Source organism: Microbacterium sp. DWRC1-3 (assembly GCF_049896645.1).
GTDB lineage: Bacteria > Actinomycetota > Actinomycetes > Actinomycetales > Microbacteriaceae > Microbacterium > Microbacterium maritypicum.
Map to the genome: position 1 here is coordinate 2,200,684 of NZ_JAFCUS010000001.1, position 112,900 is coordinate 2,313,583.

At 69.3% G+C, this 112,900-nt stretch carries 110 protein-coding genes (2 of these 110 running past the window's edge); 46 read left to right on the forward strand and 64 right to left on the reverse strand.

The window, feature by feature from the left end:
* Positions 1-96, forward strand: partial view of a D-serine/D-alanine/glycine transporter gene (gene cycA / locus ACP699_RS10695; RefSeq protein ID WP_426171031.1) — the 3' end only. It extends 1,374 nt beyond the left edge of the window; the window shows 96 of its 1,470 coding nt (coding positions 1,375-1,470); the start codon falls outside the window, past its left edge; the stop codon is at positions 94-96.
* Here cycA and ACP699_RS10700 read toward each other — a convergent pair.
* The 4 genes from ACP699_RS10700 to ACP699_RS10715 all read right to left on the reverse strand — a co-directional run bounded on the left by ACP699_RS10700 (position 93) and on the right by ACP699_RS10715 (position 4,684).
* Positions 93-545 (reverse strand): DUF2871 domain-containing protein, encoded by a 453-nt coding sequence (locus tag ACP699_RS10700; protein WP_055875126.1) that lies wholly within the window; start codon positions 543-545, stop codon positions 93-95. The two genes, cycA and ACP699_RS10700, sit on opposite strands and share 4 nt — an antisense overlap.
* A 104-nt stretch (positions 546-649) precedes the next feature.
* Complete coding sequence (locus tag ACP699_RS10705) at positions 650-1,273, reverse strand: response regulator (protein ID WP_055866687.1); 624 nt, start codon at positions 1,271-1,273, stop codon at positions 650-652.
* The gene (locus ACP699_RS10710; RefSeq protein WP_127483244.1) at positions 1,270-2,592 is read right to left on the reverse strand and encodes a sensor histidine kinase; all 1,323 of its coding nucleotides are present in this window, start codon (positions 2,590-2,592) and stop codon (positions 1,270-1,272) included. Before ACP699_RS10710 ends, ACP699_RS10705 begins: the two co-directional genes overlap by 4 nt.
* Positions 2,558-4,684 carry an MMPL family transporter gene (locus ACP699_RS10715; RefSeq protein ID WP_426171035.1) on the reverse strand — a complete coding sequence of 709 codons (2,127 nt, stop codon included), beginning with the start codon at positions 4,682-4,684 and terminating at the stop codon, positions 2,558-2,560. Before ACP699_RS10715 ends, ACP699_RS10710 begins: the two co-directional genes overlap by 35 nt.
* 216 nt (positions 4,685-4,900) lie before the next feature.
* Here ACP699_RS10715 and ACP699_RS10720 point away from each other — a divergent pair, with 216 nt between their 5' ends.
* The 3 genes from ACP699_RS10720 (at position 4,901) to ACP699_RS10730 (ending at position 7,575) form a co-directional block, all read left to right on the forward strand.
* Positions 4,901-5,887, forward strand: a complete 987-nt coding sequence (locus ACP699_RS10720; protein WP_426171037.1) for an aldo/keto reductase — start codon at positions 4,901-4,903, stop codon at positions 5,885-5,887.
* 30 nt (positions 5,888-5,917) lie between these two features.
* Entirely contained in the window at positions 5,918-6,571 is a 654-nt protein-coding gene (locus ACP699_RS10725) for an IMPACT family protein (protein ID WP_426171039.1), read from the forward strand.
* A 71-nt stretch (positions 6,572-6,642) separates the two neighbouring features.
* Complete coding sequence (locus ACP699_RS10730) at positions 6,643-7,575, forward strand: J domain-containing protein (RefSeq protein WP_127483246.1); 933 nt, start codon at positions 6,643-6,645, stop codon at positions 7,573-7,575.
* Positions 7,576-7,659: 84 nt separating this feature from the next.
* Here the strand turns inward: ACP699_RS10730 and ACP699_RS10735 are convergent, their stop codons facing one another.
* Complete coding sequence (locus ACP699_RS10735; RefSeq protein WP_426171041.1) at positions 7,660-13,668, reverse strand: DUF7507 domain-containing protein; 6,009 nt, start codon at positions 13,666-13,668, stop codon at positions 7,660-7,662.
* Between the two features lie 196 nt (positions 13,669-13,864).
* Here ACP699_RS10735 and ACP699_RS10740 point away from each other — a divergent pair, with 196 nt between their 5' ends.
* The 3 genes from ACP699_RS10740 to ACP699_RS10750 all read left to right on the forward strand — a co-directional run bounded on the left by ACP699_RS10740 (position 13,865) and on the right by ACP699_RS10750 (position 16,780).
* Positions 13,865-14,287, forward strand: a complete 423-nt coding sequence (locus tag ACP699_RS10740; protein ID WP_017829797.1) for a Fur family transcriptional regulator — start codon at positions 13,865-13,867, stop codon at positions 14,285-14,287.
* Positions 14,288-14,364: 77 nt separating this feature from the next.
* Positions 14,365-15,816, forward strand: coding sequence for a catalase (locus tag ACP699_RS10745; protein WP_017829798.1), 1,452 nt, complete (start codon positions 14,365-14,367; stop codon positions 15,814-15,816).
* Positions 15,817-15,979: 163 nt separating this feature from the next.
* Positions 15,980-16,780: an alpha/beta fold hydrolase gene (locus tag ACP699_RS10750; RefSeq protein WP_151485590.1), complete on the forward strand. Its 801-nt coding sequence runs from the start codon at positions 15,980-15,982 to the stop codon at positions 16,778-16,780.
* A 45-nt stretch (positions 16,781-16,825) separates the two neighbouring features.
* Here the strand turns inward: ACP699_RS10750 and msrA are convergent, their stop codons facing one another.
* The 11 genes from msrA to ACP699_RS10805 form a co-directional block, all read right to left on the reverse strand.
* On the reverse strand, positions 16,826-17,371 hold the full coding sequence (msrA, locus tag ACP699_RS10755) for a peptide-methionine (S)-S-oxide reductase MsrA (RefSeq protein ID WP_055871264.1): 546 nt from the start codon (positions 17,369-17,371) through the stop codon (positions 16,826-16,828).
* Positions 17,368-17,868 carry a peptide-methionine (R)-S-oxide reductase MsrB gene (gene msrB / locus ACP699_RS10760; RefSeq protein ID WP_426171046.1) on the reverse strand — a complete coding sequence of 167 codons (501 nt, stop codon included), beginning with the start codon at positions 17,866-17,868 and terminating at the stop codon, positions 17,368-17,370. The genes msrA and msrB overlap by 4 nt, the downstream gene beginning before the upstream one ends.
* A 139-nt stretch (positions 17,869-18,007) precedes the next feature.
* Complete coding sequence (locus ACP699_RS10765; protein ID WP_426171048.1) at positions 18,008-20,953, reverse strand: exo-alpha-sialidase; 2,946 nt, start codon at positions 20,951-20,953, stop codon at positions 18,008-18,010.
* Between the two features lie 189 nt (positions 20,954-21,142).
* Entirely contained in the window at positions 21,143-22,063 is a 921-nt protein-coding gene (locus ACP699_RS10770) for a DUF4862 family protein (RefSeq protein ID WP_426171050.1), read from the reverse strand.
* Positions 22,060-22,746, reverse strand: coding sequence for an N-acetylmannosamine-6-phosphate 2-epimerase (locus ACP699_RS10775; RefSeq protein ID WP_426171052.1), 687 nt, complete (start codon positions 22,744-22,746; stop codon positions 22,060-22,062). Before ACP699_RS10775 ends, ACP699_RS10770 begins: the two co-directional genes overlap by 4 nt.
* Positions 22,743-23,675: an ROK family protein gene (locus ACP699_RS10780; RefSeq protein ID WP_426171055.1), complete on the reverse strand. Its 933-nt coding sequence runs from the start codon at positions 23,673-23,675 to the stop codon at positions 22,743-22,745. Before ACP699_RS10780 ends, ACP699_RS10775 begins: the two co-directional genes overlap by 4 nt.
* On the reverse strand, positions 23,675-24,622 hold the full coding sequence (locus ACP699_RS10785; protein WP_426171057.1) for a dihydrodipicolinate synthase family protein: 948 nt from the start codon (positions 24,620-24,622) through the stop codon (positions 23,675-23,677). Before ACP699_RS10785 ends, ACP699_RS10780 begins: the two co-directional genes overlap by 1 nt.
* A 16-nt stretch (positions 24,623-24,638) precedes the next feature.
* Positions 24,639-25,439 carry an ABC transporter ATP-binding protein gene (locus ACP699_RS10790; protein WP_210699290.1) on the reverse strand — a complete coding sequence of 267 codons (801 nt, stop codon included), beginning with the start codon at positions 25,437-25,439 and terminating at the stop codon, positions 24,639-24,641.
* Positions 25,436-27,487 carry a dipeptide/oligopeptide/nickel ABC transporter permease/ATP-binding protein gene (locus ACP699_RS10795; protein ID WP_426171060.1) on the reverse strand — a complete coding sequence of 684 codons (2,052 nt, stop codon included), beginning with the start codon at positions 27,485-27,487 and terminating at the stop codon, positions 25,436-25,438. The genes ACP699_RS10790 and ACP699_RS10795 overlap by 4 nt, the downstream gene beginning before the upstream one ends.
* Before the next feature lies 1 nt (position 27,488).
* Entirely contained in the window at positions 27,489-28,445 is a 957-nt protein-coding gene (locus ACP699_RS10800; protein WP_426171062.1) for an ABC transporter permease, read from the reverse strand.
* Between the two features lie 72 nt (positions 28,446-28,517).
* On the reverse strand, positions 28,518-30,116 hold the full coding sequence (locus ACP699_RS10805) for an ABC transporter substrate-binding protein (protein WP_426171064.1): 1,599 nt from the start codon (positions 30,114-30,116) through the stop codon (positions 28,518-28,520).
* Between the two features lie 129 nt (positions 30,117-30,245).
* Between ACP699_RS10805 and ACP699_RS10810 the strand changes: the two genes are divergently transcribed.
* From ACP699_RS10810 to ACP699_RS10820, 3 genes are all read left to right on the forward strand, one after another.
* Positions 30,246-30,971 carry a FadR/GntR family transcriptional regulator gene (locus tag ACP699_RS10810; protein WP_246877832.1) on the forward strand — a complete coding sequence of 242 codons (726 nt, stop codon included), beginning with the start codon at positions 30,246-30,248 and terminating at the stop codon, positions 30,969-30,971.
* Between the two features lie 72 nt (positions 30,972-31,043).
* On the forward strand, positions 31,044-31,961 hold the full coding sequence (locus tag ACP699_RS10815) for a DUF808 domain-containing protein (protein ID WP_426171066.1): 918 nt from the start codon (positions 31,044-31,046) through the stop codon (positions 31,959-31,961).
* Positions 31,962-32,049: 88 nt separating this feature from the next.
* Complete coding sequence (locus tag ACP699_RS10820) at positions 32,050-32,289, forward strand: hypothetical protein (protein WP_055871270.1); 240 nt, start codon at positions 32,050-32,052, stop codon at positions 32,287-32,289.
* 48 nt (positions 32,290-32,337) lie between these two features.
* Here the strand turns inward: ACP699_RS10820 and ACP699_RS10825 are convergent, their stop codons facing one another.
* Complete coding sequence (locus ACP699_RS10825) at positions 32,338-33,687, reverse strand: DUF222 domain-containing protein (protein ID WP_426171069.1); 1,350 nt, start codon at positions 33,685-33,687, stop codon at positions 32,338-32,340.
* An 82-nt stretch (positions 33,688-33,769) separates the two neighbouring features.
* Between ACP699_RS10825 and ACP699_RS10830 the strand changes: the two genes are divergently transcribed.
* The 3 genes from ACP699_RS10830 (at position 33,770) to pnuC (ending at position 36,340) form a co-directional block, all read left to right on the forward strand.
* On the forward strand, positions 33,770-34,975 hold the full coding sequence (locus ACP699_RS10830) for a hypothetical protein (RefSeq protein ID WP_055871275.1): 1,206 nt from the start codon (positions 33,770-33,772) through the stop codon (positions 34,973-34,975).
* Positions 34,976-35,099: 124 nt separating this feature from the next.
* Positions 35,100-35,627: a GNAT family N-acetyltransferase gene (locus ACP699_RS10835; protein ID WP_055871278.1), complete on the forward strand. Its 528-nt coding sequence runs from the start codon at positions 35,100-35,102 to the stop codon at positions 35,625-35,627.
* A 2-nt stretch (positions 35,628-35,629) separates the two neighbouring features.
* A complete protein-coding gene (gene pnuC, locus ACP699_RS10840) occupies positions 35,630-36,340 on the forward strand; it encodes a nicotinamide riboside transporter PnuC (protein WP_055871280.1) in 711 nt (236 codons plus the stop codon).
* A 22-nt stretch (positions 36,341-36,362) separates the two neighbouring features.
* On the opposite strand, the gene ACP699_RS10845 is transcribed toward pnuC, so the two are convergent.
* From ACP699_RS10845 to ACP699_RS10870, 6 genes are all read right to left on the reverse strand, one after another.
* Entirely contained in the window at positions 36,363-37,100 is a 738-nt protein-coding gene (locus tag ACP699_RS10845; RefSeq protein WP_055871285.1) for an amino acid ABC transporter ATP-binding protein, read from the reverse strand.
* Positions 37,097-37,963, reverse strand: coding sequence for an amino acid ABC transporter permease (locus tag ACP699_RS10850; protein WP_426171073.1), 867 nt, complete (start codon positions 37,961-37,963; stop codon positions 37,097-37,099). Before ACP699_RS10850 ends, ACP699_RS10845 begins: the two co-directional genes overlap by 4 nt.
* Positions 37,960-38,811, reverse strand: a complete 852-nt coding sequence (locus ACP699_RS10855; RefSeq protein WP_055871287.1) for an ABC transporter substrate-binding protein — start codon at positions 38,809-38,811, stop codon at positions 37,960-37,962. Before ACP699_RS10855 ends, ACP699_RS10850 begins: the two co-directional genes overlap by 4 nt.
* Before the next feature lie 78 nt (positions 38,812-38,889).
* The gene (locus ACP699_RS10860) at positions 38,890-39,318 is read right to left on the reverse strand and encodes a cupin domain-containing protein (protein ID WP_055871295.1); all 429 of its coding nucleotides are present in this window, start codon (positions 39,316-39,318) and stop codon (positions 38,890-38,892) included.
* Positions 39,315-40,628, reverse strand: a complete 1,314-nt coding sequence (locus tag ACP699_RS10865) for an amidohydrolase family protein (RefSeq protein WP_288969046.1) — start codon at positions 40,626-40,628, stop codon at positions 39,315-39,317. The genes ACP699_RS10860 and ACP699_RS10865 overlap by 4 nt, the downstream gene beginning before the upstream one ends.
* A complete protein-coding gene (locus ACP699_RS10870; protein ID WP_426171076.1) occupies positions 40,625-42,067 on the reverse strand; it encodes an adenosylhomocysteinase in 1,443 nt (480 codons plus the stop codon). The genes ACP699_RS10865 and ACP699_RS10870 overlap by 4 nt, the downstream gene beginning before the upstream one ends.
* A gap of 122 nt (positions 42,068-42,189) precedes the next feature.
* Here ACP699_RS10870 and ACP699_RS10875 point away from each other — a divergent pair, with 122 nt between their 5' ends.
* The gene (locus ACP699_RS10875; protein ID WP_426171078.1) at positions 42,190-43,572 is read left to right on the forward strand and encodes an LLM class flavin-dependent oxidoreductase; all 1,383 of its coding nucleotides are present in this window, start codon (positions 42,190-42,192) and stop codon (positions 43,570-43,572) included.
* A 4-nt stretch (positions 43,573-43,576) separates the two neighbouring features.
* On the opposite strand, the gene ACP699_RS10880 is transcribed toward ACP699_RS10875, so the two are convergent.
* The gene (locus tag ACP699_RS10880) at positions 43,577-44,419 is read right to left on the reverse strand and encodes a helix-turn-helix transcriptional regulator (RefSeq protein WP_426171080.1); all 843 of its coding nucleotides are present in this window, start codon (positions 44,417-44,419) and stop codon (positions 43,577-43,579) included.
* A 123-nt stretch (positions 44,420-44,542) separates the two neighbouring features.
* On the opposite strand from ACP699_RS10880, the gene ACP699_RS10885 reads away from it, so the two are divergent.
* Complete coding sequence (locus ACP699_RS10885; protein ID WP_055871310.1) at positions 44,543-45,484, forward strand: SDR family oxidoreductase; 942 nt, start codon at positions 44,543-44,545, stop codon at positions 45,482-45,484.
* A 7-nt stretch (positions 45,485-45,491) separates the two neighbouring features.
* On the opposite strand, the gene ACP699_RS10890 is transcribed toward ACP699_RS10885, so the two are convergent.
* The gene (locus ACP699_RS10890; RefSeq protein ID WP_055871313.1) at positions 45,492-45,668 is read right to left on the reverse strand and encodes a hypothetical protein; all 177 of its coding nucleotides are present in this window, start codon (positions 45,666-45,668) and stop codon (positions 45,492-45,494) included.
* A 9-nt stretch (positions 45,669-45,677) separates the two neighbouring features.
* Positions 45,678-46,043, reverse strand: a complete 366-nt coding sequence (locus ACP699_RS10895; RefSeq protein ID WP_200942494.1) for a DUF4406 domain-containing protein — start codon at positions 46,041-46,043, stop codon at positions 45,678-45,680.
* 54 nt (positions 46,044-46,097) lie between these two features.
* Between ACP699_RS10895 and ACP699_RS10900 the strand changes: the two genes are divergently transcribed.
* Entirely contained in the window at positions 46,098-46,847 is a 750-nt protein-coding gene (locus ACP699_RS10900) for a DeoR/GlpR family DNA-binding transcription regulator (RefSeq protein ID WP_055871317.1), read from the forward strand.
* 71 nt (positions 46,848-46,918) lie between these two features.
* Here the strand turns inward: ACP699_RS10900 and ACP699_RS10905 are convergent, their stop codons facing one another.
* On the reverse strand, positions 46,919-47,863 hold the full coding sequence (locus ACP699_RS10905) for a TY-Chap domain-containing protein (protein WP_426171085.1): 945 nt from the start codon (positions 47,861-47,863) through the stop codon (positions 46,919-46,921).
* Positions 47,864-48,137: 274 nt separating this feature from the next.
* Here ACP699_RS10905 and ACP699_RS10910 point away from each other — a divergent pair, with 274 nt between their 5' ends.
* The 5 genes from ACP699_RS10910 to ACP699_RS10930 all read left to right on the forward strand — a co-directional run bounded on the left by ACP699_RS10910 (position 48,138) and on the right by ACP699_RS10930 (position 51,988).
* Entirely contained in the window at positions 48,138-48,671 is a 534-nt protein-coding gene (locus ACP699_RS10910) for a putative immunity protein (RefSeq protein WP_426171087.1), read from the forward strand.
* 53 nt (positions 48,672-48,724) lie between these two features.
* A complete protein-coding gene (locus tag ACP699_RS10915; protein WP_017829831.1) occupies positions 48,725-49,402 on the forward strand; it encodes a response regulator transcription factor in 678 nt (225 codons plus the stop codon).
* Between the two features lie 16 nt (positions 49,403-49,418).
* On the forward strand, positions 49,419-50,711 hold the full coding sequence (locus tag ACP699_RS10920; RefSeq protein ID WP_426171090.1) for a sensor histidine kinase: 1,293 nt from the start codon (positions 49,419-49,421) through the stop codon (positions 50,709-50,711).
* Positions 50,712-50,790: 79 nt separating this feature from the next.
* Positions 50,791-51,636: a hypothetical protein gene (locus tag ACP699_RS10925; protein ID WP_426171092.1), complete on the forward strand. Its 846-nt coding sequence runs from the start codon at positions 50,791-50,793 to the stop codon at positions 51,634-51,636.
* A gap of 124 nt (positions 51,637-51,760) precedes the next feature.
* On the forward strand, positions 51,761-51,988 hold the full coding sequence (locus ACP699_RS10930; protein ID WP_017829834.1) for an RNA-binding S4 domain-containing protein: 228 nt from the start codon (positions 51,761-51,763) through the stop codon (positions 51,986-51,988).
* Positions 51,989-52,025: 37 nt separating this feature from the next.
* Here the strand turns inward: ACP699_RS10930 and ACP699_RS10935 are convergent, their stop codons facing one another.
* Positions 52,026-52,649, reverse strand: a complete 624-nt coding sequence (locus ACP699_RS10935; RefSeq protein WP_426171095.1) for a LysE family translocator — start codon at positions 52,647-52,649, stop codon at positions 52,026-52,028.
* A gap of 98 nt (positions 52,650-52,747) precedes the next feature.
* Here ACP699_RS10935 and ACP699_RS10940 point away from each other — a divergent pair, with 98 nt between their 5' ends.
* A complete protein-coding gene (locus ACP699_RS10940; protein ID WP_017829836.1) occupies positions 52,748-53,203 on the forward strand; it encodes an Lrp/AsnC family transcriptional regulator in 456 nt (151 codons plus the stop codon).
* 28 nt (positions 53,204-53,231) lie between these two features.
* On the opposite strand, the gene ACP699_RS10945 is transcribed toward ACP699_RS10940, so the two are convergent.
* Complete coding sequence (locus ACP699_RS10945) at positions 53,232-53,846, reverse strand: class I SAM-dependent methyltransferase (RefSeq protein WP_426171098.1); 615 nt, start codon at positions 53,844-53,846, stop codon at positions 53,232-53,234.
* Positions 53,847-53,951: 105 nt separating this feature from the next.
* On the opposite strand from ACP699_RS10945, the gene ACP699_RS10950 reads away from it, so the two are divergent.
* Positions 53,952-54,542, forward strand: a complete 591-nt coding sequence (locus ACP699_RS10950; RefSeq protein WP_055875194.1) for a DUF2165 domain-containing protein — start codon at positions 53,952-53,954, stop codon at positions 54,540-54,542.
* Positions 54,543-54,567: 25 nt separating this feature from the next.
* Here ACP699_RS10950 and ACP699_RS10955 read toward each other — a convergent pair whose 3' ends face one another.
* Positions 54,568-55,260: a DUF4395 domain-containing protein gene (locus ACP699_RS10955; protein WP_206516649.1), complete on the reverse strand. Its 693-nt coding sequence runs from the start codon at positions 55,258-55,260 to the stop codon at positions 54,568-54,570.
* A gap of 55 nt (positions 55,261-55,315) precedes the next feature.
* Between ACP699_RS10955 and ACP699_RS10960 the strand changes: the two genes are divergently transcribed.
* On the forward strand, positions 55,316-55,687 hold the full coding sequence (locus tag ACP699_RS10960) for a rhodanese-like domain-containing protein (RefSeq protein ID WP_426171101.1): 372 nt from the start codon (positions 55,316-55,318) through the stop codon (positions 55,685-55,687).
* Between the two features lie 42 nt (positions 55,688-55,729).
* The gene (trxA, locus tag ACP699_RS10965; RefSeq protein WP_219869859.1) at positions 55,730-56,110 is read left to right on the forward strand and encodes a thioredoxin; all 381 of its coding nucleotides are present in this window, start codon (positions 55,730-55,732) and stop codon (positions 56,108-56,110) included.
* A gap of 308 nt (positions 56,111-56,418) precedes the next feature.
* Here trxA and ACP699_RS10970 read toward each other — a convergent pair whose 3' ends face one another.
* Both ACP699_RS10970 and dnaB read right to left on the reverse strand, forming a co-directional pair.
* Positions 56,419-57,468, reverse strand: coding sequence for a S66 family peptidase (locus tag ACP699_RS10970; protein ID WP_302793866.1), 1,050 nt, complete (start codon positions 57,466-57,468; stop codon positions 56,419-56,421).
* 145 nt (positions 57,469-57,613) lie between these two features.
* Positions 57,614-58,987, reverse strand: coding sequence for a replicative DNA helicase (gene dnaB / locus ACP699_RS10975; RefSeq protein ID WP_082524306.1), 1,374 nt, complete (start codon positions 58,985-58,987; stop codon positions 57,614-57,616).
* Positions 58,988-59,546: 559 nt separating this feature from the next.
* On the opposite strand from dnaB, the gene ACP699_RS10980 reads away from it, so the two are divergent.
* Together ACP699_RS10980 and ACP699_RS10985 are read left to right on the forward strand one after the other, a co-directional pair.
* A complete protein-coding gene (locus tag ACP699_RS10980) occupies positions 59,547-60,542 on the forward strand; it encodes a hypothetical protein (protein ID WP_426171106.1) in 996 nt (331 codons plus the stop codon).
* Between the two features lie 102 nt (positions 60,543-60,644).
* The gene (locus tag ACP699_RS10985) at positions 60,645-62,171 is read left to right on the forward strand and encodes a hypothetical protein (RefSeq protein ID WP_426171108.1); all 1,527 of its coding nucleotides are present in this window, start codon (positions 60,645-60,647) and stop codon (positions 62,169-62,171) included.
* A 357-nt stretch (positions 62,172-62,528) separates the two neighbouring features.
* Here the strand turns inward: ACP699_RS10985 and ACP699_RS10990 are convergent, their stop codons facing one another.
* From ACP699_RS10990 to ACP699_RS11010, 5 genes are read right to left on the reverse strand one after another with little or no spacing between them, the layout of a single operon-like run.
* On the reverse strand, positions 62,529-62,876 hold the full coding sequence (locus tag ACP699_RS10990) for a hypothetical protein (protein ID WP_157535661.1): 348 nt from the start codon (positions 62,874-62,876) through the stop codon (positions 62,529-62,531).
* A complete protein-coding gene (locus tag ACP699_RS10995) occupies positions 62,873-63,715 on the reverse strand; it encodes an extradiol ring-cleavage dioxygenase (RefSeq protein ID WP_151487459.1) in 843 nt (280 codons plus the stop codon). The genes ACP699_RS10990 and ACP699_RS10995 overlap by 4 nt, the downstream gene beginning before the upstream one ends.
* A gap of 21 nt (positions 63,716-63,736) precedes the next feature.
* Positions 63,737-64,600 (reverse strand): amidohydrolase family protein, encoded by an 864-nt coding sequence (locus ACP699_RS11000; protein ID WP_055875211.1) that lies wholly within the window; start codon positions 64,598-64,600, stop codon positions 63,737-63,739.
* Entirely contained in the window at positions 64,600-65,778 is a 1,179-nt protein-coding gene (locus ACP699_RS11005) for a CaiB/BaiF CoA transferase family protein (RefSeq protein WP_426171112.1), read from the reverse strand. The genes ACP699_RS11000 and ACP699_RS11005 overlap by 1 nt, the downstream gene beginning before the upstream one ends.
* A 30-nt stretch (positions 65,779-65,808) precedes the next feature.
* Positions 65,809-66,813 (reverse strand): alcohol dehydrogenase catalytic domain-containing protein, encoded by a 1,005-nt coding sequence (locus ACP699_RS11010; RefSeq protein WP_426171571.1) that lies wholly within the window; start codon positions 66,811-66,813, stop codon positions 65,809-65,811.
* Positions 66,814-67,006: 193 nt separating this feature from the next.
* Here ACP699_RS11010 and ACP699_RS11015 point away from each other — a divergent pair, with 193 nt between their 5' ends.
* The 3 genes from ACP699_RS11015 to ACP699_RS11025 all read left to right on the forward strand — a co-directional run bounded on the left by ACP699_RS11015 (position 67,007) and on the right by ACP699_RS11025 (position 68,712).
* On the forward strand, positions 67,007-68,083 hold the full coding sequence (locus ACP699_RS11015; protein WP_426171115.1) for an ABC transporter substrate-binding protein: 1,077 nt from the start codon (positions 67,007-67,009) through the stop codon (positions 68,081-68,083).
* A gap of 105 nt (positions 68,084-68,188) precedes the next feature.
* Positions 68,189-68,458 (forward strand): type II toxin-antitoxin system Phd/YefM family antitoxin, encoded by a 270-nt coding sequence (locus tag ACP699_RS11020; protein WP_055871358.1) that lies wholly within the window; start codon positions 68,189-68,191, stop codon positions 68,456-68,458.
* On the forward strand, positions 68,455-68,712 hold the full coding sequence (locus ACP699_RS11025; protein ID WP_028501117.1) for a type II toxin-antitoxin system RelE family toxin: 258 nt from the start codon (positions 68,455-68,457) through the stop codon (positions 68,710-68,712). The genes ACP699_RS11020 and ACP699_RS11025 overlap by 4 nt, the downstream gene beginning before the upstream one ends.
* Here the strand turns inward: ACP699_RS11025 and ACP699_RS11030 are convergent.
* From ACP699_RS11030 to ACP699_RS11060, 7 genes are all read right to left on the reverse strand, one after another.
* Positions 68,703-69,146: an NUDIX hydrolase gene (locus tag ACP699_RS11030; protein ID WP_426171118.1), complete on the reverse strand. Its 444-nt coding sequence runs from the start codon at positions 69,144-69,146 to the stop codon at positions 68,703-68,705. The two genes, ACP699_RS11025 and ACP699_RS11030, sit on opposite strands and share 10 nt — an antisense overlap.
* A 79-nt stretch (positions 69,147-69,225) precedes the next feature.
* Positions 69,226-70,059 (reverse strand): ABC transporter permease, encoded by an 834-nt coding sequence (locus ACP699_RS11035; protein WP_055875229.1) that lies wholly within the window; start codon positions 70,057-70,059, stop codon positions 69,226-69,228.
* Positions 70,056-70,889, reverse strand: a complete 834-nt coding sequence (locus ACP699_RS11040) for an ABC transporter permease (RefSeq protein WP_055875232.1) — start codon at positions 70,887-70,889, stop codon at positions 70,056-70,058. The genes ACP699_RS11035 and ACP699_RS11040 overlap by 4 nt, the downstream gene beginning before the upstream one ends.
* On the reverse strand, positions 70,886-71,713 hold the full coding sequence (locus ACP699_RS11045) for an ABC transporter ATP-binding protein (protein ID WP_055875236.1): 828 nt from the start codon (positions 71,711-71,713) through the stop codon (positions 70,886-70,888). The genes ACP699_RS11040 and ACP699_RS11045 overlap by 4 nt, the downstream gene beginning before the upstream one ends.
* Before the next feature lie 40 nt (positions 71,714-71,753).
* Positions 71,754-72,728, reverse strand: coding sequence for an LLM class flavin-dependent oxidoreductase (locus ACP699_RS11050; RefSeq protein ID WP_055875239.1), 975 nt, complete (start codon positions 72,726-72,728; stop codon positions 71,754-71,756).
* 1 nt (position 72,729) lies between these two features.
* Positions 72,730-74,136 (reverse strand): dihydroorotase, encoded by a 1,407-nt coding sequence (locus ACP699_RS11055; RefSeq protein WP_426171123.1) that lies wholly within the window; start codon positions 74,134-74,136, stop codon positions 72,730-72,732.
* Positions 74,133-75,098: an alpha/beta hydrolase gene (locus ACP699_RS11060; RefSeq protein ID WP_082524346.1), complete on the reverse strand. Its 966-nt coding sequence runs from the start codon at positions 75,096-75,098 to the stop codon at positions 74,133-74,135. The genes ACP699_RS11055 and ACP699_RS11060 overlap by 4 nt, the downstream gene beginning before the upstream one ends.
* Positions 75,099-75,330: 232 nt before the next feature.
* On the opposite strand from ACP699_RS11060, the gene ACP699_RS11065 reads away from it, so the two are divergent.
* From ACP699_RS11065 to ACP699_RS11075, 3 genes are read left to right on the forward strand one after another with little or no spacing between them, the layout of a single operon-like run.
* Positions 75,331-76,311 (forward strand): putative F420-0 ABC transporter substrate-binding protein, encoded by a 981-nt coding sequence (locus ACP699_RS11065; protein WP_055875246.1) that lies wholly within the window; start codon positions 75,331-75,333, stop codon positions 76,309-76,311.
* Positions 76,308-77,378 (forward strand): putative F420-0 ABC transporter permease subunit, encoded by a 1,071-nt coding sequence (locus ACP699_RS11070; RefSeq protein ID WP_200935165.1) that lies wholly within the window; start codon positions 76,308-76,310, stop codon positions 77,376-77,378. Before ACP699_RS11065 ends, ACP699_RS11070 begins: the two co-directional genes overlap by 4 nt.
* Positions 77,375-78,184 (forward strand): ABC transporter ATP-binding protein, encoded by an 810-nt coding sequence (locus tag ACP699_RS11075; protein WP_055875248.1) that lies wholly within the window; start codon positions 77,375-77,377, stop codon positions 78,182-78,184. Before ACP699_RS11070 ends, ACP699_RS11075 begins: the two co-directional genes overlap by 4 nt.
* A gap of 22 nt (positions 78,185-78,206) precedes the next feature.
* Here the strand turns inward: ACP699_RS11075 and ACP699_RS11080 are convergent, their stop codons facing one another.
* From ACP699_RS11080 to ACP699_RS11135, 12 genes are all read right to left on the reverse strand, one after another.
* The gene (locus ACP699_RS11080; protein ID WP_055875251.1) at positions 78,207-78,677 is read right to left on the reverse strand and encodes a hypothetical protein; all 471 of its coding nucleotides are present in this window, start codon (positions 78,675-78,677) and stop codon (positions 78,207-78,209) included.
* A gap of 149 nt (positions 78,678-78,826) precedes the next feature.
* Entirely contained in the window at positions 78,827-79,930 is a 1,104-nt protein-coding gene (cofD, locus tag ACP699_RS11085) for a 2-phospho-L-lactate transferase (RefSeq protein ID WP_426171127.1), read from the reverse strand.
* Complete coding sequence (cofC, locus tag ACP699_RS11090; RefSeq protein WP_151487447.1) at positions 79,927-80,598, reverse strand: 2-phospho-L-lactate guanylyltransferase; 672 nt, start codon at positions 80,596-80,598, stop codon at positions 79,927-79,929. The genes cofD and cofC overlap by 4 nt, the downstream gene beginning before the upstream one ends.
* Before the next feature lie 10 nt (positions 80,599-80,608).
* Positions 80,609-81,643, reverse strand: coding sequence for a glucose-6-phosphate dehydrogenase (coenzyme-F420) (fgd, locus tag ACP699_RS11095; protein ID WP_151487446.1), 1,035 nt, complete (start codon positions 81,641-81,643; stop codon positions 80,609-80,611).
* A complete protein-coding gene (gene cofE / locus ACP699_RS11100; RefSeq protein WP_426171130.1) occupies positions 81,640-82,455 on the reverse strand; it encodes a coenzyme F420-0:L-glutamate ligase in 816 nt (271 codons plus the stop codon). Before cofE ends, fgd begins: the two co-directional genes overlap by 4 nt.
* Positions 82,452-83,444: a TIGR03557 family F420-dependent LLM class oxidoreductase gene (locus tag ACP699_RS11105; RefSeq protein ID WP_426171132.1), complete on the reverse strand. Its 993-nt coding sequence runs from the start codon at positions 83,442-83,444 to the stop codon at positions 82,452-82,454. Before ACP699_RS11105 ends, cofE begins: the two co-directional genes overlap by 4 nt.
* A gap of 113 nt (positions 83,445-83,557) precedes the next feature.
* Entirely contained in the window at positions 83,558-85,420 is a 1,863-nt protein-coding gene (locus ACP699_RS11110) for an ABC transporter permease (RefSeq protein WP_288968666.1), read from the reverse strand.
* A 2-nt stretch (positions 85,421-85,422) separates the two neighbouring features.
* Positions 85,423-86,583, reverse strand: a complete 1,161-nt coding sequence (locus ACP699_RS11115) for an ABC transporter substrate-binding protein (RefSeq protein ID WP_055875277.1) — start codon at positions 86,581-86,583, stop codon at positions 85,423-85,425.
* 75 nt (positions 86,584-86,658) lie between these two features.
* Positions 86,659-87,783: an ABC transporter ATP-binding protein gene (locus ACP699_RS11120; protein WP_055875280.1), complete on the reverse strand. Its 1,125-nt coding sequence runs from the start codon at positions 87,781-87,783 to the stop codon at positions 86,659-86,661.
* A gap of 56 nt (positions 87,784-87,839) precedes the next feature.
* Positions 87,840-89,330 (reverse strand): DHA2 family efflux MFS transporter permease subunit, encoded by a 1,491-nt coding sequence (locus ACP699_RS11125; RefSeq protein ID WP_055875284.1) that lies wholly within the window; start codon positions 89,328-89,330, stop codon positions 87,840-87,842.
* A gap of 97 nt (positions 89,331-89,427) precedes the next feature.
* Positions 89,428-91,041: an LVIVD repeat-containing protein gene (locus ACP699_RS11130; protein ID WP_055875287.1), complete on the reverse strand. Its 1,614-nt coding sequence runs from the start codon at positions 91,039-91,041 to the stop codon at positions 89,428-89,430.
* Positions 91,042-91,165: 124 nt separating this feature from the next.
* Positions 91,166-92,134 (reverse strand): LysR substrate-binding domain-containing protein, encoded by a 969-nt coding sequence (locus ACP699_RS11135; RefSeq protein ID WP_055875290.1) that lies wholly within the window; start codon positions 92,132-92,134, stop codon positions 91,166-91,168.
* Positions 92,135-92,217: 83 nt separating this feature from the next.
* Here ACP699_RS11135 and ACP699_RS11140 point away from each other — a divergent pair, with 83 nt between their 5' ends.
* The 9 genes from ACP699_RS11140 to kynU are packed head-to-tail and all read left to right on the forward strand — an operon-like array spanning position 92,218 to position 100,613.
* Positions 92,218-93,726 carry a 2-hydroxymuconic semialdehyde dehydrogenase gene (locus tag ACP699_RS11140; protein WP_235563220.1) on the forward strand — a complete coding sequence of 503 codons (1,509 nt, stop codon included), beginning with the start codon at positions 92,218-92,220 and terminating at the stop codon, positions 93,724-93,726.
* On the forward strand, positions 93,723-94,547 hold the full coding sequence (locus tag ACP699_RS11145; RefSeq protein ID WP_055875292.1) for a 2-keto-4-pentenoate hydratase: 825 nt from the start codon (positions 93,723-93,725) through the stop codon (positions 94,545-94,547). The genes ACP699_RS11140 and ACP699_RS11145 overlap by 4 nt, the downstream gene beginning before the upstream one ends.
* Positions 94,544-95,482, forward strand: coding sequence for an acetaldehyde dehydrogenase (acetylating) (locus ACP699_RS11150; RefSeq protein ID WP_055875295.1), 939 nt, complete (start codon positions 94,544-94,546; stop codon positions 95,480-95,482). Before ACP699_RS11145 ends, ACP699_RS11150 begins: the two co-directional genes overlap by 4 nt.
* Positions 95,479-96,513, forward strand: coding sequence for a 4-hydroxy-2-oxovalerate aldolase (gene dmpG / locus ACP699_RS11155; RefSeq protein WP_426171138.1), 1,035 nt, complete (start codon positions 95,479-95,481; stop codon positions 96,511-96,513). Before ACP699_RS11150 ends, dmpG begins: the two co-directional genes overlap by 4 nt.
* Positions 96,510-97,313 (forward strand): 2-keto-4-pentenoate hydratase, encoded by an 804-nt coding sequence (locus ACP699_RS11160; RefSeq protein ID WP_426171140.1) that lies wholly within the window; start codon positions 96,510-96,512, stop codon positions 97,311-97,313. The genes dmpG and ACP699_RS11160 overlap by 4 nt, the downstream gene beginning before the upstream one ends.
* Positions 97,310-97,789: a RidA family protein gene (locus tag ACP699_RS11165; protein WP_426171142.1), complete on the forward strand. Its 480-nt coding sequence runs from the start codon at positions 97,310-97,312 to the stop codon at positions 97,787-97,789. The genes ACP699_RS11160 and ACP699_RS11165 overlap by 4 nt, the downstream gene beginning before the upstream one ends.
* Positions 97,786-98,310: a 3-hydroxyanthranilate 3,4-dioxygenase gene (locus ACP699_RS11170; protein WP_055875308.1), complete on the forward strand. Its 525-nt coding sequence runs from the start codon at positions 97,786-97,788 to the stop codon at positions 98,308-98,310. Before ACP699_RS11165 ends, ACP699_RS11170 begins: the two co-directional genes overlap by 4 nt.
* A 6-nt stretch (positions 98,311-98,316) precedes the next feature.
* Positions 98,317-99,309, forward strand: a complete 993-nt coding sequence (locus ACP699_RS11175) for an amidohydrolase family protein (RefSeq protein WP_426171145.1) — start codon at positions 98,317-98,319, stop codon at positions 99,307-99,309.
* A gap of 29 nt (positions 99,310-99,338) precedes the next feature.
* Positions 99,339-100,613 (forward strand): kynureninase, encoded by a 1,275-nt coding sequence (gene kynU / locus ACP699_RS11180; RefSeq protein ID WP_426171147.1) that lies wholly within the window; start codon positions 99,339-99,341, stop codon positions 100,611-100,613.
* Between the two features lie 122 nt (positions 100,614-100,735).
* Here the strand turns inward: kynU and ACP699_RS11185 are convergent, their stop codons facing one another.
* Positions 100,736-101,467, reverse strand: a complete 732-nt coding sequence (locus ACP699_RS11185; protein ID WP_426171149.1) for a GntR family transcriptional regulator — start codon at positions 101,465-101,467, stop codon at positions 100,736-100,738.
* A gap of 337 nt (positions 101,468-101,804) precedes the next feature.
* Here ACP699_RS11185 and ACP699_RS11190 point away from each other — a divergent pair, with 337 nt between their 5' ends.
* Positions 101,805-105,422, forward strand: coding sequence for an efflux RND transporter permease subunit (locus tag ACP699_RS11190; protein WP_426171151.1), 3,618 nt, complete (start codon positions 101,805-101,807; stop codon positions 105,420-105,422).
* A gap of 147 nt (positions 105,423-105,569) precedes the next feature.
* Here the strand turns inward: ACP699_RS11190 and ACP699_RS11195 are convergent, their stop codons facing one another.
* Positions 105,570-106,310, reverse strand: a complete 741-nt coding sequence (locus tag ACP699_RS11195; protein WP_426171153.1) for an alpha/beta fold hydrolase — start codon at positions 106,308-106,310, stop codon at positions 105,570-105,572.
* Between the two features lie 70 nt (positions 106,311-106,380).
* Between ACP699_RS11195 and ACP699_RS11200 the strand changes: the two genes are divergently transcribed.
* Positions 106,381-107,079 carry a helix-turn-helix transcriptional regulator gene (locus ACP699_RS11200; protein ID WP_426171155.1) on the forward strand — a complete coding sequence of 233 codons (699 nt, stop codon included), beginning with the start codon at positions 106,381-106,383 and terminating at the stop codon, positions 107,077-107,079.
* Positions 107,080-107,151: 72 nt separating this feature from the next.
* Here the strand turns inward: ACP699_RS11200 and rplI are convergent, their stop codons facing one another.
* From rplI to rpsF, 4 genes are read right to left on the reverse strand one after another with little or no spacing between them, the layout of a single operon-like run.
* Entirely contained in the window at positions 107,152-107,604 is a 453-nt protein-coding gene (gene rplI, locus ACP699_RS11205; RefSeq protein WP_426171157.1) for a 50S ribosomal protein L9, read from the reverse strand.
* Positions 107,605-107,615: 11 nt separating this feature from the next.
* Positions 107,616-107,870, reverse strand: coding sequence for a 30S ribosomal protein S18 (gene rpsR, locus ACP699_RS11210; protein ID WP_017829850.1), 255 nt, complete (start codon positions 107,868-107,870; stop codon positions 107,616-107,618).
* 56 nt (positions 107,871-107,926) lie between these two features.
* Positions 107,927-108,442, reverse strand: a complete 516-nt coding sequence (locus ACP699_RS11215; RefSeq protein WP_021201451.1) for a single-stranded DNA-binding protein — start codon at positions 108,440-108,442, stop codon at positions 107,927-107,929.
* A 5-nt stretch (positions 108,443-108,447) separates the two neighbouring features.
* Positions 108,448-108,816 (reverse strand): 30S ribosomal protein S6, encoded by a 369-nt coding sequence (rpsF, locus tag ACP699_RS11220; RefSeq protein ID WP_017829852.1) that lies wholly within the window; start codon positions 108,814-108,816, stop codon positions 108,448-108,450.
* A gap of 238 nt (positions 108,817-109,054) precedes the next feature.
* On the opposite strand from rpsF, the gene ACP699_RS11225 reads away from it, so the two are divergent.
* Complete coding sequence (locus ACP699_RS11225) at positions 109,055-110,608, forward strand: cryptochrome/photolyase family protein (RefSeq protein ID WP_426171160.1); 1,554 nt, start codon at positions 109,055-109,057, stop codon at positions 110,606-110,608.
* Positions 110,601-111,854: an NAD(P)/FAD-dependent oxidoreductase gene (locus tag ACP699_RS11230; protein ID WP_426171162.1), complete on the forward strand. Its 1,254-nt coding sequence runs from the start codon at positions 110,601-110,603 to the stop codon at positions 111,852-111,854. The genes ACP699_RS11225 and ACP699_RS11230 overlap by 8 nt, the downstream gene beginning before the upstream one ends.
* 106 nt (positions 111,855-111,960) lie before the next feature.
* Here ACP699_RS11230 and ACP699_RS11235 read toward each other — a convergent pair whose 3' ends face one another.
* Positions 111,961-112,800, reverse strand: a complete 840-nt coding sequence (locus ACP699_RS11235; RefSeq protein WP_055871395.1) for an ABC transporter ATP-binding protein — start codon at positions 112,798-112,800, stop codon at positions 111,961-111,963.
* A protein-coding gene (locus ACP699_RS11240; RefSeq protein WP_127483276.1) for an ABC transporter ATP-binding protein crosses the window boundary here: on the reverse strand, positions 112,793-112,900 show its 3' portion. The gene runs 726 nt beyond the window's last position; only the last 108 of its 834 coding nucleotides appear in the window; the start codon falls outside the window, past its right edge — the gene reads right to left on this strand; its stop codon occupies positions 112,793-112,795. The genes ACP699_RS11235 and ACP699_RS11240 overlap by 8 nt, the downstream gene beginning before the upstream one ends.

Consider the following 112,900-nt stretch of genomic DNA (forward strand, 5'->3'; position numbering starts at 1 on the left):
GTGGCGTGGATCTTCGTGCGCCGCTCACCGAACCACCTGGCCCGGCATGCGGCGCACATCGCCCACCTGCGCGACGACTCGGTCGAGGCGGACTAGCCGGCAGAGGCGGCAGCGGGGATGGCCGGCGTCGCGGGTGCCGCGGCGAACAGGCGCTTGCGCAGTGCCAGGAACAGCAGGACCATCCCGGCGCTGAGCAGGATGTGCCCCATGCCGGCGATGCCCGCGATCATGCTCGACGACTCCTGGCCGAGCACCGTCAGGCAGCCGTGCCACACCATCATCGCCGACGTCAGCACGAGGCCGGCGTTGTACAGCCAGAAGAACCAGCTGAAGAGGCGGCTCTCGGAGAGCGCGAACGCCTTCTCCAGGAGCAGGACGATCAGCAGCACGACGAAGCCCAGCGTGAGCAGGTGCGTGTGCACGAGGCCGAGCTGCGTCGCCTCCCCCTCGGGGAAATCGTTCATCTTGGTGAACTCTCGGTAGAAGAGTCCGGAGGCGACGCCCACGAGCATGTAGGCGAACGCGGCGGAGAAGAGCCTGCGCATCGGGAATCCTTTCGGTCTGATTCCAGCCTCGTCGCCGCGCGGATTCCCGGGATCCATCGAACGGTTGAGATGCCGGAAGCGGGCCCGACGCGCAAGCGGAGGGCTCAGAGCAGGCCGCTGTCGCGCGCGATGGCGATGGCGCGCGCACGACTGTCGGCGCCGAGCTTCTCGAACACGTGCACGAGGTGGGTCTTCACGGTGGCCTCGGTCACGAACAGGGTCTTCGCGATCTCGCGGTTGGATGCCCCCGTGTCGAGCAGTCGGAGCACCTCCAGCTCGCGGTCGGTCAGGCGCACCCGCGGTGCGCGCATGACCTGCACGACGCGTGCGCTCAGCTCGGGAGTGAGCACGAGTCCGCCCGAAGCCGCCTGCCGGATCGCGCGCACGATGTCGTCGGGGGCGACGTCTTTGAGCAGGTAGCCGGCCGCTCCCGCCTCGATAGCGCCCAGGATCTCGGCGTCGCGGTCGAACGTCGTCAGGATCAGCACGGCGGGGGCCGGCTGCTGCGCACGCAGCGCGGCGGTCGTCTCCACCCCGTCCATACCGTCACCCAGCCGCAGGTCGCACAGCACGACGTCGGGACGCAGATGCCGCGCGAGGGTCACGGCCTCCTCGCCGGACGCCGCCTCACCGACCACCTCGACGTCGTCGCGATGGTCGAACAGCGAGCGCACCCCGGCCCGGACGATGGGGTGGTCGTCCACGAGCAGCACGCGCACCGCGGTCATGCCTCACCCCCAGGTCGCCGTGCCTGAGCAGTGCCGCCCAGGGGGATGTGCGCCGAGAGCGCGGTGCCGTCACCCGGGGCGCTCTCCACGTCGAGCCCACCGCCGAGCTCCCGCAGGCGCGCACGCATCGAGCGCAGCCCGTAGCCGCCGCCCCGACTGCCCACCCCGCCCTGCGCATCCCAGTGCCGGGCGTCGAATCCGCGCCCGTCATCGACGATGTCGAGCCGCACGGTGTCGCCGGCATCGGCGAGGGTGACCACGACCCGGGTGGCCGACGCGTGGGAGCGGACGTTCGCGAGGGCCGACTGCGCCGTCCGCAGCAGGGCGACCTCGGCGTCGATGCCGAGCGAGGGCAGGTCGTCGTCGGCGTGCAGCGTCACCTCGATACCGGTCTCGTCGGCCAGGCGTTCGAGCATCCGGGCCAGGGCGTCGCCGAGCGCGGTGGATTCCAGCTCGGCCGGCATCAGCGCGTTCACGATGCGCCGCGCATCCGCCATCCCCTCCGTGGCGAGGGCACCGATCTGCTCGAGGGCTCGCGTGCGCTGGGCCGGATCGTCCGCCTCCAGGGCCGAACGCGCCAGCATCCCGATTGACGACACGCTCTGGGCGACCGTGTCGTGGATGTCGCGCGACACCCTGGTGCGCTCGGCGCTCGCCCCGGACTCGCGCTGAGTGCGGGCGAGCTCGTCCTGCAGCGCGGCCATCTCCTCCTGGGTCGCGACGAGCGAGGCGATCAGCCGACGCCGCTCCCGCCCGTCACGGACGAGCTCGAGGTATCCGCGGGATATCCCCAGCGCGAAGATGCCGCCGACGAGGGGACCGATCACGTTCGCATAGGTCGTGGCACCGGTGTGCAGCAGCGGGGCGCTCACCACGACCGCGAGGATCGCCACGCTGAGCAGCAACGCCCACCGCAGGCGCATCACGAACCCGGCGAGCAGCCACAGCGGGAAGGCGAGCCACACGAACTCGGGCGAGACCACGACCGCGCCGAGCCAGATGAGTGTCAGCCCGAGCAGCCACCACGTCGCCAACCGACGGTCGGAGATGCGCTCGCTGAGCAGCAGCCCGCCGCCGTACCAGCCGAGGAACACCAGCGAGAGGGCCAGCACCCACGGAAGCGGCACTCCGTCGGCTGCGGCGCGCCCGGCGCCGACCACGAGCAGCACGACCGTGATGACGGCCTGGCCTATCCGGATCGACCCGACCAGGCTCGCCCAGGTGCGCGGGGTGCCCGAGCCGGCCGCGCGCTCGTCGCGGCCGGCTCGCTGAGCCCGCGTGGGGTCAGCTCGTGGCGGGAGAGGTGTCGACTGCGGCATCCTCGTATTCTCCCCCGTGCGGTCGCTGCGCACCTCGATCGGTGGCGGATTCGTCCGCCCCGCTCTTTCCCGGCCACCACATCCGATCCCCGACGATCGCGAAGATCGCAGGGACCACGAGGGTGCGCACGACGAAGGTGTCGACGAGCACGCCGATGCCGACGATGAGCCCGATCTGTCCGAGAGTGACCAGCGGCAGCAGCCCGAGGGCGGCGAACACCGCTGCGAGCACGACACCGGCGCTGGTGATCACGCCGCCCGTCGCCGTGAGCGCTCGGACCATCCCCTGGCGTGTGCCGACCGTCCGCGCCTCCACGCGCGCCCGGTGCACCAGGAAGATCGTGTAGTCGATTCCGAGCGCCACCAGGAACAGGAACGACAGCAGCGGCACCTGCAGGTCGAGGGCATCCCATCCGAACAGCACCCGGCTCAGCCAGGTGCCCGCGCCGATCGCGGCGACGGCGCTGAGGATGTTCACCAGGAGCAGCAGCACGGGTGCCACCAGGGAGCGCAGCAGCACGATCAGGACGAGCAGACTCACCGCGAGCACGAGCGGGACCAGCAGCTGCAGGTCGCGCTGATTGCCCTCGCGCGCGTCGAGATCCGCCGCCACCGGACCACCGACCACGGCATCGGCCTCCGGCACCGAGGCCGCGGCCTCTCGCACGGCACTCACGAGATCGAGGCTCTCCGGGGTGCCCGGCGCCGGTTCCCCGACGACCATCAGTCGCGTGAGTGCGCCATCGGTGCTCTCACCGGTCGTCGACACCCGGAGCACGCCCGGCACGTCTTCGACCGCGCCGGCCAGCGCATCGGCTGCCGCCGTGTCACCGATCACGATCATCGGCTGAGCCTCACCGGCGGGGAAGTGCTCGCCCAGCACCGTGAGCCCCGCTGCCGATTCCGACGCGACACGGAACTTCTCCACCTGGGTGAGCCCGACGGATGCTCCGGCGAGACCACCCGCGAAGACACCGAGCAGCGCGAGCCCGCCGACCAGCGGCACCCACGGACGCCGGGAGACGCGCTGCGCGACAGCACCCCACACGCGACCGGTCTTCGCGTCATCGCCGACCCGCGGCGCGAACGGCCAGAAGATGCGGCGGCCGCACACCGCGAGAGCGGGCGGCAGCACCAGCAGCACGGCGGCGAGGGCGATCAGAAGGCCGATGGCCGAGGCGATGCCGAGTCCACGCGTGCCGGGGATCACCGCGAGGGCGAGAGTCGACAGGGCGAGCACCACGGTGAGGTTCGAGGCGACGATCGCGGGTGCGGTGGCGCGCCACGCGCCGACGAGCGCACGACGGTGATCGGACTCATGCGCGAGTTCCTCGCGATAACGCGAGATCAGCAGGAGCGCATAGTTCGTCCCGGCGCCGAACACGAGCACGCTCACGATGCCGGAATCGAACTGCAGCCCGAGTCCGGCACCGATCGCCGCGGTCGCCTTGTTCGCCAGCTGGTCAGCGAGAGCGACGACGACGAGGGGGATCATCCACAGCACGGGCGAGCGGTAGGTGACGATGAGCAGCAGCGCGACGATCCCGAGTGTCACCATCAGCAGCGTGAAGTCGGCGCCGTCGAACGCGGAAGCGACGTCGACACCGAACGCGGGTCCACCCGTGACATGCACGCTCACCCCCTCGATCGGATGCTCCGTCACGGTGTCGCGCAGACCGTGCACGGCCTCTGCGGCGGCATCGTCGTCGGCGAGCGTGAGCGTCGCCTGCAGCACCGCGGCCTTCTCGTCTTCGCTGACGATCGGCCCGTGCGGCTCGTGCCCGGTCTCCGCTTCGACCTCTGCCGAGAGGGAACGCAGGGCGGCGATGTCGTCGGCGGCGAGTCGCTCACCGTCGTCCCGCGACGCGACCAGCAGCACCGTGGACTCATCCGCGTCGGGGAACTGCTCGGCGAGGGCGGCCGTCCGGGCCGACTCGGAATCCGGCGGAGCCACATCGGTGCCCGAGGGGAGCGACGCCCGGCCGAGGGCGCCGAGGAGCGCGGTGAACGCCACGACGGCGACCAGCAGGGAGATCCACCCGCCGCGTCGCGAGGTGAGCCACAGGGGAAGAGAGCGGAGGGTGCGGAGCATGGATCCAGTCCAGCCGTCGCCGCCCTTCCGAGGATCGGGCGGGGGGCTGAGACTCGTCTCCACCGTTCGATGGATGCGGCCCTGCCGCCCGCGACCTTCCCGCCAGCGGGGTCCCGGCCAGCGGGGTCCCGACAGGACCTCCCTCGGCACCGTGCGCGCGCGTAGCGTCGGGGGCAGGCCGTCGATCCGTCTGCGGCCACGACGAAAGGACATCCCATGCACACGCGCACTCTCGGACAGGGCCTCCAGGTCTCTGCGGTCGGACTCGGCTGCATGGGCATGTCGCAGAGCTACGGGCCCAACCCCGGAAGCCGCGATGACATGATCGGGGTGCTGCGGTCGGCGATCGAGCACGGCGTCGACTTCTTCGACACGGCCGAGGTGTACGGCCCGTATGTGAACGAGGAGCTCGTCGGCGAGGCGCTCGAGCCGATCCGCGATCGTGTCGTGCTCGCGACGAAGTTCGGCTGGGACATCCAGAACGGCAGGAGCGTGGGACTCGACAGTCGGCCCGAGCAGATCCGCCGAGTGGCCGAGGCGTCGCTGCGGAGTCTGCGCACCGATGTGATCGACCTCTTCTACCAGCACCGCGTCGACCCCGACGTGCCGATCGAAGACGTCGCCGGGACCGTCGGCGAGCTCATCGCCGAAGGGAAGGTGCGCCACTTCGGGCTCTCCGAGGCCTCGGCGGACACGATCCGCCGCGCACATGCCGTGCACCCGGTCACCGCGCTGCAGAGCGAGTACTCGCTGTGGACCCGCGATCCCGAAGCCGAGATCCTGCCGGTGCTCGCGGAGCTGGGCATCGGATTCGTGCCCTTCAGTCCGCTCGGCAAGGGGTTCCTGACCGGGACGGTCGACACGGCAGCCGACTTCGCAGCCGGCGACATCCGCGCCACGATCCCGCGGTTCACGGCCGAGAACCGGGCGGCGAACCATGCGCTCGTGGCGCACGTGACCGAGCTGGCCACGGCGAAGGAGGCCACCCCCGGTCAGATCGCTCTGGCATGGCTGCTCGCACAGCAGCCGTGGATCGTGCCGATCCCCGGCACCCGACGCACCGTGCGCATCGCCGAGAACGCCGGAAGCACGGCGGTCGCCCTGTCGGCCGACGAGGTCGCCGACCTCTCGACCCTCGCCACGCGCGTCGGGGTGAGCGGCGACCGCTACAACCCGCAGCAGATGGCGTTCGTCGACCGTTGAGTCCTCAGCGGCCTCGGTATCGTGAGGCGGGTGACCTCCGCCCGCAGCTATCCCGCGACCATCGCGTCCGCTGTCGAGCACGAGACCGTCATCCGCAAGTCGCGCTTCCTCACCCGCATCGAGCCCGTCTCCTCGGTCGAGCAGGCCGACGCCGTGATCGCCGCCATCCGGAAGAGGGCCTGGGACGCCAACCATAACTGCACCGCGATGGTGACGGGTCTGCTCGGCGATCAGGCGCGGTCCTCGGATGACGGCGAGCCCTCCGGCACCGCGGGGATCCCGATGCTCGAGGTGCTGCGCCGGCGCGAGCTGACCGATGTGGTCGCGGTGGTGACCCGCTACTTCGGCGGTGTGAAGCTCGGGGCGGGAGGCCTCGTGCGCGCCTACTCCTCCGCCGTGTCCGAGGCACTCGATCTGGCGTCCCTCGTGCGGCGGGCAGCCCTCCGGCAGGTGACGCTCGAGGTGCCGCACGCAGACGCCGGCCGCTACGACAATCTGCTGCGCGACTGGGCGGTCCATCATGGTGCGACGCTGGGCGCGCCGAGCTATGCCGCGATGGCCACGCTCGAGCTGTGGGTCCCCGAGGCCGAAGTCCCCCGGCTCGTCGACGATCTGGCCGCGGCATCCGCGGGTGCGATCGCGCCTGTCCTCGGTGTCGAGCGCATCGTCGACGTGCCCGCCTGACACCGACGGGCATCGGCGAAACCACAACGAACGACGGATATCCTGGATGCCGCGGTCGCGGAGGGAGAGCGATGTTCGACAGTCCGCTCTCGGCCTCGGCCTACGAGATCCTCGGGGTCGACCCCTCCGTCGACGACGCCGAGCTGCGCCGCGCCTACCGTCTGCGGCTGCGCCAGACGCACCCGGACACTGGTGGCGACGCCGCGATCTTCATCCAGGTGCAGCGCGCGTGGGAGCTGGTCGGCACCGTCGAGAGCCGTGCCGCCTACGACCGCCGCTCCGGTGTGGCGTCAGCGGCGACACCCGACGCCGACACCGGGTGGAGCGGATGGCGGCCTCAGGCAGCGCGTACCGACACCCGTCCGCGCGCCCGCTCCTACGGCCACCCCGGCGGATGGCGTCGCGAGCGCTACCTCGTCCTCATCCGCGAATGGGCGGGCCGTGGCGTCGAGGTCCCCGACCCCTACGACCCCGCCCTGGTGCGCTCGGCTCCCCGCGATCTGCGCCGACTGCTCGCCGATGCCCTGGCGGAAGAGGCCACGGCGCGCACGGTCTCCGACCTCGGCATGGGCTTCACGGTGTGGCACGACGTGGCCGTGGGGGCGGATGCCGACGACAAGCTCGACCATGTGGTGCTGGGCCCGTCCGGCCTGTACGGGGTGATGTCGGAGGACTTCGGAGGGGTGGTCGGCTTCCGGCGCGGCGAGATCACCGGGCCGAGCCTGGGAACCCGCGCGCCGGTGACGGCTGCCCTCGGTCGGATGCGCACGATCGCCAAGACCGCCCGCGTGCGCTTCAGCGGTGCGATCATCGTGCTGCCCGACGACGACCTCGCGCAGGCCGTCACACCGCTCGGCACGAGCCGCGGCGTTCCGGTCGTCGTCGTGCGCCGCAGCGCGCTGGCGATGGTGTTGCGTCAGGGCGTTCCGCAGGCGCGGGCGATCGGCGGGAACGAACTGTTCGACGTGCGCACCCGACTGCAGCAGACCGTCCGCTTCGTCTGACGCCGGTCGGCCGTGCGGTCCCACGAGCTGGTCGTGGGACCAGCTCATGGGACCGCACTGCGCCTCACGATCAGGCGCTCAGGGTCAGGTCAGTCGACGACGCCGGATGAGCGCCGATCCGACGACCAGCATCAACCCTCCGAGGAGCAGACCGGCCGAGAGCGTTCCGCCGGTCACCGCGAGGGTGGGCGGCGGCGACGGGAAGACCCGTGTGGTCGTCTCCGAGGTCGGCGGATCGATCGAGTCCCCACCGGGCGGGGTTCCCGTTGCCGTGGCCACATTGCGCACCTGTCCGTTTCGCACGTCGGCAGCGGTGACGGTGTGCGCGGGCACGGTGCAGGTCATCTGCGCTCCGGAGGCGAGGCTGGTCTGCGGACACGTGACCGCACCCGCGGTAGGGTCGGACACCACGATGTCGGCGACCGTCTGAGCGCCGGTGTTCGTCACGATGATCGTCCACTCGATGCGATCACCCGGATCGATCACGCCGTTCCCGTTGACGTCGACCGGATTCGCGCGCTTCTCGAGTCCGAGCGAGTTGGTGCCGTCGAAGGGCACCTCGACCGTCGACGGCGGCGACACCGGCGGCTCGCCGGAAGGCGGCGTACCCGTCGCGGTGGCGGTGTTCGTCAGCAGCCCGGAATCGACGTCGGCCTGCGTCGTCTGATACTCCGCCGTGCAGGTGACGAACTGGCCGGGCAGGATGCTCGCGGCTCCCGCCGGGCATGTGACCACCGGAGCGGTCCCCGTCCCCGTGAACGCCGTCTCATCCACGCTCACGTCGGTGAGGGTGACGTTGCCCGTGTTGGTGACCACGAACGAGTACGTGAGCGTCTGCCCCACGGTCGTCATCGTCTCCGGCGTCGCGGACTTCACGATGCTCACGCCGGGAGCAGGGACCACCGGGATCTCGGTCGTCGACGGGGGTGAGACGGGGGGCTCGCCCGTCGGCGGAGTGCCGGTCGCGGTGGCCGTGTTCGACACGCTCCCGGAATCGACATCCGCCTGCGTCAGCACATACGACGCCGTGCACACCACCTGAAGACCCGGCGCGAGCGAGGCCGCACCCGCCGGACACGTGATCGCCGACAACGACCCCGAACCGGTGAACACACCCTCATCCACCGTCACATCCGTGAGAGTGACATTGCCGGTGTTGGTCACCACGAACGAATACGTGATCTCCTGACCCACCACATACGCATCAGCCGTATTCGGGCTCGCCGACTTCACCATCGTGATCCCCGGAGCCGGCACCACCGGGACCTCGATCGTCGATGGGGGTGAGACGGGGGGCTCGCCCGACGGCGGAGTACCCGTCGCCGTCGCTGTGTTCGACACGCCTCCGGAGTCCAGGTCGGCCTGCGTGACGTCGTACGACGCCGTGCACGTGACATCAGCTCCCGGCGCGAGCGAGGCCGCTCCCGCCGGGCAGGTGACCACCGGAGCGGTCCCGGTCCCGGTGAAGGCCGTCTCATCCACACTCACGTCGGTGAGGGTGACATTGCCCGTGTTCGTCACCAGGAACGAATACCCGATCGTCTGACCCGCCGAGCTGATCTCCGTCGTGTCCGCCGACTTCACCACCGTGATCCCCGGAGCCGGTACCACCGGGACCTCGATCGTCGATGGGGGTGAGACGGGGGGCTCGCCCGACGGCGGGGTACCCGTCGCCGTCGCTGTGTTCGACACGCCTCCGGAATCGAGATCCGCCTGCGTCACCACATACGACGCCGTGCACGTGACGTCGGCCCCCGGCGCGAGCGAGGCCGCTCCCGCCGGGCAGGTGACCACCGGAGCGGTCCCGGTCCCGGTGAAGGCCGTCTCCTCGACGCTCACGTCCGTGAGGGTGACGTTGCCGGTGTTCGTCACGAGGAAGGAATACTCGATCGTCTGACCCGCCGAGCTGATCTCCGTCGTGTCCGCCGACTTGACCACTGTCAACGCCGGAGCCGGCTCCGCCGGGACTTCGATCGTCGATGGGGGTGAGACGGGGGGCTCGCCCGACGGCGGAGTACCCGTCGCCGTCGCCGTGTTCGACACGCCTCCGGAATCCACGTCCGCCTGCGTCACCACATACGACGCCGTGCACGTCACATCGGCTCCCGGCGCGAGCGACGCCGCACCCGCCGGGCAGGTGACCACCGGAGCGGTCCCCGTCCCGGTGAAGGCCGTCTCCGCCACCGACACATCCGTCAGCGTCACATTGCCGGTGTTCGACACCAGGAACGAATACGCAATCGTCTGACCCGCCGAAGTGATCTCCGTCGTGTCAGCACTCTTGACCACCGTCAACGCCGGGGCCCGCTCCGCCGGGACTTCGGTGGTGGATGGGGGTGAGACGGGGGGCTCGCCCGACGGCGGGGTACCCGTCGCGGTGGCCGTGTTCGACACGCCTCCGGAATCGACATCCGCCTGCGTCACCACATACGACGCCGTGCACGTCACGTCGGCTCCCGGAGCCAGCGACGCCGCACCCGCCGGGCACGTCACCACCGGAGCGGTCCCCGTCCCCGTGAAGGCCGTCTCATCCACACTCACGTCGGTGAGGGTGACATTGCCGGTGTTCGTGACCAGGAAGGAATACTCGATCGTCTGACCCGCCGCCGACAACTCGTCCAGATCAGCAGACTTCACCACCGTCAATCCCGGAGCCGGGTCCGCCGGGATCTCCAGGGTGGACGGGGGCGACACCGGCGGTTCGCCGGAAGGCGGAGTGCCCGTCGCCGTGGCCGTGTTCGACACGCCTCCGGAGTCCAGGTCGGCCTGCGTGACGACGTACGACGCCGTGCAGGTGACCGCAGCCCCCGGCAACATAGTCGCGGCTCCCGCCGGACACGTGACCACGGGAGCGGTGCCCGTCCCCGTGAACGCCGTCTCATCGACGCTCACGTCGGTGAGGGTGACGTTGCCCGTGTTGGTGACCAGGAAGGAATACTCGACCGTCTGACCCGCCGACGTGAGCTCGTCCACATCCGCCGACTTCACAACGGTCAACGCCGGGGCCGGGTCCACCGGGATCTCGGTCGTCGATGGGGGTGAGACGGGGGGCTCGCCCGTCGGCGGAGTGCCGGTCGCGGTGGCCGTGTTCGACACGCTCCCGGAATCGACATCCGCCTGCGTCAGCACATACGACGCCGTGCACACCACCTGAAGACCCGGCGCGAGCGAGGCCGCACCCGCCGGACACGTGATCGCCGACAACGACCCCGAACCGGTGAACACACCCTCATCCACCGTCACATCCGTGAGAGTGACATTGCCGGTGTTGGTCACCACGAACGAATACGTGATCTCCTGACCCACCACATACGCATCAGCCGTATTCGGGCTCGCCGACTTCACCATCGTGATCCCCGGAGCCGGCACCACCGGGACCTCGATCGTCGACGGCGGAGACACCGGAGGCTCACCCGAAGGCGGAGTACCCGTCGCCGTCGCCGTGTTCGACACCCCACCCGCATCCACATCCGCCTGCGTCACCACATACGACGCCGTACACGTCACCGCTGCCTCAGGAGCCAGCGACGCCGCACCCGCCGGGCACGTCACCACCGGAGCGGTCCCCGTCCCCGTGAAGGTCGCCTCATCCACACTGACGTCCGTCAGCGTCACATTGCCGGTGTTCGTGACCAGGAACGAATACCCGATCGTCTGACCCGCCGAGCTGATCTCCGTCGCATCCGCCGACTTCACCACCGTGATCCCCGGAGCCGGCACCACCGGAATCTCCAGAGTCGACGGCGGAGACACCGGCGGCTCACCCGACGGCGGAGTACCCGTCGCCGTCGCCGTGTTGTCGAGCGAGTCGGTGCGGTAGTCGTCTGCCGTCGTCGTATACGTCGCCGTGCACGTCACGCTGGCCCCCGGCGCGAGCGACGCCGCACCCGCCGGACACGTCACCACCGGAGCGGTGCCCGTCCCCGTGAACGCCGTCTCATCCACACTCACATCGGTGAGAGTGACATTGCCGGTGTTCGTCACCAGGAACGAGTACGCGATCGTCTGACCCGCCGAACTGATCTCCGTCGCATCCGCCGACTTCACCACCGTGATCCCCGGAGCCGGCACCACCGGAATCTCCAGAGTCGACGGCGGAGACACCGGCGGCTCACCCGACGGCGGAGTACCCGTCGCCGTCGCCGTGTTGTCGAGCGAATCGGTGCGGTAATCGGCTGCCGTCGTCGTATACGTCGCCGTGCACGTGACCGCCGCCTCGGGAGCCAATGATGCCGCACCCGCCGGACACGTGACCACCGGAGCAGTCCCCGTCCCGGTGAACGCCGTTTCATCCACACTCACGTCCGTCAACGTCACATTGCCGGTGTTCGTCACCAGGAACGAATACGCAATCGTCTGACCCGCCGAAGTGATCTCCGTCGTGTCAGCGCTCTTGACCACCGTCAACGCCGGGGCCGCCGCGGCGGGCACCGTCACAGTGGAGGGGGGAGACACCGGAGGAACGAGGATGCCCGGAGGTGTTCCCGTCGCCGTCGCCGTGTTGGAGAGGGAGCCTCTGTCGATGTCGGCCTGTGTGAGCGTATAGCTCGCCGTGCAGGTCGTCGAGGCGCCGGCGGCGAGGGTCGTCGTCGGACACACTGCCGGCGAGATCGTCCCCGAGCCGTCGAACGCGGTCTCGGTGACCGCGACGCCGGTGAGAGTCACGTCGCCCGTGTTGGTCACCAAGAACGAGTAGTCGATGACCTGCCCGACGGTGAAGGCCTCCGGGCCGGAGGGTGTCGCGGACTTGACCAGCGAGATCCCCGGGTTCACGGCGGCGATGGTGAGGGCGTAGTCCTCCACCTCGCCGGTGATGGCGGCACCCGTCGGAGTCGCCGTCGTCAGATCCGTGCCGTTCGCGATCCGGAATCGCGCGAACGTCGGGCCGGCGACCGTCTGGGAGATGATCCCCGGCCACGTGAGCGTGACGGACGAACCGTCCGCAGTTCCTGCAGGCACGGGCGCGGAGACGCCCTCGTTGGCGTCGAAGACACCGTTTCGGTTGAAGTCGACCCAGCCGACGAGGGTCGCGTTCGTTCCCGGCGCCTTGTTCGCCACCAGCACCGATACGGAGTAGCTGCTCGTGATGCCGGCCGTGATGGGCCCGAATGTCGAGACGCCGTTCTCGTCGTTGATGAACTGGTTCGGGGCCGCGCCGCCCACCTGGTTGTCACCGGTCGCGTTCGCGCTGTACTGCATCGCCGCCTCGGTGTCGGCGGACCATCCGAGATACGTCGCGGCGTTCAGCTCGTGGGAGGCGGAGCCGTAGCTGGCGGGAGCATCGCCGAAGTCGTCCGGGATGGTGGCGCACGAGGGGTTGAATCCGTCGATGCCCTCGCCGCCGCTCTGCGCGCGGTAGCCGCGCACCACGATGTCGCTCGTGCCGGTCGTGGTCCCGGGACCGCAGCGAGGGGTCGGGGTCTGGAGCCCTCCGGTGGTGTTGAAGTTCTCGCCGATGGTCAGCACCGTCGGGGTGGCCGCCAGGTTGACACGGAGCTGCCCGGCTGCGGTGAGGATCATCGGTCGGCAGGTGATCTGGACGGATGACGGCCAGCGTGCCACCCCGTCGCCGACGAAGGTCGTGCCGGTGATGCGATGCACGAACGTGTTGGCGGGACACGTGCCGGTCCGCAGGTTGCCCCGGCTCTGGTCGTAGACCGGGCCGTTGATCCACGTCGGGTTCACGGTGCCGGTGACGACGCCGGCGTTGCTCACCGTGATCGTCGAGCACTGCACGGCGAAGCGCGTCAGGATGGCATTCGCGCTGGTCGGGTTGATGTTCTGGCGGTTCTCGGTCTGCACTCCCGTGAGCACGGAGTTCGATGGGCACTCGGTCGGCGCGGTCAGATCCTTGTCGGATCCCACCACCGCGGCCTCGAAAGACGGGCCGAGGTAGAGCTGGGCGGCGTCACCGGGGGCGGCCGCCGCCGTCGTCGCAGGAACGACGAGACCCGCCAGCACGAGCGTCAGCAGTGCGACGACGGCGGCGGGCTTGCGACGCGCCCGGGAGAGCCGAAGACGAGCGAGGAACGATTCGCGTCGCCGCTCGCGCACTCGCTGGATGGCACCGGACGTGCTGGTCTGAGAATGCATCGAGGCCCCCTCGCGTCGCAGAAGCGACGTCCTCGTCGCTCAAGCTGAGATTTTGCCCAGAGTACAGGAGGCGTCACCGGAGCCGACAGGTTTTTTCCACTTCACCTGGGTGAGGTCCGAACGGCCTGAAGGACCCGAGGCAGCATCCCGGCATTCGTTCTTTTGAGTTATTCAAATCACGGGGTACACTCAAGGCATGGAGACGGAACTCGACTCAGCGCTTCGCGGTGCCGGGCTTCGTGCGACCGCGGGCCGCGTCGCCGTTCTCGAGGCTCTCGACTCCATGGCCCATTCAGACGCGGAACGGCTCTACCGCGCTGTGTCCGAAGTGCTGCCGACCACGTCGATCCAGTCGGTGCACAACATCCTCGCGGACCTGACGACGGCGGGCCTCATCCGCCGGATCGAACCGGCAGGCTCCGCGGCGCTCTACGAGCGGCGCATCGACGACAACCACCATCACGTCGTCTGCACCTCCTGCGGTGCCATCGGCGACGTGGACTGCGTCGTCGGTGAAGCGCCGTGTCTCACCCCGTCCTCGACGGGGGGATTCACCGTCCAGACAGCCGAAGTCACCTTCTGGGGCCTCTGTCCCAGTTGCCAGAACGCCGCACAGTAGCAGTCCGCCGATCGCCCATCCTCGGATGGGGTGTTCGTCGCGCCTGCACGGATGCGGATAAGGAGAAGGAGAACACCATGACGAAACCTGCCACCACGACCCAGACCGGGACCCCCGTCGCGAGCGACGCGCACTCCCTCACGGTCGGCGCCGACGGCCCCACCGTCCTGCACGATCGCTACCTGGTCGAGAAGCTCGCCTCCTTCAACAGGGAGCGTGTGCCGGAGCGCAACCCGCACGCGAAGGGCGGCGGCGCGTTCGGCGAGTTCGTCGTCACGGAAGACGTGTCGGCGTACACCAGGGCCGCGGTGTTCCAGCCCGGCGCCGTGAGCGAGACACTCATCCGCTTCTCGTCGGTCGCCGGAGAGCAGGGGTCGCCCGACACCTGGCGCGACGTGCGCGGATTCTCGCTGCGTTTCTACTCGACCGAGGGCAACCTCGACATCGTCGGCAACAACACCCCCACGTTCTTCCTGCGCGACGCCATGAAGTTCCCCGACTTCATCCACTCGCAGAAGCGCCTCGGCGACTCGGGTCTGCGCGATGCCGACATGCAGTGGGACTTCTGGACGCTCTCGCCCGAGACCGCCCACCAGGTCACGTACCTCATGGGCGACCGCGGCCTTCCCCGCAGCTGGCGCCACATGAACGGCTACGGCTCGCACACCTACCAGTGGGTGAACGCGGCCGGCGAGCGGTTCTGGGTGCAGTACCACTTCCTCTCCACCCTGGGCTTCGAGACCATGGAGGCCGACGAGGCAGAGAAGCTCGCCGGCTCGGACGCCGACTACTACCGTCGCGACCTGTTCGACGCGATCGCGCGCGGCGAGAACCCCTCGTGGGATGTGTTCGTGCAGATCATGCCGTACGACGAGGCCAAGGACTACCGCTTCAACCCCTTCGACCTCACGAAGACCTGGTCGAAGAAGGACTACCCGCGCATCAAGGTCGGCACGTTCACGCTGAACCGCAATCCGCAGAACTTCTTCGCCGAGATCGAGCAGGCCGCGTTCTCGCCGGGGAACCAGGTGCCCGGCACCGGGATCTCGCCCGACAAGATGCTCATGGCTCGCGTGTTCTCCTACTCCGACGCGCAGCGCTACCGCATCGGCGCCAACTACAACCAGCTGCCGGTGAACCAGCCGCACGCCGCCGAGGTGCGCAACTACATGCACGAGGGGCAGATGCAGTACCGGTTCAACCCGGCCGAGCACCGCACCTACACCCCGAACTCCTACGGCGCTGCGGGCGGCCCCGAGGCCGATCCCGCGGCCGGCGTCGAGGCGAGCTGGGAGTCGGACGGCGAGCTCATGCGCGCCGCCGCCACCCTGCACTCCGAAGACGACGACTTCGGCCAGGCCGGCACGCTCTACCGCGAGGTCTTCGACGCCGAGCAGCGGGCGCGCTTCCTGGAGACCCTCACCGGCCAGGGGCGCTCGATCACGATCGACGCGATCCGCGAGCGCTTCTTCCAGTACTGGACGAACGTCGACGCCGACCTCGGCGCCGCGCTGCGTGCGCGCTTCTGATCCGCACGATCATCTGATCCGCTGGGTCACCTGATCCGCACGGTCACCTGATCCGCACGGCCTCCCGGGGACACCTCGTCCCCGGGAGGCCGTTTCGTCGTGTCGCCTTTCCCGGGGGAACCGTCCTGCGCCGACGACCCGGGAACGGGTCCAAGATGGAGGAGTGGCCGTCCCTCTCTCCGACCTGACCAGCATGCCCGAGCCCCAGCAGGTGTACGCCGCCGACGGCACCCGGCTGGCGACCTACACCTGGGGCGAGCCCGACGCCCCCGTCGTGGTGATCGTGCACGGCTTCGCCTCGAACGCACGCGACAACTGGGTGCTGACCGGCTGGGTGCGTGAGCTCACCCGCGCGGGCTATCGCGTGCTGGCGCTCGACCAGCGCGGGCACGGGCTCAGCGAGAAGCCGCACGACCCCGACGGCTACCGCATCCGCACCCTCGTCACCGATGTCGAGACGGTGATGGACACCTATCTCGTCGACGACGCGTTCTATGTCGGGTACTCGCTCGGTGCGCGCGTGGGCTGGGAGGTGGTGCGCGAGCTGCCGCACCGCATCGGACGCGCGGTGCTGGGCGGAGTTCCTGACGGCATTCCGCTGGCCCGCCTGGATCTCGACCAGGTGCGCAGATACATCGCCGACGGCACGCCGGTGGCGGATCGGACGACCCAGAACTACATCGCGCTGACCGAGCGGGTGCCGGGCAACGACCTGCAGGCGCTGGTCGCACTCGCGGAGGGTATGCGGGCGTCGGGCATGATCGACCCCGACCCCTCTGATGCGCCGACCCGGCCCATCCTGTTCGCCACCGGATCGAAGGACGCCATCATCGAGGGCTCGCGGGCACTGGCCTCAGCGACCCCCGACGGACGATTCTTCGAGATCCCGAACCGGAATCACTTCAACGCCCCGGGCTCGCGTGACTTCAAGGACGCGGCCGTGGCGTTCCTGGCAGAGGCGTAGCCCGGTCGAAACGACCGGGCTACGCGCAGCCGGAGACCGCTGTCGTCAGACGGCGGCGGCTTCGTCGCGCTTCGGCAGCACCCATCCCGCACGGGGGAAGTGGCAGGTGTAGCCGTTGGGGTACTTGATCAGGTAGTCCTGGTGCTCCTCCTCGGCCTGCCAGAACGGGCCGGCAGGCTCGATCGTGGTGACGGCCTTCGCGGGCCAGAGGCCGGAGGCGTCGACATCCGCGATCGTGTCGCGCGCGACCGTCTCCTGCTCAGGGGAGAGCGGGAAGATCGCGGAGCGATAGCTCGACCCGACGTCGTTGCCCTGACGGTTCAGGGTCGACGGGTCATGGATCTGGAAGAAGAACGCCAGGATGTCGCGGTAGGTCGTCTGGGCCGGGTCGAACACGATCTCGACCGCCTCGGCGTGACCGGGGTGATTGCGGTACGTGGCGTGGTCGTTCGAGCCGCCGGTGTAGCCGACCCGGGTGCTGAGCACACCGGGCTGGCGGCGGATCAGGTCTTCCATGCCCCAGAAGCAGCCGCCGGCGAGCACGGCGGTCTCGGTGCCAGGGGTGCGGGTGATGTTTCCCGTGTCGGTCATGACTGCTCCTCAGAGGTGTCGGTGGGGGTGTCGGTGGTGGGGGTGTCCGTCGTCGCGGCGAAGAGGGGACTGTAGCGACCGTACCCCTCCTCCTCCAGACTGGCAGCCGGGATGAAGCGGAGGGCCGCCGAGTTCATGCAGTAGCGCAGTCCGCCCTCGGCGCGGGGCCCGTCGTCGAAGACGTGCCCGAGGTGGCTGTCGGCCCCGGCCGAACGCGCCTCCGTGCGCTTCATCCACAGCGAGCGGTCGGTGCGCGTGGTCACCGCGTCCGCCTCGATGGGCTTGGTGAAGCTCGGCCACCCGGTGCCGCTGTCGAACTTGTCTGTCGACGAGAACAGGGGCTCTCCCGAGACGACGTCGACGTAGATGCCGTCGTCGTGGTTGTTCCAGTACGCGTTGCGGAACGGCGGTTCGGTCGCGTCCTCCTGGGTCACCTCGTACTGCAGGTGGCTGAGGCCGCTGACGGCCTCGGGGGTCTTGCGGTAGTCGTTCGACATGATCTGGCTCCTTGTCCGACGCCGCTGGCTGCGGCGTCATAGAAGGAGAACCGACGAGCGGCCCGTTTTGGTCCCGTGGCCCTGGGAGCGGGCTGTGAGTTTAGGGCCGCTCGTCGCTGCGATGTCGTCCGGTGCCGTGTCAGTCGACCTTCTGCCACGGACCACCGGTGGCCGAGGCATCCGGCTGCTGGTTGCGCGTCCACCACCGCGCCTCGAAGCGCGTGCCGTCATGCACCACATCGTCTCCCGCCGTGAACACGCGGGTGGGCGTCCACAGGGTCATCCCGTCGTCGCTCGAGGCGAGCTCCTGCCAGGGGCCGACGGGGTCGCCGGGCCGCTGGTCGCGTGTCCACCACGACGCCTGCCACAGGCGGCCGTCGAGCGACACGAGCTCTCCTCCGGTGTAGACGCTCTGCGCGTTCCACGCTGCGGCAGTGGGCAGTGCGAGGGTCGCGGCTGCGGCAGTGGTCGACACCGCGCGCGTGCCGTTCATCGCAGAAGCGTCGAAGGATGCCGCGGCGATCGAGCCGCGCGCGACGTCGTCGGTCGTGAGCCGGACGACGACCGCCTCGAGCGTCGCCACTCCCCCCGGGGCGAGCGCATCCACCTCGTCTCCAGCGGCCGTCACGGCGTCGAGCGCCACGTTGCCGGTGTTCTCGACGGTGCGGGTCCAGGTCACGGTGTCGGAGGCATCCGCCACGCCGTTCCCGTTCTCGTCCGCCCACTCGCCGACCGTCGCCCCGGACATGGCGGGAGTGCGCGCGATCACATCGACTTCGCCGCCCGCCACCGTCACCCGCTTCGCGGTCTGCCCGGCAGCCTCGACGGTCCAGGTCGTGTCGGCAACGAAGAAGCCGCGATCGATGTCGGCCTGGGTGACGGTGTGGCGCGCCGTGCCGCAGTCGTACCCCGCGCCGATCGGGAGGTCCCGGTACCGGCAGTTCCCCGCCGTCGGAGGGAGGAAGGGCGAGAAATCACCCGTCGCGGGGACAACGCTCACCGCCATCGGGCTGCCGTTCTCGACCCGGAATGCATAGGGCACCTGCTCGCCCACCGCGTAGGGGGCCGTGGCCAGGTCGCGCCCGGCATCCGCTCGCGCTCCCGTGATCGTGGCCGCCAGCACGCCGTCGCGCAGCACCACGGGGGCGGCCGTGTGGGTCACGGTGACCGATGCTGCCGAGCCGTCGACCGGCGCCACCGTGAAGGCGAACTCCGGCGTGTACCAGCCGCGGTCGATGTCGGCCTGAGTGAGCGTGCGCCGCGGGGTGCTGCAGTTGTACGCGTCGTACGCCGGGAGACTCAGCCACCGGCATGCGGTCGGAGCGAAGCCCGACGTGAAGGTGTTCGCCGCAGGGGTCACCACCGTGGTGGCGCCCGCCGTGCTCACGACCCGGATCTGGAAGCTCAGCTGCTCCCCCGCGGTGTACGGATTCGTCACCACGTTCCGCGCGGCCGAGGTGTTCGTGGCGGTGAGGGTCGCACCCAGCACAGACGCCTGCGGCAGCGTGAGCGTCGCCGTCGCCTGGCTCAACCGACCGTCGGTGGCGGTGAAAGCGGCCTGAAGGCGCTGCGCGCCGGCGGCCCCCTGGGGCGCGGTGACCTGCAGGTCGACGGTGACGCTCGCCCCGGGAGCGAGACCGGTGACCTGCGCGGTGGTCGCCGTCCATCCGGCCGCGGTGTGGAAGGTCACGGCACCGCTGAGCGGCGTCGCCTCCTGGTTGGTGAGCGTGACCGGAACGGTGGTCGCGACGCCGGCCGCGAGCGCGGTCTGCGGCACGGACATCGGTGCGCACACCGCGTTCAGCCAGGCCTCGTCGAACGACGAGAACTGCATCGTGTTCGTGTATCCCGCCTCCCACAGCACGCCGACTCTGCCGTCGTCGATCGCCGTCGCGCTGGAGTAGGCGAAGGTGCCCGTCTCCAGCGTGCGCAGACCCGGCCACGTTTCGCCGTCGTCGCAGGAGAGCCGCACCGCTCCGTTCACGCGGTTGCCGTTGGCACCGTTGTTGGCGTTGGTGAAGACGAGCTTCCTCGCTTCGGCGCTTCCCTCGACGGCATCCGGGTGCAGGCGGGTGATCGAGGCGTTGTTGGTGGGATCCGGCAGTTCGACGTCGCGCGTGACCGGACCGTAGCTGTGTCCGCCGTCGGTCGAGATCGCCACCTTGCGCAGACGCCCGTTGGAGCTGTCGCGGGAGTTGAGCATGACGCGTCCGTCCGACAGCTCGACGACCTTGTTCTCGTCCATCCCTGTGCCGACGTATTCGCCGCGCTCCCAGGTCTGCCCGCCGTCGTCGGAGTACACCGAGTACGCCTGGATCGCCGTCGATCCATCGGCCTGCCGCACCGTGCCCGCGTACTGCTGGATGAGACGCCCGGCGTGTGCGCCGTAGCGCAGCTGGATCCCCTCGCCCGAGGTGGCGAAGGTTCCTTTCACGTCTCCTGCCACGGGGCTGTAGACGCCGCCGCTGGTCGTGCCGTTCGAGGTCTTCGCGACGTCGGTGATGAACCGCGGCGTGCTCCACGTCGCGCCGCCGTCGTCTGAGTGGATCACAGCGGCACCCATGACCTGGCGATTCGCGTCATCGGCTCCGTAGGCGCTGCCCTGGAAACCCTGGTCCTTGGAGTGCACGAAAAACGCGAAGACACGACCGTTCTCCCGGTCGACGACGTAGCTCGGGTCGGAGTACCCGTACCGGTCGCTCCCGGTCTTGCCAGCGGCGATGATCTGCAACGGACTCCAGGTGCGACCGTTGTCCGTCGAGCGGCGCTGGATGATCGAGTTCGGGTTGGGGGCGTCGGCGGCACTCCCGGGTCGAGCGTCCCACGCGGCGATGACGACGCCATCGCCGAGGTGGGCGAGTGCGGGGATGCGGTAGAAGTAGTTCGCCGCAGTGCGATCGGCACCGAGGTTCAGCTCGAGGTAGTCGCCGGGGTCGGCCGTCGGGTCGGTCAGGTAACCCGGCGCCGGGGCCGCCGTCGCCGCGGTGGCCGGGAGGCTGAGTGCGAGGACCAGCGCTCCGATCGTGCCGGATCGCAGCCAGTGCCGACGGCGCCCTCGAGGGGCGGGCGTGGGAGGAACGTGCATGGACAGACCTTTCTGTTCGTGCGGAAATCTGACGTCTGATGTCTGATTTCAAGTCACTCTAGCGAGGGGTCTTCCGCCGGACAAGGCCCGATTTCTCGGGCCGCGAGCGGACTCCCCCTCGCTCCCGGGCACGCTCGCAGCACCGTCGACGACACCTCGCCGACGGCACCAGCCGCACCGCGCTCCGGGTCAGCCCGCGGCGCGGACCACCTCGAGGTTCCGGGCGACCGTGCGCAGGGCGTCCGTGGCGGTGACATCATCCGGGCGCCGCGCGACCTTGAGCCCCAGCCACTCGACATCGCCCGCGGCGGCGAGCGCAGCGACCACGTGCGCGTCGTCGAGCAGCGAGGCGGATTCCGGGTGGGTCGAGGCGATCGGCAGATGCGCGTCGATCCAGGGGTACCCGTAGGGGCTCTGCACGGCGGCGGCGCCCGAGAGTGCCAGACCGACGAGGAACCCGGATGCCGCGGCCGAGGCGATCTGCGCCGTCACGGCATCCGCATCGCGCAGCTCGATCGCGGAACGGCCCCAGTTGACCCACAACCCGATCGGCGCTCCCGACGACCGGATCCCGGCGATCTCGGCTTCGAGCGGCAGGAACCCCTTCTCCGGCACATGATCGGGCACGAAGGCATCGCAGTGCTCGATCACCAGGCGCGCACCCGACCAGTCGAGGGCGGCGATCTCGTCGAGCGATCTCGCGAGCGGCTCCACGGCCCCGGTCGCTCTCGGGGCCGTGTGCAGCGTCACCACCACGACGGAGGCGGCGCTCTCGCCATCGATGCGCGCGACATCGGCCGCGACGCGACGCAGGTCGGCGACCGCTGCTGCTCGCCCCTCATCGTCGGCCGAGGCGAGGCCGTACCGAGCGTCGGCCGCCAGACGCCGCATCACGAAGGGGACGGGGGTCACCGCGAGCGGCACGGCCGGCACGTTCGCGAGGAACCAGGCGTCGTCGTGCGGATGGAGGCTTCCCATCCACGGCACCTCGAGCCCGGCGACCCCGGGAAGGGCGCACAGTGCGGGCAGCAGTTCGCCTTCGAGCACCGGGTCCCACTGTGCGTGCGCCGGAGAGGCCGGGTAGGCGCTGACGAGGATCGGCGCGGTCATCCGCGGGCTCCCGCGACCGCGTCGGCGAACCACGTCGTGATCGTCGAGGGGTGCGTGATGGCGGTGCCGACGCACACCGAGAAGGCGCCCGCGGCGATCGCGGTCGCGGCTTGCCCCGGCGAGTGGATGCGCCCCTCGGCGACGATCGGGCGGCGGCAGCGGGCGGCGATCAGCTCGATGAGCTCCAGGTCGGGCCCCGCGCTCTTCGGGCGCTCGCCCGTGTATCCCGACAGCGTGGTGCCGAGGATGTCGGCGCCCGCCGCCTCGGCGGCGATCGCATCGTCGAGAGAGCCGCAGTCGGCCATGATCAGCGCGTCGGTATGCGCCCGGAGGCCTGCGATCGTCTCCGCGAGGCTCAGACCGTCCGGGCGGGGGCGACGGGTGCCGTCGATCGCGACGATGTCCGCACCGGCGTCGGCGACGGCTTCGGCGTGGCCGAGAGTCGGGGTGATGAACACCTCGGCATCGCCGTCCTTCCACAGCCCCACGACGGGCACGGGAAGGTGCGCCGTCGCGCGGATGTCGTCGATCCCCTGCACGCGGATGCCGGCTGCACCGCCGACCACGGCGGCCGCGGCGATCTGCGCCATCGTGCGCGGGTGGCGCATGGCCTCGCCGGGGTATGCCTGGCACGAGACGATCAGGCCGTCTCTGAGCCGTTCGAGGGTGTCGGTGAATCTCATGGGTTCCTCCAGGCCGATGCCGCGGCTCCCCGCAGCGGCGCGTCGTCGCCGAGCGCACCCGGCAGGATGGGCATGCTCTGCAGCGCATCGATCGCCTCGGAGCGGAAGGCGGCGCGCATCGGATTCCACCAGTCCTCGCCGATGTTCGGCACGCCCCCGGTGACCACGATGCGTTCGGGGTCGAGCAGCGTCGCCGCGCCCGCGAGGGCACGGCCCACGGCCGCGGCCGACTCGTCCAACGCGCGGCGGGCGACCGGGTCGGCGGCTGCCGCCGCCGCGATCCCCCGCGCATCGACGATGTCGGGGGCTCCTCCGAGCGTCAGGAAATGGCGGTGCATCCCGATGCCCGAGCCGATGGCCTCGAGGTGGCCGAGACGTCCGCAGGGGCAGCGCAGGTGTGCAGCACCCGGCACGGGCAGATGGGCGATCTCGCCCGCGACGTGATGCGCTCCACGCACCACCCGATCCCTCACGACGAGTCCTGCGCCGACGCCGGTGCCGACCGCGACGACGAGCGCACTCGACGCTCCGGCCGCAGCGCCGTGCAGGTACTCCCCCGCGGCGTGCGCGTCTACGTCGTTCTGCACCGCCACGGGGGCGTCCGGGATCAGCTGGACTCCGAGACCCGCGCGCACGAGTGCCGCGAGCGGCGTACCCGGCCAATCCGCGAAGGTGTCGGTGGCGGAGACGATCATCCCGCTCCCGGCGTCCACGACACCCGCTGTGCCGATGCCGACACCCGACAGTCGTAACCCGGTGCCGGCGAGCAGCCGCTGGGCGAGCGCGACGACGGTGTCCACGACGGCCGACGGCCCCTCAGCTGCGGGAGTGGACGCCACCTCGGTCCGCAGCAACCTGTCATGGCGATCGGCGAGCGCTGCGGCCGTCTTGGTGCCGCCGATGTCGACGGCGAGGACGACCTCGCCCATCAGGCGACGGCGACCGGGAGCAGGTGCAGCTCCTCGAGGATGTCGCGGATCCCGGCGACCGCGTCGGCGTCGAGCGCCTGCACCGTGTTCGCCATCGTGGCATGGTCGATGATGCCACGGGCCTGCATCGCCGCTTTGAACGCTCCGACCCCGGTCGCATCTCCCGAGAGTCCCTTCGGCTGGAACACGATGTCGAACAGGCGGTTGATGCGCTCCTGCTCGTTTCGAGCCGTCGTCCAGTCACCGTTCTTCGCGGCATCCCACAGTCGGACGTACCCTGCGGCCTCCACATTGGCGAGCCCGGGGACCACGCCGTCGGCTCCCGCGAGCGCCATGGCGTCGACGACGACCTCGTGACCCGTGAGCAGCTGCAGCGGCCGGCCCGCCGCATCGTTCGCCGCGATCAGTCGCCGGAACGAGACGTCGTCACCCGAGGAGTCCTTCACTCCGTGGATGACACCCTCGGTGCCGAGCTGAACGAGCAGATCGATGCCGAGCTTGGAGTGCACGCGCACCGGCACGTCATAGGCCCACAGCGGGGCGTCGATGGCCGCGGCGATCGTGCGGAAGTGATCGGCGACCTCGGACGCGGAGTTCAGCGTGTACAGCGGGGCCGTCGTGACGATCGCCTGCGCGCCGGCGGAGACCAGTCGGCGGGCGGTCTCGATGATGCGCGGCGCTGTGAGCTCGATGGCACCGGCGATGATCGGCACCCGGCCGTCGTTCGCGGCGACGATCGTGCCGAGCATCTCGACGCGCTGGTCGTCGGTGAAGTACGCGGTCTCGCCGGTGGAGCCGAGGGCGAAGAGTCCGGACACTCCCTCGGCGACCAGGCGGTCGACGAGACGGGAGAGGGAGGCGTGATCGATCGTCCCGTCTTCGTGCAGCGGGGTGGCGACGGGCGGGACGACGCCCGCGAAGACGGGGGCGGAGGAGGCAGCAGACATGTGTGTTCCGGTCGTTTCAGTGGTGGGGTTCGAGCAGCGAGGGCGCAGCGCCCAGCAGCGTTCTGGTGTAGTCGTCTGAGGGCGCCTCGAACACGCGGGCCGCATCGCCGAACTCGACGACCCGCCCCCTGTTCATCACGGCGATCTCGTCGGAGAGATAGCGGACGGTCTGGATGTCGTGGGAGATGAAGACCATGCCGAGGCCGAGCTGATCCTTCAGGTCGGTCAGCAGGTTGAGGATCTGCGCGCGCACCGAGACGTCCAGCGCCGAGGTGGGCTCGTCGGCGACGATCACCTGCGGGTCGAGCACGAGCGCCCTGGCGATCGCGACGCGTTGACGCTGCCCTCCGGAGAGCTGGCTGGGGAGCGCGTCCAGTGCCGATGCCGGCAGACCGACGAGACCGATCAGATCGCGCACCTTGCGGTTCCGTGATGCGGGGCTGCCGAGTCGATGCACCTGCAGCGGATCGAGGAGCGCGTCGCGCACCGTCATCCGCGCGTTCAAGGCGGTCGCCGGGTCCTGGAAGACGACCGAGAGGATGCGGCCGAGTCGTTTGCGCACGGCCGGGGTGAACGAGCGCACCGGCTCGCCACCGAAGACGACCTGCCCGCTGGTGGGCTTCTCGAGTCCGATCAGCACCTTGGCCGATGTCGACTTACCCGAACCGGATTCACCGACGATGCCGAGCGTCTGCCCTCGTTTCACGGTGAGCGAGACGCCGGCGAGCGCATCCACGTACTGGGGCCGCAGGAGCGAGGACGCCCGGGTCTTGTAGCGGACGTGCACGTCCTTCAGCTCGATGACGGGTTCGCTCATCGTCCTGCTCCGATCGCCTCGACGGGCGCATCGTCGGGATGCGCGGAGTAATAGTGCTCGGTGCCTTCGATGCGCCGCCGCACCGGGGTGACCCCCGCGTAGCGCACGGGGTCGCTGGAGCGCGGCGCGAAGCGGTCTCCCGTCGGGAAGTCGCGCGGCGACGGCACGACTCCCGAGACCTGATGCAGCCGATCGGATCCGGCCTCGATCGAGAGCACCGCCCCGAGGAGTCCCTGCGTGTACTCGTGCACGGGCTGGGTCAGCACCTCTCGGGTCGTCCCCTGCTCCACGACCTGACCCGCGTACATGACCGTGATCCGATGGGTGAGCTCTGCGACCAGTGCGAGATCGTGCGAGACGAACAGGAGCGCGAAACCGAGCTCTTTCTGCAGACGCAGGAGCAGTTCGACGACCTGCGCCTGCACCGTGACATCGAGGGCGGTGGTCGGCTCGTCGGCGATCACCAGTCGCGGGTCCCGGGTGAGGGCCATCGCGATCAGCACGCGCTGCCGCTGCCCTCCCGACAGCTCGTGAGGATACGAGGCGAGCGTGCGGTCGGGGTCGAGCCCCACCAGCTCCAGCAGCTCTCTCGCGGTGCGGGTGCCGCCGCGCGAGGTGAGCTGCTTCATCTGCGAACGGATGAGCATCGCCGGGTTGAGGGAGCTCAGCGCATCCTGGTAGACCATCGCGATGTCGTGTCCGCGCAGCGCGTTGCGCTCCTTCGGCGCCATCTGCAGCAGGTCCTCGCCGTCGAACAGGATGCGCCCGCGGATGTCGGCCTTCGGGTCGAGCAGGCCCATGATCGCCAGCGAGGTGATCGACTTGCCGCAGCCCGACTCCCCCACCAGCGACATGGTCTCGCCGGGGCGCACCGTGAAGCTGACGTGGTCGACCACGTCGACATCACCATGGCGCGGGAACGAGATGCACAGGTCCTGCACGTCGAGAAGCGGCCTCTCCTCACCTGCATAGACGAGACGGTCGGTGCGCGAGAGCTCGCGCTCGCGCAGTTCGGCGAGTCGCTCGCCCAGGGGCACGGCCTCGGCGCGCGGCACCAGGGTGTCGGGCACACCGCTCGGCACGGAGAGGTTCACCGCCGTGTCGACCGTGGGGATCGCATGCGTGTCGTCCGGCGTCGCTGCGACTTCGAGCTCGTGCGTGGACTCCTCGGTGTTCGCGGCGTCCGCGGTGATCTTGCGGGCTCGCGGAGACACCATCGCATCGGTCATCCCCTCGGACAGGATGTTGAGGCACAGCACCGTGAGCATGATGAGGATGCCGGGGAAGAACGTCGCCCACCACGCCCCGCTCATCAGCAGGTTGCGGCCGGCGGCGATCACGTTTCCCCAGGACGGTTCGGGGTCGGGGACCCCGGCCTGCAGGAACGACAGTGAGGCCTCGAAGACGATGGCGTCGGCGACGAGCACGGTCGCGAAGACCAGGACCGGGGCCATCGCGTTGCGCGCCACGTGGCGGACGATGATGCGTGGAGTTCCCGAACCCATCACGCGCACGGCCGAGACATAGTCCTCCCCGTACTGGTCGAGGATGTTCGCGCGGACGATGCGGGTGAGCTGGGGCACGTAGAGGAACGCGATCGTAAGCACGAGCACGGGGAGGGATTTGCCGAACACCGCGACGAAGACGGCGGCGAGTGCGATGCCGGGGAACGACATGACGACGTCCATGACTCTCATGAGCGTCTCGGAGATCCACTTCGGCGCGGTGGCCGCGATGGTCCCGAGCACACAGGCGGCGAGCAGCGCGACCAGTGTCGCACCGATGCCGATCACAAGCGAGTAGCGGGCGCCGTATACCAGGCGGGAGAAGATGTCGCGGCCCTGGCGATCGGTGCCGAACCAGTGCTCCGCGCTCGGCGGCTGCACGGGCGTGCCGGACGCCAGCGGGTCGAACGGAGCGATGAGCGGCGCGAAGATCGCCGCCAGGCCGATGATCGCCAGCACGGCGATGCAGATGATCGAGCCGAGGGACAGCCGGCCCCAGCGGAGACCGGGGACGGAGAGCCGTTCCGTGAGTTTGCGTCGCATGTCACACCGCCCGGATTCGAGGATTGATGAGCACGTACAAGAGGTCGACGATGATGTTGATCACGACGAAGGCGAGTGCCACGGCGAGCGTCACGCCCTGCACGAGGTTGGGTTCGTTGTTGGTGACGCCGTTGAGGATGAGCGTTCCCATCCCGGGGATGGCGAAGATGATCTCGATCACGACCGCGCCACCGAGCAGGTAGCCGATCCGCAGCCCGAGCACCGTGACGGGGGTGATCAGGGCATTGCGCAGCACATTGCGCCCGACGACGATCACGCGCGGGATGCCGGCTCCGAGAGCGGTGCGGACGTAGTCGCGGTCGAGTTCCTCGACCATCGAGGTGCGCACGACCCGGGACAGCTGTCCGATCACGGGCACGGCGAGCGCGATGGCGGGGAGGGTCATGCGGGCGAGCCAGCCGGAGGGGTCGGTCCAGAAGTCGGGGAGCGGGCCGGAGGCGGGGAGCAGGTTCAGCCCGAGGGTGAAGACCTGGATGAGCAGAATGGCGAGCCAGAACGACGGCGTGGAGAGCGCGGCGACGCCGAAGACGCGGATCACCTGGTCAGGCCAGCGATCGCGGTACACCGCGGCCAGGACGCCGATCACGAAGGCCACGATCACAGCGATGAGCAGACCGAGGAAGGTGAGTGCCAAGGTGACCGGAAAGGCGCGGGCGACCTCGTCGATCACGGGGAGACTGCGCGCGGAGTAGGTGCCGAGGTCGCCCTGCACCAGCCCGAAGAGGAAGTTCACGTAGCGGACGAACAGAGGAAGGTTGAGCCCGTGATCCTCGCGGTAGGCCTCGAGCGCCTCGGGTGACGCCGTCTCGCCGAGCGCGGTGCGCGCGGGGTCGACGGGAGAGAACGACATCACGAAGAACACGAGGAACGTGATGCCGAGGATCATCAGCGGCAGCTGCAGCAGTCGCCGGCCGATGAGGCGGAGCGTGTTGGACACGTGCCGCTCCTTCCGGGTGGGTGGGGGCGGGGGTGCGCCCTCGGGTGGGTGCACCCCCGCCGGGGTGGGGTGCTACTTCGCCGCCACGCCGACGTCGAGGAACGACAGTCCGGTGGTGGGGACGGGCTGGAATCCGACCAGCTCCTGGCCGCTCCACGCGGTCGGCAGCTTGCGGTGGAACAGCGGGTAGAGCACGGCCTGGTCGGAGAGCAGGTCGAACGCCTGGTCCCAGGTCTTCTGCTGCTCCTCGCCCTCCTGCTGGACGGCGGTGTCGAGGAGCGTGCGCAGTTCGGCGTACTCCGGAGAATCCGCCCAGTTCGTGCGGGTCTGGGTCCAGACGTTCTCGCCGTACCACCAGTTCATGAGCAGGTCGGGGTCGACGCCGAAGACCGAGGGGTCACCGGGGGCGACGGCGACCGTGTAGTCACCGGAGTCGACCTTCTCGTACATCGAGGCGGACTGCCCGATGTCGAGCGTGGTGTCGATGCCGACCGCGTCGAGGGACTCCTTGATCAGCGGGGCGACCTCCTTGACCCAGCCGGTGTCGGTGGTGAGCAGAGTGATCGACAGGTCGGAGACGCCGGCATCCGCGAGCAGCTCCTTCGCCTTCTCGGGGTCGTAGGTGTAAACCGTGGACGCCTCGTTGTAGTTCGGGTAGGTCTCGGGAAGGAACGAGGTGGCGGGCGTGGCGTTGCCGAGCATGCCCGTGCCGATGATCTTGTCCATGTCGAGGGCATAGTGCAGCGCCTGACGCACGCGGACGTCGTCGAACGGAGCCGCCTTGGTGTTGAACATCATGAACAGCAGGCCGAACGACTGCACGCTCTCGACGTCCGCCGCCGAGGCGAGAGTGTCGACGTCGATGTAGGGCACGTCCTCGATCGCCTGCACGGTGCCGGTCGACATCGCCGTGACGCGGGCGGAGGCGTCGGCGAGCAGGTTCCAGTTCATACCGGCGGCGAGCGCGGGGCGCGGCCCGTTGTAGTCGTCGTAGCGCTCGAAGACGAGCTTGTCCTCGGGGACCGCAGAGACCAGTGAGTACGGGCCGGAGCCGACCGGGTTGGCGGCGAAGCCCTCGGGATCGGCCTCGACGACCGACTTCGGGACGATCTTGACGACACCGAGGCGGTCGTTGATGAGCGAGAACGGGTAGTCCGTGGTGATCCGCACGGTGTCTTCATCGACCGCGGTGACGGTGTCGATGAAGTCGACGAACGACAGGAAGAGCGAGTTGTTGTTCGGGTCGAGTACGCGGTCGTAGCTGAAGACGACGTCGTCCGCTGTCACCGGGTCACCGTTCTGGAACGTCGCGCCTTCGCGAAGGTCGACCTCATACGTCGTGTCGTCGATCTTCGTGGGGAGGTCGACCGCGAGAGCCGGCGCCGCCTTCTGGGTGACGGGGTCGAGGTCGACCAGTCCTTCGAAGATGTGCCAGTTCGCCGAGACCGTGACGGCGCCGGATGCGACCATCGGGTCGAAGCTGCCGTTCAAGGTGTACGAGATGCCGGCCTCGATGATGCCGTCGGGATCGATCTCGCTCGCGGCCGCGCTCTCGTCGGGGGTGCTGGTGGTGCCCGCGCCGCAGCCGGCGAGGGCGACGGACGCGGCGACTGTGCCGGCGACCGCCATCGCGAATCGACCCGCGCGGCGGCGGGTGATGTGTCGGTTCATGTGTGCTCCAGGGTGGTGGGGGGAACATCTTGAGGACATCTGATGTCTGATGTACTCTAAACACAGGTTCGATCAGATCACAAGAGTGAGATGATCGGATCGTTTCTGCCAGGCACGAGAGGGAGCCCCATGAAGTCCACCACGAGTAGGGCGTCACGCATGCGGCGCTCGACGACGGCGGATCAGATCAAGCAGCTCATCCTGACCCGCGGACTCACGCCGGGCGACCCGCTGCCGACAGAGGCGGAGCTCTGCGAAGAACTCGATGTCTCGCGATCATCCGTGCGCGAGGCGATCCGCACTCTCTCCACGCTCGACATCGTCGATGTGCGTCACGGTCACGGCACCTACGTCGGCCCGATGTCGCTGGACCCGATGGTCGAAGCGCTGGTGTTCCGCGGGGTGCTGTCGCCGGAAGGATCACTGCAGGCGCTGCGCGAGGTCGTGGAGGTGCGTCTGGCGCTGGATCTGTCGATGGCTGAGCGCGTGGTGGCCGCCTCCCAGGAGGAGCCCGATCCCGAGCTCGACGCCCTCGTCGCCGACATGGTCGACAAGGCCGAGCGCGGGGAGCACTTCCTCGAGGAGGACAGGGCGTTCCACACCCGCCTCTTCGGCGCGATCGGCAACCGCCTGGTCGGTCAGCTGGTCGGCGCCTTCTGGGATGTGCACACGGCCGTGCTCCCCCAGCTGGGCATCGCGCAGCCCGACGACATCCACAAGACGGCGAAGGCGCACGGCGACATGCTCGAAGCCGCACGCTCGGGCGACGTCGAGCGCTACCGCCGGGCCGTCATCGAGCACTACAAGCCGCTGCAGCGCGTGCTCGCGAGCGCGGCGGAGGAGTCCCAGAGCTGAGCCCGCTGAGCGGAGCCCCTCCGACTCGATAGAGTTGCCTCCGCACTGCACACCTGCCGAGGGGAACCGCCCATGTCCGTTGGACTGCTCGCCGTCGTCGATGACATCCTGAGCGCTGCGATGAAGGCGTCGGCGAAGGCGGCCGGCGTCGTGATCGATGACGCCGCGGTCACCCCGCAGTACGTGCAGGGCCTCACACCGGCCAGGGAGCTGCCCGTCGTAGGCAAGATCGCTCTGGGGTCGCTTGCGAACAAGTTCCTGATCATCATCCCGGCCGCCCTGCTGCTCACCGCGTTCGCGCCCTGGGTGCTGCCGTATCTGCTGATCCTGGGTGGTGCGTACCTCTGCTTCGAGGGCGCGGAGAAGGTGCTGGAGTGGTTCGGCGTGCAGCACGGCCACGCCGACGAAGGCGCGCGCGATGAGAAGAAGCTCGTGCTGGGTGCGGTGCGCACCGACCTGATCCTCTCGACCGAGATCATGCTGATCTCGCTGGCGAGCCTGGACAAGGGCCTCGACATCTGGGCGACCCTGGCGATCCTCGCCGTGATCGCGCTTCTGATGACGGGCGTCGTCTACGGCGCCGTCGCGCTGCTGGTGAAGATCGATGACATCGGCCTGAAGATGGCGAAGAACCCGGTGCAGCGCGTGCGTCACACCGGCACCAGGATCGTGCGGTCCATGCCCGCGGTTTTCCGGTTCATCAGCATCCTCGGCACGGTCGCGATGCTGTGGGTCGGTGGCCACCTGGTGCTCGTCAACCTCGGCGAGGTGGGCTGGCATTTCCCGGTCGACATGCTGCACGCCGTGGAGCACGCGCTCCACGGCCTCGGTCCGGTCGTGGTCTGGATCGTGGACACGATCATCTCCGCGATCGCCGGTCTTCTTCTGGGACTGGTCATCGTCGGGATCGTGCTGGGCATCGCGCGGCTGTTCGGCAAGACGCCCAGCTTCCACGAGGGCGAGGAATCCCCCGCCGACGTGCACGTCTGAATCCGAGCCCGAGCCTGAGCCTGGCCGTCTCGTCGCTATCCACCGCGCGGGGGATGTGGCCTGTCGTCCGCTCCGGTTTGATCGGAGCATGAGCACCGATCACGCCACGCAGTTGCGTCGGACCCGGCGCCTGATCTCCGCCACCGCCATCGTGGGGATCGGTGCGGCCGCGGTCTGGTTCGTCTTCGCCGCCATCGACGAGTCCGGGGGCCAACTCACTGCTGCCGGAGCCACGGCTGCGGGGCTGGGCACCGCCTGGTCAGCGGGTTTCGCCACCATCACCTCCCGACTGAGATCCATCGAGACCGCCTCGACCTCGGCGCGCTGAGTCCACCGGCGAGCGCGACGAAGGTGTCTGTCCGAGGAGACGGCACCCTCACGCCGCGATGTCGTACCGGGCTCTGCCGCCGAGTCTCGGTCTGCGCTCGGGGTCGACGTTCGGCGGCGGGATGAGCCACACCCGCGCGGCGAAGCCGCACCCCTCGATCCTGATCTCCCACTCGTTGTCGTGGATGCGGTGATGACAGCTGTCGCAGAGCAGCACGCCGTTGTCGAGATCGGTCGATCCGCCATCACGTTGCCACCAGCGCAGATGATGCGCCTTGGTCAGTTGCGGGGGCAGCCCGCACATGACACAGCCGCCGTCACGCTCCACGAGCGCGAGCCTCTGCGCACGGGTGAACAACCGCTTCTCGCGCCCCCAGTCGAGGATCTCGCCTTCACCGCCGAGCACGACGGGGATGATGCCACCGCCCGCCGCCATCCGACGACATGCAGCGATGCTGACCGGCTCGTCAAGGCCGTCGACCGTCGCGAACCCGGCGCCGGTCGTCAGGTCGCCGAGCCCCACACGGACGACGACGGTCGCCCCGGACACCGGCAGCCCGCCGTTGTCGCATCCGCTCGCATGCGCGCAGATCTCTGTGAGCGCGTCGGCCTGGATCATTCCGACCGTGCGACGGTCGGCATCGGGCGCCTCGGGGTCGAGCGCGTGCGCCCGCGTCTGGAACGTCGCCGTGACGTAGGCCTGGATCGCCGCCTTCACGGGTGCCCCGGAGGCGATGTCGGTCTGCAGGGTGAGGTGCAGCGACCCGTCGCGCTCGAACATGGTCAGCGAGCGCCGCGACCTGGCCTCTTCTTCGCGCGGTGCCACACCGTCGGGGTCGAGCCAGGCTTCGGCATGCGCGACGAGCTTGCGCACATCATCGAGCGAGAGCCCCTCGGCACGCTCGACGAGCAGACGCTCGGCCTCGACGATGCGGTCGACGCCGACCTTGAGTCGCGCCCGATCGAGCAGGGTCACGATCAGCGCCGCGGATGCCGCACCGAGCACGCCGGCACCGATCGCCCGCTGCACCTCGGGATACCGCGGCGGAAGGGGCTCGCCGATCAGGTTCGCCCGAGGCGCGGTCGCCTCCCCCACCTTCACGAGCCGCACCGCGTCGCCTGTCGATCCGCCGGTCGTTGCGGCGATCATGGTCGCCGGGCTGCGGAAGCCCTGCTGCTTCGCGAGACCCGCAGCTCCCAGTTCGGGACGCGATTCCCGGGCGATGCTCGCCGCGATCTCGGCGTGGACGCCGTCGAGTCGACGCTGCACCAGCCCCAACGCCCGGTGCGCCTCGAGCAGCTCCGCTCGGGTCAGGTTGCTCGCGTTCGTCGCATCGCCCCACGCGTCTTCGAGGCACTTCACTGCCTCGAGGACGGGGTTCAGATGCGGGTTTGCCATGCCTCCAGTTTAGAACATATATTCGAAGATTCAGAAGGGTTGTGGATAACTCGGGCATCGCGGATGCCGTAATCTCATCGCCATGCCCACGTCCCCGCCCTCGCCGAAGCCGCACAGCACGAAGCGCGACGCCGACCGCTGGTTCCGCGAACAGGGCCTTCCGACGTTCGTGCCGCTGCGGCGCTGGTTCACCGACCTTCCGCGACGAGTCGCGCCGCTGATCGCGTGGGTCGCCGTGGCGGCCTATCTCTTCCAGGACGGGATCGAGGTCGTGTTCGACTTCGCCCTCGACGACTCGGCCGAGGAGGCCGCCTTCGTCGTGGTCGTCGCCGTCGTGCTCTTCACGCTCTCGGCAGGGCTCGCCTGGGCCGCCTACTTCCTGGTGCGCGCCGTGCTGCGTCGTCTCCCGATGGGCATCGGCACGGCAGTCGCACTCCTGCTGATCGCCGCCTGCCTCGCCTTCACGATCAGCTACGGCTACAGCGTCCAGCCGGATGCGACCGTCGGTCCGGTGCTGCGGACGATCCTCGTCCTCGCTCTCTGCATCCTGGTCACCGGCATGGGCGGTGGCGCGATGATCTCCTGGGCCTCGCGCCTCGCGGTGCGCAACGCCTCGGCGATCGGACACATGGCCTCGATCGCTCTCCCGGTCATCCTGATGCTGGTCGTGTTCTCCTTCTTCTCGGCCGAGGTGTGGCAGATGGCCTCCGCCCTGTCCTGGGGATCGATCGCCCTGCTCGGCCTCGTCGTCGCCGTGCTCGCCGGCATCGTCGTGCTGCGGGTCAGCGCGTCCGAGATCGACGACGACGCGCAGGCGCCCACAGCGGAACAGCGAAGCGCACTGCTGCTCGGCACCCCCGCCGAAGGGCGCCGCCTCGTGCCCGGCGCTCCGGGTCGACTGCGCGCACCGCAGCGCATCAACATCCTGCTCGCCATGACCGTCGCGCAGCTGGTGCAGGCGCTGTTCTTCGCGGGTCTCCTCGCGGCGCTGCTGATCGTGATCGGCGGCATCGCGGTCCCCACGGGGGTCGTCGGCATCTGGCTCGGCCCCGGCAGCGCCGCGCAGCCGCTCGCCGTCCAGCCTCTGGAGTTCTTCGGAGCGAAGCTGCCGCTCACCGTGAACCTGCTCAAGGCGGCCACCCTGCTCTCGGTGATCGCGGCCCTGCCGTTCGTGTTCTCCGCCGTGAGCGAGGCCCGCTATCGGGAGCGCTTCTTCGACCCGATCATGGTCGACATGAGGCGCGCGATCCTCGTGCGCGAGGCCGTGAGCGCGAGGCCCGTGGGCTGAGCTGCGTAACTGTTCGGTTGCTTCCCCCCGGACACCGGTTCCTCCTGCTAGCGTCGGCGATGCGCACCCGAGCGCCGACGAAGCACGCGCACCCGAAGCGCTGAAGAAGAGAGACCGCCCGCCGATGACAGCCGTGCGAATCAGGGATGCCGAGACCGCCGATCTCGAGACGATCACCGCGATCCACAACCATGCCGTGCTGCACACCACCGCGATCTGGAACGAGGAGGCGGTCGACCTCGCCGACCGCGTCGCCTGGCTCGCCGATCGCACCACCCGCGGCTACCCGGTCATCGTCGCGGTCGACGACACCGGCGTGCTGGGCTACGCGTCATACGCGCAGTGGCGTCCCCACAGCGGCTACCGACTCACGGTCGAGCACTCGGTCTACGTTCTCGGCGGTCAGCACGGTCGCGGCATCGGCACGGCCCTGATGGCCGCGCTCGTCGAGCGCGCCACCGCCGCGGGGATGCACGTGATGATCGCGGGGATCGAGAGCGGGAACGCCGCCTCCATCGCCCTGCACGAGCGCCTGGGCTTCGTCGAGGTCGGACGCATGCCGCAGGTGGGCACCAAGTTCGGGCGCTGGCTCGATCTGAGCATGCTGCAGCTGGTGCTCGACGACCGCGTCGAGCCCGACGCCGGTTCCTGACGATGAACCTGCTCGAGTGGTTCGTCGACGCCTTCAACTCACAGTGGATGCTGCCCGGCGGGCAGACGCTCCTGGTGCGCGAGGTCGTGGGCAACGCGTTCGGTCTCGCGAGTGCGCTCGGCGGCATGCGTCGCAAGGTGTGGGCGTGGCCGGTCGGCATCATCGGCAACCTGCTGCTGCTCACGGTGTTCCTGGGCTCCGCACTCAGCCCCGATCCGTCACTCCCGCATCTGCTGGGTCAGGCCGGGCGGCAGATCATGTTCATCGCCGTGGCGATCTACGGCTGGATCCGCTGGCGGAATCTCGACGGCGGACGTGTGGTGCCGCGCTGGGCACCGACGAGCGCGCGCATCGGCATGGTGCTGGTGATGGTCGTCGGCACCGTGGCCCTCACGCCGCTGTTCCGTCTGCTGGGGTCGTGGGAGCCGGTCTGGGCCGATGCCTGGACATTCGTCGGGTCGCTGCTCGCCACCTACGGCATGGCCAAGGGCTGGACCGAGTTCTGGCTGGTCTGGATCGCTGTCGACGTGGTCGGGGTGCCCCTGCTGTTCAGCTCGGGCTACTACGCGACGGGCTTCATGTACGTGTTCTACGGCGTCTTCACCGCGATCGGCTTCGTGATCTGGTGGCGGGCTCAGCGCACCGCCGCGCATCCGATCGAGATCCTGCCGCCCGACCCGAGTCCTCGACGGCCGGAGGACGAGCTCGCCTGAGTGCTTCGTCGAGCACCTCGACTCAGTGCTGCACGCGTGCCAGGAACTCCGCGGTGGCGGCGTGCTGCGGGGCGTCGAACACCTGAGAGGGCGGGCCCTGCTCGACGACGACGCCGTGCTCGAGGAACACGATGCGGTCGGCGACCTCGCGGGCGAACGACATCTCGTGGGTCGCCATCACGATCGTGGCGCCCTGCTGCTTCAGCTGCCGCACCAGGTCGAGCACCTCGCCGACCAGTTGCGGGTCGAGCGCGCTGGTGATCTCGTCGAGCAGCAGCACCTCGGGCTGCGTGAGGACGGCGCGCACGATCGCCACGCGCTGCTGCTGTCCGCCCGAGAGCCGGTCAGGATACTCGTCGGCCTTGGCGCCGAGCCCGAGAGTATCGAGCAGCTCGCGCGCCTTGGCCCGCGCCTCCGTCTTGCGCATGCCGTGCACGCGCACCGCCGCGAGCGTGACGTTGTCGAGCACGGTGAGGTGCGGGAACAGGTTGAAGTGCTGGAAAACGACACCGATCCGCGCCCGCACGGCATCGGCGTCGACCCGCGGGTCGGTGATGTCTTCGCCGGACAGGAAGATCTGTCCGTCGTCGATGCCCTCGATGAGGTTCATGGTCTTGAGCAGCGTCGACTTGCCGGAGCCCGAGGCGCCGATCAGCACGACGACCTCGTGTGTGCCGACCGAGAGGTCGATGCCGCGCAGCACGTCGTGGTCGCCGAAGCGCTTGCGCACGCCCCTGGCCTCGATCACGGGGACGCTCATACGACTCCTCCGGCCTGCTCGCGCTTGTTCAGACGCGCCGTGACGACATCGGTAAGGCGGATCATCGGCCAGCTGAGCACGATGAACATGAGACCGGCGACGACGTAGGGCGTGAAGTTGTAGGTCTCGGCGACCATCAGCTGAGCTGCGCGCACCGCATCGACCGCCCCGAGCACCGAGATCAGGCCGACATCCTTCTGCATCGACACGAAGTCGTTCATGAGGGCGGGGACGACCTTGCGCACACCCTGCGGGATCACGACGATCCGCAGGGTCTGGCCGTGAGTGAGGCCGAGCGAGCGCGCCGCGATGCGCTGCGAGGGGTGCACTGCCTCCATGCCCGCACGGAGCACCTCGGCGACATAGGCCGAGTAGGTCAGGACCAGCGCGATCGTGCCCCAGAACATCGGGGGCATGCGCGGGAAGATCCCCAGCGCGGGGATGCCGAAGCCGACGAGGTAGAGAACGATCAGCAGCGGGATGCCGCGGAAGAAGTCGGTGTAGGCCGCGGCGAGCGCGCGCAGCGGGAAGAACACCGGGCCGCGCAGCGAACGCATGGTGGCCAGGAGCGTGCCGAGGATCGCGACGCAGACCACGGCGATGACGAGCACCAGCAGGTTGACGAGCAGGCCCTGGAAGACCGGTCCGATGCTCTGGAGTGCGACCTGCGGGTCGAAGAACGTCTGGCTGACGATCGCCCAACCTGGGGTGTTGACGACGACCACGATCAGCACCGCCAACAGCGCGATGCTGCTGCCGAACGCGATCAGGACGGATCGGGTGGTCGCCCGACGCCGCAGAGCGCGGCGTGACAGCTCGAGCTCGCTCGGCTGCCACTCCGCGTCGACGGAGGTCGAGGTCATTTCAGGACGGGGACGTCGACCGCGTCGCTGAGCCACTTCTGCTGCAGCTCGTCGAGCGTGCCGTTGTCGCGCAGGGCGTCGACCGCCTTGGTGACATCGGCCGTGAGGGCTGAGCCCTTGGGCAGCACGATGCCGAAGTCGTCTCCGCCGTTCGCGTCGGCGAACTGTCCGGTGACCACGCCATCGTCGAGCTGGGCGCCGACGACGTAGAAGGCGCCGGGGAGGTCGGTGATCATGGCGTCGATCTGACCGCCCTTGAGTGCGAGCACGACGTCGTCGACCGAGTTGAAGACGTTGAGGTCGGCCTCGCCGAGCTGAGCCTTGGCGACCGTGTAGCTGGTGGTGCCGCTGGCGACGCCGACCTTGGTGGCCTTGAGCTCGTCGATGGTCGTCGCCGACGCCGCGGGCGAGCCGCCGACCGCGACGACGGCCTGCGTGGTCGTGTAATACGGCGACGAGAAGTCGACGGCCTTCTTGCGGTCGTCGGTGATGGAGAACTGCTGCAGGTTGATGTCCCAGTCCTTGGGGCCGGGCGCGATGGCGCCGTCGAAGGTGGTGCGCACCCAGACGATGTCGTCGGCCGTGTAGCCGAGCTGCTCGGCGACGGCGTTGGCGACCGCACCCTCGAAGCCCTCGCCGTTGGAGGGGTCGTCGTCGACGAACCACGGCTCGTAGTTGGGCTCACCCGTGGCGATGGTGAGCTTGCCCTCGGTCACGGTCGGAAGTCCCGAGCCATCTCCGCTGCCGGAGTCGGTCGACGGCGTGCTGCACGCGGAGAGGGTGAGGGCGATGGCGGCGGCCGCAGCGGCGACGACCGTCGCGCGGCGGAGAGAGGGGGCGAAGGGCACGATGACTCCAGGGCGAGGAAGGGTATGGAGAAGACGGCGAGGCAGGACGGGTCTGCTTCTGCAGAGACGGGTCTGCCTCTACAGAGTAGGCGATGCGGCCAGTCGCCAATCGGCGAAATCGAAACCTGGGGACACGAAGCACGACACCAGGACCTCCTCCGCATCCAGCGGACGGGCGGCCTGCCAGACCCCGGCGGGCACCAGCACCTGCGCGGCGTCGTCGGGGCCGAGCACCACGGCGGTCGCTTCGCCCGGTTCCGCGCCATCGCCGCCGAGGCTCAGCTCGAGTCGCCCAGGTCCGTGCCACAGCCACAGCTCGTCGCTGGTCACGACGTGCCATTCGCTTTTCTCCGATGGACGCAGGAGGTAGTGGATGCAGGTGGCCGCCGGTCGTGGACCGTTCGGCGTCTCGACGGGCAGAGGGCTCGTCCAGGTTCGGCGGAACCAGCCACCCTCGGGGTGCGGGGCGAGGTCGAGCCGCTCGGCGGTCGTGGGGCGCTGTGTCATGAGACACCTCCGGTCTCGGGGGCGACCGCGGCGCGGTCGAAGGAGTCGATCGCGAAACGGACCTCGCCGGAGACGATCGTGGCGGCGGTGCGGCCCGCCCCGTGCTCGACGAGTTCGGGAACGGCGTCGGGGCCGGCCTGCACGTCGAAGAACGTCAGGTCGGCGAGCGCCCCCACGGCGAGGTACCCGGTGCGGTCGGGACCCACGTCGATCCCCATGGCGTGCGCCCCGCCGAGAGTCGCGGCACCCAGCAGGCGGGCGTGCAGGTCACGGTCGGTGTAGCCCTGCGAGCGGGCGATGCGCGCGAGCTCGGCCACGTCGGCCAGCACGTCGAGCGAGGGGCTCGACGACAGCGAGTCGGTGCCCACGGCGATCGGGCTGCCCTCGCGCAGATACGCCGCGATCGGCGGCTCCTCGAGTCCGATGACGGCGTTCGACCGCGGGCACAGGGCCACGGTCGTGCGGCGCTCGCGCAGGATGGCACGGTCCCTGGCGCTCATGTAGACACCATGGGCGATGTGGCAGTCGGGCCCGAGCACGCCGAGCTGATCGACGAACTCGGTGGCGCTGGTACCGAATCCGGCCTTGCGCAGCTCCTGGAAGCTGGCGAGCCCCGCGGTATGCCAGGCCTGTGGATGCTCGTGCGCGAACTCGCTCTCGAACGCGGCCTCTCCGAGGTGGATGTGGATGCGCCCGCCGCGCTCGCGCACGATGTCGGGGATCTCCAGGAGCGGCTCGATGTCGAGCGAGTACGGGGCGTGCGGCGAGAGGCCGGTTCCGGGCGGGGTCGGCAGCGCGTCGAGGGCCTGCTCGACCTGGGTGCGTCCGGTGCGCGCCCAGTCGGCGTTGGTCCAGCTCATCACCTCCCAGTAGGTGATGCCGTGCAGCCGGGCGTCGTGCAGAGCGGTCGCCGCCGCACGATCGGTCACCACGTCGGCCACGGCCGTCGTGCCGGAGCGCAGCGCCTGAGCCGCGCCGTCCGCCGCATCCGCCGCCCAGTCGCGACCGCCTTCGTACACCGGGTCGAATGCCCGCACCCAGTCGTCGAAGCCGTCGTACTGGCCACGGCCGACCGAGGCCATGCCGGTGTACTGCAGGTGCGTGTGGGCGTTCACGAGTCCGGGGGTCAGCACGCCCGGCCAGTGCACCTCGTCCGCGTCGATGCCGCGCTCGGACAGCGATCGGAGCACCCACTCGCGTTCGCCGACATGCATGATCCGCCCCTCGCGCACGGCCACAGCGCCGTCGACGATGGGAGGCGCGGTGATCGGCACCACGAGACCTGCCGAGTAGACGGTGACGGCGGTCATGCGGACTCTCCTCGGAATCGCGGCGAGCGCCACTCGCGCTGCGCGTCGACCTGCGCGCGGCTGCGCTGGTCGATGTGCTCTCCGCGCAGGGCGAGAGCGGCGGTGCCGATCGTGACGTCGGCCTCGGCCGGGAGCGGATGCACGCCGGCGGGCAGTTCGTGGGCGAGAAGGTGCTCGACGGCGAAGAGCTGCACCGAGAACGACAGGTCCATGATCTCGATCGGGTTGCCCTCCCCCGCGGACAGGTTCACACATCCGCCGCGGGCGATCACGAGCGCCCCGGTGCCGGCGCGCTCGACGAAAGCGGAGACCTCGCCGTTCACTCCCTCATACGGTCGCAGCGTCGACGCATCGAGGTCGATCTCGTGCGGGACGCCACCCGCGACCGCGACGATCGCCGCTGTGCGCAGCACCTCGGCGTCGACCGTGTGCGGCGCCCCTGTGGCCGAGACGACGAGCGCACCGGGGGCGAGATCGTGCAGACGTCCGATGCGGTACCCGTCGTGCGCGGCCCGGAGGGCGCGCACCGGATCGGTCTCGCTGACGCCGACCTGCGCGCCGAGCGCACGCAGGTGGGCGGCGACGCCCTCGCCGACGGGCCCGTAGCCGACCACGACCGCCGGCTGGTCACGAAGGTCGATGCCGGCGTCGTCCAACGCGTCGGCGATCGCGAACACGCACGACTGCCCGGTGCCGTATCGGTTGTCGAAGGAGGTCTTGGTCGGGGCGTCGTTCACCGCGATCACGGGGATCTCGAGCACGCCCTCCTGCTCCATGAGCCGCAGCGGTGTGAGACCGCTCGTGGTCTCCTCGGCCGCACCTCGCAGCTGCGGCGCGAGAGACTCCTCATGCGCGAGGCGGATCAGGTGCGAGCCGTCGTCGAGCAGCAGGTCGAAGCCGCGGCGCAGGAACGACACGGCGGCGGCGCGTTCGGCGGCTCCAGAGAGCGAGGGATCGCCGTCGACCGGGATCCCGCGGGAACGCAGCACCTCGGCGACCTCGACGTCGATCTCATCGGGGTGGGCGTAGACGGCGACCATGGCTCCCGCATCCCGCAGCAGCAGGGCGAGCTGGGCGGTCTTCGGCTCGAGCACCATCGCGATGCCGATGCGCACTCCGCGCACCGTGCCGTTCTCGTGCAGACGCCGCGCACGGTCGGTCGCGACGGGCATATGGCGTCCGGCCGCATCGACGCGATCCTCGGCCCTCTCGCGGGGCGGCAGCGCCTCACCGTCGAGCAGGATCTCGGGCGTCCCTCCCGGCGCGAACACGACCCCCGCGTCGCCGAGATGCGCACCGAGCGCCGGAAGCAGGGCGCGGAGAGCCTCGGCCACGCCATCCGTCCCGATGACCGAGAACTCCCGGCCCGACACGAGCAGGTTGGTCTCACGGGCGAAGCGGCGCACCAGCCGCTGGGCGGTCACGGTCTCGTCGGTCACCAGTCAAGGGTAGAGCCCGCGGGGGTGGCCGAATGCCAGGGCGAGGCAGACCCGCACCCGGAATGTGTCCGTGCATTTCGGGGACTCTGGATTCGTCCACGCCCTTCCCCTTTCATGGGGGCATGACCCGTCAGATCCGCTTCAACGCCTTCGACATGAACTGCGTCGCCCACCAGTCGTCCGGCCTGTGGCGGCACCCCGACGACCGTTCGCGCCAGTACAACACCATCTCGTACTGGACGGAGCTTGCGAAGCTGCTGGAGAGCGCGACCTTCGACGGCATCTTCATCGCCGACGTGCTCGGCACCTACGACGTGTACGGCGGCACGAACGAGGCCGCTATCCGCAACGGCGCCCAGGTGCCGGTGAACGACCCGATCCTGCTGGTGAGCGCGATGGCCGCGGTCACCGAGAACCTGGGCTTCGGCATCACGGCCGGCACCGCGTTCGAGCACCCCTACCCGTTCGCGCGCCGGTTGAGCACCCTCGACCACCTCACGCAGGGCCGCGTCGGCTGGAACGTCGTGACCGGATACCTGCCCAGCGCCGCGCGCAACATGGGCCAGGAGGACCAGCTCGCCCACGATGACCGCTACGACCACGCGGACGAGTACGTCGAGGTGCTCTACAAGCTCTGGGAGGGGTCGTGGGAAGACGACGCCGTGGTCGAGGACCGCGAGCGCGGCATCTTCACCGACCCGGCCAAGGTGCACCCGATCGGGCATGAGGGGAAACACTTCAGCGTGCCCGGCATCCATATCTCCGAACCCTCGCCACAGCGCACGCCGGTGATCTACCAGGCCGGTGCGAGTCCGCGCGGCGTGAAGTTCGCGGCCGAGAACGCCGAGGCCATCTTCGTCGCCGCCCCCTCGAAGGAGGTGCTCGCCGGAACGGTCAGGCGCATTCGCGACGCCCTCGAGGCGGCAGGACGCGACCGGTACGACGCCCGCATCTACACGCTGCTCACCATGATCACCGCCGCCACCGCCGAAGAGGCGACGGCGAAGCACGCGGAGTACCTCTCCTACGCGAGCCCCGAAGGCGCCCTGACGTTCATGTCGGGGTGGATGGGCGTGGATCTGTCGCAGTACGCCGAGGACGAGCCGGTCGGGAACGTCGAGTCGAACGCGATCCAGTCGGTTCTGCAGCACCTGAAGGAAGAGGCCGACCTCGGCCGCGAATGGACCGTCGGCGACTTCGGACGCCACAACGCGATCGGCGGCCTCGGCCCCACGATCGTCGGGTCCGGCGTCGAGATCGCCGACGAGCTGCAGTCCTGGGTCGAGGCGACCGACATCGACGGCTTCAACCTCGCCTACGCGGTCACCCCCGGCACCTGGCAGGACATCATCGAGCACGTGATTCCGGTGCTGCGCGAGCGCGGCGCCTATCCCGAGGAGTACGCGCCGGGCACTCTTCGCAACAAGCTCCACGGCCGCGGCGACCGCGTGCAGGACACGCACCGCGCCGCGAAATACCGCGTCGGGGCGTTCGCCCGGGCGTGAACCGCTAGACGAGAGAGCGCGGCGCCAGGGCGGAGAGGAGTCGGAGCTTCTCGTAGCTCGCGGAGCCCGGGACCGCGGTGTACACGAGCAGGAAGTGCGATTGCTCGGGGTCCACGAGGCTCTGGCAGGACAGCTCCAGCGCGCCGAGCTCGGGATGCACGAAGTGCTTCGTCTCGCGGGGCCGGAGCCCGACCTCGTGACGCTCCCAGATCTCGCGGAACTCGGCGTTGTGCTCCTGCAGCGAGTCGACCATACGCGCAGCGCGCGATGTCGGACCCCGCCGAGCGATGACCTCGCGCAGACCCGACACCCACAGCCGCGACAGGAACTCATGCTCAGCGGGGTCGTACAGGTCGCGGGTCGAATGGTCGCTGAACCAGCGGTATCCGAGGCTGCGTTCCAGCCCGGTGAGCTGGGATGTCTCGCCGGTGAGCGCCCTGCCGAGAGGGGTCTGCCGCAGTGTCTCTCCGAGTTCGGTCACGATCTCGGCCGGAGTGTCCTGCAGCCGATCGAGGATCCGCAGCATGCCGGGACTGATGTGGTCGCTCACTCCTCCTCGGGTGGGCGGAGGGTGCCCGGCGAGGCGGAACAGATGGTCGCGCTCATCGATCGACAGGTGAAGCCCTTGCGCGATGGCAGCGAGCATCTGCTCCGACGGCAGCGGGCCATCACCCCGTTCGAGACGGGCGTAGTAGTCGGCCGACATGTGGCTGAGGGCGGCGACCTCCTCACGCCGAAGGCCTTCGGTCCGACGCCTCGCTCCGCGCGTCAGCCCCACGTCCTCCGGTTGCAGGCTGTCTCGCCGTAGTCGCAGGAACCCTGCGAGTGCCGCCCTGTCGATGGCCATATCCGCGTCCTCCTGCCGACGTCCCGATCCTCGCACTCGCCCGATGCGCTTATCCACTGCATGGGGAGTCCTGGTTGCGCGCCGGCGCAGCCTCCACGCTGGCAGAAGACACGAAGGAGCATCATGACCCCGCGCATTCCCCCCATCCAGGTCCCCTCTCTCGTCGGCCGCCGCGCTGTCGTGACCGGAGGGAGCGACGGCATCGGCCTGCACATCGCCACGCGTCTCGCCCGCGCCGGAGCCGAGATCGTGCTTCCCGTGCGCAATCCGCGGAAGGGGGATGCCGCCGCCGCGACGATCAGGGATGCTGCGCCGGATGCGCAGGTGCGGACGTCGCCGCTCGACCTCTCATCGCTCGACTCCGTGGCGGAGTTCGGCGAGGCGATGCGGAGGGACGGCAGCCCCGTGCATCTGCTCATCAACAACGCCGGGGTGATGACCCCGCCTGACCGTCAGACGACCATCGACGGGTTCGAGGTGCAGTACGGGACGAACCACCTCGGGCACTTCGCCCTGGTCGCGCACCTGCTCCCCCTGCTCAGCGCCGGGCAGGCGCGCGTGACCTCCCAGGTGAGCGTGGCCGCGGCCCGTGGAACGATCAACTGGCAGGACCCGAACTGGGGGCAGTCCTACGACGGGATGCGGGCCTACCGGCAGTCGAAGATCGCGTTCGGACTCTTCGGGCTCGAACTCGATCGGCGCAGCCGAGCGCTCGGATGGGGCATCACGTCGAACCTCTCCCACCCCGGAGTCGCCCCCACGAGCCTGCTCGCCGCTCGTCCGGAACTCGGTCGCGCCGACGACACCGTCGAGGTGAGGGTGATCCGGTGGGCTTCCCAGCGCGGGCTGATAGTCGGCACGGCGGAGAGCGCCGCTCTGCCCGCCCTGTTCGCGGCGGTGTCGCCATCCGCCGTCCCCGGGCGGCTGTACGGACCGCGCGGTCCGGGTCACATGGGCGGCGCTCCAGCCGAGCAGGCTCTGTACCGTCCGCTGCGGAGCACGGCGGATGCCGCGCGCAGCTGGGACCTCTCGGAGCAGCTGAGCGGCGTGACCTACCCGCGGTGACGGCTGGTCAGTCGTCGCTGCGGCTGAAGATCCCGCGGAGCACCAGGAAGACCACGACCGCGACGACGGCGACGATCATGAGCTTGAAGATGAAGGCCAGCACCGAGAACAGCGCGCTCACGATCCACCACGCGATCACGACGGCGAGGATGACGCCGAGGATGGTCCAGATGTTCTTGGTCATGCCTCCAGCCTACGGAGTCGCGGCTGAGGGAATCTCGTCGAGCGACCGGTAGACGGGAAGTCCGAGCTCCTGCGCGATCTCGACGTCCTTGTCCGCACCCGAGGACTCCCCCGGCAGACGCAGCACGGCATCGCAGTGCTGCAGCAGGCGGCGGGCCGTCTCGTACATCACGTCGCCCTCTCCGGCATCCACCGGTTCGAGCGTGCGCAGCACCGGGAGCGCCACCCATTCTCCGATCATCGGCACGTGGCCGAGGCGGAAGATCGGGCCCGCGGCCTCCTCCAGGCGGGCGAGGTTCCTCGCGATGAGGGCGGGGTCGCCGTCGGTGCCCGAGCGGTAGGGGCCGGCGATCAGGATCAGCAGTGGCGTCGTCATGGGGATGACTGTAGTCTGAATCATGCACAATCGTGCAACTTCGTGAGGAAACGCATGCTCGCCGCCCAGCGCAAAGACCACCTGCTCGACCTTCTCGCCCGTGATGGACGGGTGGTGGCCAAGACCGTCGCCGACGAGGTCGGGGTCTCGGAGGACGCGATCCGACGCGACCTCCGGGAACTCGCCGAAGAGGGAAAGCTCCAGCGCGTGTACGGCGGCGCCCTGCCGATCCCTGCCCCGGAGGCCCCGGTGAGCGAACGCACCGAGCTGGCGACCGCGAGCAAGGAGCGCGTCGCACGCGCGGCGGTGGCCACCATCCGGCCCGACTCGACGATCATCCTCGATGCCGGCACGACCACTCTCGCCATGGCCCGGATACTGCCCTCCGGCACGGGGCTCACGGTGATCACGGCGAGCCCGACTGTCGCACTCGCGGCGGCGGAGCACTCGGACGCACGGGTGATCATGGTCGGTGGGGAGCTCTCTCGACACTCACTGGTGACCGGCGGCGGAATGGCGATGGAGGCCATCCAGCACCTCGCGGCCGACACCTTCTTCCTCGGAGCCACCGGCATCGATCCCGCACGCGGCCTGACCACCGGCGAGCTCGAGGATGCCGTCACCAAGCGGGCACTGGCCTCGCGCTGCACCGAGACCGTCGTGCTCGCGAGCGAGGAGAAGATCGGCGCTGTCGCGCGCTATCCCATCCTCGCGCTCGACGCCGTCACCGCGATCATCACCGACCCGGCCGACGACAACCCGCTCACCGCGGAGGTCGAGTCGAGGATCGCCGGACGGGAGTGATGGGCGTGGGCGGCGAGCGCACGAGCATGATCCCCTGAGTTTCACGCCCCTTCGGTTCCGGCCGACGCCGATCAGAGCTGGGCGCGACCGAGTCCGGGGAAGTCGAGCGAGGTCTGCTCCTGATCGCGCCAGGCACGGTGCACGAGGACGTCGGGACTCGACACCCGATAGGCGTCGCGCAGCGCAGCGACGCACCTATCGGCGAACTCCCGATAGTCGGCCGCGTACGCAGGCAGCGCGAGTTCCGAGGTCCAGTTCGGCTGCGCGACCCCCGGCTCTTCCCAGCCGGCGGCCTTCAGCACCGTCTCGTCGGCATCCGTGACCACATCGAGCCCCGGCGCCTCGGCGTACAGCTTGTCGGGATCTCCGGCGAACTGGACGTAGCGCAGCGGGTCACCGTCGACCGACACGATGAGGAACACCTGGTCGGTCACACCGCGGAGCGCCGTGACGAGACGGAGCCCGAAGGCTCCCCACGCCGACGGCTGCGCGTCGGATGCCCGCGGGACGGAACGCTGCGCGACGGCGTCTCGGCTCGTCGCAGCCCACGGCATCGGCTCAGGCGTGCGGATCGTCTCGAAGTCGAGGTCGGGATCATCCATGGGTACGAACTTCAGCCACGGCTGCAGCTCCGGCCGTTCGAACCCGAGCATCTCGAATCCCTGCTCGGCTGCTCGCGGATCGAGGGTGTCGAGCCGCGCCAGCCCTCGACGGTCCGGCCCGTCTCCGCCAGGCTCTACGGTGACCGTGATGCCGCGATACGTGCCGCTGTACTCGACGCGGAAGCACTCCAGCTGTTCATCCGGAGCGATGTTGCGGACCCACCCGTTCCCGATCCGCCGGAAGCCCTCGACCGGGGTCGAGCTCCAGAGTGCCCAATGGCCTCCGGGTGTGGCGAGCGGGTAGTCCGTGTTCCCGACGCGAACGTACCGTCCTGACTTCTGCACGTTCAGCACCCCGGCTTCCGGGTCGGCGCGGCGAGCCCGCGCGTCGGCGTCGCCAACAGAGAGCTGCATGTCATACGAGCCACCCTAAGCGAGCCGTCCGACGCCGCGGATGACGAGCGCCCGGGCGAGGTCGCGCAGCTGCTGCGCCGAGTACCCCCACCCGTCGCCCGAGCGCGACCGTGGTCATCACATGCTCTGGAGGGTTTGTCATGATCTTCCCCATCCTTTCGGCATCAGAGTCCACCTACGCACGTGACGTTCATCATTGAGGGATGGAGATGCAGGAGATCATCGAGACGGTCCGTGGCTTCCCGCAGGGTGCCGAACGGCGAGCGGGGCGAGCATGACCACTGCGCAAGGCATGACCGAGGCCGAGCGACGGATCGTCGCGGTGTGGGCGGCCGACTGCGCGGCACGGGTGCTGCCCCTGTTCGACGCGGAGGCACCCGACGACGACCGCGCGCGCGACGCCATCGCGCGAGCTCGAGCCTTCGCACGGGGTGAGCTCACGGCCGCGGGAGAGATCCGTCGCCGCTTCGTCGCGGGCCGGGCCGCCCACAGCGCCGCTTCACCCGCGGGGGTCGCCGCAGCCCGCTCGGCCGCCCAGGCCGCAGGGGTCGCGCACATGGGTGCCCATGCGCTCGGAGCCGCCGCCTACGCCGCGAAGGCCGTGGAGCTCACGCACCCGGAGGACCCGGATGCCCGCGCCGCCGAGGTGCGGTGGCAGCTCGCCGCCCTGTCGCCCGAGGTCTCATCCGCACTCCGGCGACTGCCTCCCCTCGGCTCCGACACCGCGGGCCCCCTCGGCCCGGGCCTGCTCGCCTCCGGCACGCTCGGGGAGGTGATCCGCGAGATCCAGGCCGCCCTCGGCGCCTGAGGCTCACGACCCGCTTCAGCCCCGATTCAGCGTCGAGCGGCCACACTGGAGGCATGCGGATCCTGGTGGTGGACGACGAGGTGCGTCTGGCCGAGGGCGTGCGCCGCGGCCTGGAGGCCGAGGGCTTCGCCGTCGACGTGGCACACAACGGCGTCGACGGACTCTGGCGCGCGCGTGAGACACGGTACGACGCGATCGTGCTCGACCTGATGATGCCGGGCATGAGCGGCTGGAAGGTGTGCGAGGCGCTCAGGGCCGAAGAGAACTGGACCCCCGTGCTGATGCTCACGGCGAAGGACGGCGAGTGGGACCAGGTCGAAGCGCTCGAGACCGGGGCCGACGACTACGTCACCAAGCCCTTCTCGTTCGCGATCCTCGTCGCGCGCCTGCGTGCTCTCGTGCGGCGCGGAGCCGTCGCGCGTCCGGCGATCCTGGAAGCGGGCGATCTGCGGCTCGATCCCGCAGCGCACCGGGTCTGGCGGGGCGAGACTCCCGTGAGCCTGACCGCTCGGGAGTTCTCGGTGCTCGAATACCTGATGCGTCATCGCGGCCAGGTGCTGTCGAAGCGCACCCTCATCGACGGCGTCTGGGACGACGACTTCGACGGCGATCCCAACATCGTCGAGGTCTACGTCGGGCACCTGCGCCGCAAGCTCGACAAGCCGTTCGGACGCGAGGCGATCGAGACCATCCGCGGAGCGGGCTACCGGCTGGCGGCCGACGGTGGCTAGTCGCAGTTGGCGCTCTGTGCGCGGCAGGACCACGCTCGGCGCCACCGTCGTCGTCGCCGTCGCACTCCTCATCGGCGCCTTCTCGTTCTACGGCGTGCTCAGCGCCAGCATCCACGGCAGCACCGAGCGCGCGGCGGAACAGCGCCTCGAAGAGCTCACCGAACGCGCGGGCGGCCCCGGCGGCAAGGACATCGATGCGCTCGACGACGAGATCCTGCAGATCATCGGTGCGGACGGTTCGGTGCGCGCCGCCAGCGAAGACGCCAGGGAGAAGCTCGGGTCGACACCCCTCCCCGTCGACGACGATCCGCAGACGACCACTGTCGACGGAGAGACCGTCCTCGTCGTCTCCGAGGACATCGAGCGCGACCAGACCCTCGTGCTCGCCGTCTCGATGGAGGACGATGACGAGACCCTCGCGACGGTCGCGACGCTGCTGGCCATCGCCCTCCCCCTGCTTCTGCTGCTCGTCGCCGTGACCACATGGTCGGTGGTCGGCCGAGCCCTCCGCCCGGTCGAGCTCATCCGCGAAGAGGTCGACGGCATCACCGCAGAGCGCCTGCACCAGCGGGTACCGGTGCCGGAGACCGCCGATGAGATCGCCGCGCTCGCGACGACCATGAACGGCATGCTCGATCGGCTCGACGCTGCGGCCACCGCGCAGCGGCGCTTCGTCTCGGACGCTTCCCACGAGCTGCGCTCGCCCCTCGCGACGATCCGTCAGCATGCCGAACTCGCCCAGGCCCATCCCGATGTGACAAGCATCGGCGAACTCGCCGAGGTGGTGTCGGAGGAGGGACTGCGCCTGCAGGGCATCGTCGAATCACTGCTGCTGCTCGCCCGCCTGGATGAGGGAGCGAGCACCCATGACGAGGCGGTCGACCTCGACGACATCGCCCTCGGCGAGGTGCGCCGGCTCCGGGCCGCGGGAATCGACGTCGACGGCTCCGGGATCCACGCCGCCCGGGTGCACGGCGACCCGCGACTGCTCGGGCAGCTGGTGCGAAACCTCGCCGACAACGCCGTGCGCCACAGCCGCGGGCGCGTCGCGATCGGGGTGACGCCATCGGACGGATACGTGTTCGTCACGATCGAGGACGACGGCACCGGGGTGCCGGCCGAGGAGCGGGAGCGGATCTTCGAGCGCTTCGTCCGCCTCGACGAGGCCCGCAGCCGCGACGCCGGAGGCAGCGGATTGGGCCTCGCGATCGCCCGCGGCATCGCCGCCAGCGGCCACGGAACCCTCACGGTCGACGACTCCCGCTGGGGTGGTGCGCGCTTCGTGCTCACCCTGCCCCTCGGCGCCTGACCAGACGGACCCGAGGTTCCTGAAGAGGTCTTCAGGACGCTTCAGGGAGGCTTCAGCGCCCGCGGGAGACCATCGAGACATGGACGACAAGACACCCACCCCCGACCAGACGCCCGCTCCTGACCAGACGCCGCAGAGCACTCCGGATGCGGAGACCGTGCCGGTGACCCCGCCCCCGACGCCCGGCGCGGAGGCCCCGATCGCGGGCTCCGGACAGCACCCGGTCTTCCCCGCCGCAGAACCCGTGCCCGCTCCCGCGACGGCCGCATCGAAGCCCGGCCGCACGCGCGCGCTCCTCATCGGCGGAGGCATCGCTGCGGCCGTCGTCCTGGCGGGTGGCGGCGTCGCGGTCGGCGCGGCGATCGGCGACGAGTTCGGCGACGACGATCGCTCGTCGATGTCCGACGACGGCCCCCGCCACGACGCCGATGACCACGGTCCGCGCGGCGACGACCGCGGAGACGACGACCGCGACAACGCCCCCTCGAACGGCCGCGGCCCGGTGACCGGAATCGGCACGGCATCTGCCGACGAGCTCATCGAGATCGCCGACGCCGCGCGGGGAGCAGCCGACGGCGAGGTCACCTCGATCGACGCGAAGCGCGACGGCACCTGGGAGGTGCAGCTGACCACAGCCGCCGGGGCGGAGACCGAGGTCCGGGTCGACGAGGCCCTGGTCGCATCCGTCACCTCCACCGACGCGGCCGACGGCGACGACACCGGCCCCACGCTCACCCTCGACGACGAGACGATCCGCGCCCTGGTCTCCGCCGCACTCGCCGAGGCCGAGGGGATGATCACCGACCTCGATGTCGACGGCGACGACGTGAGCCCCTACGACGCCTCGGTGCTCACCTCGGACAACCGCTCGATCGACATCGACTTCAGCGCCGACTTCGCCGTCGTCGGAACCGACATCGACTGAGCAGATCAGGGCCGCGTCCTGTCGGGCGGACCCGAGACGCCCGGCTCGACGGTGCCGCCGCTCCCACCCGGGGGCGGCGGCATCGTCGCATCCACCGGGCCTCGAAGCCGATTAGCATTCAAGGATGACGAACTCCGATCCGATCGACGACATCTCCATCGGCGGTGAGGTGATCCGCCTCGGGCAGTTCCTCAAGTTCGCCGGACTCCTCGACTCGGGCGGCGACGCCAAAGAGGTCATCATCGACGGGTACGTGACGGTGAACGGCGAGATCGACCGCCGCCGAGGACGCCAGTTGCGCGACGGCGACCTGGTGTCGTTCGAGGGACGAACGGTCCGCGTCCGCCCGTGACCGTCTGACTCCTCGTCAGCCGCCGCTCACGCAGGCGTCACATCCATTCGAGCACCTGCTCGATCAGGATGCCCACGCCGATGACGGTCATGGCGATGCCGGCGATCCGCGTGACCACCGAACTCGCGCGGGGCCGGGTGCGCAGCAGTCGACGGGCGAGCAGACCGACCGTCGTGTAGACGATCGCGATGTTGAGCAGGTGCAGTCCGCCCAGCGCGAGCATCTGCGTCGTCGACGGCCAGCCATTCGGACTCGTGAACTGCGGCAGCAGGGCGAGGAGCAGCAGGAGCCCCTTCGGGTTGATGCCGCTGACACCGGATCCGCGCAGGAACTGCCCCCACCCTCCGGTCGCGATCGGCTCGCCGCTCTCCGCGATCGGAGCCGGACGGCTGGCCAGGGTCGTGGCTCCGAGGAAGATCAGGTAGAGCGCACCGGCCACCGTCAGGGTCGTGAGGGTGACGGGATACGCGGTGACCAGCGCGCCGAGACCGAGAGCGACGGCGACGATCACGACGGTGTATCCGGCGATCATCCCGAGGATCGACGGTGCAAGGGAGCGGGCACGCAGGCCGGCGGAGATCGCATACGCCCAGTCGGCGCCGGGGGTCAGCGCGAGCATGACGGCGACCACCCAGAACTGCATCACCAGAGCGATATCCATCGGTTCTCCTCAATCCGAGGAAGAGACTACGAAGGATCACGCGAGAGGTGCTCCGATTCTTCGAGCCATCCGCGCCTTCACCTGCAAGAATTGTCGTCATGGACGCACTCGACCGGGAGATCCTCTCTCTGCTGCAGGATGACGGCCGGATGAGCGCGACCCACCTCGCCTCGCAGGTCGGCCTGAGCCTGTCCGCCTGTCATCGCCGGCTCAAAGAACTGGAGCAGTCCGGCGCGATCGAGCGGTACCGCGCGGTGGTCGCCCCGGCAGCGGTCGGCCTCACCTTCGAGGCCATCGTCTTCGTGACGATCGGGCGCACCGACAAGGACACGATCGTGGCGTTCGAAGAGGCCGTCGTGGCGATCCCCGCGGTCGTCGAGGCGCAGCGTCTGTTCGGCGACCCCGACTACATGCTGCGCATCCTCACCCGCGACATGGGCGCCTACCAGGAGCTCTACGACAACACCCTCGGCGCCCTGCCCGGCGTGCAGCGTCTCACCTCGACCATGGTGATGAAGCGGCTCGGGGCCGATCGGGCCGTGCCGATCCCCTGACGCAGCAAGGACAGCGCCGGCGCCGCGATCAGACCGCGACAGCGCTGATCGATGCGTGCGGACGGCGTCCGTCCTGCACTCGGGCGTCGCTGTCGACCACGCGGAAGCCGGCGCGCTCCAGCAGCACGGACAGCCCCTCGACTGACCAGTAGTGCGCCGTCGTGACGGCATGCGGGAAGGGCTCTCCGTCGACCCCGGCGAAGAACCCGACCAACAGGGCTCCCCCGTCGCGGAGAACGCGTCGAGCATGGGCGAGGAGGACCGCGAGCTCATCCGGCCCTGCGTGGATCAGCGAGTACCAGGCGAGCACGCCGCCGAGGGAGCCCGACGCGACGCCGACGTCCGTCAGCGATGCCACCCGATACGGAACGTGCGGGAACCGCGCGCAGGCACCGGCGACGAACTCCGGCACCAGGTCGATGCCTTCGGCGTCGATCCCTCGTTCGGCGAGGAACGCGGTCCAGTGCCCCGGGCCGCACCCGGCATCGAGGAGGCGCCCGTCGACCGCATCCGCCCAGCCCCCGATGCGCTCCCGGTCGACCTCGTCCATCTGCCCGATGTCGCCGAACAGCTGCGTGTACTCGGCGGCACGTGCGGCGTATCCGTCTCGGATGCGCCGGTCACTCCCTGAGTCGTCCACCACGGCTCTCCCCTCAGCGTCCATTCGCGATCACCGTCGTCCACGGTATCCGGCTCCCGCAGCAGCACCCCCTCGACGCCCGGACACGACGACCGATACTGTCTGGTCATGACTACGACCGACGCGCCGGTGCGCTCACCTCGTTGGCACCTTCTCGGTTCGCTGCCCTTCGCGGCGGCCGCGCTCGTCCTCGTGAACGGGCTCTACATCTTCCTGGTGGCGCTCGGAAACATCACCGACTACGGCACCAACTTCGATTTCGTGCAGCACGTCTTGGCGATGGACACCACGAACTTCGGCCAGGAGGCCGGCAAGGGGCTCGATCCCGACGTGATGTGGCGGGCGATCGACAACCCCGTGCTGTGGAACATCGCCTACATCGGCGTGATCATCTGGGAGTCGCTGAGCGCGATCGTCCTGATCGTCGCGGTCGTGTTCTTCGTGCGCGGATTCCTCGGCCACGGCTTCCACGCCGCCCGCGTGTGGTCGTCGATCGGGCTGGTGATGATCATCCTCCTCTTCGTGGGCGGGTTCATCTCGATCGGCGGCGAGTGGTTCCAGATGTGGCGCTCCACCTCGTGGAACGGACTCGATCCCGCCTTCCGCAACTCGGTGATCGCCGGCATCGGCCTGGTGCTGCTGCACCTCCCCTCGCCCCGCTGGGACGACACCGCACCGCGTCGCGACGCCTCTCGCTGATCGAGGTCGCTGCATCGACCCGGGTTCAGTCGCGGAGAATCGAGTGCTGCTCGCCCTTCGCCGGCGGTGTGTATGCGCAGGTGTCACCCGCACACAACTGCGGCTTGCGCCGCGCGAAGCGCTGGGCGACAACGCATCCCAGGCAGATCCCGAAGGCTGTCTCCAGGTACAGCAGGAGAAGACACACCCCGCAGATCACCTGAGCGACGATCGTCGGCAGACCCAACCATCCCAAGCTGAAGCACCCCGCGAGGGACATTCCGAACCCCATGCCCCAGGCAAGGATCTTCGACCGCGCCTCCACCCACTCCGGACGCTGCGGGCGAGTGATCAGCGCACCCAGGATGAGCGTAGGAGTGAAAGCTGTTCCGACGAACAACCGCAGCATCATCTCGATGGCGAACACGATTCCGAAGATCCGCATCGGCTGCAGGTCACCGGTGATCACACTCCAGAGCCACGCCGAGAAACCAGCCAGGAACAGGATCCCCGCTGACGCTCGAACCGCGCGTTCGTTCACGACCGGAGTGCCGATGCCCTCGACCCACTGACCGACGACGGGCTGTTCCTTCACGGGCTGAGATGAGCGCATGGACGAAATAATACCCCGGGGGGTATAATCTGAATCACTTCGATCCAAAGAAAGGTGCAGGAGATGTGCGCTCGCGTGACGTGTGGCCAGTGCGGTAAAGCAACGTGGGAAGGTTGCGGTCAGCATGTGGAGGAGGCGCTCTACGGGGTCCCCGACGATCAGCGGTGCGAGGGGCACCCTCATGGCGCGGCGTAGCCTGCGAGCCGTCGCACTCGGGGCGGCTCTCGCCCTCTCCGTCGCGATGAGCGGCTGCGCTGCCACGGCGTCTCCCTCTGTAGCGATCGGCGAAGACACGGTCGTTGTCGATGTGCGCACCCCCGCGGAGTACGCCGAGGGCCATCTCGACGGCGCCATCAACATCGACCTTCAAACCCCGGAATTCGACACGACCATCTCGGAGCTCGATCCCGAGGATGAATACGTCGTCTACTGCCAGTCCGGCAACCGATCCGCGCAGGCGGTCGCCGCGATGGAAGCCGCGGGACTCGACGTGCAGGACGCGGGCGGGATCTCTGAGGCCGCAGAGGCCACCGGTCTCCCCGTCATCCGATGACGTCCGCCCCCGCTACCCACGGCTCGGAATGAAAGGACCACAATGACCACTCTCACTGTCACCGGCGACAACCTCCGAGACACCATCAGCCGCACCGACATCGTGATCTTGGACTTCTGGGCGGCATGGTGCGGCCCCTGCCGCGCCTTCGCGCCCGTCTTCGAGAAGGCGTCCGACACACACTCGGATATCACCTTCGGCAAGGTCGATACCGAATCGGAACGAGAACTCGCCGCCGGCTTTCAGATTCGGTCCATCCCCACGCTGATGGTGTTCCGGGGCGGTATCGGTGTCTTCTCTCAGCCCGGAGCGCTCAATGATGCGCAACTCGAGCAGGTCATCACCTCTGTCCGCGCATTGGACATGGCAGAGGTGAGAGAGCAGCTCCGTCGCCGATCCGAGTCTGCGCACGCGCCGTCATGAGAGACTCTTCGGCCGCTGACGCCGCCTTCGTCACTGCGGTGAGCTGGCGGAGATACCCCGCGGGGTAGCCCGAGCGTACCGTCGCGCGAGTCGCACCGTCGGCGGCGTTCCGAGACCTCGGTTCAGTGCCCGGATTCTCGGGCGAGAGATCAGTGTAGGTTCCTGCCCGGGATGGCGGGGGAAGGGCGCGATTCCGCGGCAGTTGGCAACGGTATCGCAGCCGGGATTCCATGCGAGATGGCGGATCCCTACACGTCACCAGAACGTACGATCACCTCGTCCAGGGTGACGACGACGATCGACCGGAACTAGTACTCCCCGACGACGATCCGGTTCGTTCCGTCGAGGGTGACGGTACCACCGTGCGGAATGATCCACTGCGGGCGGGTGTGTCCGAAAGGCACGCCGACGCACACGACCGCGGCGGGGTTGTACCGGGCGACCTGTTCGATGATCGTGTCCCGCTGGACGGCTCGCAGTCGCGCACGCTCGTCGGCGGGCGGCACGAGTGCGCCAAGTTCACTGACCGGAGGTCGGGCGACGAGCACACCGGCAACGACGTCGAGCACTCCGCGCTCGCCCAGGGCGCGCACCCAGCGCTTGACCTGGACTGCGGGCGGCCCCTCCCCGCCGGTCTCCAACAGAAGAATCGCACCCTGCAGGTGGCTTAGGTCGGGCATTCGGCCTGCGAGAGCGATCTGGTCGATAACCTCAATGCAGCCGCCCCAGCTCGTCCCCGACACGACATCTCCGGGACCAGCCCAGGTCCATGCTTCGGTGGCCTCGCGCGCTCCGAATTCCGTCAGGGCGCGGGGATCGTCCCATGGATGCCCGAAGTCCTCGGACTCGCCGGGTTCGGTGAGCTCGAGCGTGCCGCCGTCAACCAGCGCCGCGCGCAGGGACTGCAGGTGGACGTCGTCGAGGTACGGTCCGGGCCCGAGATGCACCTGGGTGGATCCGCCATAGAAGGTCGGCACGCCGAGGTTCCAGAGCAGGTTGTGCAGGTTCGTATTGTCGCTGTAGCCGACGAACGGTTTCGGGTTCGCCACGAGCACGCCCGTGTCGATGTGCGGGACCACCGTCACCTGGTCATCGCCACCGATTGTCGCCAGTACAGCCCGAATATCCGGATCGGCGAACGCCGCGGTCACGTCGGCGGCTCGGGCCTCCGCACTCGCACCCAACTGACGCGTAGTCGGGTACTCCACCGGGATCAGCCCCGTCGCCTCGGTCAGACGCCGCATCGCCTGCTCGTGCAATGCGGGTGAGATCGCTGGAGCGGCGGATGCCGGCGAGATCACGGCAACACGGTCACCGGGACGTGCTTTGGGGACGGCTTCAAACGCCTTCGCGACCATCCACCAATTAGACCAGACCCCTGAAATGACCCCGAGCGCGCCTGCTCGCCCGGCGTGATTCGACGAAATTCACGCAAAGTGTCGGATCCCGCAACTCACCGACATCTCGCTCTGAATCTGACATCTCCACGCGGAACCTAAACACTCAGTTGAAGTCGCCGCCGGGGGCCATGTCCATGAAGCGCGAGTAGTGCCCCTGGAACGCGACCGTGATCGTCGCGGTAGGTCCGTTACGGTGCTTGGCGACGATGAGGTCGGCCTCGCCCGGACGCACGTCCTTGTCGTAGACCGAGTCGCGGTGCAGCAGGATGACCATGTCGGCGTCCTGCTCGATCGAGCCGGACTCTCGCAGGTCGCTGATCGCGGGCTTCTTGTCGGTGCGCTGCTCGGGACCACGGTTCAGTTGCGAGAGGGCGATGACCGGAACCTGCAGCTCCTTGGCGATGAGCTTGAGGCTTCGCGAGAACTCCGAGACCTCCTGCTGACGCGACTCGACGCGCTTGCCCGATGTCATGAGCTGCAGGTAGTCGATGATGACCATGCGCAGGCCCTCGCGCTGCTTGAGTCGACGGCATTTGGCACGGATCTCGACGAGCGTCATGTTCGGGCTGTCGTCGATGTAGAGCGGGGCGTCGTTGATGCGGCCTCGGGTCGCGGCGACGGTGGTCCAGTCGCGCGGGTCGAGGTTTCCCTTTCGCATGTTCTGCAGAGGGATCGCACCCTCGGCGCTGAGCAGACGCATCGCGATCTCGCTCTTGCCCATCTCGAGCGAGAAGAAGACGGAGGGGAGGTTGTGGCCGATGGATGCCGAGCGGGCGAAGTCGAGCGCGAGCGTGGACTTACCCATGGCGGGTCGAGCGGCGACGACGATCATCTGACCGCCGTGCAGGCCGTTCGTGAGCTCGTCGAGCTCCTTGAAGCCGGTCGGAACGCCGGTCATGGATCCGTCGCGACCGCTGGCGGCCTCGATCTCCTCGAGGGCGGCATCGACGGCGATCTGCAGGGGGACGTAGTCTTCGGCGGTCTCGGATCCGGTGATCGAGTAGATCTCGGCCTGGGCGTTGTTGACGATGTCGGTCGCGTCGCCCTCACCGGCATAGCCGAGCTGCACGATGCGGGTGCCGGCGTCGACGAGCCGGCGCAGGATCGCGCGCTCCGAGACGATGCCGGCGTAGTAGCCGGCGTTCGCGGCCGTGGGCACGATCGAGGTCAGGGTGTGCAGGTAGTCGGCACCGCCGGCGCGGCCGAGCTCGCCCGTCTTGATGAGCTCATCGGTGACGGCGACCACGTCGGTGGGCTCGCCGTGCGAGTACAGCGAGAGGATGGCCTCGAAGATCAGCTCGTGCTTGGGGATGTAGAAGTCGGCGCCCTTGAGCGTCTCGATCACATCGGCGACCGCATCCTTCGACAGGAGCATTCCGCCCAGCGCGCTCTGCTCGGCGAGGAGGTCGTGGGGAGGCGTGCGCTCGGGCGCGCGCTTCGCGCCCATGCGCTCCTCTGAGATGTCAGCGATCGACACAGTCTTCCCTTCGATGCGACGTTTCCGATGCGATGTTCCGAGGAGACGCCTCGACGGCGGGGCCTGTATGGATCTCGGCCCTCACGCCACCCTGAACAGCAAAACAGGTGCCTCCGACATTCGGTCGCTCGCCCACGCTACGAGCGACTCTTTCCACATGCAACACGGCCTGTGGATAACCATGTGGAAAGCGTGCGGACAAAGTCGGAGTGTCTGTGCACAACGGGTGTGGATAACCCCGTGGAGGAGTGGGAAAGCAAACTTTTTTATCTGCCCTGATCTGGCGTTTGCCCTTTCCCCAGCCTGTGGATGAAAATCAGTTTAAATCGGGCGTTGAAGGTTGCCCTCTTCGGGGATGGGATGTGTAGAACCTGGGGAAAGTCAAGCCGAGATTTCTCCGGGCGCGTCACACCCCGACATCCCCGGAAACGCGCGGAGAACCCCCTAGACAGATCGTGCGGCCGCGAGTATCGTCGCCTCCAATCGACGCAGCTCCGTCGAGATTCGTGGCTTTCTGAGGGGGAGGCACACGAGATCACCTTCTGAGGGGGAGGTTGACGTGGACGTTCGGGCCACCCGACGCGGCACACCTGCCGTCGTCTTCTGGGGTGGCATCGGCGTGCTCGCCTGGGCGACGCTCACCGTCCTCCTCTCGGGCGGATCCGCGCATGCGGACGACCAGGAAGACGGGCCGCTCGACGGGCTCACCTCGCTGGTCAGCAACACGGTGTCGGCCGTCACGGCCCCCGTGGCACCCATCGTCACAGAGGTCGTCGCTCCCGTGGTCACACAGGTGGTCGCCCCCGTGCAGCAGGCCGTCCCGGCCGTCGTCACCACCGTGACCGCGCCGGTCGTGAACGCTCCGGTCGCCGGGCCGGCGGTCGCTCCCGTGGTCCATGCCGTGACGGAGACCACGACGGCGGTCGTCGCGCCGGTCACCGACGTACTGACCGGCGCACCGGTCTCCCAGATCACCGATCCGATTCTCGACACGGTCTCCGGCATCCCGGTGGTCGGCGGGCTCGCCTCCGACCTCGGCCTGATCTCCGCGGTGGGCGACGTGGTCGGCGTGGTCGATGACACCACCGCACTTCTCGGGAACGTCACGAATGAGACCATTCCTCCCGTGCTCGAGGCCCTCGACCCGACCTCGCCCGAACCCGGCGAGGGGCCGGAGAGCATCACCGAGCCTGCGGTGACGACGACCCCGACCGTGATCATCGCGGAGGACATCGCGACGATGCCCCCGGTCACGTCGACAGCTCTGCCCCCGGCCGGATCCCCGCCTCCGAGCGTGCTCTCCGCCGCGGACGGCGCCACCGGCGCCGGCGACGACACCACTCGTGTGCCCGCCGACCCGCCGCCGTCGAGCCCGCCGGGCAGCACGGTTCCCGCGTCGTCCTCCGCCGGTCCCGGCGGCGGAAGCGGCGCCTCTCCCGCGCGCCTCAGCGACGCGAACTCTTCTCCGCTCCGTGCTGGTGAGCGGACATCCGGGGCCTCCGACGACGAGCTTCCTTCGTCGCCGGTCGCCGACACCGACGTCTCTCCTGACTGACGGTTCGTCACGTCGTTCCCCCGGGAACGACAGAAGCAGTGCTGCGCGCGCACTCTGATCGCGCGCACCCTTCAGACGAACGATCCAGTCAGGAGAAAGACCATGCGTACATTCATCAAGCGGGCCCTCTGGGGCGCGCTCATCGCCGGAGGCGTCACGCTTCTCGGCGCGACGGCCGCGAACGCGGCCGAGACGACCGGGGACGACGGACTGCTCTCCGGCACACAGGTGGAGACGGCGATCACCGCACCGATCTCGGTCGTGAACAACGCGATCTCGGTGCTGGGCGACGCCGTGTCCACGGCCCCCGCCGCAGCTCCGGCACCGGCTCCGGCTCCGGCGCCCGCCGCAGCACCGGCTCCCGCACCCGCTCCGGCCCCGGCGCCTGTCGCCGTCGAGACCAGCGGCGCTTCGGGTACGGCATCCGGCACCCAGGCGGCTGTCACCGTCAACCTCCCGGTCACCGTGGCGAACAACGCGGTGAGCGTACTCGACACGTCGACGACCGCCGCCCCGGCCGCGACGCCCCAGAGCCCGGCTCCCCAGGCCGGGACCCCGGCCGAGGCGCCTCTGGTGACCACGAACGGCCTGGACGGAGTGCTCTCGGGCACCCAGGCGCTCCTCGCGGTCAACGCACCGATCACCGTCACCGGCAACGCCGTGTCGCTGCTCGGTGACAGCGAGAGCACCGCGCCGACCGGGCAGGGCGCCGCAGCACCGGCATCCTCCGCTCCGGTGGACGTCACGACGTCCGGCGACGACGGCATCGGCAGTGGCACGCAGGTCACGGCGCCCATCACGGCACCGATCACGGTGTCGGGCAACGCGATCTCGCTTCTGGACGACGCGCGGTCGACGGGTACCGGCGCTGCCGGTCCGAGCGGCTCCACCGCTCCCGCCACCTCGGCGGCAACCTCGGGTGACGACGCGATCCTCGGCGGCACGCAGGTCACGGCGCCCATCACGGCACCTGTCACGGTGTCGGGCAACGCGATCTCGCTGATCGACGACGCCACCGTCACCCGCACCGGAGGCACCACTCCCGCAGCGGTCACCCCGGCCACCGGAGGCAACACCACCACCGGCACCGACAGCGTCCTGGGCGGCACCCAGATCACCGCGCCCGTCACCGCCCCCATCGGCGTGACCGGCAACGCGATCTCGCTGCTCGACGACGCCACCGTCACCCGCACCGGTACCGGTGCCTCCGCCGCTCCGGCCGCACCCGCGACCGGAGGCAGCACCACCACGGGAGCTGACAGCATCCTCGGCGGCACCCAGCTGGCGCTGCCGATCAGCCTTCCGATCACGCTGGGCGGCAACGCCATCTCCGTGGTCGGCGAGGCGACGGTGACCGACCCCGGCACCGGGACGAACCCGGGGACCGACCCCGGCACCGACCCCGGCACGAACCCGGGAACGAACCCGGGCACGAACCCGGGGACCGACCCCGGCACGGCCCCTGTCCGCACGACCGCAGCCGCCTTCGCCTCTGGCGCGGCGACGACCGGTCAGGCTTCGGGACTCGCGATGACCGGCGGCGCGTCGTCGGTCGGACTGGTCGCACTCGCCGCCGTCCTGCTCCTCCTCGGAGGTGCGGGACTCCTGCGACGTCGCCTGACGGCGTAGCGATGACGCCGGTGGTGCGGCCGTCCTCGGGGGAGGAGACCCGCACCGCCGGTGCGCCGCTGCGTCCACCCCACACATCGACGAGGTCGTAGCCCCCCGCTCACCCCGTCGTGCGACGCCGGCGCAGATCGGGCGGATGCCCCGTGGAAACCCCACCCACGGGGCATCCGTCGCGCCCGCGCGGAAGCACCCGGCGGTCCGCCTGTCGGGAGTTCGGACGGACGCAGGGAGCAAGTGCCCGCCCGGACCGCGCGCGGCCGGATGCTCCCGACAGACGTCCCGCGAAACCGGTGCGCAGCTGGTCCCACGAACCCGCGCCGGGAATCGGGAGCACCCGGTGCACGCGGTGAGGCAGGATCAGGGGATGTCGTCGACCTCGCCGTGCGGGATGATCGCGGCGCGGTAGCGCTCCACGAGTTCCCGCCATCCGGAACCCTCGGTGTACTCGTGCTCGTAGACCGCTTCGGTGAAGTGCCAGAGCAGATAGGGGTGCGCGCCGAGACCGTACAGCGCCCCGTAGTCGCGTTCCACGAAAGCAGTGCGCTCCTCGGGGGTCAGCACCCGGTCGTCGGCAGCCGCATCGGGGCCCGCTCCCCCGGCGAGCCAGCCATCGACGAAACCCTCGGTGTCGGCGACGTAGGCGTTCACGTTCGCGGTGCTCATCTCGACGGCGCGGATGAACTTGTTCATCATGTACCGGCTCACGATGCGGCCCTCCACAGGAAGAACGGACTGGATGCGAAGCGCGAGGTCGTCGCCTCGGCGAGGTCGGCGGGGCGGCCCTGCATCGCGGCGAGCGCCGCCACGATGTTCACATACTGATAGGTGACGTTGCCCGCGGCCATGATGCGGTCGAACCGGCACCCGGCGATCGCACCGTCGAGGTCGCCGTCACGCATCCAGGCCACCGCCTCGGCATCGAACTCCGGGTCGGGCGAGCCGTTGAACGTGCGCGGGCCGCCGACGTCGGTGGCCATATGGCCCGAGGTGAGAAGTCCCACCCTGGCGTCGCTGTCCCAGGACTCGACCGCGGTGCGCAGGTGCTGTCCGAGCGCGGCGAATCGTGCGGCGGTGGGCAGTGGCGGGAGGATCGCGTTCGCGTGGATCGGCACGATCGGCAGGTCGAGTTCGGGCCGCACGTACTGCAGCGGGAGCACGAAGCTGTGATCGAGGCGCCACTCGTGTGAGACCGAGAAGTCGATCGCCTCGGGCAGCACCTCGCGACCGGTGATCTGTGTCGCGAGCTCCTGGTTGCCGGTGAGCTCGGCGTACTCCATGCCGAAGGTGCGCACCTCGTTCTCGTAGGTGCCGTGGTACGAGGCGGCCTTGCCGACGATGAACGCGGGCGAGTTGTCGGAGAAGAACTGCCGCACATGGTCGGTGCCGAGCACGATGAGCGTATCGACGCCGGCGTCCGTGATCGCTTCGCGGATGCGACGGAAGTTCGCCTCCACCGCGACGAGGTCGGAGGGATAAGGCTCGCGCATCGCCCGCCACAGCAACGGGTTGTGCGGGGTCGCCGCGGCCATCACCAGTTCAGCCACGATCGGCTCCTTCCTTCGCGCTCACAGTCGGAACAGCTTGCGTGCGTTGTCGAGCAGGATCTTCCGGCGCGACTCCTCTTTGAGCCCGAGCTCGTCGAACTCGGTCATCCAGCGGTCCGCGGTCATCACCGGCCAGTCCGACCCGAACAGCACGCGGTCGGAGATGAGCGAGTCCGCGTAGCGGACCACCTCGGGCGGCAGGTACTTCGGCGCCCAGCCCGACAGGTCGAGATACACGTTCGACTTGTGCCAGACCATCGCCAGGTTCTCGAGGTGCCACGGCCATGCCGGGTGCGCGCTGATGATGTTCAGCTCGGGGAACTCGGCCGCCACGTCGTCGATGTACGGCACGGGGCGGGCGTTCTCGAGGCGGTAGCCACCACCGCCGGGGGTGCCCGCGCCGGCTCCGGGGAATCCGGAGTGGAACATCACCACGAGTCCGAGTTCGGCGCAGGTCTCCCAGATCGGGAAGAAGCGCCGGTCGTTCGCGAGGAACTTCTGCCGCGACGGGTTGAGCTCGCCGACGCCCTTGATGCCGTACTCGTCGTGCATCCGACGGATCTCGGCGACCGCGGCCTCGCCCTTCCACGGATCGATGCCGGCGAAGGCGAGGAACACATCGGGGTGGTCCTGCTGGGCTTTGCCGAGCAGGTCGTTGGGCGCGCCCTTGATGCCGCTCGTGGTCTCCGAGTCGGAGTTCACGATCACGGCCATCATCTTGCGGTCGCGGTACTGATCGGCCTGCTCGGCGAACGACACGACCGGCCGCTCGCGCCCGAAGTGCGCCGACATCTGGGAGTGCCGCTGACCCATCGCCGCGATGAACTCCTCGGTCTGCGGGTGGGTGTGGACGTCGATCGCGACGAGGTCGTCGATGCCGGGCATCAGGCTGTCCCTTTCGTGGGGGTGAGGGATGCGGTGGGCAGCCCGGTGATCTCCTCGGTGTCGGCGCCGAGCGCGGGCGCGTAGCGCAGCTCTGGCCGACCGGAGCGGTGGAATCGGATGCTGGGCACCGGCACGCGCAGCGCACCGTCCGGCCCCTCGATCTCCTCGACCAGCCCCATGCTCGCGATCTGCGGATCGTCGAACAGGTCGCCCATGGTGTTCAGGGGGCCGTGCGGGATGTCGTGCGCGGCGAGACGGTCGAGCCAGTACTGGCGGGGCCGGGTGGCGGTGATCTGCTTGAGCACCCCGTCGAGTTCGTCGTAGTTGCGCACACGCGCCTCGCGGGTCGAGAAGCGCGGGTCGGCGGCGAGGTCGGGCCGCTCGAGCACGTCGAGAAGCCCGGTCCAGAACTTCTCGGGCACCGACATGTGGATCACGAACGCCCTGTCGTCCGAGCCCCGGCAGGCGTAGGCCTGCGCACGACGCGGGCGCGAGTCGGGAGAGGAGACCTGGCCCGTCTCGAGGAATGCCGAGGCGGATTCGGTGAGGAAGTCGAGCAGGGCTCCGACCATCGTGACCTCGACATGCTCGCCCACCCCGCTGACGTCGCGTGCGTGGAGGGCGGCGAGCACGGCCTGCACGGCGGACATCCCCGACAGCAGATCGGAGAACGCCGGTCCCAGCGGACGGATCGTTGAGGCCGGGACCACCTGGCTGTACATGCCTCCGGTGGCCGAGATGACGGTGTCGTAGGCGGGGCGCTTCGCGGCGGGGCCGGTGGGGCCGAAGCCGGTGATCGAACACGTGATCACCCGCGGGTTGCGGGCATGCAGCGCGTCCGGGCCGAAGCCGAGCCGTTCGGCGACGCCGGGGCGGAAGTTGTCGAGCACGATGTCGGCATCGTCGACCAGGGCGAACAGGGCGGCGAGCCCCTCGGTGCTCTTGAGGTCGAGCACCACGCCGCGCTTGCCCCGGTTGTAGGCGGCGAACTGCGGGCTCATGCTCGCCCGCCCCTCCCACCGGCGCATCGGGTCGCCCTCGGGCGACTCGACCTTGACGACGTCGGCACCGAGTTCGGCGAGCAGCTTGGCGGCGAACGGGCCCGAGATGTACTGACCCAGCTCGACCACGCGGATCCCGGCCAGCGCTCCGGCGCCCGGGGATGCAGTACTCGTCACTTCTGGTCTCCTCTTCGATACCGACGGCGGTCAGCGCACATCGACGACGACCTTCCCGTCGCCCTTGCGGGGGAAGTCGCGATACGCCGTCGCGATGTCGTCGAACGCGTAGCGTCGGCCGACGAGCGAGGGCAGCGCACCGGCGGCGGCGAGCGCGAGCGCTTCGGCCACGTCCTCATAGCGGGCACTGGCCACCCCGAACAGTCGCTTGCGACGCAGATAGAAGTCACGGGCGTCGATGCGCAGGTCGCTGTCGACCGATGCGGCGCAGAACACGGCTCTGCCGCCCCATCGCAACGCGGCGATTCCCGCGCTCAAGGTCGGAGCGTGGCCGGAGACGTCGAGCACGACGTCGAAACCCTCTCCCGCACCGAGGGCTGCCGAGAGGGCCTCGGAACCCGAAGCCTGCACGACCTGCTCGTCCCCGAGCGGTGCGAGGTGACGACGGGAAGCCGCGACGACCTCGGCCCCGCGAGCGAGCGCGATGGCCACGGCCGCGCGGCCGAGCGTGCCACCCGCGCCGGTGACGAGAACCCGGTCCCCCGCGGAGAGCGCGACGGTGCGGACGGCGTTGATGACGATCGAGGCGCTGTGCACCACGGCGGTCGCCTGCGCGGCATCGAGGCCATGGCGATCGATCGCGTTGCGAGCGGGGACGGCGACGAACTCCGCCGCACCACCGTCGCGGTGCACGCCGACGACGGTCTGCTTCGGGCAGTCGGCTTCGTCTCCAGCCTGGCAGCGGGCGCACGCCCCGCAGGCGATGTTGGGCTTCACGACGACGGTCTGCCCGATACGTCGCTGGTCGACGCCGGCCCCGACCGCGATGATCTCCCCCGCCGGGTCGATGCCGAGGATGCGGGGCAGCTGCGCCTGCGCTCCAGGGCCGATGCCGGCGATGACATTGAGGTCGAGCTGATTCACGCCAACGGTGTCGACGCGCACGAGCACCTCGTCGGCTCCCGGCGCCGGAACATCCACTTCTGCGACGGTCAATCCGTCCAGGTCGTGGCTGCTCAGCACGGCGGCACGCATCTTCACCTCTTCATCGCGGGGATCTGTTTGGGATACTGTATCCAATTTACACCGGGCCCGTCTAGACCCTGTTCGGGCACGATATCCCGCAAAGCATGGACACGTGATTCCAAATTGGATACCGTATCCCAAAATCCGCGTGAGGCGCCCCACTCCACGGAGGAGTCGCACGCACTTGCCCGAATGGAGAGTCATGCGCACGACAAGAAACAGACTCGGCATCGCCGTGGTCGGGGGTGCTGCAGCACTGACGCTGCTCGCCGCCTGCGCCTCGTCGACACCGACACCGGAAGGACCCGTCGACCTCGGAGACGGCGAACCCGGAGCAGCGGAGGACACCAGCATCACCGTGGCCATCCCCTTCCCCGACATCACGATGTACTCGATGTTCGTCCTCGCGACCGACCTCGGCTATTACGAAGACGAGGGCCTCACCGTCGAGGTCATCACCGCCGACAACGTCACGGCCGCGGTTGCCAGCGGCAGCGCCGACATCGGCGTGGAGTCGACCGGTACCGTGATCGATGCCATCCGCGGCGGCGTCGAGATCGACCTGGTCTCCGGTCACTACTGCCGGCAGAATTTCGACTTCGCGGTGCAGTCCGACATCAAGAGCGTCGACGACCTCGACGGCACCTCGATCGTGCTGGCCGGCACCCCCGGCGACCCGGCCGAGTTCCAGCGGGCGCAGGTTCTGAAGGAGGAGGGCTGGGACGTCTCGTCGATCAACGCCGAGATCGTCTACCCGGGCCCGGGATCGGAGTCGTGGACGGAGTTCTTCGTCAACGACAAGATCACCCTGCAGCCGTTCTACGCCGACGACAGGGCCGCCCTCGAGGAGCACGGCGCGAACATCGTCGTGGAGTCGCTGCGCAACTGGGCGAACGACGTGCAGATCGCCGGCACGAAGTGGGCGCAGGAGAACCCGAACAGTCTGGTCCGGTTCCTGCGGGCCACGCTCAAGGGCACCGACTTCATGACCGCACCCGCGCCCGGCGAGTTCCCCGAGAACGCGGAGGAGGCGCTGGACATCTACGAGGCCAACGACTTCGACGTCGCGGAACTGCGGGGTTCGGACAGCGTCTGGATCCTCGACGGTCACCTCGCCTGCCCGAACCTGTACTTCGACGACGAGGCATGGGACACCACCATCGAGACGCAGAAGCTCGAACCGCTCGAGTTCGACGCAGAGCAGCTCGTCTACCTCCGCAAGGCGCAGGAGCTCCTGGGCCTCGACAACGAGGGACCTGCGACGCTGCCCTACCCGTGACCCGCTGAGCCACACGAAGAGGCCCCACCGTTGCGCATGGCGGTGGGGCCTCTTCGTGTGCGGATGTACCAAACGATCAGTTTGATCGTTTGGTACCATAAGACCATGACTGATGTGCTGCCCGTCTCCGATGCCAAGCGTCAGCTCGGCGCGCTCGTCGATCGTGCCCACCTCACGCACGAGCCCGTGTTCCTGTCCCGCCGTGGGCGTCGCGTCGTGGCCATCGTCGACGCGGATGAATTCGATCGACTTCGCGAGATCGCCGAGGACGCCGAGGACGCTGCCGCCGCCGTGGCAGCACGCCGCGAAGCTGCGGAAACCGAATCGCTCCCCGTGCCGTGGGAGGAAGTGAAGGCGGAACTGGGGCTCGTGTGAGCTATCGGATCGACATCGCTGCGCCGGCACAGCGGCAGTTGCGAAAGCTGGATCCGCAGGCCCGACGTCGCGTGCAGGCGGCGATCGAACTCCTGGCCGAAGAACCACGACCGCCCGCGGCGAAGATGCTCGTCAACAGCGATGGCGCGTGGCGCGTCCGCGTGGGCGACTATCGGGTGATCTACGACATCGAGGACGATCGTCTGGTCGTGCTCGTTCTCGCCGCAGGGCATCGCCGCGAGATCTACCGCTGAGCGAAGAGCCCCATGACCCCGGCGGGATAGAGGGGCAGCACCTCGGCGGCGTCGTCGAAGCTGCGCCAGACGACGGGAACCACCGCCCCGTCGCTCTCCGTGAGCGTCGCGCCCTCCGCTGCGGGTTCCGGATCGAGGCGTCCGGTGTACACGAAGACGATCTCGTGTCCGACGTCCCCGTCCAGGTGGAAGATGTTCTCCACCACCCCGAGGTAGCTCAGATCCTGGATCGTCGCCGACAGCTCCTCGCGCACCTCGCGCCGGACCGCATCGATGTGGGTCTCGCCGACCTCGACGCTGCCGCCGACGAGGCGGTGATATCCGCCCGGATTCTCCGCGGTCGCGGCATTGACGCTGACCGCATGCGCGGTCCCTTTCACGTTCGGCGCGACGAGCATCGCCTTGACGCGGATATGACTTCGATCGATCGGCACCCCGCAACGCTACCCCTGCCCGCAGACCGGACCCGACCCCCGTCGCGCATGAGACGGGGGTCGGGAGTCGTGGGGCGGATCAGCCGACGATCTTGCGCTCGTCGTACCAGGGCGCGAGCCGTCGCCGGAGGATCGAGATGAGCAGCAGCGTGAGGTTGGCGATGATCACCATCACCACGACCATCGCGATGGCCTCGTCCATGCGGAACTGGTACGCGGCGAACTCGAGCAGGTGGCCGAGGCCGCCGGTGCCGCCGAGGAACTCGCCGAGCACCTCGCCCGTGAAGCCGAGGGCCGCACCTCGCTGGATGCCGGAGAGGCTGTAGGGCAGCGTGGCGGGGAAGATCACCTTCCATCCGAGGCCGATCCCCTTCGCGCCGTAGACCCTGGCGGCGTTGACGAGCGAGGGGTTGACGGTGACCGCGCCCTCCATCGTGTTGAGCAGGATCGGGAAGACGGCCAGCAGGATCACGAGTGCGATCTTCGACTCGCTGCCGAGTCCGAGCCCGAGGATGAACAGCGGCGCGAGCGCGACCTTGGGCGTCGAGTACAGCACCCACAGGAACGGCGCGACCATGAAGCGCAGCACCGGCGACCAGCCGACGGCGAGACCGACCACGACGCCGACGACGATCGCGATCGCGAGACCGATCAGCAGGTTGGTGACGCTGAACGCGAAGGCGCTCCAGAACTCGGCGTCGACCATGAGCTGCCCGAACGCCACCGCCACCGCGCTGGGAGGCGGCAGGAACACGGCGGGCACCCAACCGAACCAGCTGACCGCTGCCTCCCACAGCAGCAGCACGGCAGCGACCACACCGATCAGGAGCAGGGTCCACTTGCCCTCACCCGAGCGCACCACGCGCCGCGGCCGCACGATGCGCACGGTTCCGGTTGCCGAGACGACGCTCATCGCTTGCCCTTCCTCGTCCACGGCGCGACCCCGCGTTCGATGGCCGTGACCACCTGGGTCATGCCGACGCTCCACAGCACGACCACCGCGATCGCGGCGAACGCCTGGTCGGTCTGATAGGTATTCGATGCACGGATGATGAGCGCTCCCATGCCGCTGGATGAGCCGGCGAGCTCGGCCACGACCATGCCGATCGTGGCGAGCACGACCGCCTGTCGCAGGCCCGCGAACAGGAACGGGATCGTCGACGGCAGGTACACCGAGCGGTACAGCCGCATCCGCCCGGCGCCGTAGACGCGGGCGGCGCGGATGATCGAGGGGTTCGTGGTGCGCATTCCGGCGGCGACGTTGAGCAGGATCGGGAAGATCGCGCTGATCGTCACGAGGAAGATCACCGGACCGATCCCGAAGCCGAACCACGCCTTCGCGAGCGGCTGATAGGCGATCGACGGCGTCGCGTAGATCGTCCAGGCGATCGGTCCGATGACGCGGTCGACCGGAAGCGAGGACCCCATCAGCAGCCCGACCGGGATGCCGACGACCACGGCGAGCGCGAAGCCGGTCAGCCACGCCTGCACCGAGACACCGGCGTTGGCGGCGAGGGATCCGTTCGACACGATCTCGCCGAAGCCCTGCGCGATGGCGAGGGGCGGAGGGAGGAAGACCGGACTGATCCATCCGAGAACGCCCACCACCACCTGCCAGAGCACGAGGAGGATGACGACTTCGACCGCGATGACGGCCGCCTTGCCCCGAGGACTCAGGCCCGCGAGCCAGGCGGCGGCACCACCCCTGCCGAGGTTCGGCCCGGTGGCGAGGAGCGCGGTCATTTCGACACCGCTGCCGCCGTGGCCTCACCTTCCAGCGCCTCCCAGAGGTGGTCGCGGAGTTCGAGGAAGCGCGGGTCGTGCTGCACCGCGCGCTCCGAGCGCGGACGCGGGATGCCGGTGGTGATGATCTCCTTGATCGCGCCGGGGTGACTCTTGAAGACGACGATGCGGTCGCCCAGGAGGATGGCCTCCTCGATCGAGTGCGTGATGAAGAGGACGGTCTTGCCCGTCGCCTCGATGAGCTTCTCGATCTCGTCGCGCATCACCTCGCGGGTGAGGGCGTCGACGGCGCCGAGCGGCTCGTCCATCAGCAGGATGCGCGGCTCCGCCACGAACGCACGGGCGAGTCCGACGCGCTGCTGCATGCCGCCGGAGAGCTCTCGGGGGTACGACGACTCGAAGCCCTTGAGCCCCACCATCTCGATGGCTTCCTGCACCTTCGCGCGCCAGTCGGCGGTGCGCAGGCCCTTCTGCATCTCCAGCCCGAACTTCACGTTGTCGAACACGGTCCGCCACGGCAGCAGGGCGTAATCCTGGAAGACCACGGCCCGGTCGGGCCCGGGGCCATGGACCTGCTTCCCATCGACGAGAACCGCCCCGGTGCTCGGCGCGACGAGGCCGGCGATGACGTTCATGAACGTCGTCTTTCCGCACCCCGACGGGCCGAGCACCGTGATGAACTCCCCTTCGAACACGTCGAGGTCGACGTTCTCGATGGCTATCAGCTTCTTTCCCGTCCGCGCGACGTCGTAGCTCACCGAGAGTCCGGTGACCGAGATCAGCGGATCCTCCGAGTCCCGTGCGGTGTCGTTCACGTCAGTCATCGTCGACCTCTCGTCTCATCGCCGCGCGTCGGTGCGCGGCTTATCGCAGCTTCGGAAGCACCTCGGTACCGAGGAGTTCGATCTGCTCGAAGAACCGATCGAACTTGAACCGGAAGTCGAACACCAGGTGCTCGGTGCCGACCTCCTCGAACCGCTTGATCTGCTCGACCGCCTCGTCGGGGCTGCCCACGATGAGCTGGCCCTCGAGGTCTTCGACGGTCTCGAAGCTGCCGGACGGCGGCTTCACCGCGAACTTGGCCTTGTTCGCCCAGGCGAGAAGGCCCGGGATGTTCACGTGCTTGAGCGCCTCTTCGCGGGTGTCCTCGATCGACGTGGGCGGGATCACGGCGATGGTCGGCATGGGGCGGCCGTTCTCATCCGTCATCTCACGCATGGTCTTGATGCGCTTCTCCATGGTGAGCAGGCCCGTGCGTCCGGGCATCCATCCGTCGGCGAACTCCGCCGCGAGACGGGCCGAGCGCGGGGTCGCGCCGCAGTACCAGAACGGGATGCGTCCACCCACGGGCTTCGGCTCGATCGTGACGTTGTCGAATTTGAAGATGCCGTCGTCGTAGGTGACGTCGTTCTCGGTGAACACCCGACGCAGGATCTCGGCGTTCGAGCGGACCATCTCCACCCGATCGAGGTCGCCCCAGCCGATCGCGTCGAACTCGTGGTCGAACGTGCCGGCACCGAAGCCGAGGATCAGGCGCGGGCCGAGCAGCTGGGTCATCGTGCCGGCCATGAGGGCGGTGACGAGCGGGTGGCGGAACGGGATGAGCGATCCGGTGCCGAGTTCGATCTTGTCGGTGACGGCACCGATGGCGGTGAGGGTCGTCAGCGCGTCGTAGAACGTGCGGTTCGGCTTCTCCATCTCGCCGTGCGGTTCGAACACCAGGTGGTCGCGCACCCAGACGGAGTCGAATCCGAAGCTCTCGGCGAGCTTCGACCCCTCCAGGAGCTTCTCCTTGCTCGCCTCCTCGCCGAAGTGCGGCAGCAGCAGTCCGAATTTCATGTCAGTTCCTCTCTGCGGCGAATGCCGCCCTGTCTTCCGCCGATGCGGCGAGCTTTCCGAATGTGCGGTCACCGACGACCTCGTCGCCGACGTAGACGTCGACGCCGCGCACGAGGGTGCGCTGGATGCGGGCGCTGATCGTGCGCCCGTCGTACGGGGTCCAGCCGATCTTCGACAGCACGCCGTCGTTCGTGATGGTCCACTCGTCGGCGAGGTCTGCGATGACGATGTCGGCATCCGCCCCGACCGTGAGGGAGCCCTTGACCCCCTCCAGGCCGAACTTGGCGGCGGGGATGTGAGCGACCATGTCGATCGCGCGCTGCAGGTCGAGCTCGCCCTTGTTCACGGCGTCGAGCATGAGCTCGTAGTAGTACTGGATGCCGGGGGTGCCGGTGTGTGAGCTCCACATCTGCGTCCACCCGACCTCCTTCTCCTCGCGCGTGTGCGGGGCGTGGTCGCTGGCGGCGATGTCGATCGTGCCGTCGCGCATGCCCTCCCAGACGGCGGCGCGGTTGTCGTCGGGCACCCAGTAGCTGAGCGCGTACGGGCCCAGCGTCTCGACGTCGTGCCAGGTCGACAGGAACGGCGCCCAGTGGTTGACCTCGCAGGTCACGTCGATGCCGTTCTGCTTCGCGCGACGCACGGCTTCGATCGAGCGCCGGGTCTGGATGTGCGCGATGTGCACCGGGCATCCGGAGGCCTCGGCGAGGCGCAGCACGACATCGATCGCCGTGTCCCAGATCACTCCCTCGCGGGCGGCGTAGGCGGAGGCGTAGCCCTCTGGGGTGTTCTCGCCCCGGGCGAGGTAGGCGCCCTCGATGTAGTCCATGAGCGCCTGGTCGTGCGGGTGCACGATGAAGCGTTTGCCGGTCTGGGCGATGTGATCCATGATCTCGAGCAGGTGCCCGTGGTTGTGGATGCCCGTGCCGGAGGGGTGCGGGTAGTCACGGCCCGTGTCGACGACCATGTAGATCTTGTACGCCCGGATGCCCATCTCGCTCATGCCGGCGATCTCGTCGAACTTGGTCGGCGCGGGGTTGTGGTTCCAGTCGACGATCGACGATTCCTCGTACCGCTGGAACACGTCGGTCAGGGTCGCGACGTCGGTGGTCGGAGGCTTGAGGTTCGGCATCCCGAACATCGTGGTGACGCCGCCGGCCGCGGCCTGCACGCTCGTCGTGTAGATGTCGTCCTTGTGCTCGTAGCCCGGTTCGCGGGTGTGCACGTGCACGTCGACCATGCCGGGGAGCACGAGCTTGCCCGCGGCGTCGATCGTGCGCGCGGCCGTGATCTCGGTGCCCGCGGCCACGATACCGGCGACCTTGCCGTCGGCGACGAGCAGGTCGGCGACGACCGGACCTGCGGGGGTGACGACGGTGCCGCCGGTGATCTTCAGTTCCACGCTCATCGCGCGACCTCCTGCTTCTGAACGGATTCGGTGGTGAGGGACTCGCCGATCGCGGGCGACGGCGACGAACGGTGGACGAGATGCGCGGGACGCACGTACCGGTCGAACCAGCCCACGATCACCGGGGTGGTCTGCTCCCAGTACGCGTCGTAGGCGGCGTAGTGGGTGGTGTGCCGCTGCATGATCAGCTGCTTCGGACCTCGCGCGGCCTCGTACAGCGCCTCGGCGTGATCGGTGGGCGTGGTCGCATCGCCCTCGACGCCGATCACGAGCAGCGGCGTGGTCAGACGAGCCGCCGCCTCGATGGGCCGGTAAGCGATGATGCCCTCGGCGCAGGCGAGCGGGACAGCGGTGGGGATGCGGTCATCGACGTCGGCCTTGATGGTCGTCGCTCGACGCTCGGCGGTGGGGATCATGATCTCCTCGCGCGGATGAACGATGCGCCCCTCCCCCGTGGCGACGCGCTGGCGGCGATCCTCCTCGAGCGACTTCTGGAAGTCGAGCCACTCGTACTCGCTGCGCATGCGGTGCAACCAGTCCTCGCCGTCGGCGACGGGCACCTGGCTGACGGCGGCCTTGATGCGCGGATCGGCGTCGGCGAGGAGCACCGCGTTCCCGCCTCCGGTGCCGCCGGTGCCGAAGACACCGATCGCGTCGGCGATCACGTCGTCGCGCGTGGTGAGGTAGGTCACGGCGTTCACCAGATCCTGCAGCTGCCAGGCCGGCGACAGGTAGCCGCGGTCACCCTCCGAGTCGCCGAAGCCGCGGTAGTCGATCACGAGCACGGCGAAGCCGGCGGCGACGAGGGCCTCGTGATAGCGGACGTAGAGCTTGGCGTCCTTGAGCCCGAGCCAACCGGGACCCTGCACGATCGCGCGGTACGGACCCTCGTGATCGGGGGTGCGCCACACGGCGGAGATGCGCTGACCCTCGCTGAAGTACGAGACGGGTGTGGTCTGCATGGGTTCCTCTCGGCTGAACGCGGCGTCGCGATCGGCGATGTGCGCCGCTGCGGTGGGGCTTTCCCCATCTTCACCCATTTTGGATCCAGAATCCAGTATTGATTTGGATCCAGTATCCGCGATACCATGACCGCATCACGTCGGCCCGATTGGCCGACGCCGGTGGTCCCGACCTGGACTGCGAACGCGCTCTCTCTTGCGCCCTTCCCCTTCCTCGTCTTCCGGGAGAACCATGCCTGCCACCGCCCGCGCCCTCGGCGCCGCCCCCGTCCTCGCCCTCCTCCTCGCCGCCGGATTGAGCGGATGCGCCGGTGCGCCGGCAGCTCCCGCCGCTGCCGCCGATCCGAAACCCGTCGTGGTCGACAACTGCGGGACCGAGGTCTCGCTCGATTCCACGCCGCAACGAATCCTCACCGTCAAGTCATCGACCCTCGAGCTCGCGCTGGCCCTCGGGGCGGGAGATCGGATCATCGGCTCCGCCTTCTCCGACGGCCCCCTGCCGGAAGATCTCGCGGCAGACGCCGAGGACATCCCCGTCGTCTCCGACAAGGTGCCGTCGAAAGAGGCCGTGCTCGAACTCGAACCCGATCTGGTGTTCGCCGGGTGGGAGTCGAACTTCTCGGTCGACGGCGCCGGCGAGCGCGCCGACCTGCACAAGCTCGGCATCACCACCTACGTCGCCCCCGCCGCCTGCAAAGCCGCCGGATACATGCCGGACCCGCTCACGTTCGACACCGTCTTCGACGGCTTCGCAGAAGCGGGCGAGCTGCTCGGCAAGGAAGAGGCGGCGGCCTCCCTGATCGCGCAGCAGCGCACGGAGCTCGCCGCGATCACTCCCGACGACCGCGGCCTCACGGCGCTGTGGTACTCGTCCGGCACCGACCAGCCCTTCGTGGGCGCAGGCATCGGTGCGCCCGAGATGATCATGTCTGCGGCCGGGCTCGAGAACGTGTTCGCTGACGTGCACGACACCTGGACATCGAGCTCCTGGGAGCTGATCGCCGAGGCTGACCCCGACGTGATCGTCCTGGTGGACGCCGCATGGAACACCGCCGCCTCCAAGATCGCGCTGCTCACCTCGAACCCCGTGACCGCGCAGCTCGACGCGGTGCGCAGCGAGCGGTTCGTGATCGTCGACTTCCCCTCGACCGAGGCCGGCATCCGCAACGTCGACGCCGTGCAGGCCATCGTGGCGCAGCTCGGAGAGCAGTGAGCGTCGCGGTTCCGCTGCGCACGGCGATCCCGGCCACCCCGGCATCCGCCCCTCGCCCGCGCCGCCGCACGGTCTCCGCGATCGCGGTGCTGCTGTTCGCCCTGGTCGGCAGCGTGGTCGCGGCGGTCGCGATCGGGCCGGCCGACATCACCCCGACCGAGCTCGTGGCGAGCGTGTGGTCGCACCTGACCGGGTCCGCCAGCGGGCTCACCCCCATCCGCGACGCGATCATCTGGGAAGGACGGGTGCCCCGCGTGCTCACGGCTGCCGCCGTCGGAGGCGGCCTGGCCCTGTGCGGCGCCGTGATGCAGGCCCTCACCCGCAACCCTCTCGCCGACCCCTACCTGCTCGGCCTGTCGTCGGGCGCGTCGACGGGCGCCGTCATCGTCATCGTGCTGGGGGCCGCGGTGGCGCTGCCGTTCGCGGCCTTCGCCGGTGCGCTGCTGGCCCTCGCATTGACGCTCGGTCTCGCCCGCGCGGCCGGCTCCGCGGGCTCGACCGCGGTGGTGCTCGCAGGCCTCGCCGTGTCGGCCGTGCTGGCCGCCCTGACGAGCCTGGTGATCTTCTGGAGCGCGACGAACGACAGCTATCGCGAGATCCTCAGCTGGCTGCTGGGCTCGCTCGGCGGTGCGGGCTGGGCGGAAGCCGCTCTCGCCGGCGCTGCCGTGGCCGTGTGCGCCATCCCGCTGCTGGCTTCGGCGCGGCCCCTGGACAGTCTCGTGCTTGGCGACACCGCGGCCGAGGCACTGGGCGTTCCCGTCACCCGGGTGCGGGTGCTGCTGTTCGTGTGCACCGCGCTGCTGACCGGAGCGCTCGTCGCGGTGAGCGGGTCGATCGGCTTCGTCGGGCTGATCCTCCCCCACGCCGTGCGCGCGGTGGTCGGGGCCCGGCATCGCGCGCTGCTGCCGGTGTCGCTCCTCGCCGGCGCCGTGTTCCTCATCTGGGCCGACACCATCGCGCGCACGGTGTTCGAGCCGCGTGAGCTTCCGGTCGGGATCGTCACCGCTCTGATCGGCGGGCCGGTGTTCGCCGTGCTGATGCTGCGCATGCGGAAGAGCCGCCCATGACCGCCGTGCGCGAGGACGGACTCGACGCCCGCCGCATCCGTTTCGGGCACGGCGGTCGGATCCTGTTCGACGATATGCACATCACCGCTCCCGGCGGTTCGGTGACAGCCCTGCTCGGTCCCAACGGCTCGGGCAAGAGCACGATGCTGCGCCTGATCGCCGGCACCCTGCGCGGCGAGGTCGAGACCCTCGCGCTCGACGGCGACTCACTGACGGTGATGCGGCGTCGTGAGCGCGCTCAGCGCGTGGCCCTCGTGGAGCAGGAGTGGTCGGCCGCCGAGGGCATGACCGGACGCGACATCGTGGGGCTCGGCCTGCTCCCGCACCGCGGGTGGCTGTCGTTCGACGGCGCGGAGGCGGACGCCGCGGCCACCGATGCGGCGATGCTCCGCGCCGGTGCACTCGAGTTCGCGGATCGTGATGCGGCGACCCTGTCCGGCGGTGAGCGCCAGAGGGTGAACCTCGCGCGGGCCCTGGCCCAGAGGCCGACCCTGCTGCTGTGCGACGAACCCACGAATCACCTCGACATCCGGGCGCAGCTGGACGCACTCGTGCTTCTCGACCTCCTCGCGCGCGACGGCATGACGGTGCTGGCCGCACTCCACGACCTCAACCACGCCGCGGCCTTCGCCGACCGGGTCGTGGTGATCGCCGACGGCCACGTGCAGGCCGCAGGTTCCCCGCAGAGCGTGCTGACGCGCGAGCTCATCGCCCGCGTCTGGCGCGTCGACGCCGAGGTGCTGTCACGCCCTGGCAGCGACCGCCCGCTGATCGTGTTCGACGCGGAGCACGCACTCGCACGCTGATCGGAAACGTACGGCCGCAGCCTCAGCCGGCCTCGGCGGAGGCGAACTGCGGGACGACGACGAATGAGCCCAGTCGGTGCGCGAGCGCTTCCGCCTCGGCCTCCTGATCCGCCTGCTGATCCGCCTCCTGCGGAGAATCGGCGAACGCGGCGGATCCGGCACCCCCGCCCACTCCCGCCAGAACACAGGCCTGCGCGGGCTTTCGAAGCTGGTCGAAAGTCATGGGCAGGCTCTCGCAACGCGCATGTCCGCACAGCAGATGCGCGAGCTCGTGGATCACCACGTGCAGGCGGAACCACTGAGGATCGGCCCGGCGTACCGGGATCCTCGCCCGGTCACCGTCGAGGAGAACGAAGCGCGGGACCGCGTGCCATTCCTCCTCGTTCAGCACCTCGACCTCGATGTCCAGTCTCAGCAGGGCGGACGCTCGTTCCAGGATGCACTGCACACTCGTGCCGCACTCGACCTCCAGCTCTTCGAAGAGTCGATCCACTCGACTTCGACCACTCACGATTCCCTCACCCCTCGCAAAGCCCGGCCCCCTTTCGGCCGGACAACCCTCACAGTGAAGAGACGAAGGTGAGGGCCCAGTCATTACGCCGAAACTCTGAGAACTTTCGGCCAGTCTTTTCGCGCCTCGGACTACGACTTTTGGGTCAGATCGTGCACAGCGAGGCCGTTCGAGGCCGAATCGACCGCGAACGGGGCAGTGGTGGCCGAGTCGAGCGTTGCCGAGTCGAGCGCTGCGGAGTCGAACGCTGCGGCGGCGAGAGCGACGGCACCGTCGAGGTCGCGCATCCACAGGGGATGCACCGGCGCACGCAGACCGGTCGACTCGAGACCGTCGGCAAGAGATGCGTCCTCCTCGGCGAGGAGCCAGGTGTCGAGCAGTCCGCCCCTCGCGCGCGCACCGTAATGGCGTCCCACCGCATCCGCGGTCGCGGCAAGACCGACGGCCGCGAGGCAGGCGTCGGCCATGCCGCGCACCGGAGCACCGGCGATGATCGGCGATACCCCGACCACGGCGGCGAAAGCGGTGCGGACGGCATCGGCGATGCCGGGAACGGCGAGGATCGGCCCGAGCGAGACCACGGGATTCGAGGGGGCGAACAGGATGACGTCCGCCGCGGCCAGCGCCTCGCGCACACCGGGTGCCGGTTCGGCATGCGCGATGCCCGGCCAGTCGAACCCGTGCGCGGGAAGGGCAGCCCGGTGCCGGGTCCACCACTCCTGGAAGTGCATCCGCCCCTGGTCGGTGGTGACGTGGGTGTCGACCTCCGCATCCGTCATGGGCAGCAGCCGCACCCCGAGCGGCCACCGGGACGCGAGGCGGTCGACCACCTCGGTCACCGTGGCGCCATCGCGAAGCCAGCCCGTGCGGGCGATGTGCGCACCCAGGTCGAGGTCGCCGAGCGTGAACCACGGCCAGCCGGCGCCCCACGCGTGCAACTCGGCGGCGACGCGTTCGCTCTCCCCCGCCCTGCCCCAGCCGCGTTCGGTGTCGTTGACGGCGGCGAGCGCGTAGATCATCGAGTCGACGTCGGGTTGCAGCCGCAGGCCGCTGAGCCACAGGTCGTCGCCGGTGTTGGCGATCACGGTGATCTCGGCGCGCGTTCCTCCCGCCGTGTCGGGCCACCGTCGCCGTGCGGTCTCGCGCACCCCGACCACGAACTTCGACCCGCCGACGCCGCCGGCGAGCACGACGATGCGCGGGGCGCGGGCGGTGTCGGCGGAGACGCCGGTCATGAGGCGAGCACCAGCGGTCGGTCCACGAGCGCCGCCGTGCGCGGGCCCAGGCCGGCACGGCGGGCGGCTCGGAGATGCTCGGCGTGATCGAGGTCGCGTCGGAGGCCGCTCAACACGGGGAACCCGACCTCGGTGAACCCGGCCGCACGATGCGCGGAGGCCGAATCGGCACCGAAGCAGGGGGTGAGGTCGAAGCCCGCCCGCGCCGTGGCGAGCACGGTGCCGGTTCCTTCGGCATCGGGGACGAACGCGCGAGAGTGCGACGAGGCGAACGCGAGCGCCCTGGCCAGTTCGTCCGGACGCAGTGCCGGCAGGTCGCCGAGCATCACGGCACGCGGGCGCATGTCGGGTGCTGCGTTCACGCCGAGCCCGATCGCCGCGGTCAGCCCTTCGCCGCGGTCGCGCACCAGGCGCACCCGCGGCAGGAGGCGCAGAGAGGTAGCCGTGACCTCGTCGCTCGTGACGACGATGACCTCGGCGACACGCTCGCACGCCGCGGCGGCTTCGACCGTGTCGAGCGCGATCGCCCGGGCGAGCGGTTCGCGATCTACGCCGGGGATCCGCAGCCGCGACTTGCCGATCTCGGCGCGCTTGACCGGGATCACCACGACCCACTCGCGCGCGGGCGCTCCCGGTAGCGGCACCCCGATTCCCGAACCGCGGATCATGTCACCCTCCTCAGCCGCGAAGCCCGGCGGCGGTGTCGCGCAGCCGCGGTGCGATGTCGCGCTCGAAGAGCTGCAGGAAGCGGCGCTGGTCGTGACCCGGCGCGTGGAAGACGAGGTGGTTGAAGCCCCAGTCGATGTACTGCTGAATCTCGGCGGCCACGGCATCCGGGTCGTTCCCGACGATCCAGCGCTTCGCGATCGTCTCCAGCGGCAGCGCGTCGGCGGCCTTCTCCATCTCGACCGGGTCGGTGATGTCGTGCTTCTGCTCCTTTGACAGCGACAGCGGAGACCAGAAGCGGGTGTTCTCCAGCGCCGCCTCGCGGGTCTCCTCGTACGACAGCTTGATCTCGATCATCCGGTCGTAGGTATCGAACGAGCGCTCGGACTGCTCGAGCCCCTCCTTCACCGCGGGCAGCAGCTGGTCGACGTAGAGCTCCTGACCCTTCCCCGACGTGCAGATGAAACCGTCGCCCGCACGGCCGGCGTAGCGCGCCACCATCGGTCCGCCCGCGGCGATGTAGATGGGGATGCCGCCCTCGGGCCGGTCGTAGATCGAAGCGTCGTGCGTCGAGTAGTACTCGCCGTCGAAGTTCACCCGGTCGCCCGACCACAGTGCCCGCATCAGCCGCACCGATTCGCGCAGCCGCGCATAGCGCTCCTTGAACTCCGGCCATTCCTGCTCCCCCGCGCCCTGGAATCCGGTGGCGATCTCGTTCAGCGCCTCACCCGAGCCGACGCCGAGGATGATGCGGTCCTGATACAGGCAGCCCAGGCTCGCGAACGCCTGCGCGAGAACGGCCGGGTTGTAGCGGAAGGTCGGGGTGAGCACCGAGGTACCGATGCGGATGCTCGACGTGCGCTCTCCGACCGCCGCCATCCAGGTGAGCGAGAACGGCGCATGCCCGCCGGTGTGCCGCCAGGGCTGGAAGTGGTCGCTCGCGAACACGGACTGCATGCCGTGCGCCTCTGCCGCGACCGAGATCTCGACGAGCTCCCGCGGGTCGAACTGCTCCGCGCTGGCCTTGTATCCGAGGGTCAGTGTCATGTCGCATCCTTCTGTTCGGGTTCCTGCTGTTCGTGTGCGCGGAGGTCCGCCAATGCCGCGGTGTATCCGTCGCGGTATCCCTGATCGAGCGCTTCGGCGGTTCCCAGCCAGAAGAGGTCCCGCTCCGAGCCGCGCACGATGCTCGACGCACCGGGGAGGGTGAGGGGTCCGACGAGATCGTCACGCCCGCGCACCACGGCGACCGGATTGCCGCTGGCCTTGCCCTTGACGAGGTCTGCGGCGGCGGCGAGCTCGTCGGCGACACAGGGGGTCGTGACGCTGAGCACCTTGCCCGCCTGGTCGGTGGTGCCGCGGAGGTCGGCGATCATGCGCACTCCCCCGCCGCCGATCGCCACGTCGGTCTGCCCTTCGCGCCAGGGACGGCCGAGGGTGTCGCTGAGGATCACACCCACCTCGGCACCCGTCACCGCGCGCAGCCCCGCGGCGAGCGCACGGGCCGAACCGTCGGGGTCTTCGGGCAGCAGCAGCACCCAGCCGTCGGGGGTGTTGCTGGCGTCGACGCCCGCAGCCGCGGCGACCATGCCGAGGCGGTTCTCGACGATGCGCATGGTGTGCCCGTCGAACGTGCGGGAGGCGACGAGGCGCACGGTCTCGGCGGTGATCGCCTCCTCACGGTCGGCGGCCTGCACGTAACGACCCTCGGCCTTGGAGACGATCTTCGAGGTGACGACGAGGATGTCGCCGTGGGCGAGCTCGACGCCGGTCGCGAGGATCAGCGCCACGAGGTCGTCCCCCGGCTGCACCTCGCCCATGCCGGTGAGGGCGAAGACGGTGATCGCGGGGGCGCTCATGCGTGCACCTTCGGCAGCACGTCGCGGCCGAAGACCTCGACGAACTCCCGCTGGTCGGCCCCGACGTTGTGCAGGTAGATGCGGGTGAAGCCGAGGTCGGCATAGCGCTGGATCTGCGCGCGGTGCACGTCGGGGTCGGCGGAGACGAGCATCGACGCGCGCATGTCGTCGGCCGTCACTCCGCGCACGAGCTGCTCGAAGTCGTACGGCGAGCGCACGTCGCCCCGGCGCATCCGGAGTCCGGCGATCGGCCATTCGGTGAGCGCGTTCGCGAGGGCCTGCTCCTCGGTCGGCGCCCAGGAGAGGCGCAGCTGGAGCACCTTCGGGAGAGCGTCGGGGTCATGGCCCGCCTCCCGTGCTCCTTCGGCGAACCGGGCGAGCAGCGGGTCCAGGCGCTCCACCTCGGCCGACGTCGTGATCAGGCCGTCGGCGTTCCGGCCGGCGCGACGCGCGGTGGCAGGGCCCGCGGTGGCGACGTAGACCGGCGGCGGGGTGGGCGGCATCGTCCAGAGCCGGGTCGACTCCATCCGGAAGTGCTCGCCGCGGTGCCGGGTGTCGCGACCGGCGAGCGAGGCGGTGAAGAGCTTGCGGATCAGGTCGACGGCTTCGAACATGCGGTCGATGCGCTCGGCGGGTTCGGGCCAGTAGTCGCCGACGATGTGCTCGTTCAGCGCCTCTCCCGATCCGACGCCGAGCCAGGCCCGCCCCGGGTAGAGCGTCGCCAGGGTCGCCGCGGCCTGCGCGACGACGGCAGGATGCGTGCGGAATCCCGGCGTCGTGACTCCGGGGCCGAGGTCGCCGGTGGTGTGCGCGCCGATCGCGCCGAGCATGGTCCACACGTGCGCGGCGTTGCGGTGGCGGGGAAGCCAGGGCTGGAAGTGGTCGGTGGCCATGATCCCGCGGAACCCGTGCGCCTCGGCGAGGACGCAGTTCTCGATCACGGCGGTCGGCTCGATCTGCTCGAGCATCGCGGCATACCCGATGTGCATGTCGGCCTCCTCACCTCTGCTGTTCCTATTGAATGGATACTGGATCCAAAAGTCAAGAGCGTCGCGGAGACGTGCCTTCGCGCCCGGTACGGGGCGCGAAGGCGCGACGCCGCTCAGCGCTTCTGCCGCTGCACCGCCAGGGTCACCGTCGCCGATTCTCCTGCCGGGACCGGAGGCGCGGCGAGGTCAGGGAGCCCCGCGGCGACGGGCTTGCGGGCCCGACCGATCGCTCGGCGAGAGAGCGCCCACTGCAGGCCGTAGCCGATCGCGAACACCATCAGCGTGAAGATCAGCGCCATCGCCGCTCCCTGATCCGGCGCATAGAGCTGCGCGGAGCGCGGGTTGATCATGGCGTAGATGTACATCGACAGCGGCCGCGACGACGGGGTCGCCAGGAACGCCGGGAGGGTGAACTCGTTGGTGCCCAGGATGAACATCTGGATCCACACGGCCATCACGGTGGGCATCAGCAGCGGCGCGATGATGCGGCGGAACCCCTCGAAGCGGCTGGCTCCACTGGTGAGGGCGGCCTCCTCCAGCTCGGGGCGGATCTGCAGCGTCGCACTGTACGACGAACGGTACGCGATCGACACCCGGTAGGAATAGGCGATCACGAGAGCGAGCAGCGTGCCCGCGATCGGGATGTAGGGGTTGATCACCATGAAGGTGAGGAACATCGCGAAGCCGGCGATGGTCGCGGGGATCGCGACCGACGACGAGGCGAACAGGTCCATGGCCTTCACCCACCCGGTCTTCTTGCTGCGGGCGATGCCATAGGCGAGCACGGTGGCGAACACCACCGCGATCGTGGCACTGCCGCCCGCGATGATGACCGTGCGCCCGAGCGACACCCAGAACTCCGGGTCGGCGAGCACCATGCCGAAGGCGCCGAAGTCGGTGCTGCCCAGCATCGCATCGATCGAGAATGCCACAGGGTACGGGGTGATCGCCGCCCACAGCAGGGCCAGCAGCGGGAGGATGCCGGTGAGCAGCACGAACACGGCGACCAGCAGCATGACCGGGATCTTCCACGGCCCCATGCGCATGGTCGACGGCCGGAAGCCCTTGCCCGACACCGACGCCCTTCGCTCGGCGTTGCGCGTGGCCCGCAGATAGATCGCGAAGGCGATTGTCGTGATCACGAGGAACACCAGTCCCCACGCGGCGGCCAGACCGTACTGGGGCAGCTCGCCCGCGTTGGAGCTGATGAGCGTCCAGAGTTTGAGGGCGAAGATGTCGCGCCCCGACTCCTGGCCGAACAGCAACGGCACCTCGAGGCTGCCGAGGCCCAGGATGAAGGTGAGCACGGTGACGCCGAGAAGGCCCGGCCAGAGCATCGGCAGCGTGACGCGCCGCAGGGTCTGCGGCCATGAGGCCCCGGACACCCGCGCCGACTCCTCGAGCGAGCCGTCCATGTTCGTCAGGATGGGCACGATCATCAGGTACGGGAACGTGACGTTCGTGAGCGCCTGGATGAAGATCATGGTCGGGAACGCGTAGGGATCGATCGGCACGTCGCTCGCGAAGGGCAGCAGTCGCAGCATCTGGTTGAGCACGCCCGACTCGGGCGACAGCATCAGCAGGTAGGCCTGCGCCTTCACGATCGGCGGGATGATGTACGGCACGATCACCAGCACCGAGATGAGGCGACGCCACGGGGCATCAGTGCGCACCGTGACCCAGGCGAGGCCGAACGCCATCAGGAGCGTGAGCAGCGTGGAGCCGCCCACGAAGGCGCCGGTCGCGCCGAGCACGCCCCAGAAGTCCTCGCGCAGCTGCCACAGGGTGACGAAGTTCTCGACACCCCATTTCGCCGACGAGACGCCGAAGGGCAGGAACGGACCACGGAACGCGGTGATCACCTGAACGATCAGCGGTACCGCGAGAAGGATGAAGATGACCGCGCCCGAGACGATCATCGCGATCGTCATCGTGGTGGGGCGCTTTCGCCCCGTGGTCCGTCCTGCCTTGAACATCGTTATCCGTTCAGCGCCTTGTCGGCGGCGTTGATCATGGCCTGCCAGTCGTCACGAGTGGCCTGCGTCTCGGTCTCGGCGCCGTTCTCGAGGCCGAGCAGCAGTGCGTCGGAGTTCGTCTTCATGAGCCCGGTGGACTCGGCGAACGTCGCGGCGGGGAGACCGGCGAACGGCACCTGGGTGCTGGCGAAGCGCTCGTCCGTCATACGGAGCGTGATCCAGTCGGGGTCGAACGCGTTCCACAGGGTCCACAGCGCCGCACCCGGCTTGTTCTTCGCGTCGGAGTTGACGCCGGAGAACTGCGCCCAGACCCCCGCGTGCTCGAACGGCGAGACCTGCAGCGCGGGGTTCGGGTTGAACAGCGTCTGGTTCAGCGCGATCGGCACGTCCCCACTCGACAGCGGAGCCCCCTGGTCCTCCAGCAGCTTCAGGTTGCCCGACGACATGAGGTCACCGATCAACGAGACCATCTTGTCTTCGCCCTCGGCCATGCCGTACCCGGCGAAGACCACCGCGTTGTAGCCGGCGACCGACACCTTGTCCTTGTACTCGGGGGCGAGCAGCCCGTCGAGAGTCTCAGGGACGGTGGTCACCTTGTCGGTGTTGTACTGGATCAGAGTGCCGTTGATGCTGTCGGGCATGAGCTCGGGGGCGCCGATGGTGAGGTACTCCTCCGGCACGCCGAAGCTCGCCCAGTCGACCTTCTCCCAGAAGCCCTCGTCGTACATCGCCGCCATCGAGGTGATCGAGCCGGACACCACGTCGGTGTTGCGCGAGCCCGTGGCCTTGGCCGAGATGATCGCCGACGACAGGTTGTAGGTCAGACCCCTGGTCTCGACCTTGATGTCGGGGAAGCGCTTGTTGAACTGCTCGATCACGTCGGGCGACAGCTCGTACCAGTCCCAGATGACCAGGGTGCCGCCGTCGGCCTTCTTCGCCTCTTCGTAGAGGGCGTCGAGCTGCTTGTCGATCTCGGGCCAGTAGTCGTCGTAGAAGTTCTCGCAGCGGGTGATCGCCCCGATCTCGACGGCGTCGCAGGCGGCCGAGGCGGCGTCGCCCTCGAGTGCGCTGTCACCTCCGGCGGCCTCGCTCTGTGTGCCGCATCCGGTCAGGGCGAGCGCGAAGACCGCCGTGACGGCGACTGCTCCCAGTGTTCTCTTCATGATCTGAATGTCCTCTCTGACATCAGGTGTGTGATTGCGGGTGTTGTGCGGGTAGCGGGTGTGGTGCGGGTTGCGTCAGGCGCCCAGCACGCGGCAGGCGTGCGGGACCAGTTCGAGGAAGACCCTGCCGCCCTCGGGGGGTGTCTGAAGCGGTGCGCCCCGACCGACGATCGTGGCGACGGGCTCGCCGTCGGTGAGCACCTCGGCCTCGTACTCGACGATCTCGCCGAGGAACTCCACCCGCACGATGCGTACGGGAATGACATTCGGGCGTTCGACGTCGGTCTCATGCCAGCGCACGGTCTCCGGGCGGAAGGTGAGCGTGACCTGGTCGCCCGCCGAGACGTCGTCGGGTACAGGCGTGTGCAGCCGCGTGCCGAGCGCCTCGACGACCGCGTCGCCCGCGCCGTCGCGGTCGATCACCACGGCGGGGATCATGTTCGCGCGGCCCACGAAGTCGGCCACGAACCGGTCGGCCGGCTGGTCGTAGAGCTCTCGGGGCGACGCCTCCTGCACGATGCGTCCGCCGTTCATGACCGCCACCCGGTCCGACATCGACAGCGCCTCGGACTGGTCGTGCGTGACGTACAGGGCACTGATGCCGAGGGTGCGCTGCAGGCTCCGCAGCTCGTTGCGCATGGTGTCGCGCAGCTTGGCGTCGAGGTTCGACAGCGGCTCGTCGAGCAGCAGCAGCCTCGGGCGATGAGCGAGTGCACGGGCGAGGGCGAGGCGCTGCTGCTGACCACCCGACAGCGCGGTGGCCGGCCGCTGCGCGAGGTGGTCGAGCTGCACCAGCTCCAGCGCCTCCATCGCCCGCTTGCGCGCCTCCTGCTTCGGAAGGCGGGAGCCTGCGACCTGCAGCGGGAAGATCGCGTTGGCGAAGACGGTCATGTGCGGCCAGATCGCGTAGTTCTGGAACACCATGCCGATGTCGCGCTTGTCGGGTGACACGTGCTCGGTACCGGTCGACAGCACGCCGCCGTCGAGCGAGATCACACCGCCGTTGCTCCGCTCGAGGCCGGCGACGCAGCGCAGCGTGGTGGTCTTGCCGCAGCCCGACGGGCCCAGGAGCGAGTAGAACATCCCGGGCTCGATCGTGAACGTGACGTCCTTGACGACAGGAACCGTCGCGCCGTCGAGCTCATAGTCCTTCTTCAGGGCGTCGACGACGAGTCGTCCGCCTCCAGAGCTCGCCCTCATCGGAGTCCTCTCGTCCTTCTTCGTTCTGGATGTTGGATCCACTGCGATCGCCGCCATCATCGTCCCTCTCTCACAACAGAGCCCACCGGTTGCGGGGTGGCGGGTGCGCCCCAAGGTCGCGGCTTCTCGAAGAACACCACGACGATCGCGCACACCGCGAAGGCGATGGCCGAGAGCAGGAGCGACTGCGACATGGCCGTGGCCAGTCCGCTGCCGTCCTTCGCCGACAGCGCGCTCCCGGGGTGGATCGCCCCTGGCACGAAACCGGTGATGTGCGCGGCGAGCGTCACGTTCATCAGCACGGCCAGCAGCGCCGAGCCGATCACGGACCCCATCTGCCTGGTCGTGGAGTAGACGCCGGATCCCGCACCCGCCTGCGTGTGCGGGAGGTTGCGCGTGGCCGTGGAGGCGAGCGGGCCGAACATGCCGGACACGCCGACCCCGAGCAGAGCGGAGGGGAGCAGCAGGAGCCAGAAGGGAGCATCGAGCGTCATCGTCGCCGCATACCAGGCCATGGCCGCAGCCGAGACGACGAAGGCCGCGAAGGTCACCCAGCGCGGACCGATCCGGTCGCTCAGCTTGCCGACGAACGGTCCGAGCACACCCGAGACGACCGCCATCGGCGCGAGCATCAGCGCCGCGAGTGTCGGGTCGAGGCCGCGGGCGACCTGGAAGTAGAAGGCGAGCGGAACCGGCATCGCCGTGATGCCGACACCGACGAGGAAGATCGTGGCGTTCGCGACCGAGAAGTTGCGGTCGCGGAAGAGACTGAGGGGCATCAGGGGCTCTGCACGATTGAAGCGCTGCCACACGACGAAGAGCACCAAGAGCACGGCGCCTGTGACGATGACGCCCCACACCGTGACCGGACCGAACATCACCCCCCAGTCGTAGACCTCGCCCTCCTGGATGCCGAACACCAGCAGGAACAGGCCGAGTCCGGACAGCGCGACGCCGATCCAGTCGAAGCGGTGCGGATGCCCCTCGAGATCCGGCACCAGACGCCAGGCGACGACGAAGGCGACGATCCCGACGGGCACGTTCACGAAGAAGATCCACTCCCAGCCCACCGTGTCGGTGAGCACGCCGCCGAGGATCGGCCCGACGAGCGTCGCCAATCCTCCGACCGCGCCCCACGCCCCCATGGCCTGACCACGACCACGCGGGGGGAAGACCCGCGCGATGATCGCCATGGTCTGCGGCGTCATCAGGGCGGCGCCGAAACCCTGCACGGCTCGGGCCGTGATGAGCATCTCGATGCTGCCGGCCAGGCCGCACGCGAGCGAGGCGAGGGTGAACAGCACGAGTCCGACGAGATAGACCCGCTTGGGGCCGAACCGGTCGCCGAGCCTGCCGGTCACCAGCAGGGGCACCGCGTAGGCGAGCAGGTAGGCGCTGGTGACCCAGATCACCGTGGTCAGGTCGGCGTCGAACGCCGCGAGGATGACCGGGTTGGCGATCGCCACGATCGTCGTGTCGACAAGGATCATGAAGAAGCCGATGCACAGCGCCCACAGGGCCGGCCAGGGCCTAACTGTCTGAGTCATGGATCGCTTTCGGGAGGGATCGTCAGGGGTCGGGAGCCGGTGTCCGTCCGCTCAGCCCCTTATGTGGAGGACGGACACCGGAGTTTCCGGGAAGGGGTCAGCTCTCGGCGGCGGGGATGCCGACGACGGGTTCACCCAGCAGCGGGGTCGAGACCGCGTAGATGCCGTGGTTGGCGAAGAGCCAGATCAGGTTGCGATCCCACTCGACGAAGATGCCGTGCACGGGGGCGGCGAGGTCGTCGTCGTCCTTGAGGCCGATCGGCGGCACGAAGTACGCACCGACCTTGGGGTTCTCCGGGTCGCGCACGTCGAAGATCTGCAGCCCCGCGGCGTAGAACGCGTAGGGGATGACTCCGCCGTGCGGCGTGCCCGTGTTCGTGAAGTAGCCCGAGCGCTTGGGACCGAACGATCCACGGCGCTGCGCCCAGTCGGTGAACGCGGCCTCGGCCGGCGGCGTCGGACGAGGGAGCGTGCGCACCACCCGCGGGTTCGCCGGGTCGCTCACGTCGATCTGGTAGATCTCCTTGGCCGGCTCGTAGCAGTCCGTGTTCATCGGGTAGCCCGAGACGTAGACGTAGCCCGTCTCCTCCACCTGGGTCGTGTCGACGTTGTCACCCTCGGTGCCGGCGACGCTCACCGGAAGATGGCACCAACCGACGTGGTGGATGTTCGCGGGGTCGGACACGTCGAGCACGAAGAAGCCCTGCCCACCCTGGGCGGCGTAGCCGTACTTCCACCCCGACTCGACCGAGCGCGGCAGGAAGATGCCCATGCGCGAGCCGAACCACGAGGTCTTGTTGTTCCAGCGCTCGTTGTCGGCGAGGTACTCGGAGTCCGCCTCCTCGCCGGCACGGGAACCGGGCACCCACCAGTTCGAGAGCAGCTCGGGCTTCGCCGGATCGGAGACGTCGTAGGCCGCGTGCCCCGCCGTCCACAGCGTGGTCTTGTACGGCTGGTTGGTGAAGGTGTTGTCGGGCGCGGTCGCCACGAAGAGGTACTTGTCGCCGTAGTAGACCGGCAGGTCGAGCACGCCGTTGCCCTCCTGGATCTCGTCCGGGCCGTGGTTCGGGTCGGTCGAGACCTCGGTGAGGAGGGTCCAGTCGCGCGGGCTCGGGCCGTTCATCTCCCAGGTGCGGAAGCCGCGCAGGCCCTCCCACTCCTTCAGCTGGCCCTCGACGGTGTCGTCGATCCACTTGTTGGCGACGCGCCCCTTGAGGAAGTACCGCGGGGTCTCGCTCGCCTGGATCGCGATGTGCTTTCCGAGCTTCTGATTCCACTGCACCGTGGTGGCGCCGAACTGCGGGCGGGGGTCGTCCCAGCCCCACTGCTCCTCGTCGACGATCGTCAGGTCGCGCGGGTCGGTGATGTCATAGAGCTTCCAGTGGTTGCCGCCGCCGTAGTGCAGCATGAGGCGCCGGCCGTCCCAGTCGTAGATGCACTGCCACGAGTGGCTGGTGTTCACCACGATCGGATAGAACGCCTCGGCGGTCGCGTTGAGCACGTAGGTCTCGGGGTCGCGGTAGTCGAGCTGCCCCGGCCAGTCGATGAAGACGTCGCGCGGGACGGACGGCGTGTGCGCCGGCGGCAGGAAGGTGCCGTCGGGCTGCATGCCCCAGCTGGAGGGATCGGGATCGGCCGGTTCACCCTCGACGCGCTGGAAATCCTCCGGACGGTATTTCTTCGCATCGGGCACGTAGGGAGAGCCGGCCATGTCGCCTCCATTGGCTGAATCGGGTGAGATCGTCACGACGTCGTGTCGTTCTCATCAGGTTCACCCTGTGGGAGCGATGCTGTCCAATATCCATACGGGTCAGAGCTATGACCGTTCAGGCATATCAGCCGGCGAAGCGCGGCTCCGTCTGCGCGTACTCGCGCTCGAGCTCCGCCAGGCGTGCGCCCTCTTCGCGCAGATGCGCCAGCAGGGCGGATGCCGCGGGCGAGGGGGCCCGGTCCTTCGGCACCGTCACGCCGACCGAACGGCGGATGGAGCTCAGCGGCGTGGGCAGGATCCGCAGCTCGCGGTCGTCGACGGCGATGAACATCGGCAGCGCCGCGATCACGTCGGTCGAGATCAGCAGGGTGCGCAGGGTCAGCATGGACGTGCACTCGACGCGGTCGGGCGGCAACGGGAGCCCCTCGTGGAAGAAGACGGCTTCGAGCTCGGCCCGCAGCGCCGTCTGGGCGACCGGGAAGATCCACGGATACGCGATCAGTTCCGCGAGGGAGTTCGCCTTGACGCCGCCGAGCACCGGATGCCCGGCCCGGGCGACCAGGCGGATCGGCTCCTGATGCAGTCGCTCCTGCTCGAGCCGCACCGGCACCGTGGGCGAGAGCCGTCCGACCGTGAGGTCGAGGTCGCCCGCGAGCAGCAGCTGCTGCAGGGTATCCGGTGTGCCCTCGCGCACCACGACGGTCAGCCGCGGGTGCTCGGCCTTCAACGCGGCGATGGCGCGCGGCAGCAGCAGGTTCGACCCCGCGAGGTGCGTGCCGACCGTGACCGTGCCCAGCTGCCCCGACTGCAGCAGCCGCACCTCCTCCCCCGCGGCGCGCAGCTCGGCGAGCACGGAGCGCGCACGCTCGATGAAGGAGTGCCCGTACTGCGTGGGCCTGACTCCGCGCGGCAGCCGTTCGAACAGCGGCACGCCCAGCACCTCCTCGACCTCGCGGAGTCCGCGGGTGACGACGGGCTGGGTGATGTGCAGCGATTCGGCGGCGCGCACCAGGGTGCCCTCGTCGGCGATGGCGGTGACGAGGACGAGGTGACGGATCTTGACCCGTCCGTCGAGCAGTCGATCGGTGACCATGATCCGGACTATAGCCGTACGGGCATGGCAATGCATCAAGAGAGTATTTGTCGGCATCCCTCGAACCTTCCTAGCCTGAGCCCATGCCTTCCGAGACGATGACGCCTCCCCTCCGTGCCGCCGAGCAGGAGCGGGCGCCCCGCGCGATCCACAACATGATCGCCGGCGAGCGCGTGGAGGGCATCGGCACCTTCACGAAGATCAGCCCGGTCGACGGATCGATCATCGCCGAGGTGCACGAGGCGGGCACCGAGCAGGTGGACCGCGCCGTGGCGGCTGCCCGCGCGGCGTTCGACGGACCGTGGGGGCGGATGACCGTCGCCGAGCGCGCCCGTCTGCTGCGCGGGGTGGCCGACGCGATCGACCGTCGGGCCGACGAGCTCGTCGCGGCCGAGGTGGGCGACACGGGCAAGCCCGAGGCCCTGGCCCGCGACCTCGATGTGGCGCGCGCCGCTGCGAACTTCCGCTCCTTCGCCGACACGGTCTCGACCGCCGGACTCGACTCGTTCCTGACCGAGCTGCCCGACGGCCGCCGCGCACTCAACTACGCGGTGCGCAAGCCACTCGGGGTCGTCGCCGTGATCGTGCCGTGGAACCTGCCCCTGCTACTGCTCACATGGAAGCTGGCTCCGGCCCTCGCCACCGGCAACACCGTCGTCATCAAGCCCTCGGAGGAGACGCCGTCGTCGGCCACCCTGCTGGCCGAGATCCTCGCCGAAGCGGGTGTCCCCGCCGGGGTGGTCAACGTCGTGCACGGCTTCGGCGCAGGCTCCGCAGGCGAAGCGCTCACGTCGCACCCCGGCATCGACGGGGTCACCTTCACCGGCGAGTCGTCCACCGGTTCCGCGATCATGCGGGCGGTCGCACCGAGGGTGCGTCCCGTGTCGTTCGAGCTGGGCGGCAAGAACGCCGCGCTGGTGTTCGCCGACGCCGACCTCGACGCCGCGGTCGCCGGCCTCGCCCGCTCGACCTACCTCAACACCGGCCAGGTCTGCCTGTGCACCGAGCGCATCTACGTGCAGCGTGCGGTCTTCGACGACGTGGCGGCCGGTCTCGCCGAGCACGCCGCCCGCCTGCGTCTGGGGCGCCCGGAGGATCCGGCGACGACCACCGGTCCGCTCATCTCCCAGGCCCACCGCGACAAGGTGCGCTCCTACTTCGACCTCGCCGTCGCCGAGGGCGCGACCGTGCTCGCCGGCGGTGGCATCCCGACCCTGGGCGACGGACTCGACGGCGGCTCCTGGATCGAGCCCACTCTGTGGACGGGCCTCGACAACAGTCACCGCACCGTGCGCGAAGAGGTGTTCGGTCCCGTCGCCGCCCTCATCCCCTTCGACACCGAGGAGGAGGCAGTCGCGCTCGCGAACGACACCGACTACGGGCTCGCCGCCGTCACCTGGACCACCGACCTCACCCGCGGACACCGCGTGGCCCAGCAGATGCGCACCGGCATGTCGTGGGTCAACACCTGGTACCTGCGAGACCTGCGGAGCCCGTTCGGCGGTGTCGGGCTCTCCGGCATCGGCCGCGAGGGCGGGCACCATTCGCTGGAGTTCTACACCGAGCCGACGAACGTGTGCGTGCAGCTGTGACCGGCCTCCCCGACGCCGTGCACCTGGCGGACGAACGGCTGCGGCTCGCGGCCGAGTCCGCACGCCCGTGCGCACCGGTGCGCGACCTGCTCGGCGAGACTGATCAGGATGCCGCGTACGCGGTGCAGTCGCTCGGCATCGCGCGCCGTCTCGACGAGGGCCGCCGCATCGTCGGGCGCAAGATCGGCCTCACCTCCCCCGCCGTGCAAGCGCAGCTCGGGGTGGACAGCCCCGACTACGGCGTGCTGCTGGATGACATGATGTTCACCGACCGCGAGCCGATCGACCTCGCACGCTTCCTGCAACCGCGCGCCGAGGCCGAGGTCGCCTTCGTGCTGGGCAGCGACCTCGACTCCCCCACCACGCACGTCGCCGAGGTGATCCGTGCCACGGAGTTCGTGCTGCCCGCGATCGAGGTCGTCGACTCCCGCGTGGCTGGGTGGGACATCCGCATCACCGACACCATCGCCGACAACGCCTCCAGCGGGGCGGTCGTGCTCGGCACCACGCCGCGACGCCTCGACGGCTTCGACCTGACCGCGCTCGGCATGTCGCTCGACCGCGAGGGGCGACCGGTCTCGACGGGGTCGGGTGCCGCGTGCCTCGGCAGCCCCGTGATCGCCGTGGCGTGGTTGGCGCGTGAAGTCGCCCGCCGCGGACAGCCGCTGCGCGCGGGCGAGGTGATCCTCTCCGGGGCCCTCGGCCCTATGGTCGACGCGAACGCGGGGGTGTTCCGCGCGCGGCTCGACGGTCTCGGCGAGGTCTGTGCCGACTTCGTCGGCGCGGCATCCGGAACGACAACGGAAGGGGCTGCGGCATGACCGTCGGCATCGCCATCATCGGCTCGGGCAACATCGGCACCGACCTGCTCATCAAGGTCAAGCGGCTCTCGACCACGCTGCACGTGGTCGCTATGGCCGGGATCGACGAGCAGTCCGACGGCCTCGCCCGCGCGCGACGGCTCGGTGTCGCCACCACCCACGAGGGCGTGGACGGGCTGATCGCGATGCCCGAGTTCGCCGATGTCGAGCTCGTGTTCGACGCGACCTCGGCCGGAGCCCACGCCCGCAACGACGCGCTCGTGCGCAACGCCGGACGCCTCATGGTCGATCTGACCCCGGCGGCGATCGGCCCCTATGTCGTGCCGGTCGTCAACCTCGAAGCGCATCTCGGTGCGACCAACGTGAACATGGTCACCTGCGGTGGCCAGGCCACGGTGCCGATGGTGGCAGCGGTGTCGCGCGTCGCCCCGGTGGCCTACGCCGAGATCGTCGCCTCGATCGCCTCGAAGTCGGCCGGCCCCGGAACCAGGGCGAACATCGACGAGTTCACCGAGACGACCGCCCGTGCACTGGAGGTGATCGGCGGCGCCGACCACGGCAAGGCCATCATCGTGCTCAACCCCGCCGACCCACCGCTCATCATGCGCGACACGGTCTTCTGCCTGGTCGAGGGCGACCCCGCCTCTCTGGATCGCGATGCCGTGAGCGCCTCGATCGCCGACATGGTCGCCGACGTTCAGGCCTACGTCGGCGGCTATCGGCTCAAGCAGCAGGTGCAGTTCGATGCGGTCGACGAGGCCTACGTTCCCGCACTCGACCGGCCGTTCCGCGGCACGCGCGTGAGCGTCCTGCTGGAAGTCGCCGGCGCCGGCCACTATCTTCCGGAGTACGCGGGCAATCTCGACATCATGACCTCGGCAGCCCTTCGCACGGCCGAGCGACTCGTCGCCCAACGGACAGGGGTTCCCGCATGACCACCGCTTCTCCCCGCGTGTACGTGCAGGACGTCACCCTCCGCGACGGCATGCACGCCATCGGCCACGGCTACACCACCGACCAGGTGCAGGGCATCGCCCGTGCTCTCGAAGCCGCGGGCGTCGATGCCATCGAGGTCGCGCACGGCGACGGCCTCGGCGGATCGAGCGTGGCCTACGGACAGGGCGCGCACACCGACTGGCAGTGGATCGAGGCGGCGGCAGAGGTGCTCGACCGTGCCGTGCTGACCACCCTGATCCTGCCCGGCATCGGCACGATCGACGACCTCGCCCGCGCCCGCGACCTGGGTGTCGCGAGCGTGCGGGTCGCGACGCACTGCACCGAGGCCGACGTCGCGATCCAGCACATCACCTGGGCGCGCGAGCACGGCATGGACGTGTCCGGCTTCCTGATGATGAGCCACCTCAACGACCCGCACGGCCTCGCCGAGCAGGCGAAGATCATGGAGGCGGCGGGAGCGCACTGCGTGTACGTCACCGACTCGGGCGGACGCCTCACGATGCGCGACGTGGCCGAGCGCGTCGATGCCTACCGCGAGGTGCTCGACCCCGGCACGCAGATAGGCATCCACGCGCACGAGAACCTGTCGCTGAGCGTGGCCAACAGCGTCACGGCCGTCGAGCACGGCGTGTATCGGGTCGATGCCTCGCTCGCAGGGCAGGGCGCCGGGGCGGGCAACTGCCCGATCGAGGCTTTCATCGCGGTGGCCGACCTGCTCGGCTGGGAGCACGGCTGCGACCTGTTCGCGCTGCAGGATGCGGCAGAGGAACTGGTGCGTCCGCTGCAGCGCCGCCCCGTCCGCGTCGACCGCGAGACCCTCACCCTCGGCTACGCGGGGGTGTACTCGAGCTTCCTGCTGCACGCCGAGCGCGCGGCGGAGAAGCACGGCCTCGATGCCCGTGACATCCTCGTGGAGCTGGGACGCCGCCGCATGGTCGGCGGCCAGGAGGACATGATCGTCGACGTCGCCCTCGACCTCGTCGCCGCACGCTCGGAGGTGACCGCATGACCGCCGACGCCGTGTTCGCCGCCGCTCTCGACACCGCCCAGCGCACCGCGACCGCCATCAGCCAGCTCTCCTCGACCGAGGAGGTCGGGCTCGACACCGCGTACGCCACACAGCACGCGCTGATCGCCCGCCGACTCGCCCGCGGCGAGCGCGTCACCGGCCTCAAGCTCGGCTTCACGAGCCAGGCGAAGGCGCAGCAGATGGGCGTGCACGATGTGATCATGGGCACCCTCACCGATGGGATGCGCCTCGACGATGACGCGGTGTTCGACCGCCGGTCCGCCATCCACCCGCGCATCGAGCCCGAAGTGGCCTACCTTCTCGCCGCCGACATCGACGGCGTCGACACCGCTCTTCCGCTGGCGGAGATCGTCGCCGCGGTCGCTCCCGCGCTGGAGATCATCGACTCCCGCTACCGCGACTTCCGCTTCAGCCTGTCCGACGTCGTGGCCGACAACACCTCGGCAGCCGGCTACGTGATCGGTCCGTGGACGCCGTTCGAGCAGGCCGGCACTCTCGACAACCGCGCCGTGCGGCTCGAGGTCGACGGCAGGGTGGCGGCGACCGGATCGACCGCGGCGATCCTGGGCGATCCCGGCCGTGCCATCGCCGCCGCAGCCCGGCTCGCCGCGGCCCACGGGTTCGCGCTCCGCGCCGGCATGGTGCTGCTCGCCGGAGCCGCGACCGCCGCCGTCCCCCTGCCGGACCACGGCGTCGTCGAGGCGACGATCACCGGGCTCGGGCGGGTCGGCATCCGCACGCACGAGGGATCAGACAGCCTCACGGAGGGATCACGATGACCGGATCAGGCGGCATCCTCGTCGAGGGCAAAGCGACCCCCCGCGGCCGCTTCCCGCACGCCAAGGTCTCCGGCGACCTCGTCTTCGTCTCCGGCACATCGAGCAGGCGGCCCGACAACACGATCGCCGGAGCGGAGGTCGACGAGTTCGGCGCGACGCGTCTCGACGTCGCGGTGCAGACCCGCGCGGTCATCGAGAACATCCGGGCCGTGCTCGCCGCCGCCGGGTGCGACCTCGACGATCTGGTGCAGGCGACGAGCTTCCTCGTCGACATGAACGACTTCGCCGCCTACAACGCCGTCTGGGCCGAGTACTTCGACGAGCAGGGCCCCGCCCGCACCACGGTGGCCGTTCATGCGCTGCCTCATCCGCACCTGCGCATCGAGATCCAGGCGATCGCACGGCGCCCCGAAACCCCCACCGACGACACCACTGTCGACCGCACCACCGTTGCCACTCTCGAGGAGGAGAAATGAGCACCATCCCACCCGTCATCGATTTCGCCGCATGGATCAAGGAGAACGAGCACCTCCTGAAGCCGCCGGTCAACAACAAGGCCGCGTGGACGCCCATGGGCGACTTCATCGTGCAGGTCGTCGGCGGCCCCAACAAGCGCACCGACTTCCACTTCGACCCCTACGAGGAGTGGTTCTACCAGTACCGCGGCAACATGCACGTGAACATCCAGACGCCCGACGGCCCGCAGCGCATCGACATCCGCGAAGGCGAGATGTGGCTGCTGCCCGGCAACGTGTTCCACTCCCCGCAGCGCCCGGAAGAGGGCTCCATCGGCATCGTGATCGAGCGCATCCGCGAAGAGGGCACGCTCGAGAAGTTCGCCTGGTTCTGCCCGAACTGCAACGCCAAGGTGCACGAGGTCGAGCTGCAGGTGCGCGACATCGTCGAGGATCTGCCGCCGGTCTTCCGAGACTTCTACGAGAGCGAAGAGGGGCGTACCTGCCCGGAGTGCGGCACCGTCCACCCCGGCAAGGGCTGAAGCCCCTTGGGCACGATCGACGTCCACACGCACTTCGTGCCGAGCTCCTGGCCCGACCTGTCGACACAGGTCGGGCCGGGGCTCTGGCCGACCCTGCGCGTGGACTCCGAGCGCGAGGCGATGATCATGCTCGGCGAGACCGAGTTCCGGCGCGTCGGCGACGACTGCTGGGATGCGACCGTGCGCCTGGCCGACATGGATGCCGACGGCGTCGAGATGCAGGTGGTCTCCCCCACGCCGCTGTTCTTCTCGTACGACAAGTCGGGCGCCGAGGCGGTCAAGGTCGCCCGCATCTTCAACGACCTCGCCCTGGAGATCTGCGCCCCGGCCCCTGATCGGCTGATCCCCTTCGCCCAGGTGCCGCTGCAGGATCCGGATGCCGCGTGCGCCGAGGCCGATCGCGCGATCGCCTCCGGTCACGCCGGCGTCGAGATCGGGAACCACGTCGGCGACCGCGACCTCGACGACGAGGGCATGGTGATGTTCCTGCAGCACTGCGCCGACAGCGGCATCCCGGTGTTCGTGCATCCGTGGGACATGCCGGGCTCGCCGCGCCTCGACCGCTGGATGGCGCGCTGGCTCACCGGCATGCCCGCCGAGACGCACCTGTCGATCATCGCGATGATCCTGGGCGGAGTGTTCGACCGGGTACCGCCGACCCTCCGCCTGGCGTTCGCGCACGGCGGCGGCTCCTTCGCCTTCTGGCTGGGCCGGTTCGAGAACGCCTGGCTGCAGCGGCCCGACCTCATCGGGGTCAGTGAACGCCCGCCGTCGGCCTACCTCGATCGCTTCAGCGTCGACAGCGTGGTGTTCGACCCGGTCGCCCTGCGCGTGCTGGTGGAGACCCTCGGCGCCTCGCAGGTGATGGTCGGCAGCGACTACCCCTACCCCCTGGGCGAGCGACCCGTCGGCAGCGTCATCGACCGTGCCGACTTCCTCGACGAGGCGCACAAGAGCGCCATCCGTCGCGACAACGCCCTGCGATTCCTGGGGCGCTGACCCCGCACGACCTCGAACGGACCCACCCCATGAGCACGACCTCCACCCGCCCCGCGATCGACCGCGCCACCTGCGCAGCCCTCGACGAGAACGACCCGCTGGCGCCGATGCGCGAACGCTTCGTGCTGCCCGACGATGTGATCTACCTCGACGGCAACTCGCTAGGTGCGCTGCCGCGGCACACCGCGGCGCACCTGCAGCAGGTGATCGCCGAGGAGTGGGGCACCGGCCTCATCCGCAGCTGGAACGACGCCGGATGGTTCGCCAAGCCGCGCACGATCGGCGACCGGATCGCACCGCTCATCGGAGCGCACGCCGGCGAGGTCGTGCTCGGCGACTCGACGTCGGCGAGCCTGTTCCAGGCGGTGGTGGCGGCGATCAGGCTCCGTCCGGGACGACGCGTGATCATCGCGGAGCGCGGCAACTTCCCCACCGATCTCTACATGCTCGAAGCCGTGCAGGAGCTGCTCGGCGGCGGAACGCCCCTGGAGCGCCTACTGATCTCGGATGACGGCCCCACCCTCGACGACGTGCTCGACGATCACGTCGCGGTCGTGGTGCTCACGCAGGTCGACTACCGCACCGGACGGATGCACGACATCGCCGCGGTGACCCGCAAGGTACACGCGGCGGGAGCCCTGGTCGTCTGGGATCTGTGCCACAGCGCCGGCGCCGTGCCGATCGACCTGAACGCCGCGGATGCCGACTTCGCGGTCGGCTGCACCTACAAGTATCTCAACGGCGGGCCCGGCTCGCCCTCGTTCATCTGGGCCGCCAGCCGTCACCACGATGCGGCCCGCCCTGCCCTGACCGGCTGGCACGGGCATGCCAGGCCGTTCGACTTCACGGTGGAGTACGCCCCCGCACCGGGGATCGAGCGCTTCCGGGTCGGCACACCGCAGCTGCTGTCGGTCGCGGGACTCGAGGCGAGTCTCGACATCTGGGACGACGTCGACATGGAGCTGCTGCGCGAGAAGAGCCTGCGGCTGACCGAGCTGTTCATGTCCCTCGTCGACACCCGTCTCACACCGCGCTGGGGCATCGAGCCGGTCACCCCTCGGGAGTCTGCCCGCCGCGGCAGCCAGGTGTCGCTCCGCCACGAGGACGGCTACGCGGTGATGCAGGCGCTGATCGAGCGAGGAGTGATCGGCGACTTCCGCGCTCCCGACCTCATCCGCTTCGGGTTCACCCCGCTCTACACCTCGTACACCGACGTGTGGGACGCGGTCGATGCGCTGGAGGACGTGCTGCACAGCGAGATCTGGCGTGAACCGCGATTCGCGCGCCGCGGCACCGTGACCTGAAGCGGGTATCCCGCGCGGGCCGTCATCCAGTCACACACCTGCATGACTCCGGCGCACTCGCATGAACGGACTGGCGTACCCGGTCATGCATCCGTGCAGGAGTCATACATTCGCGCCAGGCGTCAGACCCCTTCGGCGGCGGCCTCCGTCGCCGCGGCGTCGAGCAGCGCGATGACCCCGTCGCGCACGTGGTTCAGGTGCGATTCGAGCACGCGCAGCGCCTCGTCGGCATCGCCCGCCGCCACGACGTCGATGAGCTCGCCGTGCGAGTGGTCGTGCGCGCCGGGCGACACCAGCCGCCAGCCGAGCACGTAGCGCCCCAGCTTGAGCCGCAGCTGCTCGATCATCTCCCACATCACGGGGCGGGCCTGGGCGTCGTAGAGCGTCGCGTAGAACTCGGTGCGGGCCTCGACAAACTCCCCGCCCTCGGAGATGTCGTCGGCCGTCTGCGCGAGCTCGCGCAGACGGGCGACCCGCTCCGGCGTGATCTCCGCCATCGCCAGGCGCAGCGCATCCTTCTCGAGAAGCGTCCGCAGGTGGTAGACCTCGGTCGCCTCATCGACCGAGAGCGCGCGCACCATCGCCCCGCGACGGGCATGGAAGACCACGAGCCCGTCGGCCTCGAGCTGGATCAGGGCCGAGCGGATCGGGAGCCGCGAGATGCCGATGGACTCGGCCAGCGTCTCCTGGCGCAGCTTCATGCCGGGGGGCAGCGTGCCGTCGAGGATCGCGTCGCGGATGATGTCGTAGGCCATCGCTCCGACCGACCGGTACCCGGCCCCGTGTCGCTGAGCGAGCTTCTGCAGAGCCTCGGCCCGTTCCTTGGGCGACGCGGCGTTCCCTGATTGCACCATGGGAGCGAGAGTATCGGATCCTCACGTCGAACTCTGCATTCTGGATCCAGAATCGGATCGCGCCGCCGCCCCTGTCGCCATCCCGCGCCCAGGGCGCCCGAGTCCTCCCGCGGGGGGACGAGGATCACCCTGCGGGAGGATGCCCCGGCGCGCGCGACCCGGCAGGCTCGAATCGTCGATCGTGTCGCCGGAGCTCAGTCGCCTCTCGTCGCGCTGAGCCGGACCCACAGGATTCGGCACGGGGCGACGTGGGTCGAGTGATCACAGGCGGCTTCCGCGTCGCGCGCGTGCCACTTCGCCCGCCGCTGCGACCCAGCCGAAAGCACCTCACCGCTCCATGTCGTTCCTCACACGCAGCAGTCTCAAGAACCGCCTGATCCTGTCGCTCGCGACACTGGCGATCGTCGCTCTCGGCCTGATCTCGATGGGCTCGCTCAAGCAGGAGCTGATGCCGTCGCTGCAGGCGCCCATGGCGTTCATCTCGGCGCAGTCGCAGGGTCTCGCGCCCGAAGAGATGGCGAGCAGCGTGACCGAGCCCGTCGAGCAGGCCGTCCGCGCCGTGCCCGGCGTGACGAGCGTCACGTCCACCACATCCAGCGGGGGTGCGCAGATCCTCGTCGAGTGGTCGTTCGGGGAGAACGACGAGGAGACCCTGCGCACGATCCGCAGTGCGACCGAGTCGTTGAAGCCGAGCTTCCCCTCGGGCACAGAGGTCCAGGTGGCGTCGGGCGGTGCCGGTGATCTGCCCGCGATGGTCCTCAGCGCGGGCACCAGCGGCGACCAGGAGAAGTTCGGCGATGCTCTGCAGCAGACCGTCGTCCCGGCGCTCAAGGGCGTACCGGGTGTGCGCGCCGTCGAGCTCGCGGGCCAGGAGACGCAGCGCATCACGATCGATCTCCGCCCCGCGGATGTCACGCGGCTGAAGGTCGAGCCCTCGACGCTCGGCCCGATCCTCGAGGCGCACGGCGCCGCGCTTCCGGCAGGGCAGGCGGATTCCGCCGAGGGGCCTCTGTCGATCACCGTGGGGTCGCGACTCGCCACTCTCGAAGACATCCAGGCCCTGCCTGTACCCACGCCCGAGGGAGCCGTCACGGTCGCCGAATTCGCCGACGTCTCGATCGAGACGGTGCCGGCGCAGACCATCTCGCGGGTCAACGGCAACCCGTCGCTCACGCTCCAGATCATCCCGTCGCAGGGAGCCAACGTGGTCGACATCTCGCACGGCGTGAACGCCGAGCTCGACCGGCTCGCCCCGATCGTCAAGGCCGAGTTCGTGACGATCTTCGACCAGGCGCCCTACATCGAGCAGTCGATCCACGACCTCTCCGTCGAGGGCGGGCTGGGCCTGCTCTTCGCCGTGCTCGTGATCCTCGCGTTCCTGCGCTCGTGGCGCTCGACGGTCATCGCTGCCGTGTCGATCCCGCTGTCGCTGCTGATCACGCTCGTGGGCCTGTGGTGGAGCGGCAACACCCTCAACATCCTGACCCTCGGCGCGCTCACGATCGCCATCGGACGTGTCGTCGACGACTCCATCGTGGTGATCGAGAACATCTCGAGACGACGCGGCGACGGACCGCTCACCATCGACGGCATCGTCGCCTCGGTGCGCCAGGTCGCCGGTGCCATCACCGCCTCGACGCTCACCACCGTCGCGGTCTTCCTGCCCATCGCCTTCGTCTCCGGAATCGCCGGGCAGCTGTTCCGGCCGTTCGCGGTGACGGTCTCGATCGCGCTTCTCGCCTCTCTGGTCGTCTCGCTCACGATCGTGCCGGTGCTCGCCTCCTGGTTCCTCAACAGGGCTCCGAAGCACCGTGCCGCAGCTGCCGAAGCGGCTCAGCCAGTGTCCGAGGGATCGGCGGACGACGCACCGCTCGCCCACGAGAACGAGGTGCCGTCCGAGCTCGACGAGATCCATACGGCTCCCGACCGCCTGCAGCGCACGTTCATGCCGGCCCTGAACGCGACCCGTCGACACCCGGTCATCACCCTGGTCGCCTCGGCCCTGCTGCTCGTCGCGACGCTGGGTATGACGCCGTTCATCCAGACCGACTTCCTGGGCTCATCGGGTCAGGCGAGCCTGCAGGTCGTGCAGACGCCCCCGAAGGAGGCCACGGCCGACCTGGTCGCCGCCGCGGAGCCGGTCGAGAAGACGCTCGGGAAGATCGCGGAGATCGATGACATCACCACCTCGATCCCGGTCCCCACACCCGGCACCCCGACGTCGATCACCTACGACCTGCGGGTGAAGGACGGAGCCGACGTCGCCGCGGTCGAGTCGAAGGTGCAGAAGGCGCTGGACGGTCTTGCCGACAGCGGCACGATCGAGCTCGCTTCGCAGGACGCCTCCCTCGCGGGTGCCGGTGACGGCATCGCCCTGGCCATCCAGGGCAACGACCCGGCCGCGCTGCGGACCGCGAGCGATCTGCTGGAGACGCAGCTCGCCGACGCCGACGGGGTGCGCTCCGTGAAGAGCGAGCTCGCGGGCGAGCAGCCGGTGCTGCGCGTGAAGGTCGACGAGCCGCTGGCCGCGCGCCTCGGCTTCGACCGGGCCACGATCGCGAAGGCCGTGCAGGAGGCGCTCTCGGGCACCACCGTCGGCACCCTCATGTACGAGGGTCGGGAGCGCGACATCGTCGTGCGCACGCCGGGCTCGGCACGAACCGCCGACAAGCTCGGCGAGATCATGCTGCCCGTCACGGCCCAGCAGACGGCAGAGGCGCAGAAGGCCGCCGCCGACGCACTCGAGGCCAAAGCCAAGGCCAAGGCCGACGAGGCCAAGACAAAGGCCGAGAAAGAACTCGACTCGCAGATCAACACGGCCACGAAGCAGCGGGCCGAGCTCGCGGGTCAGATCGGCGCCCTGAACAAGCAGCTCGCGGAGCTGTCGGCGGCGCCGATCGTCCCCGCAGACCCGCTGAGTCCTGAGGACGAGGCGGTGCTCCAGGCGCAGGCGGAGCGCGCCGAGCAGCTCTCGGCACTGCAGAGCGCGATCGAAGGCGCGCAGTCCGGCATCAAGGCGGCGGACGAGCAGATCAAGGCCCTGCGTCAGAGCCGCACCGACGCCGCCGCCCAGCAGGTCGAGGCCGAAGCCGCCGAGGCGGAGCAGAAGGCGGCCACCGAGGTCACGGGCACCGCGATCCCTCTGGCCGCGATCGCCACGGTCGAGGAAGAGCTCACCGCTCCGACCATCACCCGCGCGGAAGGCGAGCGGCAGGTCACCCTGACGGTCACGCCGGAGAAGGGTGGTCTGTCGGCGGCCAGCCGGGCGATCGACGAAGCGATCGCCGAGACCGACCTGCCGGCGGGGGTCACGTTCGAGCAGGGCGGCGCGTCCGCCCAGCAGGACGAGGCGTTCAGTCAGCTCGGTCTGGCGATGCTGGGGGCCATCGTTCTCGTGCTGCTGGTGATGGTGGCGACGTTCCGCAACTTCCGCGGCCCGCTCGTGCTGCTCATCTCGATCCCGTTCGCGGCGACCGGTGCGATCCTCGGGCTCCTCCTCACCGGTACGCCGATGGGGCTTCCTGCCCTGATCGGACTGCTGATGCTCATCGGCATCGTCGTGACGAACGCCATCGTGCTGATGGACCTCGTGAACCGCCTCCGGGTGGCCGGGGCGAGCCTGGACGAGGCCGTGGAGCACGGAACGCGGCTGCGTCTGCGTCCGATCCTGATGACGGCGGCCGCGACCGTGTTCGCGCTGGTCCCGATGTCGCTCGGCCTGACCGGTGGTGGCGTGTTCATCTCGAAGCCGTTGGCGATCGTGGTGATCGGCGGACTGGTCTCATCGACGCTGCTCACCCTGGTGCTGGTGCCGGTCCTGTACACGCTCGTGGAGCGCAGCCGGGATCGCCGGATCGCCAAGCGTGCCGAGCGACGGGCCCGCCGTGAGGAGCGCCGTGCCGCCTCTGCCGAGGAGACGACGGACGTCTTCGAGGTGGCGGCCGACAGGGAGTAGCCCCTCGCGCTCGCTCACCGAAGTGCGGTGATCGCCGCACGGATGTCGGGAGGTTCCCGCGGATCCCGTACGGATCTGCCGGATTCTCCCGACATCCGTGCATTCTCCCGACATCCGTGCGGGCTTGAGGCCCGCACGGCGCAGGGTTCAGTCGCTGGAGGACGCGACCGCACGGATCAGCTCCGCGAGGTCGCCGGGACGACTCCACATCGGCCAGTGCCCCGTCGGCAGGTCGACGACGTCGAGGTGGTCGAGCTCCGCGACTTCGGCGAACATGGGATGACCCGCCTGCGCCAGTTCCCGCACCTGCGTGCCCGAGATCGAGCAGCACACGAGCGTGGTCGGGATCCTGCGACGCGCATCGTCCACGAGCTCGACGGGCTGCCGCAGCGCGGGGCCGGGCTGCGGCACGGCCCGCTCGCGAAAGCGCTCGAGCACCTCCGTGCTCAGTCCCTCCAGGCTCGCCTGCTGCCCCAGCACCTCGAACGGCGGCAGAGGAAGCTCGTCCACCTGCTCCGGGAGGTCGGGCGCGAACACGCTCCCGGTCGCCACCGGGCCGGAGTCGACCCACACCACCCGGCCGAACAGCTCCGGGTGCCGATCGAGCACGAGGCTGAAGGGCGCGTTCGCGCCGCTGTGCGCGACGATGATCGCGGGATGCTGCTCTGAGACACCGAGCCGGGCGAGCTCCCCCAGGATCCCGGCGGCTTGATCGTCGAGCGTCTTCGTCGCACGCTCGGGATCGTTCGCGTCGAGACCCGGCAGCGTCATCGCGACCGCACGAGGGCCCGCGGCGTTCAGGTGTTCGAGGACCTCATCCCACGCCCACGCACCCAACCAGTGGCCGGCGATGAAGAGGATGGTCGGGCTGCTCGTCGTCTGTGTCATACCCCCAGCTTGTTCCGCAGTGCGGGCAGGTGTGTGTCACTATTTATGTCATGAATTTTCAGGCAGAACCGTGAAGCGTACAGAGCGCCTGCATGCGCTGTCCGAGATGCTCCGACGCAGCGGATCGCGGGGCTGCTCGGCCGAGCGTCTGGCGCGGGAGTTCGACGTCTCCGTGCGCACCGTCAAACGCGACCTGGCGGCGTTGGAACGCAGCGGCGCGCCGCTGTGGTCGCGCCCGGGGCCCGGAGGCGGCTACGGCCTGGCCGTGGGAGCATCGCTGCCGCCGGTGAGCCTGTCTCCCGCGCAGGCCGTGGCGCTCATGGCTGCCGTGTCCGCGGCGCCCGACGCCCCCTACGCCGACCTGGCCGCGGCGGGTGTGCGGAAGATCCTGGATGTCCTCGATCCTCACACGCGCGCCCGAGCCGACGCGCTCGCCCACCGCGTGTGGATCGATGCGCCGCCCTCTTCCTCCCGCGCGATCCGGTCGGCGCTGGAGGAGGCGATGTCGGACCAGCGCGTGGTCCGCCTCCGGTACACGGCCAGAGACGGGAACACGACAACCCGTGATGTCGAGCCCGTGCTGTTCGCCTCCACGAACGGCCAGTGGTACCTGGTCGGGTGGTGCCGTCTGCGTGACGCCATGCGGTGGTTCGCCGTGTCGCGCGTCGAGAGGGCCAGCGTCACGAAGGCGGCCTGCAGCGGTCACACCGTCGATGAGGTCGGAGAGCCGCCGGCCGGTGCACGGCCGGTGCACGGTGGAGACGGGTGAGGCGCACGAGCGACCGGGCCGGGGAATGCAGAACGCCCCTGTCCCGGAGGACAGGGGCGTTCTCGACGTGCCTTACTTGGCGGCGACGACCTGCAGCGTGATCACTGCGGTGACGTCGTCGTGCAGACGCACGGTCGCCTCGTGCTCACCGGTCACCTTGATGGGCGACGTGATGTGCACCTTGCGCTTGTCGATCGAGCCCAGGCCGGAGGCTGCGACAGCATCCGCGACGTGGTCCGTCTTGACGGAGCCGAAGAGACGACCCTCCTTGCCGGCCTTGACCGTGAGGCGCACCTTGGTGCCCTCGAGAGCGTTCTTCAGCGCGACAGCGTCGTCACGATCGTGGATCGCGCGTGCCTGACGCGCGGCCTGGATCGATGCGACCTGCTTTTCGCCACCGCGGGTCCACGCCGTAGCGAAGCCCTGCGGGATGAGGAAGTTACGGGCGTACCCGTTCTTGACCTCGACAACGTCACCGGCACTACCCAGCCCGGCGACCTCGTTCGTGAGAATCAGCTTTGCCATCTCGATACCCCTTACCGGCCGGCGCCAGCGTAGGGCAGGAGCGCCATTTCGCGCGCGTTCTTGATCGCCGTGGCGATCAGACGCTGCTCCTGCACCGAGACACCGGTGATACGACGGGCACGGATCTTGCCGCGCTCCGAGACGAACTTGCGAAGGGTGGCGACATCCTTGTAATCGATGACACCGACCCGGATGGACTTCGCGGGAGCGGTGGGCTTGCCACCCTTCCGCGGCTTGCGGCGGTCGCCGCTCGACTTTCCAGCCATTGTTTTTCCTTAGTGATGAGCGGATGCCGGCCGTGAAGGCCGGATCCAGAAGTTGTTCAGAACGGGGTGTCGTCGCCGAAGCTGCCGGGAGTGCTCCAGGCATCCGCGCTGGTCGACGAACCGGGCGTGGACCACGGCTCCTCCGACACCTGCTGCTGCGCGGGACGGGACTGTCCACCGCCACCGGCACCGCCGGCACCGCCGGTCGAGGCCGCACGGGTGACCTGCGCGGTCGCGTACCGGAGCGAGGGGCCGATCTCGTCGACCTCCAGCTCGATCGCGGTGCGCTGGTTGCCCTCGCGGTCCTGGTAGGAGCGCTGACGCAGACGGCCCTGCGCGATGACGCGCATGCCCTTCGTCAGCGAACCCGCCACGTGCTCGGCGAACTCGCGCCAGACGGATGCGCGGAGGAACAGCGCGTCGCCGTCCTTCCACTCATTCGCGGCACGGTCGAAGTTCCGAGGCGTCGATGCGATGGTGAAGTTCGCCACCGGCAGCCCGTTCTGCGTGTAGCGCAGCTCGGGGTCGGCCGTGAGGTTTCCCACCACGGTGATGACGGTTTCGCCGGCCATGGGACTTAGGCCTTCGCAGCCTTGGCGGCCTTGCGAGCAGCCTTCTCTTCGGAGCGCTTGGCCTCCGAAGCGACCATCGCCTGAGCCTCTTCCGAGCGGAGGACCTTGGTACGCATGATCTGCTCGTTCAGCTTCAGCTGACGGTCGAGCTCCTGCGTGGCCTCGCTGGTAGCGGTGAAGTTGACGACGGCGTAGATGCCCTCGGTCTTCTTCTGGATCTCGTAAGCCAGACGGCGCTTGCCCCAGATGTCGACCTTGTCAATCGAGCCACCATCGTTGGTGATGACCTTCAGGAACTTGTCGAGCGTCGGGGCGACCGTGCGCTCGTCGATCTCGGGGGTCAGAATGACCATGAGTTCGTACTGGTGCGTCACTTACCCACCTCCTTCGGACTAGAACGGCTCTCGGGACTTTCCCGGGAGCAGGAGGGTGTGTGCACGTGCCGGTCTCTGGAATCCCGAATGGACGCCGCGAGACAGACAACCTTGACAGTCTAGCGGAAGAGCAGTGAGGCCGCGAACGGAACCCCGGGACGCGACGCGCGTCAACACATGGGGGTGGGCCGCGCTTCCCCGATCGGCCCCTCATGCGTGACGGTCGTACGCTGGTGCCATGCAGCCCGTCCGCAATCTGGTGGTCGTGCTCGGCGACCAACTCGACCTCGAGGCGAGCGGGTTCGACGGGTTCGATCCGCTCCTCGATGCGGTGTGGATGGCTGAGGTCGCCGAGGAATCCACACACGTCTGGAGCAGCAAGCAGCGCACCGCCCTTTTCCTGTCCGCCATGCGCCACAGTGCGGCCGAGATGCGCGCCGCCGGGCGTGTGGTCCACTACACCGCGCTCGACGACCCGGAAGGTCGTGGCACGCTCGCCGATCAGCTGACCGTCGATGTCGTGCGGCTGGAACCGGCGTCCCTCGTGATGACGGCGCCCGGCGACTGGCGGGTGCTGGAGTCGCTGCGACGGGTGGCCGCGCAGGCCGATATCCCTCTGGAGATCCGCGAAGACCGCCACTTCTTCTGCACGGTGCGCGAGTTCGCGGCGCATGTGGGTGAGCGCAGCACGCTCCGCATGGAGTACTTCTATCGCGAACAGCGCCGACGCTTCGGGATCCTCATGACACCGGAGGGGAAGCCCGAGGGCGGCGCGTGGAACTACGACGCCGAGAATCGAAAAGCCTTCCCTGCGCAGGGACCGGGGATGGTGCCACCGAGAGCCGTGTTCGCCCCGGACGAGATCACCCGCGACGTCCTCACGCTCGTCGCGGCACGCTTCGCCGACCATCCCGGTCGCCTCGACACGTTCGCATGGCCGGTCAGCCGCGCGCAGGCTCTCGAATCCCTGACGCTCTTCATCGACGAACGCCTGCCGTGGTTCGGTGACGCACAGGACGCCATGTGGCCGGGGGAACCTTGGTTGTGGCACGCCCACCTGTCCGCCGCCATGAACCTGAAGCTCCTGCATCCGCGCGAAGTGGTCGCCGCAGCCGAGGCCGCTTACCGCGCCGGACACGCCCCTCTGGCATCGACGGAGGGGTTCATCCGTCAGATCCTCGGATGGCGCGAGTACGTGCGCGGAATCTACTGGACCCAGATGCCGGAGTATGCGCGTCACAATGCGCTCGACGCACACGAACCGCTGCCGGAGTGGTACTGGACGGGTGACACCTCGATGGCGTGCCTGGCCGACGCGATCGGCACCACACTGGAGAACGGCTACGCCCACCACATCCAACGACTGATGGTGACCGGTCTCTACGCCCTGCTCCTCGGTGTCGAGCCGACCGACCTGCACGCCTGGTACCTGGCCGTCTATGTCGACGCGGTCGAGTGGGTGGAGCTGCCCAACACCATGGGAATGAGCCAGTTCGCCGATGGCGGGCTGATGGGGAGCAAGCCCTACGCCGCTTCCGGTGCCTACATCTCGAGAATGAGTCCGCACTGTCGCGCGTGCCCGTTCGATCCCCGGAAGCGGATCGGAGCGGATGCCTGCCCGATCACCACGCTGTACTGGGATTTCCTGATGCGCAACGAGACGACACTCGCCGCGAATCCGCGGATGGCCCTGCAGGTGCGCAATGCACGTCTGCTCGACGACGAGGAACGGGCCGCGATCAGCGGACGCGCGGCGGCGATCCGCAGAGGAGAGGTCGGAGCGAATGCCTGACGTGATCGTGATCGGGGCAGGGCTGGCAGGACTCCGCTGCGGCGGGATGCTCGCGTCACAGGGACTCGAGGTCGTGGTGCTCGAGGCTTCGGATGCCGTCGGAGGCCGCCAGCGCACCGACATCGTCGACGGGTTCCGGCTGGATCGCGGCTTCCAGGTGCTGAATCCGGCCTACCCGGCACTGCGCCGCAGCATCGATCTGGATGCCCTCGCCCTGCGCAGCTTCCCGGTCGGCGTGCGGGTACGCACCGCTCACGGCACGGCTGAGCTACGGCATCCACTGCGGCATCCACTCTCGATCATCCCCACGCTGCGCAGCGGATTGGTGAACGGAGCAGATGCCGTCGCGCTCGCGCGCTGGGCGGCGCCGGCTCTGGTGCGTCCGCTCTCCCGTCTCGCGCAGGACGATGTCACGGTACGTGAGGGGTGGGATGCCGCGGGTCTGCGTGGCCCTCTCCGCACCGCCGTGCTCGAGCCGTTCCTCGCAGGGGTGCTGGCAGAGGACCGCGGCGTGACATCGAACGCCTTCGCGCGGCTGCTGGTGCGGTACTTCGCGCTCGGGCGCCCCGGCCTGCCGGCTCAGGGGATCGCTGCGGTGCCGGAGCAGCTTGCCGCACAGGCACGGAGAGCCGGAGCCGAACTCCGTCTCGGCTCCCCCGTCGCACACGTGCGCTCACTCGGTGAGGGCGTGCAGGTGGAGGTGGCCGACGGCGACTCCCTCCACGCGGCCCGGGTCGTCGTCGCGGTCGGGCCGGAAGCGGTCGACGAACTCACCGGACTCTCCACGCCGGCGACGAACGGCCTGCAGACCTGGTGGTTCGCCGCCGCCGAAGCGCCGACCTCCTCCGCACTGCTCACCGTCGACGGCCGGCGCCGAGGTCCGATCGTGAACACGGTGGTGATGACGAACACGGTCCCGTCGTATGCCCCGGCCGGACGCCATCTCATCGCCGCGACATGTCTGCTTCCGCACGGCGGCGATCCCTCCACCGAGAGCGAGGTGCGCCGCCACCTGAGCGGGATCTGGGGCACCGACCTGAGCGCGTGGGAGCTGCTTCGTCGCGATGACATCGCCGACGCACTCCCGACCCAACCGGCGCCCCTGGAGCCGGCCCGCTCGCCGCGCTTCGCCGCGCGGATGTACATCGCCGGCGATCACCGTGACACCGCATCGATCCAGGGAGCCCTGGCGTCGGGAGAACGCGCGGCCCGAGCGGTGCTGGTCGACGCGGGGCTTCGAGAGTGATCGGCTCTCTCCGAGTCCGGTGAACGCGGCTGCGCGCAGCGACGCGGTGTTGAGGCTCGTGCGCTGACGAATCGTCCCCGTCGGGGCGGAGCGGTTGCGAGCGACCTCAGTTCAGGACCGGCGGCACTTCCGACCAGACGATCCGTTCCTCCGTCGTCGGCGCGACCGGGATGCGCCCGGATCCGTCCGGCTCAGGGATCGCGGCCAGGAGCGCCTGCGTATAGGGATGCCCGGGTGCCGCCCAGAGCTGGTCCGTCGGACCCGACTCGAGCACGCGCCCACCGAACATCACGAACGTGCGGTCGGCGATGCGCCGCACCACGGCCAGGTCGTGGGAGATGAACAGCATTCCCGCCCCCGACTCGGCCACCAGGTCGCGCATGAGTCCGGCGACACTCGTCTGGGTCGATGCGTCGAGCGCCGAGATCGGTTCATCGGCAACGAGGAGCGACGGCCGCGCGGCCAGGGCCCTGGCGATCGCGATGCGCTGCTTCTGCCCGCCCGAGAACTGGTGCGGGAAGCGCGTGCTCACGTTCGTCGGCAATCCGACGCGTTCGAGCCATTCGTCCACGGTCGATCCCTCGGCACCGCGCGCACGGGCGGTGGCGATGCCATCAGCGATCTGGTCGCCGACGCGGCGCCGCGGGTTGAGCGACGTCGCCGGGTCCTGGAACACCATCTGGATGCCGGTGAGGGCGATCGAGCGACGGCGGATGCCGAGCGGCGACACCGGGGCGTCACGGAAGAGCACGGTCCCCGCGGCGATCTTCTCGATGCCGACCACGGCACGGGCGAGGCTCGACTTGCCGCTGCCGGACTCACCGACCAGCGCGACGGTCTCCCCCGCGGCGACGCTGATCGACACACCGTTCACGGCGATCACCGGCGGGTTGCCCGGGTAGCGCACGACCACGTCGCGCGCGTCGAGGACTGCGACCTCACTCATCTGCGGCCTGCCCTTCCGGTGCCTCGTCGATGCGCGAACCCGGGAGGGCCGCGAGCAGCATGCGCGTGTATTCGTGCTGAGGATCGCGGAACAGCGTCTC

Bases quoted from the DNA above. Each gene is read 5' to 3' on its own strand.
- ACP699_RS10700 (WP_055875126.1), bottom strand. From the start codon at position 545: ATGCGCAGGCTCTTCTCCGCCGCGTTCGCCTACATGCTCGTGGGCGTC.
- ACP699_RS10705 (WP_055866687.1), bottom strand. From the start codon at position 1,273: ATGACCGCGGTGCGCGTGCTGCTCGTGGACGACCACCCCATCGTCCGG.
- ACP699_RS10710 (WP_127483244.1), bottom strand. From the start codon at position 2,592: ATGCCGCAGTCGACACCTCTCCCGCCACGAGCTGACCCCACGCGGGCT.
- ACP699_RS10715 (WP_426171035.1), bottom strand. From the start codon at position 4,684: ATGCTCCGCACCCTCCGCTCTCTTCCCCTGTGGCTCACCTCGCGACGC.
- ACP699_RS10720 (WP_426171037.1), top strand. From the start codon at position 4,901: ATGCACACGCGCACTCTCGGACAGGGCCTCCAGGTCTCTGCGGTCGGA.
- ACP699_RS10730 (WP_127483246.1), top strand. From the start codon at position 6,643: ATGTTCGACAGTCCGCTCTCGGCCTCGGCCTACGAGATCCTCGGGGTC.
- ACP699_RS10735 (WP_426171041.1), bottom strand. From the start codon at position 13,668: ATGCATTCTCAGACCAGCACGTCCGGTGCCATCCAGCGAGTGCGCGAG.
- ACP699_RS10740 (WP_017829797.1), top strand. From the start codon at position 13,865: ATGGAGACGGAACTCGACTCAGCGCTTCGCGGTGCCGGGCTTCGTGCG.
- ACP699_RS10745 (WP_017829798.1), top strand. From the start codon at position 14,365: ATGACGAAACCTGCCACCACGACCCAGACCGGGACCCCCGTCGCGAGC.
- msrA (WP_055871264.1), bottom strand. From the start codon at position 17,371: ATGACCGACACGGGAAACATCACCCGCACCCCTGGCACCGAGACCGCC.
- msrB (WP_426171046.1), bottom strand. From the start codon at position 17,868: ATGTCGAACGACTACCGCAAGACCCCCGAGGCCGTCAGCGGCCTCAGC.
- ACP699_RS10765 (WP_426171048.1), bottom strand. From the start codon at position 20,953: ATGCACGTTCCTCCCACGCCCGCCCCTCGAGGGCGCCGTCGGCACTGG.
- ACP699_RS10770 (WP_426171050.1), bottom strand. From the start codon at position 22,063: ATGACCGCGCCGATCCTCGTCAGCGCCTACCCGGCCTCTCCGGCGCAC.
- ACP699_RS10775 (WP_426171052.1), bottom strand. From the start codon at position 22,746: ATGAGATTCACCGACACCCTCGAACGGCTCAGAGACGGCCTGATCGTC.
- ACP699_RS10780 (WP_426171055.1), bottom strand. From the start codon at position 23,675: ATGGGCGAGGTCGTCCTCGCCGTCGACATCGGCGGCACCAAGACGGCC.
- ACP699_RS10785 (WP_426171057.1), bottom strand. From the start codon at position 24,622: ATGTCTGCTGCCTCCTCCGCCCCCGTCTTCGCGGGCGTCGTCCCGCCC.
- ACP699_RS10790 (WP_210699290.1), bottom strand. From the start codon at position 25,439: ATGAGCGAACCCGTCATCGAGCTGAAGGACGTGCACGTCCGCTACAAG.
- ACP699_RS10795 (WP_426171060.1), bottom strand. From the start codon at position 27,487: ATGCGACGCAAACTCACGGAACGGCTCTCCGTCCCCGGTCTCCGCTGG.
- ACP699_RS10805 (WP_426171064.1), bottom strand. From the start codon at position 30,116: ATGAACCGACACATCACCCGCCGCCGCGCGGGTCGATTCGCGATGGCG.
- ACP699_RS10810 (WP_246877832.1), top strand. From the start codon at position 30,246: ATGAAGTCCACCACGAGTAGGGCGTCACGCATGCGGCGCTCGACGACG.
- ACP699_RS10815 (WP_426171066.1), top strand. From the start codon at position 31,044: ATGTCCGTTGGACTGCTCGCCGTCGTCGATGACATCCTGAGCGCTGCG.
- ACP699_RS10820 (WP_055871270.1), top strand. From the start codon at position 32,050: ATGAGCACCGATCACGCCACGCAGTTGCGTCGGACCCGGCGCCTGATC.
- ACP699_RS10825 (WP_426171069.1), bottom strand. From the start codon at position 33,687: ATGGCAAACCCGCATCTGAACCCCGTCCTCGAGGCAGTGAAGTGCCTC.
- ACP699_RS10830 (WP_055871275.1), top strand. From the start codon at position 33,770: ATGCCCACGTCCCCGCCCTCGCCGAAGCCGCACAGCACGAAGCGCGAC.
- ACP699_RS10835 (WP_055871278.1), top strand. From the start codon at position 35,100: ATGACAGCCGTGCGAATCAGGGATGCCGAGACCGCCGATCTCGAGACG.
- pnuC (WP_055871280.1), top strand. From the start codon at position 35,630: ATGAACCTGCTCGAGTGGTTCGTCGACGCCTTCAACTCACAGTGGATG.
- ACP699_RS10845 (WP_055871285.1), bottom strand. From the start codon at position 37,100: ATGAGCGTCCCCGTGATCGAGGCCAGGGGCGTGCGCAAGCGCTTCGGC.
- ACP699_RS10850 (WP_426171073.1), bottom strand. From the start codon at position 37,963: ATGACCTCGACCTCCGTCGACGCGGAGTGGCAGCCGAGCGAGCTCGAG.
- ACP699_RS10860 (WP_055871295.1), bottom strand. From the start codon at position 39,318: ATGACACAGCGCCCCACGACCGCCGAGCGGCTCGACCTCGCCCCGCAC.
- ACP699_RS10865 (WP_288969046.1), bottom strand. From the start codon at position 40,628: ATGACCGCCGTCACCGTCTACTCGGCAGGTCTCGTGGTGCCGATCACC.
- ACP699_RS10875 (WP_426171078.1), top strand. From the start codon at position 42,190: ATGACCCGTCAGATCCGCTTCAACGCCTTCGACATGAACTGCGTCGCC.
- ACP699_RS10880 (WP_426171080.1), bottom strand. From the start codon at position 44,419: ATGGCCATCGACAGGGCGGCACTCGCAGGGTTCCTGCGACTACGGCGA.
- ACP699_RS10885 (WP_055871310.1), top strand. From the start codon at position 44,543: ATGACCCCGCGCATTCCCCCCATCCAGGTCCCCTCTCTCGTCGGCCGC.
- ACP699_RS10890 (WP_055871313.1), bottom strand. From the start codon at position 45,668: ATGACCAAGAACATCTGGACCATCCTCGGCGTCATCCTCGCCGTCGTG.
- ACP699_RS10895 (WP_200942494.1), bottom strand. From the start codon at position 46,043: ATGACGACGCCACTGCTGATCCTGATCGCCGGCCCCTACCGCTCGGGC.
- ACP699_RS10900 (WP_055871317.1), top strand. From the start codon at position 46,098: ATGCTCGCCGCCCAGCGCAAAGACCACCTGCTCGACCTTCTCGCCCGT.
- ACP699_RS10905 (WP_426171085.1), bottom strand. From the start codon at position 47,863: ATGCAGCTCTCTGTTGGCGACGCCGACGCGCGGGCTCGCCGCGCCGAC.
- ACP699_RS10910 (WP_426171087.1), top strand. From the start codon at position 48,138: ATGACCACTGCGCAAGGCATGACCGAGGCCGAGCGACGGATCGTCGCG.
- ACP699_RS10915 (WP_017829831.1), top strand. From the start codon at position 48,725: ATGCGGATCCTGGTGGTGGACGACGAGGTGCGTCTGGCCGAGGGCGTG.
- ACP699_RS10925 (WP_426171092.1), top strand. From the start codon at position 50,791: ATGGACGACAAGACACCCACCCCCGACCAGACGCCCGCTCCTGACCAG.
- ACP699_RS10930 (WP_017829834.1), top strand. From the start codon at position 51,761: ATGACGAACTCCGATCCGATCGACGACATCTCCATCGGCGGTGAGGTG.
- ACP699_RS10935 (WP_426171095.1), bottom strand. From the start codon at position 52,649: ATGGATATCGCTCTGGTGATGCAGTTCTGGGTGGTCGCCGTCATGCTC.
- ACP699_RS10940 (WP_017829836.1), top strand. From the start codon at position 52,748: ATGGACGCACTCGACCGGGAGATCCTCTCTCTGCTGCAGGATGACGGC.
- ACP699_RS10950 (WP_055875194.1), top strand. From the start codon at position 53,952: ATGACTACGACCGACGCGCCGGTGCGCTCACCTCGTTGGCACCTTCTC.
- ACP699_RS10955 (WP_206516649.1), bottom strand. From the start codon at position 55,260: ATGCTGACCGCAACCTTCCCACGTTGCTTTACCGCACTGGCCACACGT.
- ACP699_RS10960 (WP_426171101.1), top strand. From the start codon at position 55,316: ATGGCGCGGCGTAGCCTGCGAGCCGTCGCACTCGGGGCGGCTCTCGCC.
- trxA (WP_219869859.1), top strand. From the start codon at position 55,730: ATGACCACTCTCACTGTCACCGGCGACAACCTCCGAGACACCATCAGC.
- ACP699_RS10970 (WP_302793866.1), bottom strand. From the start codon at position 57,468: ATGGTCGCGAAGGCGTTTGAAGCCGTCCCCAAAGCACGTCCCGGTGAC.
- ACP699_RS10985 (WP_426171108.1), top strand. From the start codon at position 60,645: ATGCGTACATTCATCAAGCGGGCCCTCTGGGGCGCGCTCATCGCCGGA.
- ACP699_RS11000 (WP_055875211.1), bottom strand. From the start codon at position 64,600: ATGCCCGGCATCGACGACCTCGTCGCGATCGACGTCCACACCCACCCG.
- ACP699_RS11010 (WP_426171571.1), bottom strand. From the start codon at position 66,813: ATGCGTGCCGCCGTGCTGAGCAGCCACGACCTGGACGGATTGACCGTC.
- ACP699_RS11015 (WP_426171115.1), top strand. From the start codon at position 67,007: ATGCGCACGACAAGAAACAGACTCGGCATCGCCGTGGTCGGGGGTGCT.
- ACP699_RS11020 (WP_055871358.1), top strand. From the start codon at position 68,189: ATGACTGATGTGCTGCCCGTCTCCGATGCCAAGCGTCAGCTCGGCGCG.
- ACP699_RS11035 (WP_055875229.1), bottom strand. From the start codon at position 70,059: ATGAGCGTCGTCTCGGCAACCGGAACCGTGCGCATCGTGCGGCCGCGG.
- ACP699_RS11040 (WP_055875232.1), bottom strand. From the start codon at position 70,889: ATGACCGCGCTCCTCGCCACCGGGCCGAACCTCGGCAGGGGTGGTGCC.
- ACP699_RS11045 (WP_055875236.1), bottom strand. From the start codon at position 71,713: ATGACTGACGTGAACGACACCGCACGGGACTCGGAGGATCCGCTGATC.
- ACP699_RS11050 (WP_055875239.1), bottom strand. From the start codon at position 72,728: ATGAAATTCGGACTGCTGCTGCCGCACTTCGGCGAGGAGGCGAGCAAG.
- ACP699_RS11055 (WP_426171123.1), bottom strand. From the start codon at position 74,136: ATGAGCGTGGAACTGAAGATCACCGGCGGCACCGTCGTCACCCCCGCA.
- ACP699_RS11060 (WP_082524346.1), bottom strand. From the start codon at position 75,098: ATGCAGACCACACCCGTCTCGTACTTCAGCGAGGGTCAGCGCATCTCC.
- ACP699_RS11065 (WP_055875246.1), top strand. From the start codon at position 75,331: ATGCCTGCCACCGCCCGCGCCCTCGGCGCCGCCCCCGTCCTCGCCCTC.
- ACP699_RS11075 (WP_055875248.1), top strand. From the start codon at position 77,375: ATGACCGCCGTGCGCGAGGACGGACTCGACGCCCGCCGCATCCGTTTC.
- cofD (WP_426171127.1), bottom strand. From the start codon at position 79,930: ATGACCGGCGTCTCCGCCGACACCGCCCGCGCCCCGCGCATCGTCGTG.
- cofC (WP_151487447.1), bottom strand. From the start codon at position 80,598: ATGATCCGCGGTTCGGGAATCGGGGTGCCGCTACCGGGAGCGCCCGCG.
- fgd (WP_151487446.1), bottom strand. From the start codon at position 81,643: ATGACACTGACCCTCGGATACAAGGCCAGCGCGGAGCAGTTCGACCCG.
- cofE (WP_426171130.1), bottom strand. From the start codon at position 82,455: ATGAGCGCCCCCGCGATCACCGTCTTCGCCCTCACCGGCATGGGCGAG.
- ACP699_RS11105 (WP_426171132.1), bottom strand. From the start codon at position 83,444: ATGCACATCGGGTATGCCGCGATGCTCGAGCAGATCGAGCCGACCGCC.
- ACP699_RS11110 (WP_288968666.1), bottom strand. From the start codon at position 85,420: ATGTTCAAGGCAGGACGGACCACGGGGCGAAAGCGCCCCACCACGATG.
- ACP699_RS11115 (WP_055875277.1), bottom strand. From the start codon at position 86,583: ATGAAGAGAACACTGGGAGCAGTCGCCGTCACGGCGGTCTTCGCGCTC.
- ACP699_RS11120 (WP_055875280.1), bottom strand. From the start codon at position 87,783: ATGAGGGCGAGCTCTGGAGGCGGACGACTCGTCGTCGACGCCCTGAAG.
- ACP699_RS11125 (WP_055875284.1), bottom strand. From the start codon at position 89,330: ATGACTCAGACAGTTAGGCCCTGGCCGGCCCTGTGGGCGCTGTGCATC.
- ACP699_RS11130 (WP_055875287.1), bottom strand. From the start codon at position 91,041: ATGGCCGGCTCTCCCTACGTGCCCGATGCGAAGAAATACCGTCCGGAG.
- ACP699_RS11135 (WP_055875290.1), bottom strand. From the start codon at position 92,134: ATGGTCACCGATCGACTGCTCGACGGACGGGTCAAGATCCGTCACCTC.
- ACP699_RS11140 (WP_235563220.1), top strand. From the start codon at position 92,218: ATGCCTTCCGAGACGATGACGCCTCCCCTCCGTGCCGCCGAGCAGGAG.
- ACP699_RS11150 (WP_055875295.1), top strand. From the start codon at position 94,544: ATGACCGTCGGCATCGCCATCATCGGCTCGGGCAACATCGGCACCGAC.
- dmpG (WP_426171138.1), top strand. From the start codon at position 95,479: ATGACCACCGCTTCTCCCCGCGTGTACGTGCAGGACGTCACCCTCCGC.
- ACP699_RS11160 (WP_426171140.1), top strand. From the start codon at position 96,510: ATGACCGCCGACGCCGTGTTCGCCGCCGCTCTCGACACCGCCCAGCGC.
- ACP699_RS11165 (WP_426171142.1), top strand. From the start codon at position 97,310: ATGACCGGATCAGGCGGCATCCTCGTCGAGGGCAAAGCGACCCCCCGC.
- ACP699_RS11170 (WP_055875308.1), top strand. From the start codon at position 97,786: ATGAGCACCATCCCACCCGTCATCGATTTCGCCGCATGGATCAAGGAG.
- kynU (WP_426171147.1), top strand. From the start codon at position 99,339: ATGAGCACGACCTCCACCCGCCCCGCGATCGACCGCGCCACCTGCGCA.
- ACP699_RS11185 (WP_426171149.1), bottom strand. From the start codon at position 101,467: ATGGTGCAATCAGGGAACGCCGCGTCGCCCAAGGAACGGGCCGAGGCT.
- ACP699_RS11190 (WP_426171151.1), top strand. From the start codon at position 101,805: ATGTCGTTCCTCACACGCAGCAGTCTCAAGAACCGCCTGATCCTGTCG.
- ACP699_RS11195 (WP_426171153.1), bottom strand. From the start codon at position 106,310: ATGACACAGACGACGAGCAGCCCGACCATCCTCTTCATCGCCGGCCAC.
- rplI (WP_426171157.1), bottom strand. From the start codon at position 107,604: ATGGCAAAGCTGATTCTCACGAACGAGGTCGCCGGGCTGGGTAGTGCC.
- rpsR (WP_017829850.1), bottom strand. From the start codon at position 107,870: ATGGCTGGAAAGTCGAGCGGCGACCGCCGCAAGCCGCGGAAGGGTGGC.
- ACP699_RS11215 (WP_021201451.1), bottom strand. From the start codon at position 108,442: ATGGCCGGCGAAACCGTCATCACCGTGGTGGGAAACCTCACGGCCGAC.
- ACP699_RS11225 (WP_426171160.1), top strand. From the start codon at position 109,055: ATGCAGCCCGTCCGCAATCTGGTGGTCGTGCTCGGCGACCAACTCGAC.
- ACP699_RS11230 (WP_426171162.1), top strand. From the start codon at position 110,601: ATGCCTGACGTGATCGTGATCGGGGCAGGGCTGGCAGGACTCCGCTGC.
- ACP699_RS11235 (WP_055871395.1), bottom strand. From the start codon at position 112,800: ATGAGTGAGGTCGCAGTCCTCGACGCGCGCGACGTGGTCGTGCGCTAC.